The organism is Niveispirillum fermenti (assembly GCF_048066175.1).
Lineage (GTDB): Bacteria > Pseudomonadota > Alphaproteobacteria > Azospirillales > Azospirillaceae > Niveispirillum > Niveispirillum fermenti.
The window spans coordinates 1-113,244 of the sequence record NZ_JBLTXA010000004.1; the positions used below are offsets into that span (position 1 = coordinate 1).

Here is a 113,244-nt window from a genome sequence, read left to right on the forward strand (position 1 = left end):
TTCTGATCACCGAAAAATAGTGTCAGCCGTTGGTGGCCAGGACCGTGCCTGCCAGATAAAGCGAGCCGCAGATCAGCACCCGGGCGGGGGGGGCGCCGGCCGCGGCCTGTGCCAGCGCACGCAGGGCGGCTGTGACATCGGCATCGTCGCCCGCCTCCATCCCGGCCTGCCGGGCGAAGCCGGCGGCGTCGCCGGCGCTGACGCTATTGGGCTCGCCGGGGATGGACACGGCCCGCAGCCGGCGCACATGCGCCGCCAGGGGAGCCAGGAAATCCAGCGGCCGTTTGCTGCCCAGCATGCCGAACACGAGGTCGAGCGGCCGGCCGTCGGCCGTCCAGCGGGCCAACTGGGCCGCCAGCACCTCGCCCGCGCTGTCATTGTGCCCGCCATCCAGGTAAAGCTCCCACCCGGCCGGCAGGTGTTCCACCAACGGACCCCGCCGCAGGCGCTGCAGGCGGGCGGGCCATTCGACGCGGGCCAGACCCGTGCGGATCGCCGCGTCGCCGATGGCCAGCGGCAGATGGGCCGTGGCGGCGATGGCCAGTCCGGCATTGTGGATCTGATGCGCCCCCGCCAGCCCCGGCGGGGGCAGGTCGAGACGCCGGGCGGCATCGGTGAAGCGGAAACCGTCCGCCGTGGCCGTCACATGCCAGTCCCGCCCGTGCAGCGACAGCGGCGCGCCGACGGCCGCCGCCCGGTCGGTGAAGACCTGCGCGGCCACCGGGTCGGCCTGGGGGCCCGCCACGACCGGCCGGCCGGGCTTCACGATGCCGGCCTTCTCCGCTGCGATCTCGGCCAGGGTGGGGCCCAGGAACTGGGTATGGTCCAGGGAGATGCGCGTCAGCAGGCTGACGGCCGGGCTGGCAATGACATTGGTGGCATCCAGCCGTCCGCCCAGCCCCACCTCCAGCAGCAGCAGGTCGGCCGGCTGGCGGGCGAAGGCCAGGAAGGCCGCGGCCGTCGTCACCTCGAAGAAGGTGATGGCGTCCCCGTCATTGGCGCGTTCCACCTCTTCCAGGATATCGGCCAGCGCGTCGTCGCCGATCAGGTCGCCGGCCAGGCGGATGCGCTCGTTGAAGCGCACCAGATGGGGGGAGGTGTAGACATGCACCCGATGGCCTGCCGCCTCCGCCATGGCGCGCAGGAAGGCGACGGTGCTGCCCTTGCCGTTGGTGCCGGCCACATGGACGGTGGGTGGCAGATGCCGCTCCGGATTGCCCAGCCGGTGCAGCAGCCGTTCGATCCGGCCCAGGGATAGATCGATCACGACCGGATGCAGTTGCCGCATCCGGTCCAGTGCCGCCTCCAGACGGGGGGAGGCCGGCACCAGCGGCGCGGCCTTGATCATTGGAAGCCGGCGCCACCCTGGATGGCACTGACCGACGGACCCTTGCGTGAGCCCGACCGGTCGCGCCCGCCGCGCGAAATCTTGACGATGTCCGCGCCGGGGCCGGTGCGGCGCAGCAGGTCGATGATGCGGGCCAGGGTGCCGCGCAACTCCTTGCGATGCACCACCATGTCGACCATGCCGTGATCCAGCAGGTATTCAGACCGCTGGAACCCTTCCGGCAGCGTCTCGCGGATCGTGCTTTCGATGACGCGCGCGCCGGCAAAGCCGATCTGGGCGCCGGGCTCGGCGATATGGATATCGCCCAGCATGGCGAAGCTGGCCGTCACGCCGCCCGTGGTCGGGTCGGTCAGGATGACGATATAGGGCAGGCCGGCTTCCTTCACCATTTCCACCGCGATGACGGTGCGCGGCATCTGCATCAGCGACAGGATGGCTTCCTGCATGCGCGCACCGCCCGATGCCGGCACGGCGATCAGGGGCACCTGCTGAAGCACGGCCAGACGGGCCGCGGCCAACAGCCCCTCGCCCACGGCCATGCCCATCGATCCGCCCATGAAGCCGAAATCAAAGGCGGCGACGACGGCGCCCTGGCCGTTGATCTTGCCATGGGCCACGACGATGGCGTCCTGGCGGCCGGACTTGGCCTGCGCTTCCTTCAGGCGGTCGGTATAGCGCTTCTGGTCGCGGAACTTCAGCGGGTCGACCACGACCTTGGGCAGTTCGATCGTCTGGTAACCGGGGTCCAGCAGCATGTTCAGCCGCCGCACGGGGGTCAGGCGCATGTGGTGGCCGCAATGCTGGCAGACGTGAAGCTGTTCCTCCAGGTCACGGTGGAACAGCATCGCCTCGCACGATGGGCACTTGTGCCAGAGATTGTCCGGAACCTCTTTCTTGGAAACGAGGGCCTGGATCTTCGGTTTGACGAAATTGGTCAGCCAGTTCATGGGGTACCTTCAAGGCGGGACGGGGTCCCGCTATACTCTGCCGAGGCGGGGACGGGGTCCCGCTGCACTCGGCCATGGTCGCGGGCATGGTCGGCTTTGTTGCGGCAAACCTGCCGTGGCGATGGCTTCGCGGTCCTCAAACAGTTCCTGGACGCTTCGGTAATCCGAACCACCCATGTCCGTCAATAAGGCGCTGCAACCGGCAAAGGTCAAGCCGGATCAGCCACGCGCCGCGCGCACACCGCTGGCCAGGGTGGCCACGAAGTCCAGAACGTCGGGGACCAGCCCGGCAGTGGGCTTGCCATCGGCGTCCAGGCCCGCTTCCACCCGGCGCACGATGGCGCTGCCCACGACCGCGGCATCGGCCACACGGGCCACCGCCGCGGCCTGTTCGGGCGTGGAAATGCCGAAGCCGACGGCCAGCGGCAGGTCGGTATGGCGGCGCAGGCGGGTGACGGCCTCGTCGATGGCCGTCGCTGTGGCGCTGCCCGCCCCTGTGATGCCGGTGACCGACACGTAATAGACGAAGCCCGAGGTGTTGGCCAGGACGGCCGGCAGGCGGGCATCATCCGTGGTCGGCGTCGTCAGCCGGATGAAATTGACCCCGGCGCGCAGGGCGGGAACGCACAGTTCCGCATCTTCCTCCGGCGGCAGGTCGACCACGATCAGCCCGTCGACCCCGGCGCCCCGCGCATCGGTCAGGAACCGGTCCACGCCATAGGAATAGATGGGATTGTAATAGCCCATCAGCACGATGGGCGTGTCGTCGTCGCCCTGGCGGAAGGCACGCACCATGTCCAGCGTGCGGGTCATGCGTGCGCCGGCAGCCAGGGCGCGCAGGCCCGCGGCCTCGATGGCCGGCCCGTCGGCCATCGGATCGGTGAAGGGCATGCCCAGTTCGATGATGTCGGCACCGGCCGCCGGCAGGCCCTTCAGCAGGGCGAGGCCGGTTTCATGATCGGGGTCGCCGGCCGTCACGAAGGTGACGAGGCCGGCCCGGCCGGCTGCCTTCAGGGCGGCGAAGCGGCGGTCGATGCGGCCGGTGGCCGGGGCGACCTGGATCGGGGCGCTGGTCATGATCAAAGGTTCCGGACAGCGAAGAAAGGCGGCGCACCATAGACCGTGGGCACCTCTGAAACAATGACGCTTTGCGCGGGCGGGCCCGGCGGAAAAGGGCCTCCTATGCTATTCGGTCTACGCCCCTGTTAGACGATGAAACATCTTCAACTGGACCCGATAACAGCGTTATCTGCTTTGCAACGATCATCGGGAATTACAGCTTGCAGGATAATGCCAATATAGCGGCCGGTTCGCATGAGGAGGGGTCGATGCGGCCGGCAAGCCCGTCGCGCGCCGTCGTCTGGCTGGCGCTGACGGCGCTGCTGGTGGCCTTGGGCCTGTTCGGGGTGGAGATCGTGCTGGGCCGCGCCCGGCTGATGGACAAGGCCGTGGCCGACATCAGGTCCAGTGCCGACCAGTTGGCTGAACATGCGGCCCGCATGATGGGCGCCCACACCCTCATCCTGCGCAATGCGGAATGGCTGGTCCTGAACGAGGGCTGGGATGAGGTGGCGGCCACGCCGCGCGTGCATGAATGGCTGCGCGACCTGGCGTCGGAAGCGCCGGAGGTGCAATCCTACTGGCTGGTCGATGCCGAGGGGCGGGTGCGCATCACGACGATGCGCTGGCCCGTTCCGGACATGAATGTCGCCGACCGCGATTATTTCCTGCCGCACCGTGACGGCCGTTCGGAACCCCATCTGAGCGCGCGCCTGTCCGGCCGCCTGAATCCGGAGGTGTTCTTCGCCCTGTCCAGCCGGCTGGAAGGGCGTGACGGCAATTTCCTGGGTGTTGCGCAGGTGTCGCTGCGTCCGGCCTATTTCGAGGCGTTCTATGCCAGCATCGCCTTTCGCCCCGATGTGGAAGTGATGCTGGTGCGTGAGGATGGCGAGGTGCTGGCCCGCCACCCGTCGGTGACATCCGGTGAGGTGGGCATCGGCAATGTCGCTGATCTGGTGGGCAAGCGCGACCCCGCCACCGGGCTGATGACGGCCATCTCGCCGTTCGACGGCAAGGAAAGGCTGTATGCGGTTGCCGATGTCGACCGGGTGCCGGCCCGCGTGGTCTATGGCATCTCCACCGCCGGGCTCGAATCGGACTGGCTTTGGACGGCGCTGGGGCATTTCAGCTTCGCGCTGGTTGCAGCCCTGCTGCTGCTGCCGCTGGCCCTGGTCGCGCTGCGCCAGACCCGGCAGGCCGAACAGGCCCAGGGGCTGTTGCGCTCCTCTAATGCGGCACTGGAAGCGCGCGTGCGGGAACGCACGGCCCATCTGGACATGGCGCTGGAGGATCTGCGCCGCAGCGAGGAGCGGTTGAGCCGCCTGTTCAACGCCACGCCCGTGGCGATCATGGAGGTGGGGGCCGACGGCCGGTACACCGATTGCAACGCCGCGGCCGAGCGCATCCTGGGCCTGTCGCGCAGCGCCATCATCGGCGTGCGCCATGATGCGGCCCTGTGGCATGCGACGACGCTGGACGGCCGGCCCATGGCCAGCGTGGATTATCCCACGGCCCGTGCCCTGGCGGGAGAGGTGGTGCGGGATTGCGAATATGCCCTGCGCGATCCCAAGACCGGGGCGCGCCAGGTCCTGTCCGTCAACGCCGTGCCCATCCGGGACGAGGGCGCGCGCATCATCGGCTGCACCGCCACGGTGCTGGACGTCACGGGCCGGTACGAGGCGGAGGACCGCCAGCGCCTGTTGATGCGCGAGGTCGATCACCGGGCCAAGAATGCCCTGGCCGTGGCCCAGGCCGTCGTGCGGTTGAGCCGCGCCGACAGTATCGAGGCCTTCACCAGCGCGGTGGAGGGGCGCATCTCCTCCCTGGCCCGCTCGCACAGCCTGCTGGCCCAGGCCGCCTGGTCGGGGGCGGACCTGGAAAAGCTGGTGGAGGACGAGGTCCAGGCCTTCCTGACCGACAGGGCCCGCCTGGCCCTGCGGGGACCCAGGGTGCGGCTGGGGGCCGACATGGTCCAGTCGCTGGGCCTGGTCTTCCACGAACTGGCCACCAACGCGGCCAAGCATGGCGCGCTGTCCATGCCGGGCGGCACCGTCACCGTTGACTGGTCGGTCCGTCGCAGCACGCTGGACCTTCACTGGGAGGAAAAGGGCGGCCCCCCCGTCACGGCCCCCCCGACCCGCCAGGGCTTCGGGTCCACCCTGCTGGGTCAGGTGCTGCGCCACCAGTTGGGTGGCAAGATCGACATGGACTGGTCGGAAACCGGCCTGCGCTGCCACATCTCCCTGCCGCTGGGCCCGCAGCCGTGACGGCCGCCGGCCACGCGGGCCGGCTGCCTCCTCGCCGGCCCGTCCCTATGCGCCCCGGGTCATCAGAAAGGCCAGGATGGCCGTGGTCGCCGACACGTTCAGCGATTGCACCCGGCCGCTGCCGGCGATGGTGACCAGTTCGGTGCAGGCCGCCTGGCTGGCCGGCGGCATGCCATGTTCCTCGTTCCCCATCACGACGGCCACGGGCTTTCCCTCTGCCCGGCGGGTCAGGTCCGACAGGGACGGGAAAGGCCCCAGCGCGGTGCCGATGGTGCGGTAGAGACCACCCAGGGCCTTCAGCGTGGCCGGGAAATCAGCGGTCCGATGAAGATTCACATGCTCGAAGCCGCCTTCCGCCACGCGATAGGCGGCCTCCGACGGCAGGGCCTGGGACGGGTGGTCGGAGATCAGGACCCGGTCGATCCCGAAAAAGGCCGCCGTGCGCAGGATGGCGCCCAGATTGTGCGGATTGGACACCCCATCCAGGATCAGCAGCGGCAGGCCCGTGGCCGCCCAGCCCCGCGCCAGGTCCAGGCTGAAGGGCAGCACCGGCCGGGGTGCGGCCTCGGCCACGATGCCGCCATGCATGGCCGATCCGGCGATCTTCTCCAGTTCCGCTGCGGGAACCAGCCGGTAGGGCTTGCGGCCCGCGGCCAGCCGGGCGCAGAAAGGGCCGGCGGCCTCCTTCAGCCTCTCATCGAAATAGAGCTTTTCCGCCCTGTCGGGATCACGGTCGAACAGGGCGGCCACCGCCGGCAGGCCGGCGATGCGGAACGGCTTGCGCCGCGCCTTGCCGGACCCGGCCGCCGCCGCGGCGGGCTTGGGCTTCAAGGACAGGGTGGAACGGTCTTGCATCGGATCAGCCCGCGAACAGGGTCAGCCAGCCCAGCATGATGGAACCGATGACGATGCGATACCAGGCGAACGGCGTGAAACCGTGCCGACCCACGAAATCGACCAGCCAGCGCACGACGACCAGCGCCGACAGGAAGGCCATCACGAAGCCCACGGCGATCATGCCGACATTGCCGACCTCCAGCACCTCCCGGTTCTTGTAGAGGTCGTAGACGGCGGCGCCCAGCATGGTGGGGATGGCCACGAAAAAGCTGAACTCTGCCGCCGCCTTGCGCTCCACACCCATCAGCAGGGCGCCGATGATTGTCGCACCGGACCGTGACACGCCGGGGATCATGGCCAGGCATTGCACGAAACCGATGGAGAGCGACAGGCGCGCCGGGAAAGCCTCCACCGTGAAGTGGCGCGGCGGCGGTCGCAGCTTTTCCGCCAGCAGGATGATGACCCCGCCGACGATCAGTGCCACCGACACGACCGTCGGGTTGAACAGCACGCTCTTGATGTAGGAATGGGCGAACACGCCGATGACGGCTGCGGGCAGGAAGGCCAGCAGGATGGCGGCGGTGAAGCGATAGCTTTCGGTCCGCCGCTCGAACAGCCCCTTCAGCACGTCCCACAGCTTGTTGAAATAGACCAGCAGGATGGCCAGGATCGCGCCGAGCTGGATCACGACCTTGAAAACATCCTCCGCCTGTCCCTTGAAGCCCAGCATCTCGCCCAGCAGGATCAGGTGCCCGGTGGACGACACGGGGATGAATTCCGTCAGCCCTTCCAGCAGGCCCAGCAGGATGGCGTCGAAGTACGGGATGGTGTCGGTCAAGGCTCTGGTCCGTTCATGTCGCGGGCAGCGGGCCTTATAGCAGCCGGTGCCGGGCCGGGCGAGAGGTGCGATGGTGAAATTCAAGGCGACATGGCGGATGCGGGTACCGGCAGCCGGCGTCATGGGTTTGCGCCTGCCGCTTTTCAAGGCGGGCCCAAAATTCTGGGTGTAGCGCGGGTGGCAATGCAGATACGCCCTTCCAACGGGACCGATTCATTTCATATGATCGAAGGGCGCGTCAGGGGGACCCATCAATTGATCGTTAACCGCCATGTCTGAGGATGAGAAGCACGGGAACGGAGGGACGGTGACGGGCGTGGTCGTCAAGGCGGCGCCCAAGACCAAGAAGCCCTCCATGTACAAGGTGCTCATGCTGAACGACGACTACACCCCCATGGAGTTCGTCGTGCATGTGCTGGAACGCTTCTTCAACAAGAACCGTGATGAAGCGACCCGTATCATGCTGCATGTCCACCGGCGTGGCGTCGGCGTTTGTGGTGTGTTCACCTATGAGGTGGCGGAGACGAAAGTGTCCCAGGTGATGGATTTCGCCCGCCAGCATCAGCACCCGTTACAGTGTACCCTGGAAAAGGATTAGCGCATCATGCTGTCGCGTAATCTGGAACAGACGCTCCACCGGGCCCTGGCCAACGCCAATGAACGGCGTCACGAATATGCGACGCTGGAACATCTGCTGCTGGCCCTGACGGAGGATCAGGACGCGCTGGCCGTGCTGCGGGCCTGTAGCGTCGATGTGGCCAAGCTGAAGACGGAACTGGTCGAGTATCTGGACGGTGAGCTGGCGAACCTCGTCACCACCCGGACCGACGATGCCAAGCCCACGGCCGGCTTCCAGCGCGTTTTGCAGCGCGCCGCCATCCACGTCCAAAGCTCTGGCCGGGAGGAGGTGACAGGCGCCAATGTTCTGGTCGCGCTGTTCTCCGAACGGGAGAGCCACGCCGTCTATTTCCTGCAGGAGCAGGAGATGACGCGCTTCGATGCGGTCAACTACATCTCCCACGGTATCGCCAAGGCCCCCGGCCGCGCCGAGCCCAAGCGCGTGTCCGGTGCGGACGATGACGCCCAGGCGGAGAAGGTCGTGAAGAAAGGCACCGAGGCGCTGGAGGCCTACTGCGTCAACCTGAACAAGAAGGCGCTGTCGGGCAAGATCGATCCGTTGATCGGGCGGGAACAGGAGGTGGAGCGCACCATCCAGATTCTGTGCCGCCGGTCGAAGAACAACCCGCTTTATGTCGGTGATCCCGGCGTCGGCAAGACCGCCATCGCCGAGGGGCTGGCACGCCGTATCGTCCATGGCGAGGTGCCGGAGATCCTGAAGAAGGCCACGATCTATTCGCTGGACATGGGGTCGCTGCTGGCCGGCACGCGCTATCGCGGCGATTTCGAGGAGCGGCTGAAGGCCGTGGTCTCCGAACTGGAGGCGCTGGACGGCTCCATCCTGTTCATCGACGAGATCCATACGGTGATCGGTGCGGGCGCCACCAGCGGCGGTGCCATGGATGCGTCCAACCTGCTGAAGCCGGCGCTGGCCTCGGGCGCCCTGCGCTGCATCGGCAGCACGACCTACAAGGAATACCGGTCCTATTTCGAGAAGGATCGTGCCCTGGTCCGGCGGTTCCAGAAGATTGATGTCAACGAGCCGTCGATCGAGGATGCGGTCAAGATCCTGGAAGGGATCAAGACCTATTATGAGAGCCACCACAAGGTCCGCTACACGAAGGATGCCATCCGCACCGCCGTTGAATTGTCGGCGCGCTATATCGGCGACCGCAAGCTGCCGGACAAGGCCATCGACGTGATCGACGAGGTGGGGGCCGCCCAGGCCCTGCTGCCCGAGGCCAAGCGCAAGAAGACCATCTCCCAGAAGGATGTGGAGGCGGTGGTGGCCAAGATCGCCCGTATCCCGCCCAAGTCGGTCAGCCGCGACGACAAGGAAGTGCTGCTGAACCTGGAACGGGACCTGAAGACCATGGTCTTCGGTCAGAATCAGGCGATCGAGGCGCTGGTGTCGGCCATCAAGCTGGCGCGAGCCGGCCTGCGTGAGCCGGAAAAGCCCATCGGCAACTACCTGTTCTCCGGCCCCACGGGTGTCGGCAAGACGGAGGTGGCCAAGCAGCTTTCCCGTACCCTGGGCATCGAACTGGTCCGGTTCGACATGTCCGAATATATGGAGCGCCATACGGTCAGCCGCCTGATCGGCGCACCGCCGGGCTATGTCGGGTTCGACCAGGGCGGCATGCTGACCGACGCCATCGACCAGCATCCGCACTGCGTGCTGCTGCTGGACGAGATCGAGAAGGCGCATCCGGACCTGTACAACATCCTGTTGCAGGTGATGGACCATGGCAAGCTGACCGACCATAACGGCAAGATCGTGGATTTCCGCAACGTCATCCTGATCATGACCACCAATGCCGGTGCCGCCGACATGGCGAAGCCCGCCATCGGCTTCGGCAGCGGCGTGCGGACGGGCGAGGACCAGGACGCCATCAACAAGGCCTTCACACCGGAATTCCGCAACCGCCTGGATGCGATCATCCCGTTCGCGAACCTGGGGGCGGAAGTGGTGGCCCGTGTGGTGGACAAGTTCGTGATGGAACTGGAAGCCCAGTTGACGGACCGCGGCGTGACCATCGAACTGACCGACGGCGCCCGCGCCTGGCTGGCCAAAAAGGGCTACGATCCCGTCATGGGTGCCCGCCCTCTGGCCCGCACCATCCAGGAATATGTGAAGAAGCCGCTGGCCGAGGAATTGCTGTTCGGCAAGCTGTCGAAGGGCGGGGCCGTCCGCGTCGTCCTGAACAAGGAAGGCGACGGCCTGGATTTCGACTATGCCGAGCCGAAGACGTCCAAGCGTGAGGAAAAGGTGGAGGAGTTGGCCTGACAGCCAATCAGCCCCTCCTGCACATAAGCCGCCCGGCAAGTCCGCTTGCCGGGCGTTTCTTTTTCTTTTTCTTCAATCCCTTACAACTCTGTGTGATGTGCAGAAAAGAATGCGTGCGACCCAGATGGTACCAGTTCGGACCTATTTTTGCAGTTGCGAACTGTTCGCAATGGCCTATAACGGAATCGCAAGGGCATCATGCGCCGAATAAAGGTCAACTATACTGACCTAACATCAAAAAACTGCTGGTAAACGGCCTTTCGCCGCTTTATATGCTCATGGACGGCGCTTTTCGGGAAAGGGGATTACCTGCCCGCAAGCGCCGTTTCCGGCCCAGGCCCCGGTCGTGTCGGAAATGGCGGCCCCCGCCGCCGGTGATTGAGGCGAGATTTGTAAGGAACGGTTCCATGGCGACGCAGAAGATGCTCGGCTTTGTCCACACCGACCAGCGCATGCCCGAAAAGCGCGAGGCCGAGGCGCGGCGCCAGGATTTCAACGAGATTTATGCCCGTTTCTCCGACAAGGGGGCGGCCGAGCAGGCGGGACGTTGCTCGCAATGCGGCGTGCCCTTCTGTCAGGTGCATTGCCCCGTGTCCAACAACATTCCCGATTGGCTGAAGCTGACGGCCGAGGGGCGGTTGGAAGAGGCCTATGAACTGTCGCAGGCCACCAACAACCTGCCGGAAATCTGCGGCCGCATCTGCCCGCAGGATCGCCTGTGCGAGGGCAATTGCACGATCGAGCAGTCGACCCACGGCACGGTGACCATCGGGGCGGTGGAAAAATACATCACGGACACGGCCTTCGATAATGGCTGGGTCAAGCCCACCGTGCCGCGCGTGGAGCGGGCGCAGTCCGTCGCCATCATCGGTGCCGGTCCCGCCGGCCTGGCCGCGGCCGACCAGTTGCGCAAGAAGGGCTATCAGGTCCATGTCTATGACCGGTACGACCGGGTGGGCGGGCTGCTGATGTACGGCATTCCGGGCTTCAAGCTGGAAAAGGATGTGGTCATCCGCCGCTGGAAGCTGCTGGAGGAAAGCGGCGTCACGTTTCATCTGGGCGTGGAGATCGGGCGCAGCACCGATCTTCGGACCCTGCGCGCCGAACATGATGCCGTGCTGATCGCCACCGGCGTCTACAAGGCCCGCGATCTGGGCGGACCGGGCTCCGGGCTGGACGGCATCGTGCCGGCGCTGGACTATCTGACGGCCAGCAACCGCAAGAGCCTGGGCGACACGGTCCTGGATTTCGAGACGGGCAAGCTGAACGCCGCGGGCAAGAATGTCGTCGTCATCGGCGGCGGTGACACGGCCATGGATTGCGTGCGCACCGCCATCCGCCAGGGGGCGATGTCGGTGAAGTGCGTCTATCGCCGCGACCGCAAGAACATGCCCGGTTCCCAGCGCGAAACCGCCAATGCCGAGGAAGAGGGCGTGGAGTTCGTCTGGCAGACGGCGCCCGAGGGCTTCACCGGTGACGCCCAGGTGACGGGCGTGAAGGCCCACAAGATGCATATGGGCGTGGCCGACGCCACGGGCCGCCAGACGCCGCTGCCCATCGAGGGGTCGAACTTCACCATGGATGCCGACCTGGTGATCAAGGCGCTGGGCTTCGATCCGGAGGATATCCCCACCCTGTTCGGTGCGCCGGAGCTGAAGGTCAGCCGCTGGGGCACGGTGCAGGTGAAGTACGCCACCATGATGACCAACCTGGACGGTGTCTTCGCTGCCGGTGACATCGTGCGCGGCGCCAGCTTGGTCGTGTGGGGCATCAAGGATGGCCGCGACGCCGCCGATGGCATCCACCGCTACATCCAGGCCAGGATCGCGACCGCGCCGGTGGCCGTGGCCGCCGAGTGAGCCGCCCTGCCAGCGCGCGTTTCCTTCAATCCGCCGTCGACAGGTGAATTGCGTCCATGCTCCGCCTCTACGATCATCTTTCCTCAGGGAACGGCTACAAGTGCCGCTGGCTGCTGACGCAGCTCGGGCATCCGTTCCAGCGCGTGGAAATGGATATCGACAGGGGTGAGACGCGGACGCCGGAATTCCTGGCGCTCAACCCCAATGGCCGCATTCCCATGCTGCGGCTGGCGCCCGGCGACTTTCTGGCCGAAAGCAACGCCATCCTGCGCTGGCTGGCCGAGGATACGTCCTTCTGGCCGGATAACCGCCGGGACAAGGCGGCCGTCCTGCAATGGCTGTTCTGGGAACAGTACAGCCACGAGCCGAACATCGCGACGGCCCGGTTCTGGATCACGCACAAGGTGGCGATGGACCCGGAGCGCATCCATGCCCTGATCGCCAAGCGCGAGAACGGGCATGCGGCGCTGAAACTGATGGAACGCCACCTGACGGGCCGTGACTGGTTCGTCGGGCAGAACGCCACCATCGCCGACATTGCCTTATATGCCTATACCCATGTGGCGGAGGAGGGGGGCTTCGACCTTGCCCCCTATCCCGCCATCCGCGACTGGCTGGACCGGTTCGCGGCCCAGCCCAACCACATCAAGATCACCGACGCCGTGGGCACGCCCGTGTCCGTGGCCGATGCACTGACTTCCGAACGCCAAGGGGCCTGACCATGACCGACGCCAATATTCACGCCGGTGAGATTTTCGCGGCCGAATACGTTGCCAACAAGGCCCTGCTGGACACCACCGCCTTCGTCGATACCGAACAGCATGATGCCTGCGGCGTCGGCTTCGTGGCGGCCATCGACGGCAAGCCGCGGCGCGAGGTGGTGGAAAAGGCCGTGGAGGCGCTGCGCGCGCTCTGGCATCGCGGTGCCGTCGATGCCGACGGCAAGACGGGCGACGGTGCGGGCATCCATGTGCAACTGCCCCAGTCTTTCTTCCGCGAGCATGTGGTGCGCACGGGCCATCCGCTGCCCCAGGGGCTGATCGCCGTCGGTCAGGTCTTCCTGCCGCGCACCGACCTGTCGGCGCAGGAGCGTTGCCGCGCCATCGTGGAGACGGAGATTCTCAACTGGGGCTATACGATCTATGGCTGGCGCCAGGTGCCGATCAACATCTCCATCATCGGCGAGAAGGCCAACGCCACAAGGCCGGAGATCGAGCAGATCATGGTCGGCAACCCCAAGGATGTGCCGGAAGACCAGTTCGAGCGCGACCTCTACATCATCCGCCGCCGCATCGAGAAGGCGGTGGCGAGCGAGCAGATCGGCGGCTTCTATATCTGCACCCTGTCGGCGCGGTCCATCATCTACAAGGGCATGTTCCTGGCCGAGCAGTTGACGGCCTTTTATCCCGATCTGCTGGATGAACGGTTCGAGAGCAATTTCGCCGTCTATCACCAGCGCTATTCCACCAATACCTTCCCGACCTGGCAATTGGCCCAGCCGTTCCGCACGCTGGCCCATAATGGCGAGATCAACACGCTGCGCGGCAACGTGAACTGGATGAAGGCGCATGAGACCCGGATGGATCATGAGCTGTTCGGCGCCTGGGTGGAGGATCTGAAGCCCGTCATCCCCGTCGGCTCGTCCGACAGCGGCGCGCTGGACGCCGTGTTCGAACTGATGATGATGGCCGGCCGCTCGGCGCCCATGGTCAAGACCATGCTGGTGCCGGAAGCCTGGTCGAACAAGGAGGTGATGCCCAAGGCTCACCGCGATCTCTATTCCTATTCCAACGCCGTGATGGAGCCGTGGGACGGCCCGGCCGCCCTGGCCATCTATGATGGCCGCTGGGTCGTGGGGGGTGTGGACCGCAACGGGTTGCGCCCGCTGCGCTATGTCATCACGGGCGACGGTCTGATCATCGGCGGTTCGGAAACCGGCATGGTCAAGATCAATGAGCAGGCCGTGGTGGAGAAGGGCCGCCTGGGTCCGGGGCAGATGATCGCCGTCGACCTGAAGGAAGGCCGGCTGTTCCATGACCGGGAGATCAAGGACAATCTGGCGGCCCAGCGGCCCTACGGAAACTGGATTGGCGAGATCACGGTTCTGGATGATCTGGTGAAGAAGGCCCCGGTGGAGCCGGCGGAACTGTCCAAGGACGAGTTGCGCCGCCGCCAGCTTGCCTATGGCATCACCATGGAGGATCTGGAACTGATCCTGCAGCCCATGGTGGACGACGCCAAGGAGGCCGTGGGCTCGATGGGCGACGACAGCCCCATCGCCGTGCTGTCCGACAAGTATCGCGGTCTGCACCATTATTTCCGTCAGAATTTTGCCCAGGTCACCAATCCGCCCATCGACAGCCTGCGCGAAACCCGCGTCATGTCGCTGAAGACGCGGCTGGGCAACCTGGGCAATATCCTGGACGAGGATTCGACCCAGTGCCGCCTGCTGCAACTGGAAAGCCCGGTGCTGACCAGTGCCGAATTCCGCGCCATGCGCAAATATATGGGAACCACGGCGGCGGAGATCGATTGCACCTTCGACCCGGCGGCCGGCGACAATGCCCTGCGCGACGGGTTGCGCCGCATCCGTCAGGAGGCGGAGGACGCGGTGCGCGGCGGTGCCACCCATGTCATCCTGACCGATGAGGCCATGGACGGCACCCGTGCGCCCATGCCGATGATCCTGGCCACCGGTGCGGTTCATACCCACCTGATCCGCCAGCAGCTTCGCACCTTCACCAGCCTGAATGTGCGATCGGGCGAATGTCTGGACGTGCATTATTTCGCGGTGCTGATCGGCGTCGGTGCCACCACCGTCAACGCCTATATCGCCCAGGAAGCCATCGCCGACCGTCATCGCCGCGGCCTGTTCGGGCAGATGAGCCTGGAAGACTGCCTGAAGCGCTACAAGAAGGCCATCAATGACGGCCTGCTGAAGGTCATGTCCAAGATGGGCATCTCCATCATCAGTTCCTATCGCGGCGGCCTTAATTTCGAGGCGATCGGCCTGTCCCGCTCCCTGGCGGCGGAATATTTCCCCGGTCTGCCGTCCCGTATCTCCGGCCTGGGTCTGCTGGGTATCCAGGAAGAGGTGCTGGGCCAGCACCAGACGGCCTATGACGAGGATGTGGTGGCCCTGCCGGTCGGCGGTTTCTACCGTTTCCGCAAGGGCGGCGACCGCCATGCCTGGGAAGGGGGCCTGATCCATCTGATGCAGACGGCCGTCGGCACCGACAGCTTCTCCACCTTCAAGAAATATTCCGAGGCCCTGCACAAGCGGCCGCCCATCAACCTGCGCGACCTGCTGGACTTCAAGCATGGCGCCAAGGCCGTGCCGGTGGACGAGGTGGAGAGCATCACCAGCCTGCGCCGCCGCTTCATCACGCCGGGCATGTCGCTGGGCGCCCTGTCGCCGGAAGCGCATGGCACGCTGAACGTCGCCATGAACCGTATCGGCGCCCGCTCGGTCAGCGGGGAGGGTGGTGAGGACCCGGCACGCTTCAAGCCGGACGCCAATGGCGACAACTGGAACAGCGCCATCAAGCAGGTGGCGTCCGGGCGGTTCGGCGTGACGGCGGAATATCTGAACCAGTGCCGCGAGATCGAGATCAAGGTGGCCCAGGGCGCCAAGCCCGGTGAAGGCGGGCAGTTGCCCGGCTTCAAGGTTACCGAACTGATCGCCAAGCTGCGCCATTCCACGCCGGGCGTGATGCTGATCAGCCCGCCGCCGCACCATGATATCTACTCGATCGAAGACCTCGCCCAGCTCATCTATGACCTGAAGCAGATCAACCCGATCGCCAAGGTCTGCGTGAAGCTGGTGTCGCGCTCGGGCATCGGCACCATCGCGGCCGGCGTGGCCAAGGCCGGTGCCGATATCATCCTGGTCGCCGGCCATAATGGCGGCACGGGGGCCTCTCCCCAGACGTCGGTCAAATATGCCGGCGTGCCGTGGGAAATGGGCTTGTCGGAGGTGCAGCAGGTGTTGACGCTGAACCGCCTGCGCCACCGCGTGACGCTGCGCACCGATGGCGGCCTGAAGACCGGCCGTGATATCGTGATGGCGGCAATGCTGGGGGCGGAGGAGTTCGGCATTGGCACGGCGGCCCTGGTCGCCATGGGCTGCATCATGGTCCGCCAGTGCCATTCCAACACCTGTCCCGTCGGGGTCTGCGTGCAGGATGAGGCGCTGCGCGAGAAGTTCACCGGCACGCCGGAAAAGGTGGTCAACCTGTTCAGCTTCATCGCCGAAGAGGTGCGTGAGATCCTGGCCGGGCTGGGCTTCCGCACCCTGAACGAGGTGGTGGGCCGCGCCGACCTGCTGCATCAGGTCAGCCGTGGTGCCGCCCACCTGGACGACCTGGACCTGAACCCGCTGCTGGCCGTGGCCGATCCGGGCGAATATGCCCGGTACTGCACGCTGGTCGGCCGCAACGAGGTGCCGGACACGCTGGACGCCCAGATGATCAAGGACGCCCGCGCCCTGTTCGAGGACGGGGAGAAGACCCAGATGCAGTATCACGCTCAGAACACGCACCGTGCCATCGGCACGGCGCTGTCGGGCATGATCACCCGCAAGTTCGGCATGAAGGGCCTGCAGCCCGGCCACGCCACCGTCCGTCTGCGCGGGTCGGCCGGCCAGTCGCTGGGTGCGTTTGCGGTGCAGGGTCTTAAGCTGGAAGTGTTCGGCGACGCCAACGACTATGTCGGCAAGGGCTTGTCGGGCGGCACCATCGTGGTCCGTCCGCTGACGGCCAGCCCGCTGAAGACCAACGAGAACACGATCATCGGCAACACGGTGCTGTACGGCGCCACGGCCGGCAAGCTGTTTGCGGCGGGCCAGGCCGGTGAACGGTTCGCGGTCCGCAATTCCGGTGCCACCGTGGTGGTCGAAGGCTGCGGCTCCAACGGCTGCGAATACATGACGGGCGGCCTCGCGGCCATCCTGGGCAGGGTCGGCGACAATTTCGCCGCCGGCATGACGGGGGGCATGGCCTATGTCTATGACGAGGAAGGCAGCTTCCCGTTGTTCGTGAACCCGGAAAGCGTGATCTGGCAGCGCCTCGAAGTGCCGCATTACGAGGACCAGTTGAAAGCCCTGATCCAGGAGCATGTCGACGAGACGGGCAGCCGCTGGGCAGCCCAGCTTCTGAATGATTGGGAACTGGTGCGGGGCAAATTCTGGCAGGTCGTGCCGAAGGAGATGCTGAGCCGGCTGCCGGTCCCCGTTACGGCAGCGGAACGACTGAGCGCGGAGTAAGGATATCCCCTGTTCTGGTGAGCTCCACTCACCGGGATCGGATGAGGACAAGTAAGGATAGGGGGCCGTAAGGCCCCCTTTTCCTTTTCATGCGCGACTCGGGATGTCAGGCTTTCTGCGGGTTACGAGTCGCAGGCCGGACCGGGCCTTTCGCTTCTATCCTTACCTGTGATGCGTATCTGCATTGATCAGAACCGACGGTCCTGATCAATGCAGCTCTCATGCGCCGGGCGCCGCCATCCGGCGGCTGGGCTTGCGCGCGTATGGGCGCGCCAAACAAGGTGCGATGAGTTCAAATCACCGCAACTTGGTATGAGGTGAAGAGAGTCTGTAAGGAACAGGATATGGCAAGGGCTGCCGGCCCATGATCTGGGTCCTCCAATGCAAACCGGCGCCCCTGGTGGGGCGCCGGCCTGTTTTACCCATAGAACGTGAAGCCTGATTATTATGCGGCACTGACCTCTTCGGTCTGGGCCAGCAGCGCGTAAAGGGCATCACCCGTTTCCGCGCCGCGCAGCTTGTCGCACAGCGCCGGGTCCCGCAGCAGGCGGGACACACGCGCCAGCGCCTTCAGGTGATCCGCACCAGCCCCTTCCGGGGCCAGCAGCAGGCAGATCAGATCCACCGGCTGCTCGTCGATCGCCTCGAAATCGACCGGCTTCTCCAGCCGGGCGAAAATGGCCATGACGCCGGGCAGGCCCGGCAGCTTGCCATGGGGAATACCGATGCCACGCCCCACGCCCGTGGTGCCCAGCCGTTCACGTTCCACCAGCACGTCGAAAATCGATCGCTCGTGCTGGCCGGTCAACTCGGCCGCCTTCCTGGCCAGTTCCTGCAAGGCCTGCTTCTTGGAGCCGGCCTTGAGGTTCGGGAGGATCGCCTCCGGCGTCAAAAGATCATTCATCGTAGCCGAAGGCGCCTGCAATGAAGGGGATACGGAGCGCAAGGAAAGAGCCATGGGGTACGCATCGCCTTACTGTTTCAACGAACCGTTCGCACCGGCGGGATCGACCCAGCCGATATTGCCATCCGGGCGGCGGTATATCATGTTCAAGCCGCCATGTGCCCGGTTACGGAACATCAAGGCCGGCAATTCCGCAAGGTCCATGCGCATCACGGCCTCGCTGACGGTCAGCATTTCGATGGCGGTTTCCATCTCGGCGACGACCGTGCCGTAATGGCCATTGGCCTCCGGCGGGGTGTTTTCATCCTCCTCATAATCGTCTGTTTCCGCGGCCGCTTCAAGGATGTACTTGCGGGCCGGCTGAACGGGAAGCTGGTTCAGGTTCGTTCGCTCGTGATGGTCCTTCAGCCGGCGCTTATAGCGGCGCAGGCGCTTGGCGACCCTGTCGGCGGCTTCGTCGAAGGCGGGGTAGGGTTCCGTCGCTTCGGCGTTCGATTGCAGCAGGATGCCGCGGCCCACATGGACCTGGATATCCGCCTTGTACAGATGAGCATCCTTGGAAAGGATGACCGTCGCCTCTATCGGATTGCCGAAATATTTCCCGACCAAGGATGCCAGCTGATCCTTCACGTGGGTCCGCAGGGCATCTCCCACATCCAGTTGCTTGCCTTTGACGGTGACTTGCATATTCGACCTGTCGTTTAAGGGCGCATGGCCATATTGAAGGAACCGTCGACCCGGGACCGGCATCCAGACCGGGAGTGCCCCAGGACAGGTCTTCCTTCAACGGCCAGCGCAGGGACTACAACCCAAGGGCCTTCTCCCGACGGCGCTGGACTGAAGAGGGTATCTTCATACCCTCACGATACTTTGCGACCGTCCGTCGTGCAATGTCGATCCCGTCCGCCCGCAGGATTTCGACGATTTTATCATCCGACAGCGTGTCGTCCGCCTTTTCCGCATCGATCAGGGCCTTGATACGATAACGCACGGCTTCCGCCGAATGGGCCGCCTGACCGTCGGCACCTTGGATGGCGGAAGTGAAGAAGTACTTAAGTTCGAAGACCCCGCGGGGGCTGGACAGGAACTTATTGGTGGTAACCCGGCTGACGGTGCTTTCATGCATGCCGATGGCCTCCGCGATGTCGCGCAGGATCAGCGGTTTCATGAATTGCAGCCCATGCAGGAAAAAGGCGTCCTGCTGGCGCACGATCTCGGTCGCCACCTTCAGGATGGTGTTGGCCCGCTGATGCAGGCTTTTCACCAGCCAGCTCGCCGACTGGAACTGCTCGGCGATATATTCCTTTTCCTGCTTGTTGCGGGCCCCGGCATTGACGCGGGAATGATAGCGCTGGTTGACCAGCACGCGCGGCAGCGTGTCGTTATTCAGTTCCACGATCCAGCCGCCGCCGGGGCTGGCCCGCATCAGGATGTCGGGCACCACCGTCTGCACCGGCTCGAAATCGAAGGCCAGTGCCGGCTTGGGGTTCAGGGCCTTGATCTCGGCCACCATGTCCGACAGGTCCTCGGCGTCGCAGCCGCAGACCTTCAGAAGCTGTTGCAGATTGCGGGCCGCCAGAAGGGGCAGGTTGTCCAGCAGCGCCTGCATGCAGGGGTCCAGCCGGTTCTTCTCCCGCAACTGGATGGCCAGGCATTCCGACAGCGTGCGGGCGAAGATGCCGGCCGGGTCGAAGCGCTGCAGGCGCTTCAGCACGGCTTCCACCTGTTCCAGCCCGCAGCCCAGTTGCACGGCCACCTCTTCCAGGCTGCCCGTGAAATAGCCGGCCTCGTCCAGGTGATCCATCAGGGCGAAGGCCACCATGCGATCCGCCCGGTCGGACAGATCCATGGTGATCTGTTCCTCCAGATGGTCGCGCAGCTTGGGCCGCTCGGTCAGCGTCGCTTCGAAACCGGATTCGTCATCGTCGAACCCGCCACCGCGGGACGACCAGTCGCCGAACTGTTCCCCGGACCCCAAGCCGGCGCTTTCCATGTCGGCCGTGGAACTGTTGGTATAGACATTCTCGAAATCGGTATCCAGCGGTGCGTCACCGGAGGCGCCCAGCCGGTCGCTGGTGGCCAGTTCCACCGTGTCGGCCACGCGACCCTCTGCCGGAACGGGGGCCGCTTCCTCCCGGTCTACGCCGTTGGCGGGGGCATCGTTCCAGCCCTCCCCGTCGTCGCGCTCCAGCAGGGGGTTGCGTTCCAGTTCCTGGTCCACATAGTCGGCCAGTTCAAGGTTGGACAATTGCAGCAGCTTGATGGCCTGCTGCAATTGCGGCGTCATCACCAGCGACTGTGACTGACGTATATCGAGCCGTTGCTGGAGCGCCATTTCCCTGAAAACACCACCGGTTAAGGGGTGCGGCCGGATTGCGGGGCGTCAAACCCCGGGACCGATCCGCCTGATTGGCACAACAGTACGAATCTCGGCCCCATATCGCAACAATTACGGCCAAAAGGCGGAATTCCTGAAACGCGGGGCTAGGGCCAATGGCCTATGCACAGCGTCACCGGCCCGGCCGGGGACCCATGGCGGCAGCCCGAACAGAAACGGGACGCAGGATTGTCAGAGGCTGAAGCGTTCGCCCAGATAGACGCGGCGCACATCCTTGTGGGCCACAATCTCCGACGGCTTGCCTTCCATCAGCACGACGCCGTCATGCAGGATATAGGCGCGGTCCACGATATCCAGCGTCTCGCGGACATTGTGGTCGGTGATCAGCACGCCGATGCCGCGTTCACGCAGGTGGCTGACAAGTTCGCGGATCTCGTTCACGGCGATGGGGTCCACGCCGGCGAATGGTTCGTCCAGCAGGATGAAGTGCGGCTGGCTGGCCAGGGCGCGCGCAATTTCCGCGCGCCGCCGCTCGCCGCCCGACAGGGCCAGGGCCGGCGTGCGGCGCAGATGGGTGATGGAAAACTCGGCCAGCAGTTCGTCCAGCCGCTGTTCGCGCACGTTGCGGTCAGGCTCCACCACCTCCAGCACGGCGCGGATATTGTTCTCCACGGACAGGCCACGGAAGATGCTGGCTTCCTGCGGCAGATAGCCGATGCCCAGCCGCGCACGGCGATACATGGGCAGGTCCGTCACATCCATCCCGTCCAGCGTGATGGACCCGTGATCGGGCAGGATCAGGCCGGTGATGATGTAGAAGCAGGTGGTCTTGCCCGCGCCGTTGGGCCCCAGCAGGCCGACGGCCTCTCCCCGGTTCACCGACAGGCTGATGTCGCGCAGGACGGGCCGGCCCTTGTAGGCCTTGCCGATGCGCGAGGCGACGAGCCCCGCATTTTCCGCCACCAGACGGGGACCGGTCGAGCCGGGCTGATCCTGGGTCGGTTGGGTCATGGCGTGGAACTCCCCTGCGGGTTGGCCGGCGCCGGCTGCTGCGGCACGCCGCCTTCGCCTTGCCGGTTGGGAATAAACAGGCCGCGCACACGCTCGCCCGACCCGTCACGGGGCGGGGCGGACGTGCCGGCCGGGGCCGGTGCGCCGGGCACGCGCGACAGGATGCGGCTGACACCCGATCGCAGGTCCACCTCGGCGGCGGGGCCGTTCAACTGGTTCTGGCCGCGCGTGACCCGGACATTCCCGGTCAGCAGCGCCATCTCGCTGTCCAGATCGTATGTGCCCTTCTCGCCGCGCGCCGTTTCGGACTGGGTGGTGATGACGACATTGCCGTCGCCATCGACGCGCGAAAGGCCCAGCTTGTCCTGGTCGTCACGCGCCAGCAGGGCGACCAGACGGTCGGCGCGGATGCGGTCCTTGTCGCGCGCCGCCAGGGCGTCGCCCCGCGCCACGGCCAGTTCCTGCTCGCGCCAATATTCCAGGCTGTCGCGTGCCGTGACGGTTTCCGTCGGCGTGGTCAGGCGCAGGCCCTCGCCCGTCAGCACGGCCACAGACCGATCCAGATCGTAGATGGCGCGCGAGCCGTAGGCCACGCGGTCATTGTTCGTGATGCGCACATTGCCTTCCGCCAGCAGACGGTAGACCTCGTTGCCGCCATTCTCCGCCTTGCGGAAATAGGCGGCCAGTGTGTCGGCCGTCAGGGCCATGTCGTCCTGCGTGGCCGTGGCCCCGCCGCGCGCGATGGCGACCTGCTGCTTGTCATGATACTCGAAACCGCCGGGTGCCTCGATATCGATGGGACGGGACCCGCCGATATCCAGGGATGGGGTAGCGGCGGCCTCGGGCGCCCCCGGGCCCTGGGGGGCATCGGGTCCCTGCTGCGCCAGGCCGGTGCCGGCGGCCAACGTCAGCCCCAGCGCCAAAGGCGCCAGCCGGCGTGCCCACACCTTATGTCCGCGCGATACAGCCATCATGGCGCCGTTTCCCCCGGCTTCTCGTTACTTGTGGTCTTGCCGGCGGCACCGAAGGTCCGAAGGCGTGCATGGCCCGTGAAGACCAGGGTGTCGCCATCGTTCAGCACGCGGAAGCCGCCGGCCTCCACCGTTCCAAGCGGTCCCTGGCCCTCCACCGGGCGGTTGCCCCAGGCGATGCCCTGCTTCACATCCAATGTGGCGGCCGGCGTGCGCAGTTCATAGCCCGATCCATGGTAGAAGGATACGGCCCCGTCCAGGGTCAGCACCTGGCGGTCCTGGTCATAGATGCCGGTCTCTGCGGCCATGGCCAGCCATGTTCCCTGCTTCAAGGTGATATCGGCCTGGGGGGCCGACAGATCCACGACCGAACCCTCCCCGCCCTGTTGTGCTGCGCGCTGCGCCCTGATCTCGAACGGCTGGTCGCTGGTGTCGGTACCCAGATAGCGGGCCTGGGTCAGTTCCAGGTCCCCTTGCGCCGGGCCGGGGCGCGACTTGTCCGGCGACCCGCCCAGCAGCGGCCAGATGAAGATGGTCAGCAACACCGCGCCGGCCAGGGCCGGCAAGGCCACCCGCGCCACCCGCACCGCCCGCGTATGGGCATAGGGGTCCCGTCTGCCGCCTGCGGACAGGCGTGCCGTGGTCGGCCGGCTGGACGGGGTTTCAGGCAGGGCCATCAGGGCGGGACGTTCCTTTGGATAATGTTCAGGCAGATGACAGCATGGTGTTTGTTGGCGGCAATTCTGTGACGCGCCGCACAGGGCCGGCCCGCCATGCGGGGCGCGCGGGGCTCAGTGCGAGAAAATATCCGGCTCGTCCCAGCCCAGCAGGTCGAGCTGGCCGCGCGCCGGCAGGAAGGCGAAGCAGGCCTGTGCCAGTTCGTGCCGGCCCTCGCGTTCCAGCAGGGCATCCAGCTTCTGCTTGATCTGGTGCAGGTACAGCACGTCGGACGCGGCGTACTTCAGCTGCTCCTCGTTCAGTTCGGCGGCGCCCCAGTCGCTGGATTGCTGCTGCTTGGACAGTTCGATCCCCGTCAGTTCCTTGCACAGGTCCTTCAGGCCATGCCGGTCGGTGGAGGTGCGGACCAGCTTGGACACGATCTTCGTGCAATAGATGGGCTGGCAGACGATGCCCAGCGCATGGCGAAGAACGGCCACGTCGAACCGGGCGAAATGGAACAGCTTCAGCGTGCCCGTGTCGGACAGAAGGCGGGCCAGGTTCGGGGCCGTCCTCTGGCCCCGGCGGATCTGCACCAGATGCGCGTTGCCGTCCCCGCCGGAAAGCTGCACCAGACACAGCCGGTCGCGGATGGGGTTCAGGCCCATCGTTTCCGTATCGACGGCTACCACGGGACCGAGGTCGAGGCCATCGGGCAGGTCACCATCATACAGCGTGATCGACATGGGTGCGGTTCCTTGGCAGGCATTCAGGAGGGGGAGGGGACAGGGTGGTCTTCGCCAGGTGTTCCAGGCCCCGGCTCATCTTCCTTATCGGTTGCCTGCCCCGCCGTCGCAAGGGCCGATGCCGCAAGGGTCCGATGCCGGGAAGGGGCAAGGCCCAAAACGCTTCAGGCCGCCGGGGGTGCCGGCGGCCTGAACAGCGTTACTATCGGAATGGTGCCCAGGAGAAGACTCGAACTTCCACGCCTTGCGGCACAGGTACCTGAAACCTGCGCGTCTACCAATTCCGCCACCTGGGCATTTCCGAACCGCGCCGCCCGTCGTTGCCGTCGGGTGGTGCGTCGTGGGGCGGGTGTATAGCGACCCGCGCCGGAGGCGTCAACACATCTTTTGCAGAAAATCGGAAGGCGGCATTTCCGGCCCGTGTCGGGCTGGCACGGGGCCCCAAAAACGCTTCAGGCCGCCGGGGATGCCGGCGGCCTGAACAGCGTTACTATCGGAATGGTGCCCAGAAGAAGACTCGAACTTCCACGCCTTGCGGCACAGGTACCTGAAACCTGCGCGTCTACCAATTCCGCCATCTGGGCGTTTTCCGAACCGCATCCATCCGTCGTTGCCGTCTGGCAGTGCGTCGTGGAGGGGGCTTATAATGACCCGCTTCGGTGTCGTCAACAGATGTTTTTCATGGTCGGCCGGCTTTTTCGGCATGCCGGTCGGGCTATATGCCGGTCTGTGCTATCATCGGCACCATACAGGGCGGGAGGCAGGCGGTCATGGGCGATCTGAACGGGCGCAAGGCGGTTCTGTTCGGCGGGGGCGGGTTCATCGGCCGCCATGTCGTGCAGCGGCTGACGCGCGCCGGTGCCATGGTCGTCATTCCGTCCCGCCGGCCGGGCCTGCTGGCCGGCCTGCGCCCGCTGGGTGAGGTCGGGCAGGTGGTGCCGGTGGCGGCCGACATCCATGACGATGCCTCCGTTTCGCGCGCGGTGGCCGGGGCCGATATCGTCATCAACCTGATCGGCATCCTGGCACCGGGGCGGGGCGGGGGTTTCGATGCCGTGCAGCACCGTGCGGCGGAACGCATCGCCCGTGCCGCACATGCGGCCGGTGCCCGTCATTTCGTCCATATCTCGGCCATCGGTGCGGATGCTGCCTCGCCTTCCGCCTATGCCCGGTCCAAGGCTGCGGGGGAAGCGGCCGTGTCGGCGGCCTTTCCCGGTGCCGTCATTCTTCGCCCCTCCATCGTGTTCGGGCCGGGTGACGGGTTCTTCGCGCGGTTCGGCCGCATGGCCTGGCTGCTGCCCTTCCTGCCGCTGATCGGCGGCGGGCATACGCGGTTCCAGCCCGTTCATGTCGGGGACGTGGCGGATGCCGTCCTGGCGGCTCTCGTCGTTCCCGCGGCGCGGGGGCGCATCCATGAACTGGGCGGCCCGCAGGTCTACAGTTTCCGCGCGCTGCTGGCCTATACCTGCCGGCAGGCGGGCGTGCCGCACCGGCTGCTGTTGCCGATTCCCTTCGCGCTGGCCCGGATACAGGCATTCTTTATGGAAATGCTGCCCGGCAAGCCCCTGACGCGCGATCAGGTTGAACTGCTGAAATGCGACAATGTGGTGTCCGGCGCCCTGCCGGGGCTGGCCGCGCTGGGTGTCCGCCCGACGGCCCTGGAACTGGTCGTGCCGACCTATCTGAAGCCGCCCGGTGGGGCGCATTGACGGCGCGGGCAGGGCACAGCCCGCATGAAATGCGTGTAATGCAGGGCTTTTTCCGTTGATCCGGGCCCCCCATCCCCCAATATATCCCGCGTGTGCGTACCTCTCAACAGCCCCTGTCGAGGATACTTCGATGGTAAACGGACCCTATAATCCGTATGCGGCGTCCAGCCGGGCCATGGATCAGGCGACTTTCGACGCCGGTCTGCGTGCCCATATGCTGCGCGTCTACAACTACATGTGCATGGCGTTGGCAATCACGGGTGTCGTCGCGTTCGTCGGCGCCCAGAGCGAAGCCCTGGTGGCCCTCATCTACGGCACCCCGCTGAAGTGGGTCGTGATGCTGGCCCCGCTGGGCTTCATCTTCTTCGGCTTCCGGCCCGACCGGATGTCGGCGACGGCCCTGCGAACCAGCCTGATCATCTTCAGCGGCCTGATGGGCCTGTCGATGATGAGCATCTTCCTGGTCTTCACCGGTGCCAGCATTGCGCGCGTGTTCTTCATCACGGCCGCCATGTTCGCCGGCACCAGCCTTTACGGCTATACGACCAAGGCCAACCTGTCCAAGATGGGCAGCTTCATGGTGATGGGCCTGATCGGCATCATCATCGCCAGCCTGGTCAATATCTTCCTGGCGTCCAGCGCCCTGCAATTCGCCATCTCTGTGATCGGCGTCGTGGTCTTCACGGGTCTGACCGCGTGGGATACCCAGAACATCAAGGAGAGCTATGCCTCTTCCTGGGGAGAGGAGGCGAACAGCCGCCTTGCCGTCATGGGTGCCCTGTCGCTCTACCTGAACTTCATCAACCTGTTCCAGATGCTGCTGTCCCTGATGGGCCAGCGCAACGAATAGGATCGTGGCTCAGGTCCGTTGACGCGGGCAGCGCCCGGCATGGGAACCCCCATGCCGGGCGCTTTCGTTTTCGGGCCCCGGTGGGCTTGCGTCGGGCGGCGGCGGTCCCGGCTGCGTCGGGCGGCGTGACAGGGGCCGTGACAAGGTGTCGGCCATCTTCTACCGTGCGGGCGGACCCGACCACCGCCCGCCGTGACGCGCCATGATCCCACAGCCCGCCGCCGATGTTCCCGCGCTTCTGGCGGCCCTGGGCCGGGACCTGGCCCCACCGCTGGACGGCATGTTGTACGATGCCGACCGCTGGGCCCGCCTGCAGGGGCGGATGGAGGCCCTGGTTGCTGCCCGGCAGGAAGGGCGGGTGACGGAAGCGGCCCTGGGCGCGGTGCTGGATGCGGTACCGCCACCCGACACTCTGCGTTCCCGGGCGATCCTGCATCTGCTGCGTGCCCATCTGCTGCTGGACGGCGATGGTGCGACGGCGGCGGTGGATTGCCTGGCCGCCGACCTTTCCGCCGACCGGCCGCGGACCATGCTGGCCCAGGCCGATTATGTGTTGCGCGGCGTCAATTTCGCCCTCTGGTCCAACCGCATCCGGGTAAATGACCCTCATGCCCATGATCTGGCGCTGCGGCGGCTGTGGCATGCCATCCTGCAGGCTTACCGCCCCGCCCTGGCCGGGCGGCAGCCCGTGGCGCGGGCGGACAGGCAGCGGGACCTGATCGTGCTGCTGACGGGCCAGTTCGTGCGCGGCATGCACCAGCCTTCGCTGGATATCGTCGATTTCGCCCGCACGCTGATCCTTCGGCTGGGGCGGCGCGTGGTACTGGTCAATACTGCGGATGGTCCGGTATCGGCCCATTTCCCCTGCCTGGGCGGTTTTACCAGTTCGGCTGATGCCGAACTGGTGGCCATCCGGCGCCTGACGGCCGATGGCCTGCCCATCCCTTTCCGCCACCTGCCGCCCGGCTTCACCAGCCCGGACATGGCTGCCGCCATGGTGGATGAGATCCTGGACATGAAGCCCGACATGGTCCTGTCCTTCGGCACGATGAGCCCGGTGGCCGACCTGTGCCGGGGGCTGGTGGATGTGGTGGCCATTCCCTATGGCAGTTACCTGCCGCTGGCCGAACCCGACTATCTGGCCCTGCCGCGCGTGGTCGGCCCGGGCGACGACGCGGCGCTGGCTGCGGCCGGGCTGACGCGCGGGCGCGTGCTGTCCATCAACTACACCTATGCCCCGCCGCCGGCCGGTGCCCCCCGCAGCCGGGCGGCGCTGGGCGTGCCGGAGGATGCCATCCTGACGGCGATCGTCGGTCTGCGGCTGGCCAGCGAGGTGACGCCGGCCTTTGCGGCGGTGCTGGATGACATGGTGCGGCGGGAACCGCGCCTGTTCTTCCTGTTCGTGGGACCCATGGAGGAATATGACCACCGCGTGGCCCCCTGTCCGCATCTGGCCGCGCGGTCGCGGGCCCATGGCTATGAGACGGACGTGATGGGGGTCCTGTCGGTCTGTGATCTTTATCTCAACCCGCCGCGGGGCGGCGGCGGCAGTTCGGCGGCCTATGCGCTGTCGGCGGGCGTGCCGGCCTACAGCCTGGCCGCGGGTGATGTTGGCACCGTGGTGGGCCCGGCCTTCCATCTGGCCGGTTTCGGCGATTTCGCCGTGGCCGCTGCGCGGCTGGCCGACGATCCCGCCGCGCGCGCGGCGGCCGTGGCGGCGGCCCGCGCCCGCTTTGCCCAATTGTCGTCACGCCAGGAAATGCTGCGGCAAATCCTGGACGGGGTCAGGGCCCTGCGGGCGACAGGATGATGGCGGCCTGATCAGGCCAGCAGCGGGCGGTTTCGGCCAGCGCGTCGGCCCGGTCCCCGGCATTTTCCGGGTTGCCGGGGATGAAGATGGCGCGCCCGCGGCTGCCCGTGTTCAGGGCCAGGGTCAGGCGGTGGCCCCGATCCTGGTCGGTGTCCATGATGGTGAAGCAGCCGCCATGGGTGGCCAGCGCCCGGCAGGCGGCGGCCGTGCCCGCCGTCACGCCCAGCACCACATAGGCCAGTTCGGTCGCGTTCACGCCATCACCCCATCCACCATCCGGCGCCGCTGCCGGGCGATGACGCCATAGCGCGGTGCCAGCAGGATGGAAAGGCCCAGGATGATGCCGGCCAGCGTGGCGATGGCACCCGCGGCATTGACAGCCATGTCATAGCCCAGCAGCGCAGGACCGAAGGCACCCAGCCCATAGCCGCCCAGCCCCGTGGCACCCCCGATCAGCAGCGACAGCGTCACCTGCCCGCCCATGCGGTCGGTATAGAGCCGGGCCGTGGCGGCGGGACAGATCAGCATGGCAATGACCAGGATCGATCCCACCGCCTCGAACGCGGCGATGGCGGCCAGGGCGGCCAGGGCCACGATGGCATGCTGCACCAGCCCGCTTTTCAGGCCCAGCGTATCGGCCAGGGCGGCATCGAAGCTGACCAGCGTGAATTCCTTGAAGAAGAACAGGATGACCGCCAGACACAGAACGAAGACGACGGCCAGTTGCACCACCTGGCGCGGCAATGCCGCCCAGATGGCGGGGTCGGCCAGGTCCGCCCAGCCACGCGGCGCCAGCCACAGGATGGATTCCAACTGGCCGTACAGCACGCAATCGGCATCCAGGTCCACCTGCCGCGCGGCCCCCTGTTCGATCAGCACCACACCCAGGGCGAACATGCCGGTGAAGACCACGCCCATCGCGGCCCCTGCCTCTACCCGGCCCAGGCGTCGCACCAGTTCGATCAGGCCGCCGGCCACCAGGGCGGCCACCAGCGCACCGGCCAGCATGGGAAAGGTGTCGCGCGTGCCGGCGACCAGGAAGCCGGCCACGATGCCGGGCAGCACGGCATGGGCGATGGCATCGCCCATCAGGCTTTGCCGCCGCAGCACCAGGAAATTGCCCACCAGCGCGCAGGACAGGCAGGCGAACAGGGCGGCCAGCAGGGCTGGCAGGTCGATGGAAAGGAAGGTCTGGGCGTCGGGCAGGGTCACGACAGCGGTTCCCCCGCCAGGAGCCGGCGCCGCAGCCGCGCCCGGCGCAGACTGCGGCCCAGCAGCCCGCGCGACGGCGCCACCAGCAGGCTGGCGAAGAAGAAGCCCGTGGCGACCAGCACAATGACGGCCCCGGCCGGCAGGTCGGCGAAACGGGCCGACAGCAGGGCACCGATGCCGCCTGACGCCGCACCGAACAGCCCGGCGATGGCCAGCATATGGCCCAGATCGTCGGTCCAGAACCGGGCCGTGGCGGCTGGGGTGATCAACAGCGCGATGATCAGCACCAGCCCCACGGTCTGCAGGCCCACCACGGTGACCAGCGTGACCAGCGCCATCAGGCCCAGGTCGAAACGGCCCGTGGGCCAGCCCGCGGCGCGGGCGAACCCCTCGTCAAAGGCCAGCAGGCGGAATTCCTTGAAGAATATCCAGACGGCCACGGCCGCCAGCAGGGCCAGTGCGGCCAGGCCCAGCGCCTCGCCCCGATGCATGGCCGCCGTCTGTCCGAACAGGAAGCCCTTCAGACCGGCGGCGTTGGCCGCGGGCAGTTCCTGCACCACCGACAGCAGCACGACGCCGACCCCGAAAAAGACCGACAGCACGGCCCCGATGGCTGCATCCTCCGCCAGGCGGGTCCAACGGGTGATGACCTGGATGGCCGCCACGGACAGGGCGCCGCTGGCGGCTGCTCCGGCCAGCAGCAGGGGCAGCGACCGCCCCTCCACCCCCAGCGCCAGCCCGGCCAGGAAGGCAGCGACCAGACCGGGCAGGGTGGCGTGGCTCAGCGCGTCGCTGACCAGGGCGCGGCGGCGCAGCACCATGAAACAGCCGACCATGCCCGCGGCCAGCCCCAGCGCCGTCGCCCCGCCCAGCACGACCAGCGTATTGTGGCCGATACCACCCATCAGCGTCGTTCCGCCATCGGGCCGGCGGCCTGATGGCCATACAACAGGCCACCGGCCTGATGGCCATAGGTGCTGCGCAGGTTGGCCTCTGTCAGCGTATCGGCCATGGGACCGGCTGCGACCAGCCCGCCATTCAGCATCAGCACATGGTCGAAGGTGGCCGCCACGGTCTGCAGGTCATGGTGGACGCAGATGACGGTCCGTCCCTCGGCGTCCAGTTCGCGCAGCACGGCCAGGATGGCCTGTTCCGTGGCGGCGTCCACGCCGGCCAGCGGCTCGTCCATGAAATAGATGCGCGCTTCCTGGGCAAGCGCGCGCGCCAGGAAGACGCGCTGCTGCTGCCCGCCCGACAATTGGCCGATCTGGCGCCCCGCCATGTCGGCCAGTCCGACACGGTCCAGGGCGGCCATCGCCGCCGCCCGGTGTCCGGGCGTGATGCGGCGGCCCCAGCCGATCAGGCCATACCGCCCCATGGTCACCACGTCCAGCGCGCTGACGGGAAAGTCCCAGTCCACCGATTCGCGCTGGGGCACATAGCCCACCAGGGCACGCTGGCGCTTCAGCGGCCGGCCATAGATCTCCACCTCCCCCGCCAGGGCGGGGGTGAGGCCCAGCACGGCCTTCAGGAAGGTGGACTTGCCCGCCCCGTTCGGACCGACCACGGCCACCAGCCCCTGAGCCGGGGCCGTCCAGGTCACATCGCGCAGGACAAGCCGCTGATGATAGGCGACCGACAGGCCCTTGACGGACAGGGCCCCAACGCCGGCATCGGCCGGCGGCACGAAATTATCGGTGGAAAGGCGCTGCAGCATGCCATCTCCCCCTTATCGCGCGGCGGCAAGCCGGCCCTGGAACCCGCCATCCGGCACGGTTCCACCCAGGGCGCGGGCGATGGTGGTGACATTGTGGTCGATCATGCCGACATAGGTGCCTTCATAGCTGCCGGCCGGCCCCATCGCGTCGGAATAGAGTGCGCCACCGACCGCCACCTTGTGCCCGCGCGCCGCAGCGCCCTGGACCAGTGCCCGCACATTGCGGTCGGAGACCGACGTTTCCACGAAGACCGCCGCGATGCGACGTTCCACCAGCATCGACACCATGGCCTCGATGCGCTGCAGCCCCGCCTCCGACTCGGTGCTGATGCCCTGGATGCCCACAACCTCCAGCCCATAGGCGCGGCCCAGATAGGCGAAGGCGTCATGCGCCGTGACCAGGACGCGGCCCCGTCCGGGCACGCTGCCCAGCACGCGCGCGGCATAGGCGTGCAAACGGTCGTAATCGCCCGCCGCCTGTTCGGCCCGTGCCGCGAACCCGCCGGCCAGGGCGGGGTAAAGGGTGGACAGGCGGTCCCGGACGCCCAGAAGGGCCAGCCGCCACAGCGTCGGGTCCATCCAGACATGCGGGTCGGGATGCCCGTCGGCCCCATCCGGGTGGATCAGCCGGTCGGCGGGAAGGGCGCCGGCCGCCTCATGCACGGGATGGCCGGCATCGGCCAGCCGGGCCAGCATCTCGCCCATGCGGCCTTCCAGCAGCAGGCCGCTATGGAACACGGCGTCGGCCTTCATCAGCGCCACCGTGTCGGCCCGCGTCAGCTTGTAGCTGTGCGGGTCGATGCCTTCCCCCATCAGGCTGGAAATACGGGCCGCGTCTCCCGCAACGGCGCGCAGCAGTTCGGCCACCTGTCCCGTCGTGGCCAGCAGCGCCGGCCCCGGCGGGACCTGGGCCGCAGCCCGGCCGCCGGGCGCGGCCAGCAGCGACCCGGCGGCGGCCAGGGCCAGCATATGGCGGCGGGGGAGGCGGACATCGGGCGGCACGGGCGGCGGCTTTCTGGTACGGGACCTTGCTGGTGGCTCATCTCCTGCATATAAACCGGCCAAAGCCGGCTGCAAGGCGATGATCGGGTTAGTTCTATCGCAACATCATCGCCGGGGCACGGTGGGAATCACGGTCGGGTGGCTCATCAGGGCCAGGAAGGGCAGATCGGACGGGCGGTTGCCATAGCCGTGCGTCTCGTCGAACGGCCCCAGTTCGGCCAGCAGGGCCGATACCCGCCGGGCCTTTTCCGCCCGCACGCAATTGCCGCCCTGCATGCGCCCCGTCAGCACGCCGTCCGCCACCTCCATCTCGGTTGCCAGAAGCCGGTCGACGGGCAACCCATCCAGCAGGGTTGGTATGTAGAGTGACAGCGCGCCCGTGGCCACCACCACCATGTCTCCCGCATCGGCATGACGCTTCAGGGCTGTCAGTGTCGGCTGGTGCCAGCGCGGCCAGCGGCGCATCTGGTCGGCTGCCGCGTGGGCCTGTTCCAGCGGCACGCCCGTCAGGGCGCGGGCCAGCATGCCGGCCTTGATGCGGGTGCGCAGATCATCGTCGGGATTGCTGCCGGCCCGCATCAGCCCTGCACGGATGGCCCGGGCGAAAACCAGGCCGGAGCGCATGCGCCCCGCCACCCGCCCCAGGAAGGGCAGCAGGCTGTCGCCCCCCACCAGGGTGCCGTCGAAATCAAAAATGGCGATGCGTCGCGTCATGATGCGCGCATAAAACAGGCGGCATGCTTTTCCGGCAACCGTTTTCCCGCTATGTGCAGGGCCAGACCGGTTATGGAGGGGCGCCATGGCGCGCGAGAAGATCATTATCGACACCGATCCCGGCCAGGACGATGCCGTGGCCATGCTGCTGGCCTTCGCTTCGCCGGGGGAGATCGAGGTGCTGGGCGTGACGGCGGTGGCCGGCAATGCGCCGCTGCACCTGACGGAACTGAACGCCCGCAAGATCTGCGAACTGGCCGGCCGGCCAGACGCCAAGGTGTTCGCGGGCTGTGACCGGCCGCTGTTCCTGGACCTGCATACCGCGCCGGAAGTGCATGGCGACACAGGTCTGGACGGGCCGGACCTGCCGGAACCCACCATGCCGTTGCAGGAACGGCACGCGGTGGATTTCATCATCGATACCTTGCGCACCGAACCGGCCGGCAGTGTGACCCTGTGCCCGCTGGGACCGCTGACCAACATCGCCACGGCCCTGACCCGCGCGCCCGACATTGCGGCGCGCATCCGGCGCATCGTCCTGATGGGCGGCGCGCAATGGGAAGGGGGAAATTCCAGCCCCGTGGCGGAATTCAACATCTTCGTCGATCCGCATGCGGCGCAGATCGTGCTGACATCCGGCGTGGAAATCGTGATGTTCCCGCTGGACGTCACGCACCAGGTCCTGACCGCACAGCACCAGATGGACCGGGTGCGCGCCATCCCCGGCCCGGTGGGGCGCGTGACATACGAGATGCTGGATTTCTACCGCCGGTATGACGAGGCCAAATACGGCACCGATGGCGGCCCGCTGCACGATCCCTGCGTCATCGCCTGGCTGCTGCGGCCCGACCTGTTCGTGGGCCGTCAGGTGAATGTGGAGGTGGAGACGGCGAGCACGCTGACCATCGGCCAGACCGTGGTCGATCGCTGGGGCACCACGGGCCGGCCGAAGAACGTCCTCTACATGCTGAAGGCGGATGCGGAGGGTTTCTTCGACCTGCTGGTGGAGCGGCTGGCCCGGCTTTGACAGGCCCCGCGCCCGGATCAGGGGGTGACCTGATCCGGCAGCGTGCAGTCGCGCAGCTTCACGCCCTTCAGCCTTTCCGGCGGGATCTGCGCCCCGCTGAAATCGACCCATTCGACGGCCGCGTCATGCAGGCGGACGGGCAGGGCCCCGCCACCGCGAAGCTGGAGGTCGGTCATGTTGGCCGCCTCCAGGACCGTGTGGCGCAGGGTCGCCCCCTCGAACCCCGCGCCGCGCAGGTCGGTGCCCGACAGGTCGGCATAGGCCAGGTTGGCCCCGCCGAAATCGCTGGCCGCCAGCTTGGCATGGCCCAGTTGCGCGCCCGTCAGGTCGGCCCCACGGAAGGAGATGGTGGAAAGCTCCCGCCCGCGCAGGTCGACGCCTTTCATTTTGCGGCCCGCGAAATCGGCACGGGTGCCGGCCTTGCCGCCGCTTTCCACCCATTCCTCGTGCGCGGCCACGATCCGGTCGATCTCCGCCAGGTTGTTGAGATGTTCGGTGAAGGCGGGCAGCCCCTGGAACAGGCGGCGGGTCGTGTCATTCACCGTGAAGGTGGCATCCTTGATGTCGGCATGCAGGAAATTGGCGCCCTGCATCCTGGCCCCCAGCAGCACGACGCCCTGCAGGTCGCTCTCGCTGAAATCGGCGCCGGACAGGTTGGCATTGCGCATGTTGACGCCGCGCAGCCGCACCTTGCGGACCACGGCGTCCTCCAGTGACGCCTCCTCCAGATTGCAGAAGGACAGGTCGGTCACGAACTCGCGACTGACCACTTCCGTCCCGCCGGCCCCCTTGCGGTGAAGGGTCATGTTGCCGACGCGCAGGTCGCTGCCGTCCAGCCGCGCCTGGGCAAGGTCGGTCTTGTAGAAACGTGCGCCGCGCAGGTTGGCCCGGGTGAAGTCGCAATGTTTCAGGTTGGCGCCGATGAACAGGCTGTTGGCCAGGTCGGTTTCCCGGAACTTGCCGCCCTCCAGATCGGTCTGCGACAGGTTGCACGCCAGCAAGGTGGCTTGCGACAGGTCAAATCCCCTAAGGCGTGTACCCTCCAGGTTGGCAAGGCGAAGTTCCAGCCGTCGGCCACCCTTGTTCTTCAAGAAAAGGGAATGCATGGCGAGGTGCGTCGTCAGGTCGGTCCGCGCCGACCCGGTATCGATGGGGCGCTGTGTCATCAATCATTCGATCGTATGCGTGAATTCGCGCCGGCAAGGCCATGAACGATGGCGTTTCACCAACGGCGAATCGGATGATGACCGTATTGATTGCAGAAATAAATGATTAATAAGTTAATTCTGGTGCAGCTTTTGCTTCATGTCTCTTCAGGCATGCGGCATTCGCGCAGGACGGCGCCCTTCAACTGTTCGGGCGTGATGGCGCATTCGGCGAAATTGGTCCATTCCACGGATGCGCCGGCGAAGCGCACGGCCAGCCGGCCGCCGCCGCGCAGTTCCAGGTCGCCGAAATCGGCACCGTCGACGATGGTATGCAGCATGCGGGCGTTTTCCAGCCCGGCCCCGCGCAGGTCGGCATTGGACAGTTCGGCATAGGCCAGCGTGGCGCTGTTGAAATCGGCCGCGGCCAGACGGGCGTGGGCCAGCTTGGCCCCGGTCAGGTCGGCGCCGCGGAAGGACACGGCCGACAATTCACGTCCGCGCAGATCCACGCCACGCAGGGCCAGACCCGCGAAATCGGCCCGCGCGCCCGACCGGCCGGCGGAATTGACCCATTCCTCATGCGCGGTGACGATACGATCCGTCTCCTTCAGGTTGGCCAGATGTTCCTCGAAGGCGGGATTGCCGGCGAACAGGCGCCGCGTCTCGTCATTCACCGTGAACACGGCGTTCTTGATATTGGCGCCTGTGAATTTGGCCCGGTCCATATGGGCGCCCAGCAGGACGACGCCCTGCATGTCTGCCCCGGACAGATCGGCGCCCGACAGGTCGGCATTGCGCATATTGACGCCGCGCAGCCGCACATTGTGCAGCACGGCATCCTGCAGCGTCGCCTCCTCCATGTTGCAGAAGGACAGGTCGGTGGTGAATTCCCGCTGCTTTGCCACCCCGCCGCTGTTCAGCGTGATGGAGCCGACGCGCATGTCCGACCCGGTCATCTTGGCCTGCTGCAGGTCGGACTTGTAGAAGCGGGTGCCGCGCAGGTCGGCGCGCGTAAAGTCGCAATGTTTCAGGTTGGCGCCGATGAACAGGCTGTTGGACAGGTTCGACGCCTGGAAACTGCATCCTTCCAGGTCTGTATAGGAAAGATTGCAGGCCAGCAGCAGGCATTGCGACAGGTCGAAATTATGCAGCTTCAGACCCGACAGGTTCTGCAGACGCATCTCCAGCCGCTTGCCGGCATGACCGCGGGCGAAAAGCGTGTGCTGGGCCAGCATGACCTGCATGTCATGGGATGGCAGCGTGTGGGCACTTTGCGGCTTATTCATCGGGCGATCGGTGTCTTTCGGGCCTTGGAACGCAAGTATGCCATACATGGGCCTGCGGGTAAGCCGCCAACATATGCTTTCAGTCCTTCACCAACGGTATAGGCCGGTGACCTATCACCGCACCGGACTGTTCAACCCCAGATGGATGTATCGGCCGGGTAGAGTGTGGCACCGTCATAGCGCAGGCCCGGTTCCCGATCCCGGTCCAGCAGCAGGGGACCGTCAAGGTCGACATAGTCGGCGCCCTGTGCCAGCAGCAGGGCTGGGGCCATCGACAGGGAGGTGGCCACCATGCAGCCGACCATGACCCCCAGCCCCAGCGCCTGGGCCCGCGCCTTGACGGCCAGCGCCTCCGTCAGGCCGCCGGCCTTGTCCAGTTTCACATTCACCACGGTATAGCGGCCGGCCAGCGCCTCCAGCCCTGCCAGCCCGTGGACACTTTCATCGGCGCCGATGGGGACGGGGCTCCGGAACCCTTCCAGCGCGCTATCGGCGCCGGCCGGCAGCGGCTGTTCGATCATCTCCACCCCCAGCCGGGCGAAGGCGGCGGGCAGGCTGGACAGGTCCTGCGGGGTCCAGCCCTCGTTGGCATCGACGATCAGCCGGCTTTCGGGGGATGCCTGCCGCACCGCGGCCACCCGCTCCAGGTCGCCGCCATCGCCGGCAAGCTTCAGCTTCAACAGCGGGCGTGCCGCGGTGCGGGCCGCTGTCGCCATGGCGGCGGGCGCGTCGATGGACAGGGTGAAGGCCGTGACCAGGGGTTCCGGTGCGGCCAGCCCCGCCAGTTCCCAGACCGGCCGGCCCGTGCGCCTGGCCTCCAGATCCCACAGGGCGCAATCCAGGGCATTGCGTGCAGCACCCGGCGGCAGAGCGGACAACAGGCGGCGGCGGTCCATCCCGCCGGCCGCGAACGGGGCCGTTAGCCCCTGCATCGCCGCGGCCACCCCCTCCACGCTTTCCCCGTATCGGGCATAGGGCACGCATTCCCCCCGTCCGATACGCCCGTCCGCGTCGCGCAGCTCTGCCACCAGCACGACGGCTTCCGTCTTGGCGCCGCGTGCGATCCGGAAGGTGCCGCGGATGGGGAAACGCTCCTGCCGGACCGTCAGGGCCAGGGCGGGAGGGCGGGAGGAGGACATCGGCATCTCCGAACAGGACTGCAAGTATTTGATTTTATAGCGGGAAGCCGGGGTGATCGGAAGGGGTTGCGCCCTGATCGCCCGACACACCATTGCGGTCGCGCCACGAAACCCCATGTGGTAGACCGTTGGCACCCGAAGCCACCTGTTGTCACGGGACCTGGACGCACAATGAATTTCAAGGACGCCTGGCGCGAATCACTGGCGATCTATCTGCTGTTGCTGTCGGACCCGCGGCGCGTTCTGCGCTTCGCGGGGGCGCCCGCCCTGGTGCTGGCGGTGCTGGGCGTGGCGCAGATGACCCGGTCCGGGGAAGGCGGGGGCAGCCTGCTGCTGTTCCTGTCCGTGCTGGGCATGATCTGGGGCCTGGGCGTGTGGACGGTCCGCTGGTCCCGTTTCCTGCTGTTCGGGGAAGACAATGTGCAGTTCTGGGACATGCCATTTGAACGGCGCATGTGGCGCACGGGCGGGCTGCTCTTGTCCATGCTGCTGCTGTCGGGGCTGGTGTCGATCCTGCCGGCATCGGTCTTCATGACCCTGCTGGCCGGTGTCACGGGCCACGGGCTGGGCAGCGGCGAGGCGCCGCCCGATCCTGCGACCCTGGCGACCATCCTGCCCGGCTGGTTCCAACTGGTGACCTATCTGGTGATCATTTTCCTGACGCTGTTGCCCGTGGCGCGGCTGGGGCCGGCCATGGGCTCCGTCGTGCAGGATGGACGGTTCGTGATGGGGGCCAGTTGGAAGGCGACGGGGCATCTGTTCGGCCTGCCGCCGCTGCTGGCGCTTGTGCTGGTCAACCTGCCCATCCAGGCGCCGGCGGCCCTGCTGCTGATATGGGGCATCAAGGATGGCAGCCTGCTGGTGGTCTTCCTGGCCAATATCCTGCTGTCGATCACCCATCCGCTGGTCACGGCGACGACGGCCCTGCTCTGGGCCCGAATCTATGGCGTCGCCATCGGTCCCTATCAGCCCCGTATCATCGTCCGGGATGAGGAATGACCAGCATCCGGCAGGGCTCAGGCCGGTCGATGCGCTGAACCGCGCCGTCCGGCCAGCGGATTTCGATGCGCTCCACCACCTCCAGGCGGCCCAGGCCGAAATGGGCCACGGGTTCCATCTGGCACAGATAGCCTGATCCGGCGCAGATGGCCCGCATCTGCATGCGCCCGCCCGCCCATAGCCGGATGACGGCCCCGCGGGCCGGGGCGCCGGCCGGGGTCAGCGGCCTGACGCGCAGCCAATGGTTGGCACGCGGTTCGGCGATGAACAGCGACAGCGGCTGGGGCGCCTGTTCCCCATGGGCGACCAGCAGTTCCAACTGCCCGTCGCCGTCCAGATCGGCCACCGCCGCCCCCGTGCCCAGCCCGTGGGGAAGGGTGGCGTCGCCGGCGTCGATGGACACCCAGCGTTCGTCGCGCCAGCCGAACAGCCGGTTCGGCTCCCCCAGATTGTTGATGAAGATTTCCTCATACCCGTCATTGTCGAAATCGGCGACGATGACGGTGCGGGCGCGGGATGGCTGGGCCAGGGCCGGGGGGGCGATGTCGGTGAAGCCGCCGCCGGCCCGGTGCTGGAACAGCCGGTGCGGCCCTTCCCAATTGCCCAGCATGATGTCGAACAGCATCTCCCCCTGCATCAGGGCGGCGCCGCGCGCCGGCCGGGCCGGATCATCCAGGCCAAGGGCGGCGGCCATTTCCTCGAACGTGCCGTCGCCGCGGTTGCGGAACAGCAGGTTGGGCCCGGCATCATTGCCCATGAAGATGTCGGGCCGGTCGCCCAGGATGGGGGCTGCCAGCAGGGAGCGCCCGCCCGCGATGGCGTCCAGCCCCACTTCCTCCGCCACATCCACGATGCGACCGCGTGCGCCCATTTCGTAGAGTCGCATGGGGCCGCCATGGTTGGCGACGGCGATGCTGTACCGGCCGCTGCCCGCCCGGTCGATGACCGCGACGCTGCGGCCTGCGAAACGGTTGGCGGCGGCCATGTTCTCCGACAGTGCGAACAGATCGACCCACCGGCTGCCGAAACAGGCCAGCAGCCTGTCCATCACCTGTTTGGGTCCGGAAAACCCGTCGCCGTTCAGGATGTAGAGTTCCTCGCGCCCGTCCCCGTCCACATCGCCGCAGGCAAGCCCGATGGCCCGGCGCCCGTCATCGGCGATCAGCGGGTCGGCGATATCGACCATCCGCTGCCCGTCCCATTTCAGGACGCGGTTGGGGCCGCCATACCCCGCCACGATGATCTCGTCCTGACCGTCGCCGTCGATATCGGCCACGGCCACGCCGTAATGCAGGGCGGGCTGGTTGCCGGCGATCAGGTTGGAGCATTCGATGAACATCCGCCCCCCACGCAAATATCATCGTCCCGGCACCGGAACGGATCATCCTCAATATCCCGGACCGGCAGGGCGGGCAAGGGGGGCAGCCCCGCACCCGCCCTGGTCATTGGGGGTATCGACGGGGGGTATCTGTCATGCCCCCCGGTCAGGAATCCTCCCCCGCCTGTTGAAAGGCCGCGATGATACGGCCCATCAGGGTATGCAGGTTGTCGCGATCGGCGATGGTGGTGGGGCGCGGGCTGTTGTCCGACGTCATCACCACGCTCAGCCCCAGCCGCGGCACGATATACAGCATCTGCCCGCCATAGCCCCAGGCATAGGCCATGTCCTCCCCGCCCATGCGGCGCAGAAACCAGCCATAGCCGTACCCGTCGCCTGTATAGGCCGAGCGGGTCCGCGGCTGCCAGGAGCGTATGATCCAGTCCCGCGACAGGACGCGCCGCCCGTCCGCCGTCCGCCCGCCGGTGCGATAAATCTCGCCGAAGGCCAGCAGGGAACGCGGGCTCATCGCCATCTCGTTGCCGCCCATATAGATGCCCTGCGGGTCGCGCTGCCAGCCGCCGATGGCGAAACCGTCGACATCGGCGAACCAGCGTCGCGCATTCTCCCGCGTGGACCGGCCCGTGACACGGGTCAGGATGGCCGACAGCAGGTGGCTGGAGCCTGTGGAATACAGCATGCGTCCGCCCGGATCGTCGGCGAAGGGCTGGTCCAGCGCGGCGCGCACCCAGTTGCGGCTACCCACCCAGCGTCCGTAATTGGGGCCCGATGTCGGACCCAGCCCGGCCTGCATGGACAGAAGATGACCGATGGTCACCTGTTCGATACGGGGATCGGCCTTATCGGGTATCTGGTCGCGCAGGATGCCGGCGATCGGCTGGTCGACGCCTGCCAGCGCGCCCCGGTCGATGGCCATGCCGACCAGGGCCGTGATGACGGTCTTGGATGCGGACTTGATATTGGTGGGCGCGGCGGGGGAATGGCCATTATAGCCGCGTTCGGCCAGAACTGCGCCGTTGCGCGCCACGATGACCGTCTCCAGCGGCTCCAGCCGGCCCGCCGCCTCCAGGATGCCGGCCAGGGCCGGCGCGCGGCCGCTGGCGCGGGCCGGCCGGGCCGTGGCGACCATCCCCATCCCCAGGCCCAGACCCAGGATGCAGGCCGCCCCGTCTTGCAGCAGATGGCGTCTGTGGATGATGGCGGGATCGTCCGGCATGTCACGCTCCGTCACGGGGTATCGGGAGGATGATCGGGCAAGGCGACAGGGAGCGGGGCCCGGCCCCGCAGATGCCGCGTGACATCCTGCCTTCGGAGCCAAAACCCCGGCGGCGTCTTTGTTGCCGCGCGCCCGCAATCGGTTCATCATCGGCAGAAATCAAGCGATTATGTGGCGATGGGGCGGCTACTCATCCCGCCGGCCTTCGTCAAGCGCCCCGTCTTGCATGGCCCGGCTGCATAGGCCGGACCCCTTGGAAGGCCTGACGTCAAGCCTATTCATGATGGACAGGCGGGAAATTTCTGCCTTGTGAGTGGCACGGGATTTGGTACGATCCCGACCTCACCCAACAACATGTAGTGTTCTGTGGGCAGTTATCCACAGCCGGGCACTGGGGAAAGCGGGGATAAGTCATGCGCGACGGCGAAGTGAACGAGTGGGGGCCGCAGGGCGCCGATGTCTTCGGGCAGATCCAGATGCGCAAGCATCCGGCGGTCACGGTGGATCACACGCGCAACGAATTGCTGACACCGTTCGGCAAGGCGACCCTGGACGACCGCTACCTGATGCCCGGTGAGACCTATCAGGACCTGTTTGCCCGCGTCGCCAGCTATTATGCCGACGATCAGGCGCACGCCCAGCGCCTGTACGACTATATCTCCCGCCTGTGGTTCATGCCCGCCACGCCCGTCCTGTCCAATGGCGGCACGGCCCGCGGCCTGCCCATCTCCTGCTTCCTGAACGAGGCCAGCGACAGCCTGGAAGGCATTGTCGGCCTGTGGAACGAGAATGTCTGGCTGGCTGCCAAGGGTGGCGGCATCGGGTCCTACTGGGGCAACCTGCGCTCCATCGGCGAGCAGGTGAAGGACAGCGGCAAGACCAGCGGCGTCATTCCCTTCATCCGCGTCATGGACTCACTGACGCTGGCCATCTCCCAGGGCAGCCTGCGCCGTGGCTCTGCCGCCTGCTACCTGCCCGTCTCGCACCCCGAGATCGAGGAATTCATCGAGATGCGCCGCCCCACCGGCGGCGACCCGAACCGCAAGGCGCTGAACCTGCATCATGGCATCGCGATTCCCGACGCCTTCATGCGCGCCGTGGAAGCCGATGAGGAATGGGCGCTGACCAGCCCGAAGGATGGCAAGGTCCTGCGCCGCGTGAAGGCGCGCGACCTGTGGATCCGCATCCTGACCGCCCGCATGGAGACGGGCGAACCCTATATGCTGTTCATCGACCATGTGAACCGGGCCATCCCGGAACATCACAAGCTGGCCGGCCTGACGGTGAAGATGTCGAACCTGTGCAGCGAGATCACGCTGCCCACCGGCATGGACCCTTGGGGCAGGCAGCGTACCGCCGTCTGCTGCCTGTCATCGCTGAACCTGGAAAACTTCCTGGAATGGCAGGACCATCCGACCTTCATCGAAGACACGATGCGGTTCCTGGACAATGTCATGACGGACTTCATCCAGAAGGCCCCCAACGACATGGAGCGCGCCAAATATTCGGCCATGCGCGAGCGGTCGGTGGGGCTGGGCGTCATGGGCTTCCACAGCTTCCTGCAAAGCCAGATGATCCCGATCGAAGGTGTGATGGCCAAGGTCTGGAACAAGCGCATGTTCGCCCTGATCAAGCGCCAGGCTGACGCCGCGTCGGTCAAGCTGGCGCAGGAGCGCGGGCCCTGCCCCGACGCCGCCGAATACGGGATCATGGAACGCTTTTCCAACAAGATCGCCATCGCGCCGACGGCCAGCATCTCCATCATCACCGGCGGCGCCTCGCCGGGGATCGAGCCGATGGCCGCCAACGCCTATACGCACAAGACCTTGTCGGGCAGCCATTCGGTGCGCAACCCGTACCTGGTCAAGCTGCTGGAGGAGAAGGGCCGCAACGACGAGGATACCTGGTCGGAGATCACGCTGAACAGCGGGTCGGTGCAGCACCTGGACTTCCTGACCCAGGATGAGAAGGACGTGTTCAAGACGGCGTTCGAACTGGACCAGCGCTGGCTGATCGAGCATGCCGCCGACCGCACACCGTTTGTCTGCCAGAGCCAGTCGCTCAACGTCTTCCTGCCGGCCGACGTGCATAAGCGTGACCTGCACCAGATCCACATGATGGCCTGGAAGAAGGGTGTGAAGAGCCTGTACTATCTGCGCTCCATGTCGGTGCAGCGCGCAGAGAGCAACGCCACCAAGGAGATCGGCAAGGCGAAGCCTGTCACCCAGGTGACGGAGACCAACAAGTACGAGGAATGCCTGGCCTGCCAGTAAGGGCAGGTTCGGGAAGATCGGGGGCCGTGGCGAAAGCCGTGGCCCCCTTTTTATTGTCAAGGAGTGGGCGGGTTGCCGGTGCCGGGGAGAGCCGGGCGTTCGGTTTTTCGGCACGCAACGATTTTTCGGATTCGCGGCATCTGCGGCAAGGATCGGCCTGATTTTTCCGCATTCGGTGCTCTTGACGCACACCAAAGGCATTCTAGTTCGTTAAATTCGTCTTTATTTTCAAGAAAACAGCAGAATATAGCAGCGGTCCATGTTCCAAGTTCCTGGATTTTGGCCGTTAGTACGCCAAGAGCGAACATGAAGCGCAGGCCCCGCTTTGAGAGATGTCTGCCGGAAAATCCCCATATAAGGATGCAGAAAACGACTTTTCGTTTCCTTTTGGAAATTTTCTCTGTCTATTCCGGATAATGGTTCTGGTGGGGTGCCTGTCATACTATTCTATGGTGGGCTGTCAAAATTTCTTGGCAAGGTCCAGAATTATGAAAATATATTTGAATTAATACTCAGGAAATAATTTTTAAACTAATATTGTATTTGTAATTCTGTAAATATTTCGAAATATAAATAAGCTCATATGAAATATTTCCAATTTGGATTTTATTTATATTATGTATTAATTGTGCGTTAATAAATATAAACCATGTCCATATCGGAAAATCAAATAAAATAGCTTGCTTTAATGCCAAATTAACAAGAATCTTTCTTGCTGAAGACTTGTGTGTGGGGCAGCCTCCTTACCCAAAGTCCTATGGGACTGATGCTAAAGTTCTAGAGGGGTGGAGGGGGTCTATGCTTTCGAAGTACAGGATATCGGCCAAGATATTTGCGGTCGTCGGTTTTCTCAGCGCGGTTTCGGTGATCATTGCGATCGTCGGCCTCAACGGCACCAACCGTATGGAGGAGATGGCAACCCAGTCCAATCAGGCGGCACGGGCCATGCTGTTGAGCGCGCAGCTCAACCGCTTCGTGGTGATGATGAACCGGGCGGAATATGCCATCGCCGCCAATCCGGCCGAAGCGGCACAGATCGAAGCCGATCTGGATGAGGTCATCCAGGGCGCCATGCGCAATTTCAGCCAGTTGGATGGCCTGGTCGATGATCAGCAGGCCCGCCTTCTGGAGCGGGTGCGTCAGACCTATGCCACCTATGAGAGGGAACTGAACGGCACCATCGATGTGGCCAAGGCGGCGGGGGACGTGACGCTGACCCAGGCCCAGCAGACCATCTATAACGAAGTGGTCAAGAGCCGCGGCGTCGCGGACCGGTTGCGTCAGGAGATGACGTCACTGGTCGAATACACGACCGAAAAGTCGGACCGCATCGCCGCCGATGCGACGCGGACGGGCAATGTCGTGGGCTGGTCGCTGCTGATCGTGGCGGCGCTGGGCATCCTGATCGGTGCTGCCGGCGCGTGGTTCATCTCCAATTTCGGCGTGGTGAAGCCGCTGACCGCGGCCGTGCAGTGCCTGCGGCGTCTGGCCAATGGCGAACTGGGGCTGGAGATCGTCGGCCGTGGCCGTGGTGATGAAATCGGCGACATCGCGGATGCCATGCTGGTCTTTCAGGACAACGCCGTCCAGCGGCAGAAGCTGTTGAAGGAGCAGGAGCAGGAACAGCAGCAGCGTCTGGCCCGCGCCGCGGAAGTGCAGCGCCTGGTGGAGGAGTTCGAGGGCAAGATGGCGGAAGTGGTGGATGTCATCGCATCGGCCACGACGGAACTGGAAGCCACGGCCAACACCATGTCCAGCACGGCGGAGGAGACGGAGAAGCAGTCCGGCGCCGTGGCGGCGGCCTCTGAACAGGCCACGGCCAATGTCCAGACCATGGCATCGGCAACGGAGGAACTGTCGGCCACGGTGCAGGAGGTGACGCGGCAGATGCATCAGGCCCGCGCCATCGCCGACGATGCGGCGCGCGAGGCGGCCAGCAGCCGGTCGGAAGTGGAATTGCTGGAAACGGCGGGTGAGCGCATCGGCGGGGTCATCGCCATGATCCAGGATGTGGCAGGCCAGACCAACCTGCTGGCCCTGAACGCCACCATCGAGGCGGCCCGCGCCGGGGAGGCCGGCAAGGGCTTTGCCGTCGTAGCCAGCGAGGTGAAGCAGCTCGCCAACCAGACGGCCCGCGCCACCGAGGACATCCGGTCGGAGGTGGAGGCCATGCGGGCGTCCATCAAGGCTGCGTCGGCCAAGATCGGCCATGTCGCGGCCGTCGTGGAGAAGCTGAACGGCGTGGCGGCCAGCGTGGCCAGCGCCGCCGAGCAGCAGGCGGCAGCCACGGCCGAGATCGGGCGCAATGCAACCGAAGCGGCGCGTGGCACGCAGGAGGTTTCCGGCACCATCAACGGTGTGCGCGAGGCGGCCGGCACCACGGCGGCCGCGGCCAGCCAGGTCCTGTCCTCCGCCGGGGAACTGGCGCACAAGTCGGTCGAACTGCGCGACGGCGTCGCGCGCTTCATCGAAGGGGTGCGCGCAGCCTGATTGCCGGGGGCGTCTAAGCAGGTTCCTCCAGATCGGGCCACACATGGCCCGGCCCGGAGGAACCTGCCGACTCCATGGTTTGCAGATTTTCCGAGCCCGCCCATCTGTGGGCGGCGTTCGGAAAATCTGCTTAGAGCAAAGGGGGTGGCAGGGGGATGGACCCTTGCCACCCCTTTGCCGTTTTGGCTGGCGCCTTCCGGCCGGCCCCGCTAAGCAGGATCAAGGTGTCATACTATTTTGCGATGATCAGAACCAATTGGTTCTGATCATCGCCCGCAATCGCCGGCGCCAACATTCGTTGGCTTGGCGACGCCGCACGATCGGCGCGCCGGCAGTCGCCGGCGGACCAGCTTGCGATGAGTTCTACGCATCGCAAGTCGGTGTCAGGCACAGGGAGGACAGGGTATGCGGACAGTGCGGTGGCCGATGGCCGGCTTGGTATTTCTGGGTATGGCCCTTACCCTTTCGGCCTGCGGCGGTGGTGGTGGGGGCAAGCCGGACCGGCCATTGCCCGGCATCCGCTATGTGCCCGTCAGCCCGCTGGGGGAACCACTGGGTCCGCCAGGTGCCGATCCCGCCCCCTATCGTCAGGCCATGCGCGAATGGTTCGCTCGCACCGACAAGGACGGGGACGGCAAGCTGTCCCTGGCCGAGATACAGGCGGAGGCCGACCGTGTCTTCCCGCTTTATGATCTGAACGGGGATGGCCAGATCACCTCGGCGGAACTGACCAGCTATCGCGTTTCGACCCCGTTCCATGCCTTGCCGGCCGACACGGGGCGCCGCCTGCGCCCCGGCCGGATCGACATGACCCCGGACGAAGCGGCCAGCCTGACGCGCGAAGGCAAAGGCCGGCCGCAATATCGTATGGGGATCGATCCCGTCATGGCGGCCGACACCAATGCCGATTTCCGCGTGACGCGGGAGGAATTGCGGGCCGAAGCCGCGCGGCGCCTGTCCATGATGGACAGGAACGATGACGGTGCCATCACCCTGGCGGAATTCATGGAACATGCGGAAGGTCCGATGCGGGCCTGGGCTGTCCAATAGAGGTAGTCCCCTCACGCTGGCACCCGCCTTGCTTGGGGGCCCCTATCCATTGGTATAGGGAGCTGCCATGACCGAATTCGGCCTGTTCATCGTTCGTCCCCCGCAGGGGGTGGCCACGGTTGCCGCCATCCATCCGTCCCGGGCGGAGGATGCGCGCATTACCCTGAAGCGGCTGCGGGGCAGCGGTTTCCACGTCACCGCCCTGTCCAAGGCCGATGTGCCGTCCCTGGAACCGGAAGGCGCGCGGATACAGTTGCAAGGGCTGGTCAATGGCATGTTTGAACAGGCGCCTTACCGGCCGGCTGTCTCCATCGTCTGGTAATATACCGGGACTCCAACAGAGTCCCGGTATATAACGTCAGGCGTTTTGCAGGTGCATTGCGAAATGCAATGGCCGTGACCAGCCAAGTCTTGCATGTTCGATAAAGCGGGCCAGGGCGGCCGTCATCACGCCATCGCGGCGGTGGATCAACTGGGTCGGCGCCACGGCCCAGGGGGCGGGAGCCTCGTGGATGGCCAGGGCCGGCCGCAGCGGTGACCGGTCCACGGCGGCCAGGGGCAGCAGTGACAGGCCGATGCCAGCCGCGACCCCGCCGATGATGCCTTCCAATGTGCCGAATTCCTGCAAACGGGCGTGGCGGACCCCCATACCGGCCAGAAGGCTTTCCAGCCGTTCGCGATAGGCGCAGCCGCGCCGGAAGCACAGGGCGGCCGGCGCCGGCCGGGCCAGCGCCTCTTCCCACGCCACGCCGGCTGCCGTGACAAGCACCATATGTTCCGTGCCGATATCGGCCGCCACCAGGTCCGGATGATCGATGGGGCCCCCCACCAGGGCGGCATCCAGGCGGAAGGCCAGAACCTCGTCCACCAGCGGTCCCGTGCCGCCTGTGCGCAGGCTCAATTCCACATCGGGGAAGGCCGCGTGATAAGCGGCCAGCACGGGCGGCAGCCGGCAGGCCGCCGTCGTTTCCATGCTGCCGATGGCCAGACGGCCCGCGGGCCGGCCGGGGTTCATCAGGTCGTGCAGGCTGGCACGCGCTGCGCGCAGGGCCGCCGTCACCTGCCGCGCATGGGGCAGCAGCCTTTCTCCCGCGCGTGTCGGCACCACACCGCGCCCGTTGCGATGGAACAGGGGTACGCCCAGTCCCGCCTCCAGCGCGCGGATGCGGGCAGTGACGTTGGACTGCACGCAATTCAGCCGGCGCGCGGCAGCGGTTATGCCGCCTTCTTCCACCACGGCCAGGAAGAAGGCCAGATCGGTGCTGTTCATCAGGCTTCCATCACCAATATCGATATCAAATATCCTTTCATTTCATTTTTCATGATGTCAATCCCGTGTCACCGTCCAACCCTGCATCTTGGCAGCCGAAGGGGTTGGGAATGGCGGGACCGTGGAGGCTGGCCCTGGCGGGACTGGCGGGGACGTTGCTGGGCGTCGGTCTGGGGCGTTTCGCCTATACCCCGCTGCTGCCGGCGCTGGTGGGCGAGGGGTGGGTGGATGCCACCGGCGGCGCCCTGCTGGGGGCAGCCAACCTGACCGGCTATCTGCTGGGTGCCGTCACGGCGGCGCGGCTGGGCCGGGCCTGGGGGGCGGTGCCCGTGCTGCGGGCCGCCATGCTGGCGGTCGCCCTGTCGCTGCTGGCCTGCGCCTGGGATGGCGGCATGGCGTGGCTGGGATTCTGGCGTCTGGTGGCCGGGGTTGCGGGTGCCGTGCTGATGATCCTGGCTGCACCGGCGCTGATGGCATATGTGCCGGCCGGTGACCGGCCGCTGGTGGCCGGCATCGTCTTTTCCGGTCTGGGTGTCGGCGTGATGATCAGCGGCACGCTGCTGCCCTGGCTGGCGGGGTTCGGTGTCGCCACCGCCTGGGCCGGGCTGGGGCTCCTTTCGCTGCTGGTCACGGCCCTGGCCTGGCGGCGCTGGCCCACCGGGGCACCTGCCCCGGCGGCGGCGATGGCCGCGCCGCGATCCTCCTGGCCGCTCTGGCTGTTCATGGCGGCCTATGCCACCGACGGCATGGGGTTCGTGCCGCACACGCTGTTCCTGTCGGACTATGTGGCCCGCGGTCTGGGCCAGGGCGTGGCGGCCGGCGGCGCCTACTGGTTCGTCTTCGGCCTGGGGGCCCTGGCGGGACCGCTGCTGGTATCGCGGCTGGCCGGGATCATCGGCTTTCCCCGCGCGCTGACCCTGGCGCTGGGCGTCAAGGCCCTGGCCGTGGCCCTGCCGCTGCTATCCTCCACCCTGCTGCCGCTGGGCCTGTCGGCCTTCCTGGTCGGGGCATTGACGCCCGGCTGTGTGGCCCTGGCCTCGGGCGTTGCCGGCCTGCTGGCCGGACCGGCGGGCCATACGGCGGCCTGGGGGCGGATGACGGCCCTGTTCGCCGCGATGCAGGCGGGTGGCGGCTATGCCCTGTCCGCCCTGTTCGCGGCGACGGGCCTGCATGCGCCGTTGTTCCTGGCCGGTGCCATCGTGCTGGCGCTGGGCATGCTGGCCGGCCTGTCCGGCCTCTGGCTGATGAAAAGGATGCCGCCATGAAGCTGTATGTCGCCCGCACCTCTCCCTATGCCCGCAAAATCCAGGTGCTGATCCATGAAAAGGATGCGGCCGGCCTGGTTCAGGTGCTGCCCGTGGACCCCTGGACCGATCCGGCCGCCCTGCACGCGGCCGTGCCGGCGGGCAAGGTGCCGGCCCTGGTCACCGGGGATGGCTGGAGCCTGGGTGAAAGCTGGGCCATCGCCGATTACCTGGATGCGGTGCTGCCGGGCCGCCGCCTGCTGCCGGCTGAGGGGGCGGGGCGCTGGCGCGGGCTGCGCCTGTCCGCCCTGGCCCAGGGGATGACGGATGCCGCCTTCGCCGCCGTCATTGAAGGGCGCCGGCCGGAAGGGGAGCGGTCTCCCGGCTGGGTGGCCCGACAGATGGCCGCCATCACCCGCAGCCTGCCCGCGCTGGAGGCCGCCGTGCCCGACCTGCGGGCCGACGGGTTCGGCCTGGGGGGATTGTCGGTCGCCGTGGCATTGGACTATCTGGATTTCCGGCATGCCGGGCTGGACTGGCGCGGGGATTGTCCGGCGCTGGCCGTCTGGTTCGCGCAGAATATCGGCCGGTCCTCGCTATGCGCGACGGACCCGCGCTGATCGTCTATCCTGCAGGCGCTGCGAAAGACGTATGGAAGGCAAAAGGCATGGTCCGCCGTTTCGTGGCCGCTCTGGCCTTGCTGGCCCTGTCCCTGCCGGTTCAGGGCGGGGCGGGTGCGGATATTGAGACGCTGTCCTGGCTGTCGGGCCAATGGCTGCGCGTGGATGGCGACAAGCGGTGGGAAGAGCATTACATGCGCCCGGCCGGCGGGGTTATCGTGGGTATGAGCCGTAGCGTGCGGCCCGGCCGGCCGCCCTCGGTGGAGTTCATCCGCATCGCCCCGGGCGCGGACGGGCGTCTGACCTATCACGCCCATCCGCTGGGCCAGGCGCCGGCTGGCTTCCCCCTGGTGGAGCAGGGGCCGGGACTGGCCGTGTTCGCCAACCCGGCCCATGACTTCCCGCAAAGGATCACTTACCGCCTGATGGGGGATGAACTGACTGCCACGATCGAGGGGCCGGACGGTGATGCCGGCATGCGGCGGGCAAGCTGGACATGGCGCCGGGCCGGTCCCGCGCCCTGACCGGGCCGGCCCGCCATTCGCGGTACGGCATTTACGTCAATTTCGGTTCCGGCCGGAGACGGAGGGGAAATTAAGGCGTAGGCTCGATCCAACAATACCAAACGGAGGAGCCGCACCATGTCTCGCCTGTTTGCCGTCTTGTTGCTTGCCCTGTGCGTGGCCGCACCCGCCCAGGCCCGTGGCGAAGATCCGCTGAAATCGCTTTCCTGGCTGTCGGGCCAATGGATCGGCCGCGACGGGGTTGCCCGGGCCGAGGAACATTTCATGAAGCCTGCCGGCGGTGTCATGCTGGGCATGCGGCGCAGCCTGTCGACCAGCCGCCCGGCCGATACCGAGTTCATCCGCATCGTCGCGGAACCCGATGGGCGCATCGTCTATTATGCGCAACCGCTGGGCAATCCGCACATCGTCGGTTTCACGCTGGTGGAGTCGGGGGACAACATGGTCGTGTTCGCCAACCCCGACCATCATTATCCCCAGCGGATCGTCTATAACCGCTATGGCCGCAATGTGGTCGCGGCGATGGAGGGGCCGGACGGCAAGGGCGGCGTGCGCCGCTATCGCTGGACCTGGCGGCTGGCTGGCGACGCGCCATAAAACCGGCTTGCGATAAGTGTAACGCATCGCAAGCCGGTACGGTGGCGACGGCCACAGCACCGCTCGCGCGGCGTAGCCAAGCCAACGAATGTTGGCGCCGGCGATCGAGGGCGGTGATCAGAACCAGTAGGTTCTGATCACCGCAAAATAGCATAAGGGGCCGGCTTCACGCGGTGTCTCACCGCCAGGCCCCGATCAGTTCCACCTCTTCCCCGCCCAGCCCGCGCTTGAAGGCGGTGACGCCGGGTGCGGTGTCGGGCAGCAGGCCACCCAGGTCGAACCAGTGCCGGCCCTGGTCCCGCAGTTCCTGCACGGCCCGCCAGAGCAGCAGGTTATGCGCCCGCGTCTGCCGGCCCAGCGCATCGCTCCACCCGATCTGGTAGGTGGCGGCCCGGCCATGGCCCAGCACGAGGATGCCAGCGACGGGCACTCCGTCCTTCAGTGCGCGGATCAGCAGGATGTCGCCATCCTTGTACATGCCCGTTCGCATGCGGATGACCAGCTTCGCCGATGGCCCGTGATAGCCCTTGGCCGCCTTGTCGGCCTGATATTGTTCCAGCAGCCAGGGCAGTTGCTGGCGGCCGTCGCGATCGACCTCCACCACCAGCCCGGCGCGCGCGGCCTGATTCAGGGCATTGCGCCATTTCTGGGCCAGTCCGGCGCGCAATTCGGCCTCCGTCCGCCGCAGGTCCAGCCATATGGTACGGTAGCCGGGGGCGCGGTCGCGGCGGAAGCCGGCCCAGCGCATCATGGCCGCTCCTTCGTCCCCCGCGGGCCATTCCGGCACCACGGCGGTCCAGTTCAGCGGCCCGCTGGGATATTCCTGGCGGATATGCTTCATCACCATGGCGAAGACGGCGGGCCGGCGCGCTTCCGGCCTTAGCAGGGGCCCCCGGTGCAGCCGTGCGATGCGCACCAGCCGGAACAGCCGGCGTTCGCTCATCACCACCAGCCCGATGGCACGGTCCTCCAACTCGATGATGCCCAGCCGGGGGCGCCAGCCTTCCACCGTCAGCATGGCCTGATTGTAGCCGAAGGCCTGCGTCAGGCTGCTTTGTCCGCATTCGGCCAGCAGTCCCGCCCATTCCGACAGGCGGCCCACGTCCCAGACGATGCGGAGGTTGGGCGGGCTTTCGGGCTGGGTCATCGCGCGGGTTGCAAGTTGCGGCGGGGAAGGCGAGAGTGCCCGTCTTCCCGTCCCCCTGTCGAGAGATCATGCGTCAGGCCCCCCCGACCCCGCCCTGGTGGCATCCCGACCATTTCCATAAACGGCGCCCGCATCTGGCGGTGCGCCAGACGGTGATGCGATGCCTGCGCCGCTGGTTCGAGGATGAGGGCTTCGACGAGGTGGAGACGCCGGCCCTGCAGGTCTCACCGGGGCTGGAGGTGCATCTGATGGCCTTCGCCACCGAACTGGTGGGGCCGCATCCCGACGATCGCCGCCGGCTTTACCTGCACACCAGCCCTGAATTCACCATGAAGAAGCTGTTGGCGGCGGGGGTGCCGAAGCTGTTCCAGCTCTCCCATGTCTATCGCAATGGCGAGCGGTCGGGCACGCACCATCCGGAATTCGCCATGCTGGAATGGTACAGGGCCGGTGCCGGCTATCGCGACCTGATGGCAGATTGCATCGCCCTGGTGCGGGCGGCCTGCACGGCGGCGGGGCGGGATCTGCTGCGCTTCCGGGGGACCCGGTGCGATCCGTTTGCCGAATGGCGCGTGCTGAGCGTTCAGGATGCCTTTCTGCACTATGCCGGGATCGACCTGCTGGCCACGGCACCCGATCCGCTGCACCCGGATCGTGACCGGCTGGCAGCCGAGGTGAAGCGGATCGGCATCCGGGTGGCCGACACCGATACGTGGGAGGATCTGTTCTTTCGGGTCAGCCTGGACCGGGTCGAACCGCATCTGGGCATGGATGTGCCCACCTTCCTTTGCGACTATCCGGTTTCAATGGCAGCCCTGGCCCGGCCCAAACCGGATGATCCCCGCGTGGCCGAACGGTTCGAGCTTTATGGCTGCGGCGTCGAACTGGCCAATGCGTTCGGGGAATTGACCGATCCCGTGTTGCAGCGGGCCCGGTTCGAGGCGGACATGGCCGAGAAGGAAAGGCTTTACGGGGAACGATACCCCATCGATTCGGAGTTCCTGGCCGCCCTGGCTTTGATGCCGGACAGCGCCGGCATCGCCCTGGGGTTCGACCGGCTGGCCATGATCATTGCGGGAGCCGACAGCATCGATGATGTGCTGTGGGCCCCCGTGGCGCCGGCATGAAAAGGGGACGGCCGCCACGGCGCTGATGCGCCGTGAAGCCAAACCGCGGATGCGGTGCCGGCGTTTGAGAAACTGAAAGGCGAGAGCGTGTTTCCGCTGAGCGGAAATACGCTCCAGGCCCGGTGATCGGCGGCGATCACCGGGACACGGTCTTGGACCCTGCCGGTCAGTTCACGACACTGACGGCGCGGCGGTTCTGCTGCCAGACATCGGCGGTGGAGCCGACGACGGCGGGGCGTTCCTTGCCGAAGCTGATGGTTTCCAGCCTGTTGGCGTCGATGCCGGCCGCAATCAGATAGCGGCGGACCGAATCGGCACGGCGCTGGCCCAGGGCCAGATTATATTCGCGCGTGCCGCGCTCGTCGCAATGACCCTCGATTGTCAGGGTCACGGCCGGGTAGGTGCGCATCCACTGTGCCTGCTGGTCCAGGGTCGATGCCGCCTCGGGCGACACTTCATGCTGGTCACTGCCGAAGAAGATGCGGTCGCCGATCTGCGCCAGTTGCTGCTGCGGTGACAGGTTGGAAAGGTCGGAACGATCGACCCCGCCGGCCCCCGCCGTGGTGCCGGTGTCGGCGCCTGGAAACGGGGTGGTATAGCCGCCGCCGCTGGTCGCGGCCTGTTCACGGTCGCTGACGGAGCTGCAGGCCGCCAGCAGCATCGTCGGCGCCAGCAGCAGAAGGTTGAAGCGTTTCATGGCTGATCTCTCATTCCCAGAAGTTTTCTGCCGGCCGGGCCGACGTCCCCACATCATCCAAGCGCGCGATTGCGGCGGCACTTGGACCAAAGCCGGGCCTGTCTTGGGCATGGCCAATGACACGGAACCACGAACCGGGAAACGCGCATCCGTCCCCGGCCGCAAGCACCGGCCGCAAGGGCACGCGCGCACCATGGCATGGATGGCCGATGCGAAGGGGGGCTGATCAGGCGTGGCCGATATCCGCGGACAGCATGGACAGGCTGATGCCCAGCCCGGCCAGGGCCCGTTCCCATTTCCGGTCCAGATCGGCGTCGAACAGGATGGACCGGTCGGCAGGGGCATGCAGCCAGCCATTCGCCTGCATTTCCTGATCCAACTGTCCCGGCCCCCAGCCGGCATAGCCGAGCGCCAGGATGGCCTGTTCCGGTCCCTGGCCCTCCGCCACGGCGCGCAGGATTTCCACGGTCGCCGTCAGCATGACACCGTCGCTGACGGGCATGCTGCCCTCGCGGTTGTAATCATCGCTGTGCAGGACGAAGCCCCGCCCCGATTCGACAGGGCCGCCGAAATGCACCCGCAATTCCCGGGCGGGTTCGGTCACGTCGATATCCAACTGATGGAGAAGTTGCGTGAAGCCGATGCCGTCGAACAGCTTGTTGACCACCAGCCCCATGGCCCCGTCGGCATTGTGCGCACAGATGTAGATCACGGATTTCTCGAACCGCGGGTCGGGCATCTGCGGCATCGCGATCAGCAATTGCCCGGTCAGGGAGGTGAGTGACTTCTTGTCGGACTGCGGCATGGGCTTTCGGCATGGCTGTCGGATCAGGTGTGACTGATCATAGCAGCCGGGTGCGGCCGGGGCATGGCGGAATTTGGGCACGCGCCGTTTTCCTTGTCCGCGCCACGGCGCTGGCCTAGAAACGGTGCCATAGTTCCATCCACTTCCCCCGATCGGAGGATAACCAGATGAGCGTTAAGGTTGGCGACCGCATTCCGTCGGTCACCCTGAAGCACCTGACCGAGTCCGGCATGCAGGAGGTCAGCACCGATGATCTCTTCAAGGGCAAGAAGGTCGTGCTGTTCTCCGTTCCCGGCGCCTTCACCCCGACCTGCTCTGCCAAGCACCTGCCGGGCTTCGTGGAAAATGCAGAGGCCTTCAAGGCCAAGGGCGTGGAAGATATCGTCTGCCTGGCCGTGAACGACCCGTTCGTCATGCAGGCCTGGGGCAAGGCCAACAATGTGACCGGCAAGGTCACGATGCTGCCCGATGGCAATGGGTCCCTGACCAAGGCGCTGGGGCTGGAAATGGATGGCACGGCCTATAATCTCGGTCATCGCGGCCAGCGCTTCGCCCTGGTGGCCGAAGATGGGGTGATCACCAAGCTGGAAGTTGAGAAGCCGGGGGCGTTCGAGGTGTCCAGCGCCGAATATGTGCTGAAGGGCCTGTAAACCCGGCCCGCCTGCTGGCCGGCCCCGGGGGTTCAGCCCTGTCCGGCCAGAAGGCTTTCCGCCGCTGCGCGTGCGGCCGGCGTGATTTCCGCGCCGGCCAGCATGCGGGCCACCTCCTCCAGCCGTTCGGCAGGGGAAAGGGGCACGACCTCGGTCGCCGTGCGGCCGGCCGTCACCTTCTTGCGTACATTCCAGTGATGGGCACCGCGGGCCGCCACCTGGGGGCTGTGCGTGACGACCAGCACCTGCAGGTCGTGCCGTCCCAGCCGGGCCAGCCGCTCGCCGATGGCGTCCGCCACGGCCCCGCCCACGCCGGTATCCACCTCGTCAAACACCAGGGTCGGCACGGTGCCCACCTGGGCCAGCACCACCTTCAGCGCAAGCATGAAGCGGGCCAGTTCGCCGCCCGATGCGATCTTGGCCAGCGGGCCCGGCGGTGTGCCGGGATTTGTGGCCACCTGGAAGGCGATGTCGTCGATGCCCGCCGCACTCCATCCTTCCTCGCCCACCGGTTCCACCTTGGTGGCGAAGCGGGCCTTTTCCAGGCGCAGCGGCTTCAACTCCGCCGCGACGGCCTGATCCAGCTTCGACGCGGCCCGGGCCCGTGCCGCCGACAGGGTGCGGGCCGCCTCCAGATAGGTCGCCTTGGCGGATGCGGCCTGGTCGGCCAGTTTCTGCAAAAGGTCGCCCTGGTCTTCGATCAGGTTCAGCTTGGCGGCCATGCTGGCCCGCAGGGCGACCAGACCGTCCACGTCCGTGCCATGCTTGCGGGCCGCAGCCCGCAGTGCGAACAGCCTTTCCTCGATCTTGTCCAGATTGCCGCCGTCGCTGTCCATGTCGGCGGCGAAACCCTGCAGGGCGCGCGATGCCTCCCCCACCTCGTCGGCGGCCTGGTCCAGCACGGCGATCACGGCATCCAGCTTGCCGCCCGCCTTGTCGGCAATGCGCGACAGGGTGCGCAGGGCACCGGCCAGGGCCCGTTCGGCCCCGCGCTCGCCCGACAGTTCGGTGGAAGCCTGGGTGATGCTTTCGATCAGCTTCTCGCGATGCTGAAGGACGACGCGCTGTTCGGCCAGGCCCTTCTCCTCGCCTTCTTCCGGGGAAAGCTGGTCCAGCTCCTCCACCGCATGGCGGAGATATTCCTCCTCCGCGCGGGCGCGGGCCGCGTCCTCGGCGGCGGTCAGGCGGGCCTGTTCCACCTGCCGCCAGGCGCGCCAGGCGGCGGCGACCTTCTGTCCCTGCGTCGAAAGCTGGGCGTAATCATCCAGCAGGTCACGGTGGGTGCGCGGGTCCAGCAGGCCATGGGTATCGAACTGCCCATGCACCTCGACCAGCGTCTCCCCCAGGCGGCGCAGCAGCGTGACACCCACGGGCTGATCATTGACGAAACAGCGCGACCGTCCGTCGGCCGTCAGCGTGCGGCGGATGACCAGCGTGTCCTCCACCTCCAGTTCCTGCTCACGCAGGATGGTAAAGGCGGGATGGTCGCGGCGGGCACCCAGGTCGAACTCGGCGGTGACGCCGGCCTGTTCGCTGCCATGGCGGACAAGCGAACTGTCGCCGCGTGCGCCCAGCGCAAGCCCCAGCGCATCCAGAAGGATCGACTTGCCGGCCCCCGTCTCCCCCGTCAGCACGCAAAGCCCGGACTGGAACGCCAGCGTCAGGCGTTCGATCAGGACGACGTCGCGGATCGAGAGGGTGACGAGCATGCCGGCGCCTGACGCGAGGGAAGGGGGATCACAGAACCCAGTCGATGGCCCGCTGGAACAGGGACGGCCGCTCGCCCCGCTCGGCGCGGTTCATCAGGGCATAGGTATATTGATACCAGACGGTGCCGGGGTAGTTGTGCCCCAGCAGTGCTGCGTTCACCTGCGCCTCTTCCCGGATGCCCAGTGCCAGATAGGCCTCCACCAGCCGGTGCAGCGCTTCCGGCACATGGCTGGTGCCCTGGAATTCGTCCACGACGCGGCGGAAGCGCTTGATGGCGCCCATATACTCGCCAGTGTTGAGATAGAAGCGGCCCACTTCCATGTCCTTGCCGGCCAGATGATCATTTGTCAGGTCGATCTTCAGGCGGGCATCCCGGGCATAGGGGCTGGCCGGGAAGCGGCGGACCACCTCCTGCAGGTTCTGCAGGGCCTCATAGGTCGTGCTCTGGTCGCGGCGCACGTCGGAAATGCGTTCATAATTGCACAGGGCCTTCAGATAGAAGGCATAGGCCGCGTTACGGTTGCCCGGATGCAGGGCGATGAACCGGTCCAGCGTCGTGATGGCATCATCATAGCGCACCGCCTGGTAATGGGCGTAGGCCGACATCAACTGCGCCCGCACGGCCCACTGGCTGTAGGGGTGCTGGCGCTCCACCTCGTCGAACAGCAGGGCTGCCTTGGTGAAGTTGCGGTTGTCGATGGCGTTGGCGGCCTCGGTGTAGATCTGTTCCACGGGCCGCTCGACATAGGGCAACTCCTCCTTCTGGCCGGAACAGGCCGCAAGAAGCAGGAAGGCCGCCGGCGCGAGAACGCGGGCAACGGAACGAAGGCGGAGCGGACGGTCGGTGCGAAGCATCGGCAGGAACAACCAGGCAGCAGCTAGAACGCGGGATGCCTTATAGCACGCACGGGACGGCGTGCGCCAAGCGGCAAACGTCGTGTCCGGGTGCGCAATGGCGCTTTTCGTGGAAGCTAGGGGCCAATCCTGGCCGAACCATGGCAGCCCGGATGCGCAAAGAAAAAGAGGTGCGGCCCCGTGCGGACCGCACCTCCCCCTCTTGCATATGCATTGCAACTGCCATCAGGCCACGGCGGCGCGGTCTTCCCAGACCGGCGCGTCTTCCAGGCGCCAGGCCTGCTCGTCGGCGAACATGGCGCGCAGCAGGGCATTGTTCATGGCATGGCCCGGCCGCGTACCCTGGAAATGCCCCAGAATCTGATGGCCGGCCAGATACAGGTCGCCCACGGCGTCCAGGATCTTGTGGCGGATGAACTCATCGGCATGGCGCAGCCCGCCGGGGTTCAGCACGCGGTCACCCTCGATCACGATGGCATTGTCCAGCGACCCGCCCAGCCCCAGGCCGGCCTTGCGCATGGCCTCGACCTCGTGCGCGAAGCCGAAGGTGCGGCAATCGGCCACTTCCGCCTTGAAGGCGCCATCGGTCAGCCGCAGGAAACCTTCCTGCCGGCGGATCAGGGCCGTGTTGTCATAGATGATCTCGGCCCGGAAGGTGGAAACCGGCGACGGGCTCAGGCTGACGATCTTGTCGCCATCCTGCACCCGCACATCCTTCAGCACGCGGATCAGCCGGCGCGGCTGGTCCTGCACCTTGATGCCGGCGCATTCGATCAGGAAAATGAACGGGGCGGAGCTGCCATCCATGATGGGCAGTTCGGGGCCGCTCACCTCGACCACGGCATTGTCGATGCCGCAGCCGCGCAGGGCGGCCATCAGATGTTCCACCGTGCCGATCTGGGTGCCCTGCGCATTGGTCAGCAGGGTGCAGAGCCGCGTATCGGTCACCAGATCCCAACGGGCCGGGATGACGGCGCGGTCACGCGGCACGTCGGTACGGATGAAGACGATGCCATGGTCGGCCGGAGCCGGCCGAAGGGCCAGATGGACACGCCGCCCGGAATGAAGGCCGGTGCCGGCGCAATGGATGTTCGAATTCAGCGTCTGTTGCCAGGACATGGGCTTGTCCCTTTCTCACTTCGTCAGTATGCGCCCCCTGACACGGAACAACAAGGCCACCAGACCCGTGCGGGTTGCAACGTTATCCCACCTACGTTGCAATGCGGTGCCGATGTCATCTCCGCAGACTGACAATGCCAGCATCCCTGTCCAGGCTCAAATCACTCTTTATTACCAAATGTTACGAAACACATGCCGCAAGCCTCTGATTTGACGTCACAATTTTGTCCAAATTGGTGAACGGAAAATGAAGAAGGGGCCGGTCCCCGCCGGGCCGGCCCCTCTGTTGCAACGCGACAAGCACTTGATATTGAACAAAGTTCACAGGCCTTTCGGCCGGTGGGGCGGGCCGCCAGACACCATCTCCACCCGGCCGGGCGGGGCAGGTCAGTTGGCCTGCCGGCGCAGGAAGGCCGGGATGTCCAGCATTTCATCCTCGCTCTGTGCGGCCTTCGGGCGCGGTGCGGGATCGGCCTGCACGGCGGACTGCTGCGGCGCAGTCGGGGCCGGCCGCGGCGCCTGGGCGGCGAATTGCGGCGCGGCGGGGACAGGTGCCGGCTGGCGCGGTGCGGGTGCCGGGTTGCTGCCACCACCGAAAAGCTTGGCGAACAGGCCGCGCTTCTCCGTCTGCGGCGGCACGAATCGCTCGGCCGGTGCGGTATGGGCGGCGCGCGGCGCGCCCTCGGCCGGACGCGGCGGAATGAAGGCATCCTCGCGGCGGGCGGCGGCCGGCGGGACCGGTGCCGTGGGCCGCATGTCCATGGGCCGCAGTTCCTGGTGCGGATGGGACGGTGCAACCGCCATCTCAGCAACGGGCTGCTCGGCGCCCGGTGCCTCCACCGGGGCGGCTGCCTGCATCGGTGCCGGTGCCGGGGCGCCCGGCATCGGGGCCGGCTGCATCGGTGCGAAGGCGGCGGCCGGCGTACCGGGGATCGGGGCCGGCTGCAGCGCCGGGCGGGTCGGGATGTTGTGGGCCGGGCTGCTGACGGCGGCGGCCGGTGCCTGCTGCGCGGGGGCGGGAACCGGGCCGGGGCCGACGCGGCGACCGGAAACGACCTGAAGCTGCGGTTGCCCCACGGGCGGGCGCTGCTGCACGGCGTTGTCGATGCCGGTGGCCACGACGGAAACCCGCATCTTGCCCGACATGCTCTCATCGAAGGTGGAACCGAAGATGATGTTGGCCTCGGGATCGACCTCGTCGCGGATGCGGTTGGCGGCCTCGTCCACCTCGAACAGCGTCATGTCATGACCGCCCGTGATGTTGATCAGTACGCCGCGCGCCCCCTTCATGCTGATATCGTCCAGCAGAGGGTTGTTGATGGCGGCTTCGGCGGCATCAATGGCGCGGCGGTCGCTGTCGGACTCGCCCGTGCCCATCATGGCCTTGCCCATCTCGCTCATCACGGTGCGGATGTCGGCGAAGTCCAGGTTGATCAGACCGGGCATGACCATCAGGTCGGTCACGCCGCGCACGCCGGCATGCAGCACGTCGTCGGCCATCTTGAAGGCGTCGGCAAATGTCGTCTTCTCGTTGGCGATGCGGAACAGGTTCTGGTTGGGGATGATCAGCAGCGTATCGACATACTGTGCCAGCTCGGTGATCCCGGCTTCTGCCGTGCGCATGCGGTGCGCGCCTTCGAAATTGAAGGGCTTGGTCACCACGCCCACGGTCAGGATGCCCTGCTCACGCGCGGCGCGCGCGATAACGGGGGCCGCACCCGTGCCGGTGCCGCCGCCCATGCCGGCCGTGATGAAGCACATGTTGGTGCCCGTCAGGTGGCCCAGGATCTCCTCAAGCTGTTCTTCCGCCGCGGCGCGACCCACGTCGGGGCGGGAACCCGCACCCAGGCCGCGGGTGATGGTGGAGCCCAACTGCACCCGCTTGGCCGCCAGGTTGCCCTGCAAGGCCTGTGCGTCGGTGTTGGCGACGACGAACTCCACCCCTTCCAGGGCGGAACGGATCATGTTGTTGACGGCATTGCCGCCGGCACCACCGACACCGAAGACGGTGATGCGGGGCTTGGTCTGCACTTCGACGCTGGGGATGGTGATCTTGATGCTGCTCATCGCGGTGGACTCCTCTGGCGGGGGAGGGAAATTCAGGAACAAGGGCGGCGGAAGATTGGGGGGACTGGGCTGTCGGCTGCCGTCAGGGGCGGGCGCTGGCCACGGGCTGCGGTCTTCGGATCATAGGTTCTCCCGCAGCCAGCCGTTGAACCGGCCCCACCAGCCCGCCTGCTTTTCGGCAAGCGGGGCCAGGACCGGCAATTCATGGTGCTGCTGCATGGCATAGGCCAGCAGACCGGCGGCGGAGGCGAAGGCGGGACCGGACACGTTGGTGGCCAGGCCCCCGATGCGCAGCGGCCGGCCCAGCCGGACCTGCTTGTCCAGCACATTGGCGGCCAGTTCGCGCACGCCCGACAATTGGCTGGCCCCGCCGGTCAGCACGACGCGGCGGCCGGCGGCCTTGGCGAAGCCGGAGCTTTCCAGCCGGCCGTGGACCAGTTCGAAAATCTCCTCCATGCGCGGCTGGATGATGCCGACCAGCAGGGATTTGGGCACGTGGTTGGCCTGGCCGCGCTCCTCCTCGCCCACCTGGGGGACGTCGATCATCTCCCGCTCGTCAGACACGGCGGAGACGGCGCTGCCATAAAGGGTCTTCAGCCGTTCGGCCTGGGCCACGGGCGTGGTCAGGCCGCGGGCGATATCATTGGTGACATGCACCCCGCCCAGCGGGATGCTGTCGCACCAGACCATCTTGCCATCGTTGAACACGGCCATGCTGGTCGTGCCGCCGCCCATGTCGATGACGGTGACGCCCAGTTCCATCTCGTCTTCCACCAGGCAGGACAGCCCGGCGGCATAGGGGCTCATCACGAAGCCCTCCACCCCCAGATGGCAGCGGCCGACGCAGGTGGACAGGTTGCGCACGGGCCCGGCGGCGGCCGTCACCACATTCATGCGCACGCCCAGCCGCTCGCCCACCATGCCGCGGGGGTCGCGGATGCCCTTGGCCCCGTCGATGGCATAGCCGACGGGAATGGAATGGATCAATTCCGCGTCGGGCGACACGTCCAGCTTGCGCGCCTCGGCCAGGGCGCGGCGCACGTCGGTGTCGCCGATCTCCGAACCGGCAACGGCCGCCTCGGCCACCAGCGTCTGGCTTTCGGGCTGGCCGCCCGACAGGCTGACGAGTACTTCGCGGATCTGCTCGCCGGCCATGGTCTCCGCGGCATGCACCGTCGTTCCGATCGCGGTTTCAGCCGCGTCCATATCCACGATGCCGCCCGACCGCACGCCGCGGCTGACCTGATGGCCGATGCCGATGACGCGGATATTGCCCGGATCGTCGACCTTGGCGATGAAGCAGACGATCTTGGCCGAGCCGACATCCAGGGCGGCGATGGTGCCGCCGCGGACGGGCTTGCGCGATTTGGGACGGGGGGTGAGGGCGCCGGGAAAGGCCATGTTCTCGAGCTTCCTCAGGTTCGCTGTTTCTTTTCGGGGGGCTTGCGGCGCGCATCGGCCGCCGTGGCCGATGTCTGCACGGCCAGCCGGTCCGGGATACGCAGATCGATGGCGACGACGTCGCGGTCCAGGATGCCGTTGGTCTGCTGCACCATGGCAAGCTGGTTCAGCGCCTGGGCCATGTCATGCTCGGGCAGGCGGACATCGATGCCGTTCTTCAGCCGCAGGTCCCAGCGGCGGTTGGCAACCAGCACCGCGGCCTCCACCCGCGACCCCACGCTTGGTTCCCTGGCCAGCACGCGCAGCAGGCCGGGGCCGTGGCGCGGCGCCTCGGGCCCGACCAGCAGCGGCAGGTTGGGCCAGCGCGACAGGTCATTGTCGGTCAGCACGACGCCGTCGGCGTCGATCAGCCGCATCTGCCGGTCCTCCTGCCACAACGCCATGGGCTCGCGCTCCACGATGGTGATGGCGATCGTGTCGGGCAGGCGGCGTTCCACCCGCGCATGACGGACCCAGGGGATCTGTTCGAGCGCTTCACGCGCGGCATGCGGGTCGAAGGCCAGGATGGGGGCGCCCCGCCGCACTTCCAGCGCCGCCAGCAGGTCGGCTGACGCGGTGCGGTCGCGGCCCGTGACCAGCACCTCCTGCACCGACAGGCCGGCATCCACGCTGGCCGTCATGAACCGGTCCGTCACCATGGCGCCGGCCATGGGCAGGAAGCCGGAACCCCAGCCCCAGAAGCCGGCGGCCGCCAGCACCAGCACGGGCGCCATGCGGCGGCCGATCTTCATGGCCGGCCCGGCCCAGCGGGGCAGGGCGCGGCGACGGTTGGCCTCCTGCGTGGCGCGCAGGGTGGCGCGCTTCGACTTTTCGGCGAAGCGGACACGGGGATTGTCTGTGGCGTGACTGCTGGCTATGCGTGGCATCGGGCGTGCTCCACAATCCAGGCGCAAAGGTCGGCGTAGCTGATGCCCAGGGCGGCCGCCTGCTCGGGCAGCAGCGAGGTCGGCGTGAAACCGGGCTGGGTATTTGTCTCCAGGAAGCACAGGCCGGTGGCGCCCGGCAGGCTGTCATCCCAGCGGAAATCGGTGCGCGATACGCCGGAACAACCCAGCGTCTGATGGGCCAGCAGGGCCAGACGCATGGCCTCCCCCGCCACAGGCTCGGGGATCTGCGCCGGGCAGACATGGACCGACCCGCCATCGGCATATTTGGCCGTGTAGTCGTAGAAGGCCTGGGCGGGCACGATCTCGGTCACCGTCAGGGCGCGGTCACCGACCACGCCCACGGTCAATTCACGGCCGGGAACGAACTTCTCCACCAGCACGCGCCGGCCATAGACCCAGCTATCCTCCTCCAGCACCGTGAAATTGTCGCTCTCGCGCACGATGCGCACGCCGACACTGGACCCTTCGTCCACAGGCTTCACGACATAGGGCGGGGCCATGACATGGCCGGCCAGCACCTGTTCCTTCGTGGCGATCACCCCCTCGGCCACGGGCATGCCCACCGTGGACAGAAGGCGCTTCGTCATGGCCTTGTCCATGGCGACGGCCGATGCCAGGACGCCGGAATGGGTGTAGGGGATGCCCAGATATTCCAGCACGCCCTGGATCAGCCCATCTTCCCCGCCCTTGCCGTGCAGGGCGTTGAAGATGACATCGGGGCGCGGCGTCAGGGCGGCGACCAGCCCTTCCAGGTCGCGTTGCACATCGACGGCGGTGACGGTGTAGCCCTTGCTCTCCAGCGCCTCTGCGATGCGCGCGCCGCTGACCAGCGACACTTCCCGCTCGGCAGACCAGCCGCCCAGCAGAACGGCCACATGCTTCGAACGGTTCCCATCCATCACGCCAGACTCCCCCTCGGCTGCCGCGCGGCCACGCGCCAGCCCCCCTGCCGGCCTGCCCGGCACCTTCTGCGGTAACGCAAGATTTGGTGTGGGCCGACCCCGGCCATCCCACAAGATTCGGTGTAAGGGAGGCGATTCACCCCCGCAAGCGGCAAAATCACCGCCTTTTGAAAAAGCGACTCGGGACCCGGCAATCTGTTGCAGCGCGGACTCACATTTGAAATCGGGGGTGATGTTCATGACGCCTCCCCATTCGAACGGGGTAAGCCGATGCGGCGGATTTCCCAGCGCAGGTCGATGCCGCTGGCCGCCTTCACGCGCCGCCGCACCTCTTCCCCCAGCGATTCGATGTCGTGGGCCGTGGCGTCGCCCAGGTTCAGCAGGAAGTTGCAATGTTTTTCGCTGATCTGCGCCCCGCCGATGGTCAGGCCGCGGCAGCCGGCAGCGTCGATCAACTGCCAGGCCTTGTGCCCGTCGGGATTGGCGAAGGTGGACCCGCCGGTACGGGCGCGCACAGGCTGGCTGTCGGCGCGGGCCTGCTGGATGGCGTCGATACGTTCCTTGATGGCGGCGGGATCGCCCGGCCGGCCGCGAAACCGGGCACGGGTGAAGATCACATCCTCTGAAACGCTGCAATGGCGATAGGTCAGGCCCAGTTCCCCACCATTCCATGTGCGGCGGTTCCCCTGGCGGTCGATGCCGTCGGCCGCCACGATCACATCCACCGTTTCCCCACCATAGGCGCCGCCATTCATGCGCACGGCCCCGCCGATGGTGCCGGGAATGCCGGACAGGAATTCCAGCCCGGTCAGGCCGGCCTGCTGCGCCGTCAAGGCCACGTTGAGGTCCAGTGCGCCGGCTCCCGCCGTGATGACATCCCCCGTCACCGCGATGTCGGCGAAGGGACCGCCCAGGCGGATGACCACGCCCGGCACGCCCCCATCGCGGACCAGCAGGTTGCTGGCCACGCCGATCACGGTCACCGGCACGTCGGTGGGGCAATGGGCCAGGAAATGGGCCAGATCATCCTCGTCCGCGGGACGGAACAGCGCCTCGGCATGGCCACCGACCCGGAACCAGGTCAGGGGGCCCAGCGGGGCATCCGCGGCCAGCCGGCCGCGCAGGTCCGGTGCGGCGGCCCGCAACCGTTCGACCAGCGCCTTTCCGTCCAGTATCCGCGGCGGTGTCATCAATCGTCCCTTCCGGCCTTTTCCAGGCCGTGCAGCTTGTCCAACTCCGCCGGCAGGGCGTTGGCCCATTGGGTGATGGTGCCGGCACCCAGGCACACGACCATGTCGCCCGGCCGCGCGATCTCGCGGATCAGGCTGGGCAGGGCCGCCGGGCTGGCCAGCGGCATGACGTTGCGGTGGCCGCGCACGCGCAGCCCCTCGACCAGATCGTCGCGGCCGGCCCCTTCGATCGGCTGTTCCCCTGCGGCATAGATGTCGGCCACGACGACGGCGTCGGCATCGTTGAAGCAGGTGCAGAAATCCCCGAACAGGCTTTGCAGCCGGGAATAGCGGTGCGGCTGCACGACGGCGATGGTCCGGCCCTTGCCGGCCATGCGCGCGGCCTTCAGCACGGCGGCGATTTCCACCGGATGGTGGCCGTAATCGTCAATGACGGTGACGCCGTTGCTTTCGCCCGTCTTCGTGAAGCGACGCTTCACGCCGGAGAACCTGGCGAAGGACTGGCGGATGGCCTCGTCGCTGATGCCCAGATTGATGGCCACGGCAATGGCGGCCAGCGAGTTCTGGACATTATGGTCGCCATACATGGGCAGTTGCAGGCCCGTCACGGTCCGCGGCGTGTCCGTCGCCCGGTCGGACAGTTCCACATCGTAATAGCTGCCCGACGCATCGGTGCGCACATTCACCGCCCGCACATCGGCCTGCGGGCTGAAACCATAGGTGACCACGCGCCGGTCGACGCGGCCCAGCATGGCCTGCACCTCCGGATGGTCGATGCACAGGGCCGCGAAACCATAGAAGGGGATGTTCTCCACGAACCGGTCGAAGGCCTTCCGCTCCTCCTCGAACGTTACGTAATGGTCCAGATGCTCCGGATCCATGTTGGTCACGATGCCAATGGTGGAGGGCAGCTTGGTGAAGGTGCCGTCGCTTTCGTCTGCCTCCACGACCATCCAGTCGCCGCTGCCCAGCTTGGCATTGGTGCCCAGCGAGTTGATAATGCCGCCATTGATGATGGTGGGGTCCAGGCCGCCGCCTTCCAGCAGGGCCGCGACCATGCTGGTGGTGGTGGTCTTGCCATGCGTGCCGGCCACGGCGATGGACCATTTCAGGCGCATCAACTCGGCCAGCATCTCTGCCCGGCGGACCACGGGGATCATGCCGGCTCGGGCGGCCACCACCTCGGGATTGTCCTTCTTCACGGCAGACGAGATGACCAGCACATCGGCATCGCCCAGGTTCTCTGCCCGGTGCCCGATCTCCACCCTGATGCCCAGCTTGCGCAGGCGCTGGACATTGTAATTGTCCGACATGTCGCTGCCCTGCACGGCATAGCCCAGATTGTGCAGCACCTCGGCGATGCCCGACATGCCGATGCCGCCGATGCCGACGAAATGCAGGGTTCCGATGTTCAGCGGCAAGGCCCGCATGGGGTCAAACTCCAAGGCGACGGGGGAGGTGGTGCGAAGGGCGGGGGGCGGGACGGGCGGGGTCATGGCACGCCCCCCCGCAGCAGGCCTTCCACGGCATCGGCCAGCCGATCGGCGGCGTCCGGGATGGCCCAGGCCGCCGCGGCCTTGGCGGCCTGGGTCAACTGGCCGGGCGCCGTCAGGAAGCTGTTCAATCGTTCCGCTACCGCAACGGGGGTGAAATCCTGCTGGGCCATCAGCCAGGCGCCCCCAACCTCCACCAGCGACCAGGCGTTTGCCGTCTGGTGGTCGTCCATGGCGTGTTGATAGGGAACCAGCAGGGACGGCCGGCCGACGACCGACAATTCAGCCACTGTTCCGGCACCGGAACGACCGATCATCATGTGGCACCCGGCCAGCCGGGCCGGCATGTCCTTGAAGAAGGTGGCCAGTTCCGCCTCCACGCCCATCTGGGCATAGGCGGTGCGGGCCTCCTCGATATTCTCGGCCCGTGCCTGCTGCACGATCTTCAGCCGGTAGCGGGCATCCTCGCCCAGCATCTCCACCGCGCGGGGCAGCACCTCGCCGAAGATGCTGGCGCCCTGGCTGCCGCCGGTGACCAGCAGGTTGAAGGCACAGCCGGGAATGGGGGACGGATAGGGTGCGTCGCGCAGGGCCAGGATGGCCGGGCGGACGGGATTGCCCGTCCGGATGATGCGGCGTCCGTCCAGGCGGTCCAGCCCGGCCACCTGCGGGAAGCTGGTGCAGATCAGCCGGGCCTTGCCGGCCAGCAGCCGGTTGGCGCGGCCCAGCACGGCATTCTGTTCGTGCAGCAGGGTGGGAACACCCGATGTCTGGGCCGCGAAGACGGTGGGCACGGAGGGATAACCGCCGAACCCGACGACCAGCCCCGGCCGGATGCGCTGCAGCAGCGACCGGGCCTGGGCCGTGCCCATGACCAGTTCGCTGGCCATGCGCAGCTTGCCCAGGATGCCGGGTGCCGTGGTTGCGGCACGGATGCGCTCGACCTGCACGTCGGGCAGGCTGTCGCCGAAGGCCTTGCCGCGCTTGTCGGTGACCAGGATGACACGATGCCCGCGCACCATCAGTGCGCGGGCCAGGGCCTCTGCCGGGAACATGTGGCCGCCGGTGCCGCCGGCCGCCAGGATGACGGGACGGTCGCCGGTCACAGGCTTTCTCCCGGTCCGAAGCGTTTGCGCGTCAGGGCCAGCAGCATGCCCATGCCGATTCCCAGCGCGATCAGCGACGATCCGCCATAGGAGATGAAGGGCAGTGTCATGCCCTTGGTCGGCATCAGATGCAGGGCCGATCCCATATTGATCAGAGCCTGCAGGCCGAACTGCATGGTCAGACCGCTGGCTGCCAGCATGACGAACAGGCTCTGGTCGTTGGAGGCGCGGCTGAGGCTGCGCAGCACGACGAAGCCGAACAGGCAGATGATGATGGCGCAGACCACCATCCCCAGTTCCTCGCCGGCCACGGAGAAGATGAAGTCGGCATGGGCATCGGGGATCGTCATCTTCACCTGGCCCTGTCCGGGGCCTGTACCCCAGATACCCCCCCGCTCGAACGCCTGCATGGATTTTGCGACCTGGAAATTGTCGCCCGTGGACGGGTCCAGGAAACGGTCGATGCGGCTTTGCACGTGCGGGAACAGGAAATAGGCGCTGACCAGACCCGTCACGCCCAGCACCACCAGCGAGGCAACGAACACGATGGGCAGGCCGGCCAGGAAGAACTGGCCGAAAAAGACGCAGGTGACGACGAAGGTCTGGCCCAGGTCGGGCTGGCTCATCAGCAGGATGACGATCAGCGCATAAAGGCCGGCCGCCACGGGAATGCCGGGCACATTTTCCTGATTGCGGTGCAGGGCGAACAGCCAGGCCGCCACCACCGCGAAGGCAGGCTTCAGGAATTCCGACGGCTGCACCGACAGGCCGGGAAGCTGGAGCCAGCGCGTGGCGCCCTTGATCTCCATGCCGACGAACAGGGTCATCAGCACCCCGAACAGGGCGGCCAGGAACATGATCACGGCCAGCCGCCGCACCCCGCGCGGTGACAACAGCGACACGGCCACCACCAGCGCCAGGGACGGCAGCAGGATCATCAGGTGGCGTTCGATGAAATGGAAGGTGGTCAGGCCGATGCGGTTGGCCACGGCCGGGCTGGCAGCCTGGATCAGGACGACGCCGATCACCGCGATCAACATCACGGCGGCCATGGTCCAGCGGTCGACCGTCCACCACCAGCGGCCCAGGATCGAATGATCTGTACGGGAAAAGGACACCATGATCAGACGATCTCCCCGCTGGACAGCCGCCGGACCGCGGCGGCGAAATCATCGCCGCGGACCTCGAAATTCGGATACTGGTCGAAACTGGCGCAGGCCGGGGACAGCAGGACGACGGCGCCCGTTTGCCCATCCGTCCGCGCCTGCCGGAAGGCCGCCTTCACGGCGTCCTCCATCACGCCGCAGCGCGTATGGGCCACGCCGCGTGCCGACAGCCAGCCGGCAAAGGCGTCGCTGGCCTCCCCGATCAGAAAGGCATGGGCCACGGCGGGCATGAACGGGTCCAGCCCGTCCAGGCCGGTATCCTTGGCCCTGCCGCCCAGGATCCAGTAGATGGGCTGGTAGCAGGCCAGGGCCTTCGCCGCCGCGTCGGCGTTGGTGGCCTTGCTGTCGTTGATGAAGCGGATGCCGCCGATGTCGGCCACCCTGCTTTGCCGGTGGGCAAGGCCGGGGAAGGTGCGCAGACCGTCCAGGATGTCGGCATGGTTGATGCCCACCGCCCGCGCCAGGGCATAGGCGGCGGCGGCGTTCTGCCAGTTGTGGCGGCCGGGCAGGGCCGGCAGGGTGCGCAGATCCGTGACGGTATGATGTTGGCCGCCGCGATCATCGATCAGGATGCCGTTCTGCACGCCGATGCCGCCGGCGACCGGAGCCTCCGCGCTGATGCGGATCAGCTTGCCGGGGAAGCCGCCGGCCTCCAGCGCGTCGGCCAGACGGGCGCTGTGCGGGTCGTCCACCCCGATCACGGCCACCTGTGTGCCTGTGGCCGACCCCCGCTGGAAGATGCGCTTCTTGGCGGCGATATAGCCGTCCATGCCGCCATGCCGGTCCAGATGGTCGGGCGTGATGTTCAGCAGCACGGCCGCGTCGAAGCCCAGCGACGGGGTCAGCTCAAGCTGGTAGCTGGACATTTCCAGCACATAGAAGCCGTCCGCGCCCAGCGGATCGAAGGACAGCGCCGGGATGCCCAGGTTGCCGCCGACCTGCGTCGGCCGGCCCGTTCCGGCGATGATGTGGGCGGTCAGGGCCGTGGTGGTGGATTTGCCGTTGGTGCCGGTGATCCCGACATAGGTCGCCTGTGGCTGGGCCTGGCGCAGCAGTTCGATATCGCTGATCAGGGGCAGGCCGGCCGCCCGCGCGCGCGCGGCCACCGGGTTGGGGGCCGGGAAGGTATGCGGGATGCCGGGCGACAGGACCACGGCCGTCACGCCGGAAAGATCGGCCGTGTGCAGGTCGGTCAGGGCGATGCCGGCTTCGGTCGCCGCCTGGCGCCCGGCAGCGCCATCGTCCCAGGCCAGCACGTCCGCGCCGGCGGCCGCCAGCGCACGCGCGGCCGTCAGGCCAGAGCGTGCCAGGCCCATCACCGCGATCTTCCGTCCCTTCAGGTGCCCCAGATCGATCATCGCCCCCTCACCGCAGCTTCAGGGTGGACAGGCCGATCAGCGCCAGGATGACGGCGATGATCCAGAAGCGGATCACGACCGTCGGTTCCGACCAGCCCTTCTTTTCAAAGTGATGATGGATGGGCGCCATGCGGAACACGCGGCGTCCCGTCAGCTTGAACGATGCCACTTGGATCATCACCGACAGGGTCTCCAGCACGAACAGGCCGCCGATGATGGCCAGCACCAGTTCATGCTTGGTGATGACGGAGATGGCGCCCAGCGCGCCGCCGACCGACAGCGAGCCGGTATCGCCCATGAACACCATGGCCGGCGGGGCGTTGAACCACAGGAAGCCCAGCCCCGCCCCCACCAGCGCGCCGCAGAACACGGCCAGTTCGCCCGTGCCCGGCACATGGTGGATGCCCAGGTAGTTGGAGAAGATGGCGTTGCCCGACAGATAGGCGATCAGGCCGAAGCAGGCGGCGGCGATCATGATCGGCACGGTGGCCAGCCCGTCCAGCCCGTCGGTCAGGTTCACGGCATGCGACGAGCCGATGATCACGACGATGGCGAACGGCACATAGAACCAGCCCAGATTGATCAGCAGATCCTTGAAGAAGGGCAGCGCCAGCCCTGTTCCCATCTCCCACGGGGTCACGGCCAGATACCAGGCCGTGGCCACCGCGGCGACCACCAGCGTGGCAATGAGCTTCAGCCGCGACGACAGGCCCTTGGTGTTGCGCTTGGTCAGTTTCAGGTAATCGTCGCCGAACCCGACCAGACCGAACCCGACCGTGACCAGCAGCACGATCCAGGTATAGGTGTTGGTCAGGTCCACCCACAGCAGGGTGGAGATGATCAGGGCGATCATGATCATCAGGCCGCCCATGGTGGGCGTGCCCTTCTTCTTCAGGTGCGTCTCCGGCCCGTCGGTGCGGATGGGCTGCCCCTCGCCCTGCTTGGATTTCAGCCAGCGGATGACGCGGGGGCCGATGACGAAGCTGATCACCAGCGCCGTCATGATGGCGCCGCCCGTCCGGAACGTGATGTACCGGAAAAGGTTGAATATCTGGAACTCATCCGCCAGGGGATAGAGCAGGTTGTACAGCATCTCAGTCTCTCGGTTGCCCCGCCTGTCCGGCGGTGTTCCCTTGCGGGTTATTGTCCTGTCGGCCGTGGTCCATCGCCTTCAGCGCCTCCACGACCAGCGCCATGCGGCTGCCGGCCGATCCCTTCACCATCACGGCGTCGCCGGCCCGGATGGCGGCGGTCACCAGCGGTGCCAGGGTGGTGCTGTCGGGCGCATGCGCGCCGCGCTTTTCGGCCGGCAATGCGTCGAACAGATGGCGCATGTTGGGGCCACAGCAGAAGACCAGATCGGTGCCCGCCGAGACGACGGGTTCAACCAGCCCGACGTGCAGCGCGGGGGCATGGTCGCCCAGTTCGCGCATGTCGCCCAGCACGGCGATGCGCCGGCCGCCGGGGCCGGGCATGGCTTGGCCCAGCACGCCGGCAGAGGCCGCGACCGACACGGGACTGGCATTGTAGCTTTCATCGATCAGCGTGAAACGGCCGCCGGGCACATCGATCGACCGGCGCTGCCCGCGCCCCTTGATGGGCGCCAGGCCCGCCAGGGACCGGGCCGCAACGGCCACGTCGCCGCCGGCCGCCCTGACCGCCAGCAGCACTGCCAGGGAATTGACGGCATGGTGCAGGCCCGGCAGGGGCAGGGTGTAGGTGACCTCCACCCCGTCGATCCGGGCGCTGGCCACCCCATGGTCGGCATGCGGCGCATAGGACAGCAGCCGCCCGTCGGCCCCTTCCGCCATGCCGAAGGACAATACCCGGGTCAGCCCCTGGGTCCGGGCGGCGGCCAGCAGCCGGGCGTAATGCGGGTTGTCCCGCGGCAGGATGGCCGTGCCGGCCGGGTCCATGCCCTCGAATATCTCCGCCTTGGCGTCGGCGATATGTTCGACGCTGGCGAAGAACTCGATATGGACGGCCTCCACCGTCGTGATGATGGCGATGTCGGGCCGCACCATGCGCGACAGAGGGCCGATCTCCCCGGCATGGTTCATGCCCAGCTCGAAGACGCCGAAAAGGCTGCCGGCGGGGAAGCGGGCCAGCGACAGGGGAACCCCCCAGTGGTTGTTCAGCGAACCGGCCGTGGCGAAGGTGGCGCCCTGGCTTTCCAGGGCGACCTTCAGCGCCTCCTTCGTGCCGGTCTTGCCGACCGAGCCGGTGACGGCCAGCACCTTGCCCGTGGCGCGCACCCGGCCCATGCGGCCCAGATCCTGCAACGCCACCATCGTGTCATCCACCTTGATCAGGCGGGCATCATGTTCGAAGCCGGCGGGAATGTCGGCCACGACGGCGCCGGCCGCGCCCTGGGCCAGTGCCTGCCCGACGAAGGCATGGCCATCGAAATGGGGGCCCTTCAGCGGGATGAACAGGTCGCCCGGCATGATGGTGCGGCTGTCGATGGACACACCCGTGACCGTCCAGGCGGCATCGCCCGCCGTCCGGCCGTTGCAGGCCGCCGCCACTTCCGATCCTGTCCACAGGATGTCCGACATCCGTACCGCTCCACTCCAATAATAATGCCGGTCTTTGACCGGTACCGATCAAGGACCCTCCTCAAACGCCGGTCGCCGGACCGGTCACCGGTCCGCCACAACCTGGCGGGCCACCGTGGCATCGTCGAAGGGACGGACCTCCGTTCCCACGATCTGTCCCTGTTCATGCCCCTTGCCGGCGATGACCAGCACGTCGCCGGCGCCAAGGTCGCCGATGGCCGCCGCAATGGCGCGGGCACGGTCATCCACCTCAAGCGCGCCGGAGCAGGCCGCCATGATTTCCGACCGGATCGTGGCAGGCACTTCGCTGCGCGGGTTGTCATCGGTGACGATGACCCGGTCCGCCAGGCGGGCCGCGATGGCCCCCATCATGGGCCGCTTGCCCTTGTCGCGGTCGCCGCCGCAACCGAACACGACGGCCAGTTGCCCCTGCGTATGCGGGCGCGCCGCGCGCAGCACCGTTTCCAGCCCGTCCGGCGTGTGCGCGTAATCCACATAGACCGCCGCGCCGTTCTTCAGGGTTGCAACCATCTCAAGCCGGCCGCGCACGCCGGCCAGCATTGCAAGCTGGTCTGCCGCGCGGTCGGCATCCTCGCCCGTGCCGATGGCCAGACCCAGGGCGCACAGCGCGTTCCAGACCTGGAACCGGCCCACCAGCGGCATCTCCACCGTCCGGCGCCGGCCGAACAGCTCCAGTTCCAGCCGCTGGCCGTGGGGCAGGGGGGCGACATCAATGATGCGCAATTCGCGGCCGGCCGCGCCAAAGCCGATCACGGTCTGCTTGCGGGCGTGCGCCGCGGCGGCGATCTGGTCGAATTCCGGGATGTCGGCATTGATGACGGCCGTCATGCCCTTGGGCATCACGCGGTCGAACAGCATCAGTTTGGCCTTCAGATAGGCCTCCATGGTGCCGTGATAATCCAGATGGTCGCGCGTCAGGTTCGTGAAGCCCGCTGCCGAGACCAACACCCCGTCCAGGCGGAACTGGTCCAGCCCGTGGCTGGAAGCCTCCAGCGCCAGATGCGTCACCCCGGCCCGGGCCACGTCGGCCAGCGTCGCGTGCAGGGCCACCGGGTCCGGCGTGGTCAGGCTGTCGGTCTGTGGGAAGCCGGGCGCGACCAGCCCCAGCGTGCCCATGGCCCCGGCCTTGCGCCCCAGCCCGGCCCAAATCTGCCGGGTGAACTGCGCCGTGCTGGTCTTGCCGTTGGTCCCCGTGACGGCGGCGATCCGCTCCGGCTGGCTGCCATGGAAGGACGCGGCCAGCAGCGCCAGACGGCGGCGGGGATTGGCATCCTCGATCAGGGTCACATGGTCCGCGCCGGGCGGCAGCACGGTGCCCTTGGGCGCCAGGATGGCGACGGCACCCGCAGCCACGGCCTGCGGAATGAAGTCACGCCCATCACGCAGCGTGCCCGGCAACGCGGCGAACAGCGTTCCGGGCACGACCTTGCGGCTGTCCGCCGTCAGGTTGGTGATGGGAGGGTCGCGTTCCAGCGCCAGCGCCGATACCGCCAATTCCGTCCGTGATGCCATGATCTCCGACAATCTTTTCATCAATCGCCATCGCCCCCGGTCTGGAGCGAGGCGGGAACGGCGGCGACCTGCGCGCCGTGGGCGGGGGGGACGATGGGCCGGATGGCCAGCGCCTGCATGACCTCCGGCCTGGTGGCATCCTGCGGCTTGACGCCCAGAAGGGGGCCGATCTGCGACACGATCGCGCCGATGGTGGGGGCCGCCACCCAGCCGCCCGTGGCATAGCCATAGGTCTTCTTGGTGCCCTTGGGCTCGTCCACCATGACATAGATGGCATAGCGCGGATCGGTCATGGGGAAGGCGCCGGCGAAGCTGGAGATGCGGGCATTGCCGGCATAGGAACGGCCCTTTACCTTGTCGGCCGTGCCCGTCTTGCCGCCGACGATATAGCCCGGCGCATCGGCCTTGGTCGCCGTACCTTCCGTCACCACCAGCCGCATCAGCCGGCGCATCTGGTCGGAGGTCTTTTCCGAGATGATGCGCGTGCCGGGGATATCGGCGGGCTTGTCGCGCTTCAGCAGCGTGGCCGGATGCATGATGCCGCCATTCACGACGCCGCCGACCGCCGTCAGCAGGTGTGCCGGGCTGACGGACATGCCATGGCCGAAGCTGATGGTCATCATGTTCACTTCCCGCCACGGGTTCGGCACCATGGGCCAGCCCCGCTCGGGCAGTTCCAGGCTGGCGGGCTTCAGGAAGCCCAGCTTGCCCATGAATTCCTTCTGCGCCGTCGGCCCCAGTTCCATGGCCATCTTGACGGAGCCGATGTTGGAGGAATGCTTGAACACGTCGGCCACATCCATCCACTTGTTCTCTGGATGGAAGTCGCTGATCGTGAAGCGGCCGATGCGGATCGGGCGGGTGGCGTCGAACATGTCGTTCATGCGCACCCGGCCGGATTCCAGCGCCATGGCCGTGTTGAAGATCTTGAAGGTGGAACCCATCTCGTACACGCCCAGCGTGTTGCGGTTGAACCGCGGATCGGTGTCCTGCTCCTGCTGCGGGGCCGGCGGTGCGTGGGGGTCGAAATCGGGCACGCTGACCATGGCCAGGATCTCGCCCGTCTTGACATCCATCACCATGCCGGCAGCGCCGATGGCGCTGAATTCCTGTACCGTGGCGGCCAGTTCCTTGCGCAGCACATGCTGCAGGCGGACATCCACCGACAGGCGCAGCGGTTCACCGCTGTCCTTCAGCCGGCTGTCGAAAGCCTGCTCGATACCCATCAGGCCGTTATTGTCGACCCCGCTGAAACCCACGACATGGGCGGCCAGCGCGCCCTGGGGGTAGACGCGGCGTTCCTCGTTGCGAAAACCGATGCCGGGAATGCCCAGGCGGAAGACGTCGTTCTCCTGCCTCGGGGTCAGGTTGCGCTTGATCCAGATGAAACGCTTGTCCGACGACAGGTCCGCCGTCAGTTGGCGGACATCCAGGTCGGGCAGGACGGTGGCGATCTGCTGTGCCGCCTCTGCCGCGTCCAGGATCAGCAGGGGATCGGCATAGAGGGAGGCGGTGCGCAGCGAGGTGGCCAGCAGCACGCCGTTGCGGTCGACGATGTCGGCGCGGCTGGTCGGTGCGGTGCGGGCCACGGCCTGGGCGGCGCCCGGTTCCTTGGACCCGAAGCTGACCGTGGCATCGACCAGCTTGAGGCCCACCGCGCCAAAGCCCAGCGTGAAGGCCGACATCAGCACCAGCAGTCGCGCCTTGCCCATGGCCAGCGCGCCGGCGGCGCGGGCATTGACCCGGATGCGGGGTTCGGCGCGGCCGGCCGGATTGTGACGGTCGCCACCGGCCAGGTCGAAACCGGTCAGGCTGTAATTCACGTCGGTCATCGCGTGGCTCCATACCTGGCCAGCAGCATCGGGCCTTCCGGCTGGCGCTGCGGGGGCGTGGGAACGGGGGCGGTCCTGGGCGCGCGGTCGATCATGTCCGGCTTGGGGGTGCCGGGCTTGCGGCCGGGAATGGGGGTGTGCGGGGCCGGCTGGTCGGGGTTCCGGTCCGGAATGTCGGTCAGGGCGGCGATCTGCTGCGCCGTCGTGGGCTGCATCAGCAGATGCTCGGACACCAGCCGCTCAAGGCGGGCCGGCTCGTTCAGATAGGCCCATTCCGCCTTCAGCACCTGAATACTGTCCTGTTCCACCGTGATGGCGCGGTTCAGGCGCGCCAGTTCGCGCTCCTGCTCCTGCGCCTGGTAGCTGGTCTGGTACAGCACGCCGCTGGCCACGCAGGAGACGGCGATCCAAAGGATGGTGGACTTCGCGATCATGCGGCTTCTCCCTGGACCCAGGCCGGTGCCTGGGTGCGGATGGCGGTGCGCAGCCGGGCGGACCGGGCGCGGGGGTTGCGGGCCTGTTCCTCGGAACCCGGTGCGGTGCCGGACTTGCTGAGCAGGCGGAAGGTGGGTGCCGGTCCGGCCCCGACGGGGCCGGGCAGGTGACGGGACGGGCCCGGGACATTGCCCGACCGTTCCCGCATGAAATCCTTGACCAGCCGGTCTTCCAGCGAATGGAAGGTCACCACGCACAGCCGCCCGCCCGGCACCAGCAGCCTTTCGGCCGCGGCCAGCGCGCGTTCCAGCTCGCCCAGCTCGTCATTCACATGGATGCGCAGGCCCTGGAAGCTGCGGGTGGCCGGATCGATCCCGTCCTTGGACTTGGGCACGCAGGAACGGATCACGTCGGCCAGATCGGCCGTCCGCTCGAACGGCCGCTCGGCCCGGCGCAGAACGATGGCGCGGGCCACACGGCGGGACAGGCGCTCCTCCCCGTAGCGGTAGAAGATATCGGCCAGTTCCTCTTCCCCGGCACCATTGACGATATCGGCGGCGGTGGGGCCGGTATTGCCCATGCGCATGTCCAGCGGCCCGTCGAAGCGGAAGCTGAAGCCCCGTCCCGGCGTGTCGATCTGGGGGGAGGAGACGCCGATATCCAGCACGATGGCATCGACACGGGGGACGCCCCGGGCCGCCAGCAGCGCTTCCATATCGCCGAAGCAGCCTTCCAGCACCGATAGGCGCGGGGCGTAGGCGGCGATCAGCGGCCGGGCGCGCTCATGCGCGGCGGGGTCGCGGTCGATGGCGTGGACGATGCAGGCTGCACTGTCCAGCAGGGCGCGGCTGTAGCCACCGGCCCCGAAGGTGCCGTCCACCAGGATGTCGCCATCGCGGACGGCCATGGCCTGGACCATTTCGGCCAGCAGGACGGGGATATGCGTGCCGGTCTCTGCCATCACGCCCCCTTCGCAAGGCTGTTTGCCTTGGCGAGAATCGTGGAAAGGGAGATATTGTTGGCCCGTGCCTTGTCGCGGGTCGCCTTTTCGTGCGTGTCGAAGGCGGCCGGGTCCCAAAGCTGGAAGATCTTGCGCACGCCGACGAAGGAGATGTTCTCCGTGATGCCGGCATAATCCAGCAGATGGTCGGGCAGGTTGATGCGTCCTTCGGGGTCCAGCGTCAGTTGCACCGAACGGCCGAACACGGTCGTGTCGATCAGGTCGCGGTATTCAGCCGGCAGCGCGTCGTTGTCCAGCGCGTCGGACAGCTTTTCCAGGTAGGATAGCGGGCAGGCGTCCAGCGCCTGATGGGTCAGGGAGGGATAGATGACGACATCAATCGGCGCGTTCGTCCGGCCCTCCGCCAGGGTCGAGCGGAAGGGAGCGGGGATGGATACCCGACCCTTCTTGTCAACCTTGTTGACGAATGTGGACAGGAACAAGCCCATCACGCCCCACCTTGCTGGCGCCACCCCGGCACCCGATGCCCGCCGACCCGGCCATTGGCCTCCCGCCGCCCCGTTCAACGATCGCCGTGGCGTCGTCATTTGGGCGGAAAAGGGCTGATGTCCCTGTCATTGGGTTTTTATGGGATATCATGGGAAATCATGGGCGGTCAATGGGCGCACAGTATTGTGTGCGCCGATTCGAGCATTTATCCACAGTTTGCGACTCGATCTGTGGATAATGTGCGTGGCAAGATGATAAACAAGTTGGGCGGTACGAGTTATTGGGTGATTTCTTATTATAATTAGATTCAATATGCCTTTCGGACTGCAAGTCATAGGAGTCTTGGTTGGGATTTTATTTTGGAATATGCCTTTTTTTACTTTGTGCCTGTGAATATAAAGAAATTTGAAATATCGGTCGAGACTCGGGATATGCATCGAAAATCGTGATATTTAAATTTCAGCCTCCAGGAAATCGCCCATATTTTGTGGTTTCCATAAAGAATTGCCCCCAAATATGGGCGCTTTGACAGTTGATCGCAGAAGCCTGCACAGGTTGCGGCTACCCATCACGGCACACGTGTCAACGGTGGGTAAATAGATTCATGTGCGGCGCAAAATAGATAGGGCCAGACGGTCTGTAAGCCGGGTTCTGTCCGCCGGACCATATCCCACTTGTGGATGGTATCCGGGGGATGGTCATTCCTCTGGGACGCCCGTTGCCGGACGCCTCACGCAACCCACCCGGACGACAGCGCGGAAGTACGCCCGGGCGTTGCCGCCCATGCCGTCCCTATTCGGTTTTGCTCCCGGTGGGGTTTACCATGCCACCCCTGTCGCCAGGGGTGCGGTGCGCTCTTACCGCACCCTTTCACCCTTACCGGAACCCTGTAATCCCAAGGGGTTACAGGGCGCCGGCGGTCTGCTCTCTGTGGCACTTTCCCTGGGGTCGCCCCCGCCGGGCGTTACCCGGCACCGTACTTCCGTGGAGCCCGGACTTTCCTCCCCCATGCGGGTTTCCCCATTGCATGGGAGCGACCATCCGACCGTCTGGCCGGCGGGTTGTAGGCGCTTGGCCGCCGGAAAGCAACGAGGAGTTTCAGTCCGAGTCTCTCACCAGGGCGCGCAGGGCGGCGACGCTGTCGCGATCGGCGCCCCTGCCCAGGCTGGCGGGTACGAAATGCCGCTGAAAGGCGGTCAGGGCCGAATCCGTCGCTTCGTCCCATGATTTCCCACGGGCGATATGGTCGTCCCATGAAATCCCATTCGATGTTACCTGATAGCCGAAGCTTTGCAGCAGGCGGGCCACCTCGTTCCCATCCCATGCCATCCCATCGGCCGGCCGCGGGTCGGGCCACAGGCCGATGCCGGCCATGGCCAGCGCCAGCCAGTCGAACTTTTCCCCCGGGTCCTGCTTGCGGGCGGGCGCGATGTCGGAATGACCCAGGACATGACGCGCCGGGATGGCGTGGGTGCGCATCAGGCTGCCGGCCAATGCCGTCACGGCGCGCATCTGCGCCTGCGGGAACGGTCGATACCCGAACTCGTGGCCGGGATTGACCAGTTCGATGCCGATCGACCGGCTGTTGATATCCCGGTCCCCCGCCCAGAACGAGGCGCCGGCATGCCAGGCGCGCCGGTCATCGGGCACAAGCTGGAAGATGCGGCCATCCTCCTCGACCAGATAATGGGCGCTGACCTCCGCCTGCGGGTCGCAGAGCCGGGCCAGCGCATCGGCGCCCGTGCGCATGCCGGTATAATGAAGGATCAGCATGTCCGGCCCCGCCGCCGTGCGGCGCGGTCCGTGATTGGGGCTGGGATGGGAAATGATGGGCGGAAGCGAAGTCACGTGGTTGCCTGCGGCCCTCGGACCCGGATGGGTCCGGGATGATCCCTCGGACCTGGATGGGTTTCCGGGATGATATTGTGTCCATGGTGCCGCGGGCAAGGCCGCCGGATCAGACCGTGTTGCGCGCCACCACGATCTTCGGCCGGCGGATCAGGATGATGCCGACCCCGGTGATGACCAGCCCGCCGCCCACGATCAGCGCCCAGCTCATCACCTCGCCCAGCCACAGCACGCCCGACGCCACCCCGAACACGGGCACCAGCATCAGAAAGGGGATCGTCTGGTTCACGTCGTACCGCTTCACCATGGGCTGCCAGATGGCATAGGCGACGATGGTGGACATGACGACCATGTAGGCAAAGCCCAGCCAGCCGCCCCAACTCGCATTCATCACCTGTTGCATCTGCCCGTCCTCCAGCAGCAGGCTGTAGAAAGCCAGTTGCGGTACGGCGAACAGCGCCATGTAGGCGTTCAACTGGAAAGCGTCGACGGCGCCCATCCATTTGACCTGGATGTTGGAAAAGGCGAAGGCGGCGGCGGCCAGGACGATCAGGCCCAGATGCAGCGGATCGCTGTCCCCCCCGCCGCCGCGGCTGGCGATCAGTGCCACGCCCATGAAGGCGATGCCCATGCCCACGCCCCGGCGCCAGCCCAGCGCATCCTTGAAGAAATAGGCGGCCATAAGACTGGCGAAGGGGACCTGCAGCTGGATGACGATGCTGGCGGTGGACGCTTCCGCCCCCAGCATGCCATGCAGCATCAGGGGGAAATGCACGCCGCCCAGCACGATGGAATAGAAAAAGATCTGCCGCATCTGCCCGCGCGGCACCTTCACGAAGGGCAGCAGCAGGATCGCCACGGCGAGATAGCGCAGCGCCATGAGCAGCATGGGCGAGAATTCACCCAGCGTATAGCGGGATACGGCGAAGTTCGTGCCCCACAGGGCCATGACGAACAGGGCCCCCAGCATGTGAACGGGTTTCATGGCGGACAACATCCGGCAAAAGGATCCGGCAAAAGGTCCATCACCCTATCGCCAACCGGCCGGCCGGTGCGAACGCGCAGGCAGCCACCCTGCAATGCAATATGAACCCCGTCCCGGCAATCGTCACAGGCCGGTGGGGGAACCGCCCGGGCGACGGGGGTGTTCCATCCCTTATGGGCCCTTATGGGATGATCCGTCCGGGGAGCAGAACGCCATGGCCGAATTCGACGCCTACGAGCTTTACATGCTGACGCTGATCAACCGGGCCCGGCAGGACCCGGCCGCAGCGGCGGCCTCCTTCGGCATTGACCTGAACGAAGGCCTGGCAGCGGGCCGTATCACGCCGGCGGCAAAGCAGCCCCTGGCCCCCAATGACATCCTGGCAGCAGCGGCCGAGGGGCATAGCGATTGGATGCTGGCCACGGGCAATTTCTCCCATACCGGGGCGGGCGGATCGAACCCCGGCGACCGGATGGCCGCGGCCGGTTATGATTTCCTTCGCCCCTTCACCTGGGGGGAGAATGTGTCCTGGGCGGGCACCACGGGGCCGCTGACCGCGGCGATGCTGTCGGGCTATATCGAACAGCAGCATCGCGGCCTGTTCGTCAGCCCCGGCCATCGCGTCAACCTGATGAACGATGATTTCCGCGAGGTCGGGATCAGCCAGCAGGTGGGGCCGTTCAACGGCTACAATGCCTCCATGATCACCCAGAACTTCGCGGCGACGGGCCAGGCGCGCTTTGCCACGGGCGTGGTGTTCAATGACCTGAACGGTGACGGATTCTATAATCCGGGCGAAGGGCTGGGCGGCGTCGCCATCACCATCAACGGCCAGGTCGCGGGTCACACCTCCGCCGCGGGCGGCTATGCCGTGCCGCTGGCCACCGGGGTCTGGACCGTGGGGTTCAGCGGTGGCGGGCTGGACGGCGCCTATTACCAGACCCTTTCCATGGCGGGCCGCAATGTCGGGCTGGATGCCAGGGCCGCGCAATTCACGCCGGTGCAGTTCCAGTCCTGGAACGATGCGGCCGGTGCCTTCGTGCCGCTGACGCCACAGCCCTATACCGGCCCCGTCCAGCATCTGGACTGGCAGTTCATCGGGACCGGTGCTGGGGAAAACCTGGCCGGCAGCGCGGGTAACGATTTCATCAACGCGGCCGGCGGCGACGACGCCGTCAATGGCGGCGCGGGGGACGATGTGCTGGACGGCGGCACGGGGTCCAACTTCCTTCAGGGCGGCCCCGGCAACGACATCTTCTTCGTGGATGGCCGCGGCGGGCAGACGAGCTGGAGCACCATCGTCGATTTCGAGCCGGGGGAGCAGGTCAGCATCTGGGGCTGGCAGCCCGGCATCAGCCGCCTGCATTGGCAGGAGGGGGCCGGCGCCGCCGGCTTTACCGGCGCCACGCTGTTTGCCGACCTGGATGGCGACGGGGGGACGGATGTGGCCGTCACCTTCACGGGCCATGTCCGGGCCACGCTGGGCACCCCCGCAGAGCTGGATGGTCTGCTCTGGCTGGCCTAAGCAGATTTTCCGAACTCCGCCCAGATGGGCGGGCTCGGAAAATCTGCAAACCATGGAGTCGGCAGGTTCCTCCAGGCCGGGCCATGTGTGGCCCGGCCTGGAGGAACCTGCTTAGCCGGATGGCCCGCCTAGGCAAAAAGGCAACCCAGGCCCGCTATCCCTGGTAGCTTCCCAATCAATCACGCATGTGTATAGTGCGGCGAACCTTTTGATCTGGGACATGGAACCGGCTGTCGCGCATGGGTGCGGGGCCGGGCCGGTGTCCCATAACCCGTATCCAGCGGCCCCGTCCGCCGCGCATCGGAGAACCAGGTTCATGTCCACCGCCGATCGTTTCCGCGAAGCCCTGACCTTTGACGATGTCCTGCTGGTGCCGGCGGAATCGTCGGTGATGCCGGCCGAGGTCGATACCAAGACCCAGCTTACCAAGTCGATCCAGCTTGGCATCCCGCTATTGTCGGCGGCGATGGACACGGTGACGGAATCGGCCCTGGCCATCGCCATGGCCCAGGCCGGCGGCATCGGCGTGATCCATCGCAACATGGATATCAGCCGGCAGGCCGACGAGGTGCGGGCCGTCAAGCGCTTCGAGTCGGGGATGGTCGTCAACCCCTACACGCTGCGCCCGGACAATACCCTGGCCGACGCGCAGGAATTGCAGCGCCGCTACCGTTTCTCCGGCTTTCCCGTCACGGATGAGGGCGGCAAGCTGGTCGGCATCCTGACCCATCGCGATGTGCGCTTCGCCACCAACCCCAACCAGCCCGTCAGCGAACTGATGACCAGGGAAGGGCTGGTCACGGTCAAGCCGGGCGTGGGCAAGGAGGAGGCCAAGCGCCTGCTGCACCAGAACCGGATCGAGAAGCTGCTGGTGGTGGACGATGCCTATCGCTGCATCGGCCTGATTACCGTGAAGGATATCGAAAAGGCGCAAAACCACCCCAACGCCGCCAAGGACGAGGCCGGCCGCCTGCGGGCCGCCGCCGCCACGGGCACCGGGCCCGACGGGCTGGAGCGTGCGGCGGCCCTGTTCGATGCCGGCGTGGACGTGCTGGTCATCGATACCGCCCATGGCCATTCCCGCAAGGTGGCCGATCAGGTCCGCGCGGCCCGCGACCTGAAGGGCTATACCCAGATCATCGCCGGCAATGTCGCCACCGCCGACGCGGCCCTGGCCCTGATCGATGCCGGTGCGGATGCCATCAAGGTCGGTATCGGCCCCGGTTCCATCTGCACCACCCGCATCGTGGCCGGTGTGGGCGTGCCCCAGCTCACCGCCGTGCTGGATGTGGTCGCGGTCTGCGAGAAGCACGGCATTCCCGTCATCGCCGATGGTGGCATCAAATATTCCGGCGATCTGGCCAAGGCCATCGCGGCCGGTGCGTCGTGCGCCATGATGGGTGGCCTGTTCGCCGGTACCGATGAGTCTCCCGGCGAGGTCATCCTGTTCCAGGGGCGCTCCTACAAGGCTTATCGTGGCATGGGCTCCGTCGGTGCCATGGCGCGCGGCTCCGCCGACCGCTACTTCCAGGCCGAAGTGTCCAACACGCTGAAGCTGGTGCCCGAGGGCGTGGAAGGCCGTGTACCCTACAAGGGCCCGATCGGCGCCGTGGTGCATCAGCTCATCGGCGGCCTGCGCGCCTCCATGGGCTATACGGGCTGCGCCACCATCGCGGAAATGCGCACCAAGCCGCAGTTCGTGCGCATCACCAACGCCGGCCTGCGCGAAAGCCACGTCCACGACATCACCATCACCAACGAGGCGCCGAATTACCGTCAGGGGTAAGGGCGGCTGCGTTCAGCCCGCTTTTGCTTTCATTCCCGGTTCGGCCCGTCGGCGCTGCTTCATCCCCCGGTGCAACAGGCTTACTCTTCGAGGCTGGGGCACTGGGGCCATGATCGGTGGGGACTGGGCGCTGTCACGCCGCACGCCGGGGGGACGTATCGGTCGCGGGGCGGGCACCGGATGCGATGCCTGATGGCCTGCCCTCCGCTCCATGACGACAGGATGCCCCCATGCACCAGATCGACAGCCCCCAGAACCCGCAATTCAAGTCCTGGTCCGGGCTGCTGGAAAGCCGTGGCATCCGTAAGCAGGGGCAGTTCCTGCTGGCGGGTCTGAAGACCGTGCCGGAGGCGCTGACGCGCTGGCCGCAGCATTTCACCCGTATCCTGATCCGCCATCCCGAATGGATCGTGGACTGGCCGTTGCCCGAGCATATCCAGCCCGTGGTGCTGGCCGGTCCCCTGTTCCGGGAACTGGACGTGTCGGGCACGGATTATCCGATCCTGGTGGGCACCCTGCCGACCATCGGTCAGGCCGACCTGTCTCTGCCGCCGCGCGGCCTGGAACTGGTCTGCGCGCTGGGCGACCCTGCCAATCTGGGGGCGCTGCTGCGCAGCGCGGCGGCGTTTGGCGTGTCGAAGGTGATCCTGCTGGAGGAAGCGGCCCATCCCTTCCACCCGAAATGCCTGCGCGCCGCCAGCAACGCCGTCTTCACGCTGGACATTGTGCGCGGCGGGCGCTGGGCGGCCCTGGATCAGGCGGCGGGGCCGCTGCTGGCGCTGGATTCCGGCGGCGACGATCTGGCCACCTTCGCCTGGCCCGAGGATGCCCGTCTGATCCTGGGGGAAGAGGGGCAGGGCGTGCCGGCACAGGTGGCTGCTCAGCGTCTGACCATCGGCAATACCGGCAATGTCGAAAGCCTGAACGCCACCGTCGCCGCCTCCATCGCGCTGTTCACCTATTACGCGGGCGGGCAATGAGCGGGGGGCCGGAGGAGGGGGGGCAGGCGGCCGCCCGTCCCACCCTGGCAGCAGGGGACGGCGATGCCGCCCGTCCTGATACTGGTCCCGATCTGGCTTCCATCGCGACGGACCTGTCGGACAGTATCGCGGCGCTGTCCACGGCCAGCGCTCTGGGCCTGCCGGACCTGCTGGCGCGCATCGACACGCTGAAGGTGCGCATCGACGCCCTGGAAGCGAAGGTCCGGGCGGAAACCGGCGATGACCAGAAGGGGAAAACTGATACTTCCGTATAGGGTGAAATCCCCTAACCTGTTGACATTGCATAGCTCCTTTGTGTCTGCCACGCTGGCGGCACCCCCTTTTCGCCCTGACCTTAAGCGGGTATTCATCAATTCGTGACTACCATGCATAGTTGTAGCGTCACAGGGCGCCCTTTTGTGCCATCATGGTTAAAAGGGTGCGGGATGCTTTTCTGCGGGTATCACGATGACGATCCAGGACCTGAACGACCTTCGCCGCGACATATTGTTGAAGGCGGACGAGATGCAGGCCGAGGCTGCGCGGTTTGAGCGGAGCAAGCCGGACGAGGCTGCCAATCTGCGGCGCATCGCCGACCGGCTGGCCATCTATATGCGCGACTATCTGGATGTCTCGACGGTCGACTGGCTGCCGGGCGCGGAGGGGTCGGATCACACCGGTCCGGCGTGATCCACAAGGCGGCCGGGCACACCGGCCAGCAGCAATGCCGCCAGATCCCCGGGAATGACCCGTTTTTTCGGCAGGCCGTAGGCCGTCATCACATAGACCGTTTCCGCCACCATGACGGGCGCTCCCGACGGGACCAGCGTGAAATCGGTCAGGATCGTCAGTGAACTGCTGCCGACGCGGCCCGTGCGGATGGATTGTTCCAGCACGTCGTCGAACCGGGCGGGTCCCTTCCATTCCTTGGTCTGCTTGACCACCATCATGTCCAGCCCGCGATCGGCCAGCCCCTGGGTGCCGCCCACCAGATGGCGCAGATATTCGGTCAGGCCGATATCGATGAAATCGCCGTAACGGGCGTTGAACACGACCTGCTGTCCATCGCATTCACCATAGCGGACACGGTGGCGGAAGCGGAACGGGGGCAATGCGGTCATCCGGGGTCCATCCTGAAGCGTTTGGCCTGAAGCGTTTGGCCTGAAGCGTTTGGCCTGAAGCGTTTGGCCTGAAGCCTGTGGCCTGAAGCATGCGGTGTCCGGATGGGCCGGAAGGCAGGCACTTGTCAAGGATGGAGCCGTTTGCGGCTGCTCATGGGCTTATGCTTTCCTGACCGGCGGCGGCCGGTGGTCAGGCCGACAGGGCGCCCAGCACCTCCACGAAATTGGCGCTGGAGAAGACGCCGATGGACCGGCCGTCCGCCACTTCATGCAGGCTGACACCCGTCACGGTGAAGGGCTTGCCGCTGGGCTCGATACCGAAGATGGGCTTTATATGTCGGCCTTTGATGGCATAGGCGATGGCGAACCCCTGCTCACTGGCAAAGGCCGAACGCACCTCGAATTCAAGATCGGCGAAGGCGTCGATCTGTGCCTGCAGCAGATCGACCACGGCATCCGGCCCGTCGGCCGGCCGCAGCGGGTTGCGGCACAGGAAGGCCGTTGAAAGGATATCCCGCAGCAAGGTGAAATCGCCCTTGTAGGCGTCGATATACATCTGCGTGAAACGCTGCGCGATCTGACTGGATGTCGGGTTGGACATGGGTTTCGTCCTGCGCTTGTGAAGGGGCAAGGCTGCCGGACGGCTGGCGGGCCGCCCGGCAGCATCGCATGGGGGATCAGAAGCGGTAGCTGGCTTCCACCCCATAGACACCGCGCGTGCTGGGAATGCGCAGGTGCATGTCCGGCCCCAGCGCGTGCGCTGCGGCCTGGGTCGGATACTGGGTATTGCCGATATTCTTGGCGAACACACCGGCCGACCAGCTTTCCGTGTCCAGGAACAGGCGCAGGTCGACGAAATCCTTCGGCCCGGTCCGCAGGCTGTTGGCCGCATCCCAATAGACCGAGCTTTGGCGGCGATAACCGGCATAGGCCCGCAGGTCCAGGTCGGCCGTCAGCGGCATGGTATAGTCGCCATTCAGGTTGAACGTGTATTTGGTGGCCTGCGGCGTGCGGTTGCCGACGGCCGACGGGTCCAGGGCGAAGGCCCGGATTTCCGGGTCCGTCAGGCCCAGGCCGGCGGCGATCTGCAACCCCTCGGCCGGGCGCACCGTCAGTTCCAGTTCCGCGCCGCGCACGCGGGTCTGGTCGATATTGACGATGTTCTGCGACGGCGGGTTGGCGATGATGAAGAAAAGCTGCTGGTTGTCGTAATCCACCTGGAACAGGGAGGCGCCATAGGTGACGGTCCCGCCCAGCACGGCACCCTTCAGGCCCACTTCATAGTTCTTGGCCGTCTGCGCGTCATAGCGACGGGCCGACGGGCCGGCGATGTAGGCGTTGAAACCGCCGGAACCGAAGCCTTCGCCATAGGTGGCATAGAGGTTGAGATCGCGCGACGGCTTCCAGGCCATCTGCACCTTGGGCTGGAAGGAGGTGAAGGTGCTGGCGACATCGGAATTGGCGAACACCTCGTCGATCGAGGTGCGCTTGTCCTCGTCATAGCGGGCGCCGACGGTCAATTCCAGGCTGGGCAGGATGTCATAGCTGGCCGACCCGAAACCCGCCCACGATTTGGACGTACCGACATCGTGAGAGGAGACGGCCAGCGGACCCGGCGCCGGGTTGCCCGTGCCGTCATCGAACGGGATGTCCAGGAAATTGGTGGTGTCGCGATTCTGATAGAAGGCGCCGACCAGCCAGCGGAACCGGTCGTTGGAGGGCGACGACAGCCGCACTTCCTGCGTGAACGCCTCCACCCCCAGTTCCACATGCTGGAGCAGCATCGGGGCGGCCATGAAATCGGCATCGCCCTTCTGCAATTCGTCCAGCTTGCTGAAGCCGGTGATGGAGCTGAAGGAGAGATAGTCGCCTTCGAAATCCAGCTTGGCCGAGACGTCCCAGATTTCGCGTTCGTCGGACTGGCGGGGGTCGTTGACGAAATAGCCGGGCTTGAAATCGTTCCAGTCGGCCGTGTTCACCACCTCTGCCGACAGGCCGCCCAGCTTGTCCTTGCCATAGCTGCCGCGCAGGTCCAGCGTCCAGTCTTCCGACAGGTTGAAGATCAGGCGGCCCGACGCAAAGCTGCTCTCGCCGTAATCGGCCTTCAGGCCGGACGTCTGGTTGGTGATCCGCCCGTCGGTATCCTTATACGATCCCGCCAGCCGGAACAGCACCTTGTCCTCCACGATCGGACCGGACAGGGAGGCATCCAGCGTCACCGTGTCGGCCACGCCATAGGAGGCCTTGACCATGCCCGACAATTCGTTCGTGGGCTGCTTGGTGGTGATGTTGATGGCGCCGCCGATGGCGTTGCGGCCATAGAGCGACCCCTGGGGGCCGCGCAGCACTTCCACCTGCGCCACGTCGCCATAGTCGCGGTTGATGAAGGCGGGCTGGGAGATCTGCACGCCATCGACCACGACGGCGATGGGGGCCTCACCGCCCTGCGCCTGCGCCAAGCCGCGGACCATGATATTGGGATAGCCGGCACCGGAGCCGGCATTGATGTTGATGTTCGGCGTCATGGCCGAGAATTCGCCCAGCGAGCGCAGGCCCGCCGTCTCGATCCGCCTCTCGTCGAAGGCCGTGATGGCCTCCGGCACCTCCACCAGCGATTCCGCGCGCTTGCGCGCCGTCACCGTGATCTCCTCCAGCACGTAATCGCCGCTGCCGGCGGCGCTGCCGGTGCCCATGTCCGCCTGGGCCAGCGCCGGCATGCCGGCCAGGGCCGTTCCGGCCGCCAGCAGGGCCGCAACCCCGCGGCGCAGCGAAGTGCGATGGGCCCGATCCTTCATCTCGAACAGTTTCATTTGCCGTCCCCGTTGCTTCTCATTGACGCCCCCCGGCCGGGGGGGCGCAAGTCAGGTTGTCTCGTCACGTATCAGGGCTTGGCGGTGCCGCCATCCTTGCCGTGGGTGGCCAGCGACAGGTCGGCGCCGCTGTATTTGGCCTGTTCCACCGTGTCCAGCACCTTGCCGTCGCGCACGGTCCAGATGGAGATCAGGTCGATGACGCCGGTGCCGCCCTGCTTGTCGCGATAGCGGTACTGGTACTGGCCGGCGGCGTGGTCGCCATCGGTCAGGGCGATGGTGAAGGGCTGCGTCGCTTCCCAGTAATCCAGCTTCTCCAGCATCTCCGCGAAGCGCAGATACATGCCCTCCGCGCCGATGCCCTTCATCTCGTTGTCGATGCGGATGCTGGCCTGCGGGTGGAAATGGGTGGCCACGCCCTCGCGGGTCAGGGCCGTGCGGCGGGCGCCCACATCATTGAACCAGGCGAACGCATCCTCCACGACCTTCAGCGCGGTGCGCTGTGCGGGGATATTGCCTTCCGCCGCCTGGACACGGGCCGACGGGGCCAGCGGCAGCAGCAGGGCGGCTGTGGCCAGTGCGATGGGGGCCAGCCCCCGTCTTGCAAGCAACTTCATGAAAACCTCTTCTGTTCAGGATGGACCCCGCGCATTGCGGCGGAATGTTTGTTCAGGGATTGTCGGCCGGGCGTTTGCGCACCCGCACGGGAAAGGCCCCCAGCGTGGGCATGCCGCTCAGCGGGTCGGTGTCGCGCGCATCGGTCAGGTGGTTGACATTGGCCTGATCGAACCCGTGCGGCAGAGAGACGACGCCGGGGCGATAGCGGCGTTCGATACGGGCCGGCACATCGACATGGCCGCGGTCGGTCTCCACCCGTACCATCTCCCCCTCGGCGATGCCCATGGCCGCGGCATCACCGGGGTTGATGTGCAGTTCCGGACGCTCCGGCCGGCGGGGGTTGGCCAAGCCGTCATTCATCAGGCCGTTGACGCGCGCCCGCTGCCGCTGTGGCGTCAGCACCATGTCGGCCCCGTCCATGTCGGCCGTGGCCACCTGGGCCAGCAGGTCTGCCGGACCCAGGTTCCAGCGCCCGCCCGGCAGGTGGGGCGCGACCCAGCCATGGGTCCGCCCGCCCACCACCGCCGCAGGGCTCTGCCGGATCACGTCGAAGCCGGCGCGGGCGTGCGGCAGCATGGGACGGATCACGTCGTCATCATGGACGACCGTGTCCGGCACCCCGCTATCGACACCGATCCGGCGGCCGATCTCCCGCAGCATCCACCACAGCGGACGGCGCCCAGCCACGGGCTCCACCACCCGCTCGGCATAGCGGGCATATTCCAGGGGGTTCAGGAAATCCCACAGGGTGATGTCGGACATCTCCAACTGCCCCGTGCCGGGCAGCAGATGGGTGGCCTCGGCCGTCGTCGCCGTCTCCATCATCTCCACGACCACCAGCAGGTCCAGCTTGGCAAAGGCGGCCAGCAGCCGGCCGGTGTCCGGCAGGGCCAGAACCGGGTTGCCGGCAATGATGAACAGGGCCTTCAGGTTCCCGGCCTCGATCTCGTCGGCCAGGGCCGCACAGGGATATTCACCCAGCCGGGACGGCAGGTCGGGGCGGCTGGCCGGGCCGGGCCCCGTCGTATCCATCGGTGTCCAGCCCTGTTCGGCATAGTTGCGGGCAAAGCCGGGATTGAAGTAGGAGCCGCCCGGCCGGTCCAGCGAGCCGGTGACCCCCATCAGCGCCCAGCCCAGGAACCAGGTGGCATTGGCATGCGCGCCCATGGAAATGCCGGTGCCGCAGACCACGCCGATGCGTCCGGCCCGGCGGATGGCGGCCACGAACCCGGTCAGCGCCTCTGCCGGCAGGCGGGTCAGCCGCGCTGCCTCGTCCAGGGTGAAACGGTCCACCGCGTCGCGCAGCGCATCGATGCCGGCCACCCCGGTTTCGATGAAGTCCCGGTCGGCCCCGTCGCGCAGGATCTCCCGCACCGCATGGCCCAACAGGGCGAATTCGCTGCCCGGCCAGGGGGCAAGGTGGTGGGTGGCCAGTTCCGCCGTTTCCGTGCGGCGGGGATCGACCACCCACAATTCCCCCTGGTCGGCCCATTGCTTCAATTGCAGCTTGGGGGCCGGCATGAAGTAGTTATGGCCGTGCGAGACCATGGGATTGATGCCGATCAGCACGGCCATGCGCGTGTCGCTGTCGGGCTGGGCGATCATCATGGGGCTGCCCGTCACCCGTTCGGCCACCAGCGGACCGCAGGCGACATCCACCGACACGGTGGAATAGATCTGCGGCGATCCCAGCGACGCCATGAAGCCGCGCCAGACATTCAGGCTGGCGCAGGGCACGGCCGGCGTACCGGCATAGGCGCCGATGGCCTGCGGCCCGTGCCGGTCGATGATGGATCGCAGCTTGCCGGCGATATCGTCCAGGGCCGCATCCCATTTCACTTCCGATAACCGACCATCCACACGCATGTATGGTTGATCCAGCCGGTTCGGATGGTGGTGCAGGCGCCCCAGCGCCATGCCCTTCAGGCACATATAGCCCCGTGACACGGGATCGTCCGCGTCCGGCCGGATGGCGGTGATGCGGTTGTCCTCCACCGTCGCGATGAAGGCGCAGAAGCTGCCGCACAGGCGGCAAAAGCTGCGTTTTTCCGTAACCATGTCGGTGGACCTCCGCGTCGCTCTTTCGGGGCAATCCAGCCTAGCCAATGCCCGGCCGGGATGGGGGGTGGCCGGCGGGTAGTGCGGGCCGCATCGGTGTAGCGGCCCGCCCCGCCTTCAACCGCGGCCGGCCAGCGCCTCCAGGGGCTGATAGTCGAAATCGAAGCCGAACTGGCGCGGGCCCATGACCTCCAGCGCTTCCGGCCGGCGCAGCATGGGGTCGGCGGCATAGGCCACGACCTTCACCCGCTGCCCGTAGGCCAGCATTTCCGCCGTCAGCGGCTCCCCGGTCTCCCGGTCCAGGATGGTGATCAGGTCGGGTACCATGGCCGCGATCTCCCCGTTCAGGCGGGCGACCAGGAACTCGTTCTGGATATCGACCGTGAAACGGTCCTGCCCGTCGCCGAACGGGGCCAGCACCGCCTGGCCCCAATGCCAGCCGTCCCGCGTCTCGTGCCGCACATCGATGATCTTGCCGTCGAACAGCACCCGGGCCGGCCGGTCGTCCCAGCCGGACAGAAAGGTGACAAGGTCGCCGATCACATCGTCCGATCCGGCACGGGCTTGGCGGATGCAACGGCCGATTTCCAGCGCATGGGTCAGGGTGCGGTGGACGGCGCAGCGCTTCACTTGCGCCCCGCTCATCGGATAGACGGCGGAAAAGGCGATGGACCCCATCGACATGGTGACCGAGCGGCAGAGGTCTTCCGCCGTCCGGTCATCAATGGCGTCGATGGTGACGAAATTGCCCAGGTCGTCCATCAGCAGCGCCGGCGTGGCCTTGCAGCCATAGATGCTGAAGGTCGTCATCTCGATATGCGGCATGGCGCGGCCGATGCCGTCGCCATCGATGACGGGGGTGCCGCTGATGGCGGCCAGCGCCAACGGGAACATGGCGTTGGCGCCGCCGATCTCCGCGCTGATGATGGCATCGATCCGCCGGCCGTAATAGGCCTCGGCCCGCGCCAGCAAATGGGTCAGCGTCACCTCGCTGACCAGATGTTCCAGCAGGACCGGCGGCGACCCGATACCGGCGATGGAGACGACGAAGGCGTCATCGGCCAGCGCATCGGCCGGGATGACCTGCACGGCGCGGCCGCGCTCCATCTGGTTCGACAGGAACAGTTCCCCGATATAGGGATCGCCGCCGCCGCCGGTTCCCAGCAACACCGCCCCGCGCGCCAGGTCGCGGACATCTTCCAGGCTTTGAATGCTCGTCATGAAGGTTCCTCGGGCGAAAGGGTCAGGCGGCGTTCATGCCGGCCAGCAGCGAGCCGACGGCGCGGGCGCGGACCTGCACGCATCCGCTGCGCATGTGGGTCATGGGCAGTTCGACAATGTCGATGACCTCGACGCTGTCGGGGTCGGCGCCGGCCTTCACGGCTTCCGCCTTGGCATCGGCCGCCGCCTGTCGAAGGGCTTCTTCCCGGCCCAGGGCCTGGAAATCATACAGCTTGTCAACGCGGCCGCTGACCCGCGCGATGGCGGCACCCACGGCGTTCGCCACCTCCGCATAGGCGGGGCGCAGGACCTCCGACACGCCTTTCAACGGGCGTGACACCAGGATGGAGCCGCCGCCCACCAGGATCAGCGGCATGGGCGCCGCACTGGTCTTGATGCGGTCGATGGCCTCTTCCAGCTTCGCATGGATCAGGTCCACGGCCTGTTCCACCAGATCGTTGGCAAGGTGCGCCACCCGGTTGGGGTCGCCCAGCCGCGCCGATCCCGCGCGCACGGCGATATCGGTCGTGGTCAGCACGTCGCCGCCGAAGACCAGCCCCTTCTCCACCAGGCGGTAACCGACCGATTCCGGTCCCAGGTCGGTCACGCGATCCGGCCCGGTCTTGACCAGGCTGCCGCCGCCCAGGCCGATGGACAGCACGTCGGGCATGCGGAAATTGGTCCGCACGCCGCCGATATAGTTGGCGGTCGTCGTCTCACGCGGGAAATTGTTCAACAGGAAGCCGATATCCGAGGTGGTGCCGCCGATATCCACGACGATGGCGTCGGTCAGTCCCGTCAGGAAGGCGGCACCCCGGATGCTGTTGGTCGGTCCCGCGGCACAGGTCAGGATCGGATAGCGCATCGCCATCTCGGTGGAGATGAGCGTGCCGTCATTCTGGCTGATATAGATGGGCGCATTGATCGACAGGTCGGCGAAGGCCTGCACGAAGGAGGTGACGACCCGCCGGGCCAGCCGCGAGAGCGAGGCGTTGACGATGGTCGCGTTCTCCCGGTCCACCAGCCCGATGCCGCCGACCGAGGCCGACAGCGTGATGTCGGCATCCGGCAGGGTCTTGCGGACGATGGCGGCTGCCCGTTCCTCGATATCCGGGCGCATGGGCGCGAAATTGGCCGTGATGGCCACGCTTTCCACCCCCCGGTCGCGGGCATCGGCGGCGGCGGCGGCCAGCGCATCCTCGTCCAGCGGGGCATAATCCTTGCCGGTATAGAAGGAGCCGCCGCCGATCATGTAGGTGGCGGCATCCAGCTTCTGCCGCAGCTCCAGCGGCCAGCCCGACAGGGGGGGCACACCATCGCCGCGCGGCAGGGAAATGCGGATGGCCGCGACGCGGGCCAGATCGCGCCGTTCGATGAAGGCGTTCACGAACTGCGTGGTGCCGATCATCACCGACCCGATGTCCGACCGGTCGCCGTTCCAGGCCGCCAGGCACTCCCCCACCACCCGGACGATGCCCTGGCCGACATCGGCCGTCGTGAAGCCCTTGGCGCTGGCCAGCACCTCCTGGCCGCGCATGATCACCACATCGGTGTTCGTTCCCCCGACATCGATGCCGAGCCTGACCTGTCCCTGGCCCAATTGCCGCTCCCCTCTCCATGCCCCGGCCGCCAGCGCGGTCCGGGGCCATTTCCATGGGGCAAAGCTTATCGGCGGGGGGGCACGCGGCGGTATGGCGGTGCCGGGTAGATTGGCCCGTTCAAGGGTAGCAGCCGGCTTCCCGCTCTGCCGTGAAGGCCGCCGCCGCGGCCCGCCGGCTGGTGACGCCCAGCTTCTGGAAGGCCTTTTTCAGGTGGAATTTCACGGTGTTCTCAGTGATGCCCATGCGCCGGGCGATCAGCTTGTTGGAGATGCCGTCCGACAGGTGGCGCATGATCTCGATCTCCCGCAGGCTGAGATCATGCGGATTGTGCGACGGCTGCAGGGTGAAGCTGCGGATTGCCAGTTCGACATGCTGGCTGTCCATCGGCATGAGTGCCGGGTCGGACAGCAGCCGTTCCAGGATATGGCGGGTGGTGAAGCCGGCTTCCGTGAAGGGCATGACATAGCCGTCGGGATGCGCGGCGCGTATCGCGTTCAGCATTTCCGCCTCGGCCGCCATGCCGTCGCCATCCGCCTCGGCAATGTGCGACAGCAGGATATGGGCGGTGATGATGCCGCGCAGCCGGCCGTGGCCCCGCGCCTCGGCATGCATGCGCTGGGCATGGGTGCGGGCTTCGCCGGTGGCGTCCAGCGCCAGCGCCCGCAGGCACAGGGCGGCCAGCATTGTCTCCCGCTCCCGCCAGCGGGGACACAGAAGGGCGATGTCGCGGTCCAGGAACGGGGTCAGCAGCCCGTCGGCCATCGCCGTCTGTCCGGCCAGCAGCGCATATCGCGCCTCCAAGGCCGGCAGCAGCACATCCAGATAGGTGACCCCGCGCTTGGCCGCCCATTCCCGCCATTCCGCGACCCAGGCGGAAACCGCCGGCAATCCGCCGCGATAATAGGCGATGTCGGCCAGGATGGGGGCCGCCACGGCCCGCTGCTCGAACCAGCTTTCGCTGTCCCCGAACTGCACCAGCGCCTGAAGCACCATTTCCTCCAGCGCCTCCGCCGGGCGGCGTTCATAGGCGATGGCGGCTTCCGCCAGCCGGGCCATGGACAGCACGGGATTGTCGCTGCCGAATTCGGCGCGCCGGCGTTTCAGGGTGCGGGTCACCTCGCCGGACGCCTCGCGCAGGTTGCCTTCGGCCAGGTTCAGCAGGGTGCGGTGGATCAGCAGGTGGAAGCTGGCGAACCGCATGCCCTGAAGATCATAGATGGCGTCGCACTGGTCCACGGCGGCGCGCGCCTGACGGATTTCCCCGCGCTGTTCATGCAGCACGATGGACAGGTTGACGCGCCAGGCCCACATCAGCGGGTCGTTGGGCGTCAGTTCCCGCAGCCGCTCCAGCGCCTTGTCCACCACCGCGCCGCAATCGCCGATATAGATGCGGAAGGTTGTCTCCAGCGCCAGCCGTTCGACCTGATAGGCGGCCCGCACCGCGGCCGGTCCGCCGGCCGGCTCCGTGATATGGGCCAGCGCGTCCGATCCTTCCCGGAAGAAGCCGCTCTTGAAATGCACCAGGGCGCGCATCAGCGCCACGCGCGGCTCGTCCAGCAGGCGGGCCGGGATCTCGCGGATGATGGCCCGTACCTCTCCCAGGCCCGTGCGCAGGAAGATGTCCAGCGGCCGCAGCCCGTCGATAACCGCCTGGACGGCGTCCATGTCGCCGGCCGCGGCCGCATGGCGGATGGCCTCCACCGGCCTTTCATGCGCCATGAACCAGCGGGCCAGCCCCACATGCAGCCGTGCGGCGCGTGCCGGGGCCAGGGGGAAGCTGGCGCGGGCCGCTTCCGCCACCAGCGGGTGCAGCCGGAACAGCGGATGATCCCCCGTCTCCGCCGTTTCGATCAGGGAGGGCAGGGCCGTCTGCAGGGCGCGCAGCCGTGACAGGCTGTCGCCCATGCCCATGATGCGATCAAGCGCCACGGGGTCGATCTCGTCCAGGGTGGCGACGATGCCCAGGAAATCCCGCTGGTCGGGGTCCAGGCCCGCGAAAACCTGCTCGGCCAGGTAGTCGGTGATGGGCTGGGCCGGCCAGCGGCCTGGCGGGTCGACCCGGTCCGTCCCCTCGCGCTCCCGCCACAGGCGCAGCATCTGCACCGCCACGGGCCAGCCCTGGGTCCAGTCGGCAATATCGCGAAGCTGATCTTCCGGGATGCTGTCGCGCAGCAGCTCGGTAATCTCCTCGAACTCCAGCCGCAGTTCCTCCGGCTCGATGATGCGGACCTGTCCTTGTGTGCGCAGCCGGGACAGGGCCAGCGGCGGCTTGCGCCGGGCGGCCAGGACCAGATGCGTCTGGCTGGGCAGCAACTCGGTGATCTCATCGATCAGGCGGGGCACGTCGGCACCCTGCACATTGTCGAAATCGTCCAGGATGATGACCTGACCGCCGTCGGACAGTTCCAGTTTGCCGGCGATGGCGTCCAGCGCGGCATCGGGGTTCACGTCACCATCCAGAAGCAGGCCCGTATCGCCCATGTCGATGCCGCTGAGGTGCAGGGCGCGGGCCAGCATGTTCAAGAAGGCGCCGGGGTCGCTTTCCCGAGCGGAAAGGCTGCACCATGCCGCCCCGACGCCCTGGTCGTGCAGCATTCCGATCCATTGTGACAGGACCGTCGTCTTGCCATAGCCGGCGGGGGCGATCAGCAGGGAAAGCCGGCCGGCGCGGGCTAGGTTCAGCGACCGAAGCACCTGATGCCGGTGGCACAGCGGCACACGCTGGCGCGGCGGGGCCAGCCGGCCGCGCTGCCGCCAGGTGCGGCCGATATCCGGGTCGGGAAGGGGGCCGTCGTTCCTCACAAAGGCAGGTTCGCTCGCAAATCCACCATCGGGGGCGGGCAGGTATGGCGACCCGCGCCCTGTCACAGGTTGTCCACCATGATTGTGCCCCCTTTCATCACCAGCTTCAACCGGTCGGGCTGCTCCAGCACCGCTATATCCTCCAGCGGGTTGCCGTCCAGCACCAACAGGTCGGCGAAGGCCCCCGGTGCCACGGTGCCCAGCCGCCCTTCCATCATCAGAAGGGCGGCGTTGACGGAGGTGGCGGACCGCAGGATGTCCAGGGCCGGCATCACCTGCCGGCGCAGCGTGAATTCATGGGATTGCAGGGGCATCATGCGCAGGCCCAGCAGGTCCGTGCCGAAGCCGATGCGCGCGCCCGCGGCGATCAGATGGTCGATGGAGGCCAGGGCGTGACCCGCCACCTCCGCCAGCTTGTCCAGCATGACCTGGGGCAGGCCCATGGATGGCCCCGCCGTCTGGATGGCATGGATGATGGCCAGCGTGGGCACGGCATAGGCGTCGTGCGCCACCACGGCACGGGCCGTTTCGGCGTCGATGGCGGTGGCATGCTCGATGGACCGCACGCCGTTGCGCAGACAGCGCATGGTGGCTTCGGCCGTATGGGCATGGGCCATGACATAGGTGCGCCGCGACCGCGCCTCCTCCACCGCCACGCGGATCTCATCCTCGCAGAACTGGTTCATCCAGAAAGGATCGGTCGGCGACAGGACGCCGCCGGATATGAACAGCTTCAACTGCGTGGCCCCGTCACGAAGCTGGTCGCGCGCCGCGCGGCGCATCTCGTCCACCCCGTCCACGACGCGCGCCATGGCCCCGCAATAGCCGCAGGCGCACATGGCCCCTTCCAGGTAATGGCCCGCCGCCCGCAGGTCGCCATGCCCGCCCGTCTGGCTGAGCGCCAGGCCGGAATAGAACAGGCGCGGGCCGGGGATCAGGCCCCGCTCGATCCCGGCCCACAGGCTGTAATCGCCGCCGGCGGCATCGCGCACGGTGGTGAAGCCGCGCTTCAGCGCGCCTTCCAGGATGTCGCGGGCGTAAAGGGCCCGCAATTGCGGGGTCAGCCGATCCACATGGGCGGGGTTTGGTTCCACCCCATAGGCATGGAAATGGGCATCGATCAGGCCGGGCATCACGAAGCGGCCGCCGGCATCCACCACCCGCGCCGTCGCCGCGCTGCCCGGCCGCTCGGCGATTTCACGGATGATGCCGTCTTCGATCAGGATCGACCGGCCCGGCAGCAGGGTGGGGTCGTACCCGTCGAAGATGGTGCAGTTGCGCAGTTCCGTCAGCATGAAGACTTCCCGGCAGACAAGATGATGATGGGCCTCCATCATCGGCCAGGGGTGCTTGGGGACAAATGCGCCCCGTGGGGTAGAAGCCGGACGGTTCGGGTAGCGTGGCCGGCCCGCCGCTACACCAGTTGCGGCCCGACTACCCCATGGTGCGCGGGCATGGGCGCGCCGGGCGGGCTAGATTGTGTGCGGCACAAGGCCAATCACGGGACCCGAAGGAGAGATCATGAACAATGCCCTGCTTGTCGACCGCATCGACGGGGAGAACCGCCTTGTCATCCGCCCCATCGACCGGCGCGAACCGGGTCCGGGGGAGGTACGGTACCAGGTGCATGCCATCGGCCTGAACCGGGCCGATCTTCTGTACCTGCATGGGGGGCATTACACGCAGACCAGCTTTCCCAGCCGCATTGGCTTCGAGGCGGCTGGCATCGTCGATGCCGTGGGGCCCGGCGTCACGTCCGTGAAGGTCGGCGACCGGGTCAGCGCCATGCCGTTCGGCGACCCGGCCTATAGCGTGGGCGGTGAATTCGCCATCACCCCGGAACCCTTCATCGCCCCCTGGCCGGAAGGCTATTCGGCGGTGGAGGCGGCGGGCGCCTGGATGCAGTACCTGACGGCCTATTTCCCGCTGAAGGAGATTGCCGCCGCCGGTCCCGGTGACGCCGTGCTGGTCACCGCTGCATCCAGCAGCGCCGGGCTTGGCGCCATCCAGATCGCCCGCCTGCTGGGCGCCACCGTGCTGGCCAGCACGCGCAGCGCGGCCAAGGCCGATTTCCTGCGCCAGGCCGGGGCCGACCATGTCATCGTGATGGACCAGGGCGATGTGGCCGGCCAGATCCGGGCGGCCACGGGCGGCCAGGGCGTCCGCATCGTCTATGAGGCGGTGGCCGGCGATTTCTTCCATCAATATGCCGAGGCGCTGGCGCCCGGTGCGATGATCTTCGTCTATGGCGCCATGGGCGGGTCGCCCACCATCGATTGCCCCATCGTGCCGCTGATCCGCGTGGCGGCACAGATCCATCTTTATTCCCTGATCAACCAGTTGCGCGATCCGGGTGCTGTGGAGCGGTCGCGCGCCTTCGTGGCTGCGGCCATGGCGGATGGGCGCATCCGCCCCGTCATCGACCGGGTCTTCCCCTTCGAACAGGCGCTGGACGCCTATGCCTACATGGACAGCGGCGCGCAGAAGGGCAAGATCGTCATGCAGACCCGCTACGGCTGAGGCGGCGGGCCGCTGCCCCGCCCGTTTTCCCGTCGCCGTCCGCTTATCCGGCCAGTGACAGAAACCGCGCGGAATGCAGGTCCAGCGCATTGTCCACCCAGCCTTGCAGCCGCGGGCTGACCAGCCGGCGGCTGGACTGGCGCATGATGGGGATCATGGGCATGTCGGCCATGGCCAGCCGTTCCGCCGCCGCCAGCCTTTCATGGAACTGGCCGATGGTCACGGACTGGTCCACATCCGCCATCGCCCGGTCGAAGGCGGGGTTGACATAGCCCGGCCCTACCGTATTGGCGCGTGAGCGCAGCAGGTTCAGATATTCCGTCACCAGCCCCACGGCCCAGGTGATGCGCACGATGTCCGGATAGGAATGTTCCTTCATCCGGCCGACCACGACCTTGAATTCCTGGTTGGCCAGGGTGGTCCGCACGCCCAGAACCTGTTGCCACATGGCGGCGACGGCGACCGCCACCTGACGGTTCAATTCGTTGGTGTTGTAGAGCAGTTCCAGCGACAGCGGCCTGCCGGGACCATATCCTGCCCGTGCGTAGAGGGCGCGGGCGGCGGCGATGCGGTCGTTGTCGGCCAGCCCGGCCCAGCCGGCCTGCGGCGGGTTGTACCCGGCCAGCCCCTCCGGCGTCATGGAAAAGGCCGGCAGTTCCCCGCCCCGCGTGATCTTCTCCACGATGGTCCGCCGGTCGATGGCCATTGACAGGGCTGTGGCCAGATCGGGATTGTCCTTCCAGGGCGCGCGGGTCAGGTTGGGGATCAGGAAGAAGGTGCTGGCCCGATAGGCCAGGCGCAAACTGTCGGCCAGATGGGTGCGCGCCCAATCCAGTTGGGTGGGCGGCACCTCCTTGGTGGCCACCAGTTCGCCGGCCCGGAACCGTTTCAGCTCGGTCTGCAGATCCTCCGTCACATGATAATTGACGCCGGCGACGCGCAGGGCCGCCGCACCGTGGTAATGCGGGTTCGCCGTCAGCGCGTAATGGCTTTGCGGCACGGCTGCCGCCAGGGTGAAGGCGCCGTTGCCGACCAGCCGGCCCGGCTGTACAAAGCTGTCGCCATGGGCGGCCAGCGACGGCCGGTGCAAGGGGCACAGCACCCAATAGGCGGTATAGACGGTCAGGTCCGGCTTGGGATGTTCCAGGGTCACCTGCAAGGTGCGGTCGTCCAGTGCCGCCACCCCCAGGCTTTCCGGCGGGGCGCCGTTCTGCAGGATGGGCAGGGCGTTGCGGATGGGCGCCACCCATTCGGGCAGGCCCAGCCGCGTGGCCGGCGTCACGGCCCGCCGCCAGGCGAAGACGAAATCGTCGGCCGTGACGGGGCTGCCGTCGGACCAGCGGGCATCGGCGCGCAGGTGGAAGGTCCAGGTCAGGCCGTCAACGCTGGTTTCCCAGCGCTCTGCGACGCCGGGCGCCACGCTGCCATCGGCGGCAAAGCTGGTCAGCCCCTCCCACAATTCGATGAACAGGGCGCCCGCCACGATGGTCGTGGACCGGTGCGGGTCCAGCGTGTCCACTTCCGGCCCCAGGCCGATATCCAGCACGGGCCGGCCGGCGGCCGGTGCCGTTCCGGCCGCCAGCAGGGGCAGGGACGCGGCCGTGGCGATCAGGGTGCGGCGGGTGATGCGGCGCTGGGGCAAGGGTCCGGCCTCTTCCATTCTTCCTCGTGGCAGGACAGGGTGGCCGGTCGGTGGGGCCCTGTCGAGGGGGGTGATCGGACCCATCATCGAAATCCCGCCCCGCCCGTGCCGCGGGCCCGCCACAAAGCATGGTCACGGTATGGCTGTACGCCCGGCGGATCGGGCGGTTTGAAAGGGAGCGGCCGACCGGAAACAGGAACGGCGGCCGGATGGGGATGAAACGCTGGTTGGCGGCTTTGGCCGCGATGGGGTCCATGCTGGTGGCGGGCCAGGTGCTGGCCGGGTCCGTCACGCTTTATTCGCAGCCCGGTTTCCGGGGCGACCGCATCACCATCACGCGCGATGTGGACTCGCTGACCAAGCTGCCGCCCTGGAACGATCGTGCGCGGTCGCTGGTCGTGCATTCCGGAACCTGGGAAATCTGCAAGAACAAGCGGTATGACGATTGCCGCACGCTTGTCGGCGGCGCGCGGGTGGCCGACACGGCCGAGGTGAAATATCTGCGCGGCGGCATCACCTCCCTGCGCGAGGTGGGGCGCAGCCAGCCACGGGACGACGGGCGCGGCCATGATCATTGGGCGTGGAACCCGCCGCCCGGTCCGCCACCGCCACCGCCGCGCCACCGCGATGACGACATCATCTGGAACGGGCCGGGCGGCGGGGCCGCCGGCCCCGTTTCCAGCCGGCCGCAGAATGCCTGCCAGACCCAGGTGGAGCGGGCCTTCCAGCAGCGCTACGGCTTCCGTGCCCGCACCGAATTCTCCGGCAGCAGCGTGGAAGGCACCATCTGGTGGGATGGGCAGCCCTGGCGCTACCGCTGTGCCGGCGGGCAGACCAATATCTGGCGCTGACGGCGTTTCAGGTGGCGGGGGCGAAGACCCGCGCCACCTCGCCGGGCGACAGCAGCCGCCATTCCCCTTCCGCCAGCCCGTCCAGCCGCAGGGCGCCGATGGAAACGCGATGCAGCGCCTCCACATGGTTGCCCACGGCCGCGAACATGCGCCGGATCTGGTGGTAGCGCCCCTCGCTGATGGTCAGCCGCGCCCGCGTTTCCCCCAGCGCTTCCAGCGTGGCGGGAAGCAGGGGCGTCTTCTCCGATTTCAGCATCAGGGTGCCGGACGCGAACATACCGGCCTCCTCCCCCGTCAGGGGGCGGGCCAGTTCGGCTTCGTACACCTTGGGCACATTGGCCTTGGGTGAGATGATCCGGTGCAGCAACTGCCCGTCATCGGTCAGCAGCAGCAGCCCGGTCGTATCCCGATCCAGCCGGCCGACGGGTGCCATGATGGGATTGCGGTACTGGAACCGTTCCGGCAGCAATTCATAGACCACCCGGCCCGGATCGCTGGTGGAGCAGGTATAGCCGGCGGGCTTGTGCAGCATCAGCACCGACCCCTGCGGCGGGTCCAGCGCTTCTTCATCGATGCGGATGTCGGCGTGGTCCGCCTTGTCCCCGTCGGACAGCATCGTGCCGTCGGCCCGTGTCACACGGCCGGCGCGCAGCAGCATCTTCACGTCGCGCTGGCTGCCATAGCCCAGGTTGGCGATCAGGCGGACAAGACGCATGGGAATGTTCCTGCGGGTTGGATCAGGGTGCCGGAGACAGGACCGGAGCGGGTCAGGCGGGGTCTTCCAGCGTCTCGTCGGGCTTCAGCCACCAGGAGGCCTCGGCCAGCTTGCCTTCGAACAGTTCCAGCATGGGGCGCTTGATCTTGTCGATCAGCGGCCAGTCGTGGGTGGCCACGATGCAGGTTGTACCCTGCTTGTTCAGTTCGATGAACAGCCGCATGATCTTCATCGACATGTCGCGGTCGATATTGCCCGTCGGCTCGTCCGCGATGATCAGTTGCGGGCTGGTGATCACGGCGCGCGCGATGGCGACAAGCTGCTTCTGTCCGCCCGACAGGGTCGGGGGCAGGGCGTCCAGCTTGTCGGCCAGCCCCACCCATTCCAGAAGCTCGCTGACCGCCTCGCGCGTGTGCTTTTCCCCCTGCCCGGCGATGCGCAGCGGCAGGGCCACATTGTCGAAGACGCTCATATGATCCAGCAGGCGGAAATCCTGGAACACCACGCCGATGCGGCGGCGCATGTCGGGCAGTTGTTCCCGCGGCACCTTGGACAAGGGTTCCCCGAACAGGGTGATCAGCCCGCGCGACGGCCTTTCCGACAGGTAAAGCAGCTTCAGCAGGCTGGACTTGCCAGCGCCGGTCGGTCCCGTCAGGAAATGGAAGGATCCGGGCGCCAGTTCGAAGCTGAGGTCGCGCAATACCTCCGGCCCGTTGCCGTAGCGCAACCCGACATTCTCGAAACGGACCAAGCGCCCATCCTCCCTTCAAGAACGAAGCCGGTCCCGGCCGACGGGACCGGCTTCGTCATTTCCGTTTCCGGCCCTTGCGCGGGGGTGGTGTGGGGGCCTCCTCCCGCGCGGGTTCCGGGACCAGATCCTTTCAGGAACAGCCCGCACCCACCGCTTCCAGATTGCCGCCGGCACCGTCACGCACCGGCACCAGGCCCACCTTCTCGAACGCGGCCAGCGTTTCGTCGGCCCAGGCCTTCAGGTCGGTCAGGCCGCCATGGCCGGTCCAGACATCGATGCCGAACCGCTTTTCCAGGTCGACTTCCGTCATCTTCAGCGCGTCGCGGACGGAGATCAGCTCACGCTCCAGCAGGTTCCAGATATCGCTTTCACAGCGCTTCATGGTGACCATATGGACGCCCATGCCCTGGAACGCCTTCAGCCGCTTGAAGCCGGGATCGTTCTCATAGGCGGCGAAGCCACCCGACACCTCGTTCAGCACGACATAGCGGCGGCCGACGGGCAGCCACTCGCTCTTGTCGAAACTGTACTGGATCAGCCCGCGCGCATCCTCGATGGCCTGACCCTCGGCCTTGGTGGTCACGACAAGGTCGATGGGGGGCGAGTTGCGGCGGCGCAGCAGAGAGCCGGCGTTGCGCGCTTCCGCCCAGGAGAACAGCTCGGCCGCGACATTGGCGCCGACATCGATGACATAGCCGCCTTCCAGGACCGTGCGGCCGAACTCGTCCCAATATTTGATGGCCAGGTTGGGGTCGGTGGAGCTCTTGACCTTGGTCAGGTCCTCGCCGATGCCCAGTTCCTTCACATTGTGGAACAGGCGGCCAAACTTGGACCGCTGGTTCAGGCTGTCGCTGTCCGCGGCCGCCAGCTTGACCGGCACGCCCTTCTGCTCGTGCTGGAGCACCAGCATCTGGGCCGTCAGGGTCTTGCCCTGTCCACCCGTCTTCGCCATCGAGATGAAGGTCCGCGTCATGCCAATCGTCTCCTGCGCCCAGCCTTAAAATCACAAGGCGGAGGCGGTTCCCGGCCCTTGTGCCGACCCGACGCCCCCGCAGCGCGGAATCGTTACCTGTTTTCCCGTTGCCCTTCAATGCCGCCGGGTGGGTGACAGCGATTTTCACCGCCGATGTCGCCCTGTCGCCATGATGGCGGCTTTTTGCATGGCTTCGAAGGTCATATATCTATTAATAGCTACTAATATTTATTTTATCGAATGATACGCTTTTTAAGAACTTTAAATCAGCGGGGTGGGGACATGTGGAGGTCGGTGTCGGCATATTTACCGGGCCCGGGAATTGTGCTGGTCCGGTTGCGATTTCTGGTGGCTTTTCTGTTGCTGGGTGGGTTGCTGGCGGGTTGTGCCGCCCAACTGGCGCCGGCCTACAGCCCCGCCCTGGTCCAGGGCTTGCAGACCCTGAATCAGCAGGCCATGCAGCTTTTCGCGCAGACCGCGGGCGGGGTGCCGCAGGCCACCTTCCAGAAGCGGGAGGAGACCTATACCGCCCTGATCGGACAGGCCACCGCCCTGGCCAATCTGGCCAGGGCCCGGCCCGATCCGGCGGGGCTGCCGAAATTCGTGGAATCGAAGCTCAAGGACTGGACGAAGGTGCAGACCTTCGCCGCCCCGACGGGCGACATCCTGACCAAGATTGCCAACGACTTTTCCATGATGCGGCAATCCGATCAGCAGGCGGGGCTGAGCCTGGAGGAGGCGCGGCTTTTCCAGAATGGCTTCAGCATCGATGTCCAGCAGGCGCTGATGTACGAGAACGCATTAAATCGTGACCAGTAACGAGGGGGGTGTGTGATGGCCTATTTTGACGTGGGTGCCTTGGTCACCCAGATCACCAACGAGGCAACCGCCATCGTGGGCAAGGATATCAAGCTCGTGGCGGGCTTTTCCGAACAGCAGTTGGAGGGGTTGGCAGCACAGGCCGCCCTGCTTGCCGACGGCATCGCCACGGGGCGTATCCGCCCCGCGCTTCAGGATTACTTTCTCGATAGTCTGAAACAGAGTGCGGCCAATTTGCTGCGGGTGCTGGTCGGCGTCGTGCTGGTCACCCTGGAAAAGCTCTGGAACGCTGTCGTCGGGGCGCTGTGGGACGCCTTGTCGAAGGCGACGGGCCTCGGCTTCATCGCCCCGCTCTGGGGTGCCTCCGGCTTGGCCAAATGATCGTTCCCGTGATGGGCCGTCCGGCCGCGACGCCCTGACGCTTGACGCAGCGCGTCATTCTGGAGTACCCGAACCCCCGTTGGGGAGTAGCTTCCGGTCTGGAAGGCCGGGATCGCGTCAACATACTTGTCCGGTTTGCCGGGCATGGCGCGATCAGCAGTTTGGATATCTGCCTAGCAAGACCAGCGCGCTTCATCGTCCGCACCGGCCGGGCGAATGGACGTGCTGTGTGTCCTGCCCGGTGGATTGCCCGTGATGACCCCCGCTGCCATTGCCATCCTGTCCTTCAGCATGTCGGCCGACGCCTTCGCCGCATCCATCGGCCGTGGTGTCGCACATCGCCCCTCCGTCCCGATGGCCCTGCGCCATGGGCTGGTGTTCGGTGTGATCGAGGCGCTGACCCCGTTGCTGGGCTGGACGTTGGGCATGGTGGCTGCCGGCTTCGTGGAGGCGATCGACCATTGGATCGCCTTCGGCCTGCTGGTCCTGGTCGGCGGCCGCATGGTCTGGGAGGCCATGGCCCGTGGCGAGGAAGGGCCGGGCGGGGATCAGCCGCTGCATGATGTCGCGGCCCGGACAGGGCGGGCAGGGGCGCTGGCGCTGGTCGCCACGGCCGTCGGCACCAGCATCGACGCCGCCGCCGTGGGGGTCAGCCTGGCCTTCCTGGAGGTCAATATCCTGGTCATTGCCCTGTGCATCGGTGCGGCCACCTTCGCCATGTCGACCATCGGCATGCTGGTGGGCCGGGTCGTGGGCGGTCGCCTGGGCCGTATCGCCGAGATTGTCGGCGGCATCGCCCTGGTGGGCCTGGGCACCAAGATCCTGCTGGAACATCTGGGCATGCTGGCCGGCGGCTGATCCGCCGGCGGCCTGCCGGGTGACGGGCGTGCATCAAGCTTCCATTGGCGAATTCCATTGGCAATCCATGCGGGCGGCCCCACATTGGATGCCTGTCGTTGAAGCCGGGAGGATGTAAGCCCCGTGACCCAGAATGCACGCCCCGCACCCCACCGCCGCTGGCGGCGGCTTGCCGCGGGGGTGGCGCTGTCGGCCCTGACGGTTGCCGCCGCGATCTTTCCCGCCGCCGCCCGCGTCTTCGATCCGGAGACCTTCACGCTGAAGAACGGGATGCAGGTGGTGGTGGTGAACAATCCCCGCGCGCCCGTGGTCAGCCACATGGTCTGGTACAAGGTCGGGTCCGCCGACGAGGACCCGGGCAAGTCCGGGCTGGCCCATTATCTCGAACATCTGATGTTCAAGGGCACGGCCAAGATGAAGCCGTCGGAATTCTCCCGCACGGTGGCCCGCAATGGCGGGCGCGACAACGCCTTCACCTCCTACGACTATACCGCCTATTTCGAGAATATCGCCCGCGACCGGCTGGAACTGGTCATGGGGATGGAGGCGGACCGTATGGTCAATCTGCGCCTGACGGACGCCATCGTCCTGCCGGAACGCAAGGTGATCCAGGAGGAACGGCGCCAGCGCACCGAGAACGAGCCCGCATCGCGCCTGTACGAGCAGCTTTACAGCCTGCTGTTCGTGCATCACCCCTATGGCACGCCGATCATCGGCTGGATGCACGAGATCGAGCAGTTGACCACTCAGGATGCGCTTGATTTCTACAAGCGGCATTACGCGCCCAACAATGCCATCCTGGTCGTGGCCGGTGACATCACGGCGGCCGAACTGAAGCCGCTGGCCGAGAAGACCTATGGCAAGATCAGGCCAGCCGAGGATATCCCTGCCCGCGTCCGCGTGACGGAACCCCCGACGGAGGGCGCGCGCCGCATCACGCTTTCCGACGATCAGGTTCGCCAGCCCAACTGGACCCGCCTGTGGAAGGCCCCCAGCTACAATGCCGGGGACACCCGCCTTGCCCACGCGCTGGAGGTGCTGGAGACGGTTCTGGCCGACGGGGCGACCAGCCGGCTTTACCGGTCGCTGGTGGTGGAACAGAAGGTCGCAGCCGGGATCAGCCTTTTCTACAATCCCTATGCCCTGGACCTGGGAACCGTCGGCATCTCCGCCACGCCGGCCCCGGGGCAGGAGGTGGAGGCGCTGGAAAAGGCCATCGATGCCGAACTGGCCCGGCTGCTGAAGGACGGGGTGACGCCGGCAGAGGTGCAGTCCGCCAAGGTGCGCCTGCGCCGTGACGCCATCTTCGCCCGCGACAGCCTGCAGGGGCCGGCCTATGCCTTCGGCGTCGCGCTGACCACGGGGCAGACGGTGGCGGATGTGGAGGCCTGGCCCGACCGGATCGATGCCGTGACCGTGGAGCAGGTGAACGAGGCGGCCCGCACCGTCCTGGGCCGGGACAACCATGCCACCGGCATCCTGCTGCCGGGCGCCGTCACGGCCGAGGCCGCCGCCGCGCCGCCGGCCGGCGCCCCCGCCAGCAACCAGGGGACCATCCAATGATTGCCCGGATGATGATGCAAAGGACCGCCGCCCTGCTGCTGACGGCTGCGGCCCTGCTGTTTGCCGCCCTGCCCGCCGCCGCCATCGATATCGAAAAGGTGGTCAGCCCTGGCGGGGTGGAGGCCTGGCTGGTCCGCGACACCAAGAACCCGATCATCGCCATGCAGTTCGCCTTCCAGGGCGGTACGGAACGCGACCCGGCCGGCAAGCTGGGCCTGGCCATCATGGCGGCCAGCACCCTGGATGAAGGGGCAGGCGAGCTCGATTCCCAGGCCTTCCAGGGCAGGCTGGACGACAATTCCATCCAGTTGGCGTTCAGCGCCGGCCGTGACGGCTTCGTGGGTCGCGTGACGACGCTGGTGGAAACCAAGGACACGGCGTTCGACCTGCTGCATCTGGCGCTGACCCGCCCGCGCTTCGACCCGGATGCGATCGAACGGCTGCGGGGCCAGTTGCTGGCCAGCCTGCGCCGGTCGCAGGCCGATCCCAGCTATTGGGCGCAGCTTGCCTTTGGCGACACAGTGTTCCCGGGCCATCCCTATGGCCTGCCCCAGCGCGGCACGCCGGAAACGCTGGCCGCCATCACGCGCGAGGATCTGGTGGAATTCGCCCGCACGCGCTTGGTGCGCGACGGGTTGAAGGTGGCTGTTTCGGGGGATATCACCGCCGCCGAACTGGCGCCCCTGCTTGACCGGCTGTTCGGTGAACTGCCGGCCAGTGCCACCCTGGCGCCCGTGGCGGACACGGTGCCGGCGGCCCCCGGCAAGACCATCCTGGTGCCCCGCCCCATCCCGCAGACGGTCATGATCATGGCCCATGCCGGCCTGGACCGGTCCGATCCCGACTGGTATGCGGCCAGCATCCTCAATTATGTCCTGGGCGGCGGTGGTTTCTCTTCCCGTCTCATGGACGAGGTCCGGGAAAAGCGCGGCCTGACCTATGGTATCGGGTCCGGCCTGGTCAGCTACGACCATGCCAACCTGATCACGGTCAGCGGGTCCACCGTCAATGAAAAGGCGGCCGAGGCCCTCAGCGTCACGAAGGAGATATGGGCCGACGTGGCACAGAACGGCATCACGCAGGAAGAACTGCGCGATGCCCAGACCTATATGACCGGTTCCTTCCCGCTGCAATTCACCAATAATGGTGCCATTGCCGGCCTGCTGCTGCAGGTGCAGCGGGACAATCTGGGTATCGATTATCTGAACAAGCGCAACGACCTGCTCAACGCCGTGACGCTGGCCGATGTCCGCCGCGTGGCGGCCCGCCTGCTGGACCCGGCCAGGCTGACCACCATCCTGGTGGGCCAGCCGGCGGGCGTGACGGCCGACGGCACGCTTTACAATTGACGCCCCTCAGCCGCCGCGACCGACGGTCGACATGGTTGACCATCGGTCGCGGCGGCGACCCGCCGTCACTTCGCCCCCTGCGCGCTCCCCTCGATCGCCTGGCCGGCGCTTTTTATGTCCTTGCCCACGCCTTCGACCGTGTTGCAGGCGGAAAGCGACAGGGCGGCGAGGGTCAGCGATGCGATGATCAGGGCGTGTTTCATTGGCGTATCCATGGTTCAGGGACTATCAATCCCAGGTAACCCCTTTATCGCAAAACCGGGCCCGCATGTCCAAACCGCCAAAAGTCAAGGAAGCGAAAGTCAGGGTGGATCAGGCTTTGGTCGATCGGGGTCTGGCGGAAAGCCGGTCCAGGGCGCAGGCCCTGATCCTGGCGGGGCTGGTCTATGCCGATACGCGCCGCATCGACAAGGCCGGGGACACGGTGCCGGAAAGCCAATCCCTGCATGTGAAGGGCCAGGACCATCCCTGGGTCAGCCGGGGTGGCCTGAAACTGGTCAAGGGGCTGGATCATTTTGCAATCGATCCGACTGGTTTCACGGGCGTCGATGTCGGCGCCTCCACGGGTGGGTTCACCGATGTGCTGCTGACGCGCGGGGCCGCGCGTGTCTATGCGGTGGATGTGGGGCACGGCCAACTGGCCTGGAAACTGCGGGAGGACCCGCGCGTCACCGTGCTTGAAAAGACCAACGCCCGGCATCTCACCGCGGAGATCATTCCCGATCCCGCCGACATCGTCGTCTGCGATGCCAGTTTCATCGGGCTGGAAACGGTGCTGCCCGCCGCCATGGGCCTGACGCGGCCGGGCGCCTTTCTGCTGGCCCTGATCAAGCCGCAGTTCGAGGTGGGCAAGGGACGGGTCGGCAAGGGCGGTGTCGTGCGGGAGCCGGAACTGCACCAGGAGGTCTGTGACCGCATCCAGGCATGGCTCGCCGCGCAGCCCGGCTGGACCGTGCTGGGCATCACTGAAAGCCCGATCACGGGGCCGGAAGGCAACAAGGAATTCCTGATCGCCGGCCGGCGGGACGCCTGATCGGCATCGGCGCTTTCGGGTCGCGCGCCATGGGCATCGCCGGCGCGCACCGCGCATGAAAAACCCCGCCACCTTGGAAAGGTGGCGGGGTTCGCGCCCCTTATTGTCAGGCCAACGGTCAGTTCGTCGTCGTTGCCGTTGCCGTCGCGGTGCTCGTGGCGGTCGGGGGACCAGCCTCGTCATCGCCGCCGCCGATCGTGGCGGCAATCACGCCGGCCGCGGCCACGGCGGCAACACCGGCCATCGGGATCAGGTTGCCCGACGCGAAGAAGGAGGCCTTGTTGGCGCCCGCGGCCGCGCCGCTGACGCGCGGTGCATCGGTGGCGGGGGCCGTCGGCGCGCTGGTCGGGGCCGACTGGGCAAAGGCGCTGACCGGGGCCGCCACCAGGGCGGCGGCCAGCAGCAGGGAGGTCGTAAGACGGGTCATCGTCAGTTTCCGTTGAAAGTCAAGAAGCGCCCCTGGGCATTAGGTTAACGTCCCAAGGGGTGTAAGGGGAAGAGGAAACCCCGTGACCAATTCAACGGGTCGGATATGCGGGAAGAGACATTGCCCCCAGTCAGGCGGGGGCTGTGGCCAGTTGCCGGCAGATATTGGCCACCAGGATCTGGCGGGCCCGCTCCACGATGTCGTCCATGCTGGGCGTGCGCACGAACATCTTGCTGGCCCGCAGGCGCAACTCGTCCGTGGTGGGCAGGTGCGGCAGATGGATGTTGGCCACCAGCGCTTCGACCCGCACCTTGGCGCTTTCGCTGGCCTGACGCACCCGCTCCTCGATCTCCGCCAGGGTCGGCGTGTGGGCCAGCGCCTCGCGGACCTGGGCTGTCAGCTTGTCCACCTGAAAGCTGGCGGCAAGCTGGGCGGCGGCGGCCTCGATCACCTTGGTGCCCAGGCGCTGCTCATTGCGCACCACCGAGGCCGGCGGCTCATGCACGTCCCACACCAGGCGCAGCGCCTGCAGGGCCTTGATGATGTAATAGGAGGTATCGACCTCCCACCAGCGGAAGCCCTGGCGGGCGGCGGACTGGTAATGGTGGTGGTTGTTGTGCCAGCCCTCGCCCATGGTTGCGATGGCCAGGGCCCAGTTGTTGCGGCTGTCGTCGCCCGTCAGGTAACGCGGGCGGCCCAGCACATGGGCCAGCGAATTGATGCAGAAGGTGGCATGGTACAGCGCCACTGTGCTCCACAGGAAGCCGACCACCAGCCCCGACCAGCCGAACAGCGCCCAGGTGGCGAAGCCCAGCAGCACGGGCGGCACATAATAATGCCGGTCCAGCCAGACCAGTTCGGGATATTTGGTCAGGTCGCCGATGGCGCGGTAGTCGGCCTTGTCGTGCTTTGCCGTGAAGATCCAGCCGACATGGGCATAGAAGAAACCCTTGTGCCGCGGCGAATGCACGTCATGGACCGTGTCGGAATATTTATGGTGGTGCCGGTGCGTGGCGGCCCACCACAGGGCGCCGCGCTGGGCCGAGCTTTGCGCCAGGAAGGCCAGCAGGAACTGCACGACCCGGCCGGTCTTGTAGGAACGGTGGGAGAAATAGCGGTGATACCCGCCCGTGATGCCGAACATGCGGGCACCGTAGAGAACCAGCGCCAGCACCACATCCTGCCATGCCACACCGGTCCAGATGGCGCCCAGGCAGGCGACATGGACCAGGATGAACGGGATCATGGAGGCGTAGTTGATCTTTTCGTCCAG

98 protein-coding genes, 2 tRNA genes, 1 other RNA gene and 1 riboswitch (1 of these 102 only partly in view) are annotated in these 113,244 nt (G+C 66.7%); of the genes, 34 read left to right on the plus strand and 67 right to left on the minus strand.

Annotation, left to right across the window (positions count from 1 at the left end; genetic code table 11):
* Window positions 1-22 precede the first annotated feature (22 nt).
* From ACM9LZ_RS05145 to trpA, 3 genes are all read right to left on the minus strand, one after another.
* Window positions 23-1,348 carry a bifunctional folylpolyglutamate synthase/dihydrofolate synthase gene (locus ACM9LZ_RS05145; protein WP_416618276.1) on the minus strand — a complete coding sequence of 442 codons (1,326 nt, stop codon included), beginning with the start codon at window positions 1,346-1,348 and terminating at the stop codon, window positions 23-25.
* A complete protein-coding gene (gene accD, locus ACM9LZ_RS05150; protein WP_416618277.1) occupies window positions 1,345-2,295 on the minus strand; it encodes an acetyl-CoA carboxylase, carboxyltransferase subunit beta in 951 nt (316 codons plus the stop codon). Before accD ends, ACM9LZ_RS05145 begins: the two co-directional genes overlap by 4 nt.
* A gap of 219 nt (window positions 2,296-2,514) precedes the next feature.
* Window positions 2,515-3,372, minus strand: coding sequence for a tryptophan synthase subunit alpha (gene trpA / locus ACM9LZ_RS05155; RefSeq protein WP_416618278.1), 858 nt, complete (start codon window positions 3,370-3,372; stop codon window positions 2,515-2,517).
* A 251-nt stretch (window positions 3,373-3,623) separates the two neighbouring features.
* Between trpA and ACM9LZ_RS05160 the strand changes: the two genes are divergently transcribed.
* Window positions 3,624-5,621, plus strand: a complete 1,998-nt coding sequence (locus ACM9LZ_RS05160) for an HWE histidine kinase domain-containing protein (RefSeq protein WP_416618279.1) — start codon at window positions 3,624-3,626, stop codon at window positions 5,619-5,621.
* A 45-nt stretch (window positions 5,622-5,666) separates the two neighbouring features.
* On the opposite strand, the gene ACM9LZ_RS05165 is transcribed toward ACM9LZ_RS05160, so the two are convergent.
* Both ACM9LZ_RS05165 and ACM9LZ_RS05170 read right to left on the minus strand, forming a co-directional pair.
* Complete coding sequence (locus tag ACM9LZ_RS05165; protein ID WP_416618280.1) at window positions 5,667-6,476, minus strand: TrmH family RNA methyltransferase; 810 nt, start codon at window positions 6,474-6,476, stop codon at window positions 5,667-5,669.
* A gap of 4 nt (window positions 6,477-6,480) precedes the next feature.
* Entirely contained in the window at window positions 6,481-7,419 is a 939-nt protein-coding gene (locus tag ACM9LZ_RS05170) for an undecaprenyl-diphosphate phosphatase (RefSeq protein ID WP_416618281.1), read from the minus strand.
* Window positions 7,420-7,567: 148 nt separating this feature from the next.
* On the opposite strand from ACM9LZ_RS05170, the gene clpS reads away from it, so the two are divergent.
* From clpS to gltB, 5 genes are all read left to right on the plus strand, one after another.
* Entirely contained in the window at window positions 7,568-7,894 is a 327-nt protein-coding gene (gene clpS / locus ACM9LZ_RS05175; RefSeq protein ID WP_416618282.1) for an ATP-dependent Clp protease adapter ClpS, read from the plus strand.
* 6 nt (window positions 7,895-7,900) lie between these two features.
* On the plus strand, window positions 7,901-10,201 hold the full coding sequence (gene clpA / locus ACM9LZ_RS05180) for an ATP-dependent Clp protease ATP-binding subunit ClpA (RefSeq protein ID WP_416618283.1): 2,301 nt from the start codon (window positions 7,901-7,903) through the stop codon (window positions 10,199-10,201).
* Between the two features lie 407 nt (window positions 10,202-10,608).
* Window positions 10,609-12,060 (plus strand): NAD(P)-dependent oxidoreductase, encoded by a 1,452-nt coding sequence (locus ACM9LZ_RS05185; RefSeq protein ID WP_416618284.1) that lies wholly within the window; start codon window positions 10,609-10,611, stop codon window positions 12,058-12,060.
* A gap of 56 nt (window positions 12,061-12,116) precedes the next feature.
* Entirely contained in the window at window positions 12,117-12,779 is a 663-nt protein-coding gene (locus ACM9LZ_RS05190) for a glutathione S-transferase family protein (protein ID WP_416618285.1), read from the plus strand.
* 2 nt (window positions 12,780-12,781) lie between these two features.
* Complete coding sequence (gene gltB, locus ACM9LZ_RS05195; RefSeq protein WP_416618286.1) at window positions 12,782-17,323, plus strand: glutamate synthase large subunit; 4,542 nt, start codon at window positions 12,782-12,784, stop codon at window positions 17,321-17,323.
* 445 nt (window positions 17,324-17,768) lie between these two features.
* Here gltB and ptsN read toward each other — a convergent pair whose 3' ends face one another.
* The 9 genes from ptsN to ACM9LZ_RS05240 all read right to left on the minus strand — a co-directional run bounded on the left by ptsN (window position 17,769) and on the right by ACM9LZ_RS05240 (window position 24,534).
* Complete coding sequence (gene ptsN, locus ACM9LZ_RS05200) at window positions 17,769-18,227, minus strand: PTS IIA-like nitrogen regulatory protein PtsN (RefSeq protein ID WP_416618287.1); 459 nt, start codon at window positions 18,225-18,227, stop codon at window positions 17,769-17,771.
* A 69-nt stretch (window positions 18,228-18,296) separates the two neighbouring features.
* Window positions 18,297-18,914: a ribosome hibernation-promoting factor, HPF/YfiA family gene (hpf, locus tag ACM9LZ_RS05205; RefSeq protein WP_416618288.1), complete on the minus strand. Its 618-nt coding sequence runs from the start codon at window positions 18,912-18,914 to the stop codon at window positions 18,297-18,299.
* Window positions 18,915-19,029: 115 nt separating this feature from the next.
* Window positions 19,030-20,562 (minus strand): RNA polymerase factor sigma-54, encoded by a 1,533-nt coding sequence (gene rpoN / locus ACM9LZ_RS05210; RefSeq protein WP_416618289.1) that lies wholly within the window; start codon window positions 20,560-20,562, stop codon window positions 19,030-19,032.
* A 234-nt stretch (window positions 20,563-20,796) separates the two neighbouring features.
* Complete coding sequence (lptB, locus tag ACM9LZ_RS05215; protein ID WP_416618290.1) at window positions 20,797-21,576, minus strand: LPS export ABC transporter ATP-binding protein; 780 nt, start codon at window positions 21,574-21,576, stop codon at window positions 20,797-20,799.
* On the minus strand, window positions 21,573-22,550 hold the full coding sequence (locus ACM9LZ_RS05220) for an LptA/OstA family protein (RefSeq protein ID WP_416618291.1): 978 nt from the start codon (window positions 22,548-22,550) through the stop codon (window positions 21,573-21,575). The genes lptB and ACM9LZ_RS05220 overlap by 4 nt, the downstream gene beginning before the upstream one ends.
* Entirely contained in the window at window positions 22,547-23,224 is a 678-nt protein-coding gene (gene lptC / locus ACM9LZ_RS05225) for an LPS export ABC transporter periplasmic protein LptC (protein ID WP_416618292.1), read from the minus strand. Before lptC ends, ACM9LZ_RS05220 begins: the two co-directional genes overlap by 4 nt.
* Window positions 23,225-23,338: 114 nt before the next feature.
* Window positions 23,339-23,950, minus strand: coding sequence for a ribonuclease D (locus ACM9LZ_RS05230; protein WP_416618293.1), 612 nt, complete (start codon window positions 23,948-23,950; stop codon window positions 23,339-23,341).
* A gap of 211 nt (window positions 23,951-24,161) precedes the next feature.
* Window positions 24,162-24,246 (minus strand) — tRNA-Leu (locus ACM9LZ_RS05235).
* A 203-nt stretch (window positions 24,247-24,449) separates the two neighbouring features.
* Window positions 24,450-24,534 (minus strand) — tRNA-Leu (locus ACM9LZ_RS05240).
* Between the two features lie 186 nt (window positions 24,535-24,720).
* Between ACM9LZ_RS05240 and ACM9LZ_RS05245 the strand changes: the two genes are divergently transcribed.
* The 3 genes from ACM9LZ_RS05245 (at window position 24,721) to ACM9LZ_RS05255 (ending at window position 28,319) form a co-directional block, all read left to right on the plus strand.
* On the plus strand, window positions 24,721-25,659 hold the full coding sequence (locus ACM9LZ_RS05245; RefSeq protein WP_416618294.1) for a complex I NDUFA9 subunit family protein: 939 nt from the start codon (window positions 24,721-24,723) through the stop codon (window positions 25,657-25,659).
* A 130-nt stretch (window positions 25,660-25,789) separates the two neighbouring features.
* Window positions 25,790-26,509: a Bax inhibitor-1/YccA family protein gene (locus ACM9LZ_RS05250; RefSeq protein ID WP_416618295.1), complete on the plus strand. Its 720-nt coding sequence runs from the start codon at window positions 25,790-25,792 to the stop codon at window positions 26,507-26,509.
* A 202-nt stretch (window positions 26,510-26,711) separates the two neighbouring features.
* Window positions 26,712-28,319 carry a glycosyltransferase family protein gene (locus ACM9LZ_RS05255; protein ID WP_416618296.1) on the plus strand — a complete coding sequence of 536 codons (1,608 nt, stop codon included), beginning with the start codon at window positions 26,712-26,714 and terminating at the stop codon, window positions 28,317-28,319.
* Here the strand turns inward: ACM9LZ_RS05255 and ACM9LZ_RS05260 are convergent.
* From ACM9LZ_RS05260 to ACM9LZ_RS05285, 6 genes are all read right to left on the minus strand, one after another.
* Window positions 28,294-28,575: a hypothetical protein gene (locus ACM9LZ_RS05260; RefSeq protein WP_416618297.1), complete on the minus strand. Its 282-nt coding sequence runs from the start codon at window positions 28,573-28,575 to the stop codon at window positions 28,294-28,296. The genes ACM9LZ_RS05255 and ACM9LZ_RS05260 overlap by 26 nt on opposite strands.
* Entirely contained in the window at window positions 28,572-29,531 is a 960-nt protein-coding gene (locus ACM9LZ_RS05265; RefSeq protein WP_416618298.1) for a metal ABC transporter permease, read from the minus strand. The genes ACM9LZ_RS05260 and ACM9LZ_RS05265 overlap by 4 nt, the downstream gene beginning before the upstream one ends.
* Window positions 29,528-30,436 carry a metal ABC transporter permease gene (locus ACM9LZ_RS05270; protein WP_416618299.1) on the minus strand — a complete coding sequence of 303 codons (909 nt, stop codon included), beginning with the start codon at window positions 30,434-30,436 and terminating at the stop codon, window positions 29,528-29,530. Before ACM9LZ_RS05270 ends, ACM9LZ_RS05265 begins: the two co-directional genes overlap by 4 nt.
* A complete protein-coding gene (locus ACM9LZ_RS05275; protein ID WP_416618300.1) occupies window positions 30,436-31,248 on the minus strand; it encodes a metal ABC transporter ATP-binding protein in 813 nt (270 codons plus the stop codon). The genes ACM9LZ_RS05270 and ACM9LZ_RS05275 overlap by 1 nt, the downstream gene beginning before the upstream one ends.
* A gap of 12 nt (window positions 31,249-31,260) precedes the next feature.
* A complete protein-coding gene (locus ACM9LZ_RS05280) occupies window positions 31,261-32,250 on the minus strand; it encodes a metal ABC transporter solute-binding protein, Zn/Mn family (RefSeq protein ID WP_416618301.1) in 990 nt (329 codons plus the stop codon).
* A 105-nt stretch (window positions 32,251-32,355) separates the two neighbouring features.
* Window positions 32,356-32,964 (minus strand): HAD-IB family hydrolase, encoded by a 609-nt coding sequence (locus ACM9LZ_RS05285; protein WP_416618302.1) that lies wholly within the window; start codon window positions 32,962-32,964, stop codon window positions 32,356-32,358.
* 85 nt (window positions 32,965-33,049) lie between these two features.
* On the opposite strand from ACM9LZ_RS05285, the gene ACM9LZ_RS05290 reads away from it, so the two are divergent.
* Entirely contained in the window at window positions 33,050-33,991 is a 942-nt protein-coding gene (locus ACM9LZ_RS05290; RefSeq protein WP_416618303.1) for a nucleoside hydrolase, read from the plus strand.
* Window positions 33,992-34,008: 17 nt separating this feature from the next.
* On the opposite strand, the gene ACM9LZ_RS05295 is transcribed toward ACM9LZ_RS05290, so the two are convergent.
* The 3 genes from ACM9LZ_RS05295 to dgcA all read right to left on the minus strand — a co-directional run bounded on the left by ACM9LZ_RS05295 (window position 34,009) and on the right by dgcA (window position 37,564).
* A complete protein-coding gene (locus tag ACM9LZ_RS05295; protein ID WP_416618304.1) occupies window positions 34,009-35,157 on the minus strand; it encodes a pentapeptide repeat-containing protein in 1,149 nt (382 codons plus the stop codon).
* Window positions 35,158-35,294: 137 nt separating this feature from the next.
* Window positions 35,295-36,425, minus strand: a complete 1,131-nt coding sequence (locus tag ACM9LZ_RS05300; protein WP_416618305.1) for a pentapeptide repeat-containing protein — start codon at window positions 36,423-36,425, stop codon at window positions 35,295-35,297.
* A gap of 131 nt (window positions 36,426-36,556) precedes the next feature.
* A complete protein-coding gene (dgcA, locus tag ACM9LZ_RS05305; RefSeq protein WP_416618306.1) occupies window positions 36,557-37,564 on the minus strand; it encodes an N-acetyl-D-Glu racemase DgcA in 1,008 nt (335 codons plus the stop codon).
* A gap of 171 nt (window positions 37,565-37,735) precedes the next feature.
* On the opposite strand from dgcA, the gene ACM9LZ_RS05310 reads away from it, so the two are divergent.
* A complete protein-coding gene (locus tag ACM9LZ_RS05310; protein WP_416618307.1) occupies window positions 37,736-38,563 on the plus strand; it encodes a hypothetical protein in 828 nt (275 codons plus the stop codon).
* Here the strand turns inward: ACM9LZ_RS05310 and ACM9LZ_RS05315 are convergent.
* Together ACM9LZ_RS05315 and ACM9LZ_RS05320 are read right to left on the minus strand one after the other, a co-directional pair.
* Window positions 38,541-39,902 carry a CRTAC1 family protein gene (locus ACM9LZ_RS05315; RefSeq protein ID WP_416618308.1) on the minus strand — a complete coding sequence of 454 codons (1,362 nt, stop codon included), beginning with the start codon at window positions 39,900-39,902 and terminating at the stop codon, window positions 38,541-38,543. The two genes, ACM9LZ_RS05310 and ACM9LZ_RS05315, sit on opposite strands and share 23 nt — an antisense overlap.
* A 145-nt stretch (window positions 39,903-40,047) precedes the next feature.
* Window positions 40,048-41,118 carry a serine hydrolase domain-containing protein gene (locus tag ACM9LZ_RS05320; RefSeq protein ID WP_416618309.1) on the minus strand — a complete coding sequence of 357 codons (1,071 nt, stop codon included), beginning with the start codon at window positions 41,116-41,118 and terminating at the stop codon, window positions 40,048-40,050.
* Window positions 41,119-41,531: 413 nt separating this feature from the next.
* Here ACM9LZ_RS05320 and ACM9LZ_RS05325 point away from each other — a divergent pair, with 413 nt between their 5' ends.
* From ACM9LZ_RS05325 to ACM9LZ_RS05340, 4 genes are all read left to right on the plus strand, one after another.
* Window positions 41,532-43,391 carry a ribonucleoside-diphosphate reductase subunit alpha gene (locus tag ACM9LZ_RS05325; protein WP_416618310.1) on the plus strand — a complete coding sequence of 620 codons (1,860 nt, stop codon included), beginning with the start codon at window positions 41,532-41,534 and terminating at the stop codon, window positions 43,389-43,391.
* A 798-nt stretch (window positions 43,392-44,189) separates the two neighbouring features.
* Entirely contained in the window at window positions 44,190-45,881 is a 1,692-nt protein-coding gene (locus ACM9LZ_RS05330; protein WP_416618311.1) for a methyl-accepting chemotaxis protein, read from the plus strand.
* A 450-nt stretch (window positions 45,882-46,331) separates the two neighbouring features.
* Window positions 46,332-46,931: an EF-hand domain-containing protein gene (locus tag ACM9LZ_RS05335; protein ID WP_416618312.1), complete on the plus strand. Its 600-nt coding sequence runs from the start codon at window positions 46,332-46,334 to the stop codon at window positions 46,929-46,931.
* Window positions 46,932-46,998: 67 nt separating this feature from the next.
* On the plus strand, window positions 46,999-47,253 hold the full coding sequence (locus ACM9LZ_RS05340; RefSeq protein WP_416618313.1) for a hypothetical protein: 255 nt from the start codon (window positions 46,999-47,001) through the stop codon (window positions 47,251-47,253).
* A 36-nt stretch (window positions 47,254-47,289) separates the two neighbouring features.
* Here the strand turns inward: ACM9LZ_RS05340 and ACM9LZ_RS05345 are convergent, their stop codons facing one another.
* Window positions 47,290-48,201, minus strand: coding sequence for a LysR family transcriptional regulator (locus tag ACM9LZ_RS05345; RefSeq protein ID WP_416618314.1), 912 nt, complete (start codon window positions 48,199-48,201; stop codon window positions 47,290-47,292).
* Between the two features lie 110 nt (window positions 48,202-48,311).
* Between ACM9LZ_RS05345 and ACM9LZ_RS05350 the strand changes: the two genes are divergently transcribed.
* The 4 genes from ACM9LZ_RS05350 to ACM9LZ_RS05365 all read left to right on the plus strand — a co-directional run bounded on the left by ACM9LZ_RS05350 (window position 48,312) and on the right by ACM9LZ_RS05365 (window position 51,186).
* Complete coding sequence (locus tag ACM9LZ_RS05350; protein ID WP_416618315.1) at window positions 48,312-49,466, plus strand: YbfB/YjiJ family MFS transporter; 1,155 nt, start codon at window positions 48,312-48,314, stop codon at window positions 49,464-49,466.
* Window positions 49,463-50,065, plus strand: coding sequence for a glutathione S-transferase N-terminal domain-containing protein (locus ACM9LZ_RS05355; RefSeq protein ID WP_416618316.1), 603 nt, complete (start codon window positions 49,463-49,465; stop codon window positions 50,063-50,065). Before ACM9LZ_RS05350 ends, ACM9LZ_RS05355 begins: the two co-directional genes overlap by 4 nt.
* Before the next feature lie 47 nt (window positions 50,066-50,112).
* Window positions 50,113-50,589, plus strand: coding sequence for a DUF6265 family protein (locus tag ACM9LZ_RS05360; RefSeq protein WP_416618317.1), 477 nt, complete (start codon window positions 50,113-50,115; stop codon window positions 50,587-50,589).
* 117 nt (window positions 50,590-50,706) lie between these two features.
* Complete coding sequence (locus tag ACM9LZ_RS05365) at window positions 50,707-51,186, plus strand: DUF6265 family protein (RefSeq protein ID WP_416618318.1); 480 nt, start codon at window positions 50,707-50,709, stop codon at window positions 51,184-51,186.
* 178 nt (window positions 51,187-51,364) lie between these two features.
* Here the strand turns inward: ACM9LZ_RS05365 and ACM9LZ_RS05370 are convergent, their stop codons facing one another.
* Window positions 51,365-52,333, minus strand: a complete 969-nt coding sequence (locus ACM9LZ_RS05370; RefSeq protein ID WP_416618319.1) for a lipid II:glycine glycyltransferase FemX — start codon at window positions 52,331-52,333, stop codon at window positions 51,365-51,367.
* Window positions 52,334-52,401: 68 nt separating this feature from the next.
* On the opposite strand from ACM9LZ_RS05370, the gene epmA reads away from it, so the two are divergent.
* The gene (gene epmA, locus ACM9LZ_RS05375; protein ID WP_416618320.1) at window positions 52,402-53,460 is read left to right on the plus strand and encodes an EF-P lysine aminoacylase EpmA; all 1,059 of its coding nucleotides are present in this window, start codon (window positions 52,402-52,404) and stop codon (window positions 53,458-53,460) included.
* A gap of 166 nt (window positions 53,461-53,626) precedes the next feature.
* Here the strand turns inward: epmA and pal are convergent, their stop codons facing one another.
* A complete protein-coding gene (gene pal / locus ACM9LZ_RS05380) occupies window positions 53,627-54,157 on the minus strand; it encodes a peptidoglycan-associated lipoprotein Pal (protein ID WP_416618321.1) in 531 nt (176 codons plus the stop codon).
* A gap of 226 nt (window positions 54,158-54,383) precedes the next feature.
* On the minus strand, window positions 54,384-54,962 hold the full coding sequence (locus tag ACM9LZ_RS05385) for a YqgE/AlgH family protein (RefSeq protein WP_416618322.1): 579 nt from the start codon (window positions 54,960-54,962) through the stop codon (window positions 54,384-54,386).
* Window positions 54,963-55,129: 167 nt separating this feature from the next.
* Between ACM9LZ_RS05385 and ACM9LZ_RS05390 the strand changes: the two genes are divergently transcribed.
* Window positions 55,130-55,612 carry a peroxiredoxin gene (locus ACM9LZ_RS05390; protein ID WP_416618323.1) on the plus strand — a complete coding sequence of 161 codons (483 nt, stop codon included), beginning with the start codon at window positions 55,130-55,132 and terminating at the stop codon, window positions 55,610-55,612.
* A 32-nt stretch (window positions 55,613-55,644) separates the two neighbouring features.
* On the opposite strand, the gene recN is transcribed toward ACM9LZ_RS05390, so the two are convergent.
* The 22 genes from recN to ACM9LZ_RS05500 form a co-directional block, all read right to left on the minus strand.
* On the minus strand, window positions 55,645-57,321 hold the full coding sequence (gene recN / locus ACM9LZ_RS05395; RefSeq protein WP_416618324.1) for a DNA repair protein RecN: 1,677 nt from the start codon (window positions 57,319-57,321) through the stop codon (window positions 55,645-55,647).
* Between the two features lie 28 nt (window positions 57,322-57,349).
* Window positions 57,350-58,177 carry an outer membrane protein assembly factor BamD gene (locus ACM9LZ_RS05400; RefSeq protein ID WP_416618325.1) on the minus strand — a complete coding sequence of 276 codons (828 nt, stop codon included), beginning with the start codon at window positions 58,175-58,177 and terminating at the stop codon, window positions 57,350-57,352.
* A gap of 225 nt (window positions 58,178-58,402) precedes the next feature.
* Entirely contained in the window at window positions 58,403-59,296 is an 894-nt protein-coding gene (lpxC, locus tag ACM9LZ_RS05405; RefSeq protein ID WP_416618326.1) for a UDP-3-O-acyl-N-acetylglucosamine deacetylase, read from the minus strand.
* A gap of 387 nt (window positions 59,297-59,683) precedes the next feature.
* Window positions 59,684-61,363: a cell division protein FtsZ gene (gene ftsZ, locus ACM9LZ_RS05410; protein ID WP_416618327.1), complete on the minus strand. Its 1,680-nt coding sequence runs from the start codon at window positions 61,361-61,363 to the stop codon at window positions 59,684-59,686.
* 120 nt (window positions 61,364-61,483) lie between these two features.
* A complete protein-coding gene (gene ftsA, locus ACM9LZ_RS05415; RefSeq protein WP_416618328.1) occupies window positions 61,484-62,764 on the minus strand; it encodes a cell division protein FtsA in 1,281 nt (426 codons plus the stop codon).
* 14 nt (window positions 62,765-62,778) lie between these two features.
* Window positions 62,779-63,690 carry a cell division protein FtsQ/DivIB gene (locus tag ACM9LZ_RS05420; protein ID WP_416618329.1) on the minus strand — a complete coding sequence of 304 codons (912 nt, stop codon included), beginning with the start codon at window positions 63,688-63,690 and terminating at the stop codon, window positions 62,779-62,781.
* Complete coding sequence (locus tag ACM9LZ_RS05425; protein WP_416618330.1) at window positions 63,678-64,610, minus strand: D-alanine--D-alanine ligase; 933 nt, start codon at window positions 64,608-64,610, stop codon at window positions 63,678-63,680. Before ACM9LZ_RS05425 ends, ACM9LZ_RS05420 begins: the two co-directional genes overlap by 13 nt.
* 239 nt (window positions 64,611-64,849) lie before the next feature.
* The gene (gene murB, locus ACM9LZ_RS05430) at window positions 64,850-65,803 is read right to left on the minus strand and encodes a UDP-N-acetylmuramate dehydrogenase (protein WP_416618331.1); all 954 of its coding nucleotides are present in this window, start codon (window positions 65,801-65,803) and stop codon (window positions 64,850-64,852) included.
* Window positions 65,803-67,233 carry a UDP-N-acetylmuramate--L-alanine ligase gene (murC, locus tag ACM9LZ_RS05435; RefSeq protein ID WP_416618548.1) on the minus strand — a complete coding sequence of 477 codons (1,431 nt, stop codon included), beginning with the start codon at window positions 67,231-67,233 and terminating at the stop codon, window positions 65,803-65,805. Before murC ends, murB begins: the two co-directional genes overlap by 1 nt.
* A gap of 62 nt (window positions 67,234-67,295) precedes the next feature.
* A complete protein-coding gene (gene murG / locus ACM9LZ_RS05440) occupies window positions 67,296-68,402 on the minus strand; it encodes an undecaprenyldiphospho-muramoylpentapeptide beta-N-acetylglucosaminyltransferase (protein WP_416618332.1) in 1,107 nt (368 codons plus the stop codon).
* Complete coding sequence (locus ACM9LZ_RS05445; protein ID WP_416618333.1) at window positions 68,399-69,523, minus strand: FtsW/RodA/SpoVE family cell cycle protein; 1,125 nt, start codon at window positions 69,521-69,523, stop codon at window positions 68,399-68,401. Before ACM9LZ_RS05445 ends, murG begins: the two co-directional genes overlap by 4 nt.
* Window positions 69,524-69,525: 2 nt before the next feature.
* The gene (gene murD, locus ACM9LZ_RS05450; protein ID WP_416618334.1) at window positions 69,526-70,926 is read right to left on the minus strand and encodes a UDP-N-acetylmuramoyl-L-alanine--D-glutamate ligase; all 1,401 of its coding nucleotides are present in this window, start codon (window positions 70,924-70,926) and stop codon (window positions 69,526-69,528) included.
* A 7-nt stretch (window positions 70,927-70,933) separates the two neighbouring features.
* The gene (gene mraY / locus ACM9LZ_RS05455; RefSeq protein ID WP_416618335.1) at window positions 70,934-72,019 is read right to left on the minus strand and encodes a phospho-N-acetylmuramoyl-pentapeptide-transferase; all 1,086 of its coding nucleotides are present in this window, start codon (window positions 72,017-72,019) and stop codon (window positions 70,934-70,936) included.
* Between the two features lies 1 nt (window position 72,020).
* Entirely contained in the window at window positions 72,021-73,484 is a 1,464-nt protein-coding gene (locus tag ACM9LZ_RS05460) for a UDP-N-acetylmuramoylalanyl-D-glutamyl-2,6-diaminopimelate--D-alanyl-D-alanine ligase (protein WP_416618336.1), read from the minus strand.
* 84 nt (window positions 73,485-73,568) lie between these two features.
* On the minus strand, window positions 73,569-75,017 hold the full coding sequence (locus ACM9LZ_RS05465) for a UDP-N-acetylmuramoyl-L-alanyl-D-glutamate--2,6-diaminopimelate ligase (RefSeq protein WP_416618337.1): 1,449 nt from the start codon (window positions 75,015-75,017) through the stop codon (window positions 73,569-73,571).
* Window positions 75,018-75,037: 20 nt separating this feature from the next.
* Window positions 75,038-76,849 carry a peptidoglycan D,D-transpeptidase FtsI family protein gene (locus ACM9LZ_RS05470; protein ID WP_416618338.1) on the minus strand — a complete coding sequence of 604 codons (1,812 nt, stop codon included), beginning with the start codon at window positions 76,847-76,849 and terminating at the stop codon, window positions 75,038-75,040.
* The gene (ftsL, locus tag ACM9LZ_RS05475; protein WP_416618339.1) at window positions 76,846-77,283 is read right to left on the minus strand and encodes a cell division protein FtsL; all 438 of its coding nucleotides are present in this window, start codon (window positions 77,281-77,283) and stop codon (window positions 76,846-76,848) included. Before ftsL ends, ACM9LZ_RS05470 begins: the two co-directional genes overlap by 4 nt.
* Window positions 77,280-78,245 (minus strand): 16S rRNA (cytosine(1402)-N(4))-methyltransferase RsmH, encoded by a 966-nt coding sequence (rsmH, locus tag ACM9LZ_RS05480; RefSeq protein ID WP_416618340.1) that lies wholly within the window; start codon window positions 78,243-78,245, stop codon window positions 77,280-77,282. The genes ftsL and rsmH overlap by 4 nt, the downstream gene beginning before the upstream one ends.
* Window positions 78,245-78,733: a division/cell wall cluster transcriptional repressor MraZ gene (locus ACM9LZ_RS05485; RefSeq protein WP_416618341.1), complete on the minus strand. Its 489-nt coding sequence runs from the start codon at window positions 78,731-78,733 to the stop codon at window positions 78,245-78,247. The genes rsmH and ACM9LZ_RS05485 overlap by 1 nt, the downstream gene beginning before the upstream one ends.
* Before the next feature lie 625 nt (window positions 78,734-79,358).
* An RNA gene (gene rnpB / locus ACM9LZ_RS05490) (RNase P RNA component class A) lies at window positions 79,359-79,787 on the minus strand.
* 45 nt (window positions 79,788-79,832) lie between these two features.
* Window positions 79,833-80,507, minus strand: coding sequence for an N-acetylmuramoyl-L-alanine amidase (locus ACM9LZ_RS05495; RefSeq protein ID WP_416618342.1), 675 nt, complete (start codon window positions 80,505-80,507; stop codon window positions 79,833-79,835).
* Between the two features lie 184 nt (window positions 80,508-80,691).
* Complete coding sequence (locus ACM9LZ_RS05500) at window positions 80,692-81,567, minus strand: DMT family transporter (protein WP_416618343.1); 876 nt, start codon at window positions 81,565-81,567, stop codon at window positions 80,692-80,694.
* 214 nt (window positions 81,568-81,781) lie between these two features.
* Here ACM9LZ_RS05500 and ACM9LZ_RS05505 point away from each other — a divergent pair, with 214 nt between their 5' ends.
* The 5 genes from ACM9LZ_RS05505 (at window position 81,782) to ACM9LZ_RS05525 (ending at window position 86,548) form a co-directional block, all read left to right on the plus strand.
* Window positions 81,782-83,092 carry a CAP domain-containing protein gene (locus ACM9LZ_RS05505; RefSeq protein WP_416618344.1) on the plus strand — a complete coding sequence of 437 codons (1,311 nt, stop codon included), beginning with the start codon at window positions 81,782-81,784 and terminating at the stop codon, window positions 83,090-83,092.
* Between the two features lie 316 nt (window positions 83,093-83,408).
* Window positions 83,409-84,878 (plus strand): IMP dehydrogenase, encoded by a 1,470-nt coding sequence (guaB, locus tag ACM9LZ_RS05510; RefSeq protein WP_416618345.1) that lies wholly within the window; start codon window positions 83,409-83,411, stop codon window positions 84,876-84,878.
* 230 nt (window positions 84,879-85,108) lie between these two features.
* Window positions 85,109-85,858, plus strand: coding sequence for a TrmH family RNA methyltransferase (locus ACM9LZ_RS05515; RefSeq protein WP_416618346.1), 750 nt, complete (start codon window positions 85,109-85,111; stop codon window positions 85,856-85,858).
* Entirely contained in the window at window positions 85,855-86,133 is a 279-nt protein-coding gene (locus ACM9LZ_RS05520; RefSeq protein WP_416618347.1) for a hypothetical protein, read from the plus strand. Before ACM9LZ_RS05515 ends, ACM9LZ_RS05520 begins: the two co-directional genes overlap by 4 nt.
* A gap of 193 nt (window positions 86,134-86,326) precedes the next feature.
* The gene (locus tag ACM9LZ_RS05525; RefSeq protein ID WP_416618348.1) at window positions 86,327-86,548 is read left to right on the plus strand and encodes a hypothetical protein; all 222 of its coding nucleotides are present in this window, start codon (window positions 86,327-86,329) and stop codon (window positions 86,546-86,548) included.
* Here the strand turns inward: ACM9LZ_RS05525 and ACM9LZ_RS05530 are convergent.
* From ACM9LZ_RS05530 to ACM9LZ_RS05570, 9 genes are all read right to left on the minus strand, one after another.
* Window positions 86,530-86,979, minus strand: a complete 450-nt coding sequence (locus tag ACM9LZ_RS05530) for an acyl-CoA thioesterase (RefSeq protein ID WP_416618349.1) — start codon at window positions 86,977-86,979, stop codon at window positions 86,530-86,532. The genes ACM9LZ_RS05525 and ACM9LZ_RS05530 overlap by 19 nt on opposite strands.
* A 190-nt stretch (window positions 86,980-87,169) precedes the next feature.
* Window positions 87,170-87,580 (minus strand): ester cyclase, encoded by a 411-nt coding sequence (locus ACM9LZ_RS05535; RefSeq protein ID WP_416618350.1) that lies wholly within the window; start codon window positions 87,578-87,580, stop codon window positions 87,170-87,172.
* Window positions 87,581-87,656: 76 nt separating this feature from the next.
* Window positions 87,657-89,789: a TonB-dependent receptor gene (locus ACM9LZ_RS05540; protein ID WP_416618351.1), complete on the minus strand. Its 2,133-nt coding sequence runs from the start codon at window positions 89,787-89,789 to the stop codon at window positions 87,657-87,659.
* Between the two features lie 71 nt (window positions 89,790-89,860).
* Window positions 89,861-90,406: a nuclear transport factor 2 family protein gene (locus ACM9LZ_RS05545; RefSeq protein ID WP_416618352.1), complete on the minus strand. Its 546-nt coding sequence runs from the start codon at window positions 90,404-90,406 to the stop codon at window positions 89,861-89,863.
* Window positions 90,407-90,458: 52 nt separating this feature from the next.
* Complete coding sequence (locus ACM9LZ_RS05550; RefSeq protein WP_416618353.1) at window positions 90,459-92,465, minus strand: molybdopterin-containing oxidoreductase family protein; 2,007 nt, start codon at window positions 92,463-92,465, stop codon at window positions 90,459-90,461.
* A 117-nt stretch (window positions 92,466-92,582) separates the two neighbouring features.
* Window positions 92,583-93,686 carry a DUF917 domain-containing protein gene (locus ACM9LZ_RS05555; RefSeq protein ID WP_416618354.1) on the minus strand — a complete coding sequence of 368 codons (1,104 nt, stop codon included), beginning with the start codon at window positions 93,684-93,686 and terminating at the stop codon, window positions 92,583-92,585.
* Window positions 93,687-93,708: 22 nt separating this feature from the next.
* Complete coding sequence (locus ACM9LZ_RS05560) at window positions 93,709-95,286, minus strand: hydantoinase/oxoprolinase N-terminal domain-containing protein (RefSeq protein ID WP_416618355.1); 1,578 nt, start codon at window positions 95,284-95,286, stop codon at window positions 93,709-93,711.
* A 118-nt stretch (window positions 95,287-95,404) separates the two neighbouring features.
* Entirely contained in the window at window positions 95,405-98,089 is a 2,685-nt protein-coding gene (locus ACM9LZ_RS05565) for a LuxR C-terminal-related transcriptional regulator (RefSeq protein ID WP_416618356.1), read from the minus strand.
* A 62-nt stretch (window positions 98,090-98,151) separates the two neighbouring features.
* Entirely contained in the window at window positions 98,152-99,384 is a 1,233-nt protein-coding gene (locus ACM9LZ_RS05570; protein ID WP_416618357.1) for a metal-dependent hydrolase family protein, read from the minus strand.
* Window positions 99,385-99,610: 226 nt separating this feature from the next.
* Between ACM9LZ_RS05570 and ACM9LZ_RS05575 the strand changes: the two genes are divergently transcribed.
* Window positions 99,611-100,609, plus strand: coding sequence for a zinc-dependent alcohol dehydrogenase family protein (locus tag ACM9LZ_RS05575; RefSeq protein WP_416618358.1), 999 nt, complete (start codon window positions 99,611-99,613; stop codon window positions 100,607-100,609).
* A 43-nt stretch (window positions 100,610-100,652) separates the two neighbouring features.
* Here the strand turns inward: ACM9LZ_RS05575 and ACM9LZ_RS05580 are convergent, their stop codons facing one another.
* Window positions 100,653-102,269, minus strand: coding sequence for a peptide ABC transporter substrate-binding protein (locus ACM9LZ_RS05580; protein WP_416618359.1), 1,617 nt, complete (start codon window positions 102,267-102,269; stop codon window positions 100,653-100,655).
* Between the two features lie 197 nt (window positions 102,270-102,466).
* Between ACM9LZ_RS05580 and ACM9LZ_RS05585 the strand changes: the two genes are divergently transcribed.
* Window positions 102,467-103,102 (plus strand): beta/gamma crystallin-related protein, encoded by a 636-nt coding sequence (locus ACM9LZ_RS05585; protein ID WP_416618360.1) that lies wholly within the window; start codon window positions 102,467-102,469, stop codon window positions 103,100-103,102.
* A gap of 7 nt (window positions 103,103-103,109) precedes the next feature.
* Here ACM9LZ_RS05585 and ACM9LZ_RS05590 read toward each other — a convergent pair whose 3' ends face one another.
* The 3 genes from ACM9LZ_RS05590 to ACM9LZ_RS05600 all read right to left on the minus strand — a co-directional run bounded on the left by ACM9LZ_RS05590 (window position 103,110) and on the right by ACM9LZ_RS05600 (window position 105,541).
* A complete protein-coding gene (locus tag ACM9LZ_RS05590; protein WP_416618361.1) occupies window positions 103,110-103,817 on the minus strand; it encodes a pseudouridine synthase in 708 nt (235 codons plus the stop codon).
* Window positions 103,818-103,869: 52 nt separating this feature from the next.
* Window positions 103,870-104,568, minus strand: a complete 699-nt coding sequence (gene ftsE, locus ACM9LZ_RS05595; RefSeq protein WP_416618362.1) for a cell division ATP-binding protein FtsE — start codon at window positions 104,566-104,568, stop codon at window positions 103,870-103,872.
* Window positions 104,569-104,698: 130 nt separating this feature from the next.
* Window positions 104,699-105,541: a hypothetical protein gene (locus tag ACM9LZ_RS05600; protein WP_416618363.1), complete on the minus strand. Its 843-nt coding sequence runs from the start codon at window positions 105,539-105,541 to the stop codon at window positions 104,699-104,701.
* Window positions 105,542-105,889: 348 nt separating this feature from the next.
* Here ACM9LZ_RS05600 and ACM9LZ_RS05605 point away from each other — a divergent pair, with 348 nt between their 5' ends.
* The 5 genes from ACM9LZ_RS05605 to ACM9LZ_RS05625 all read left to right on the plus strand — a co-directional run bounded on the left by ACM9LZ_RS05605 (window position 105,890) and on the right by ACM9LZ_RS05625 (window position 110,511).
* Entirely contained in the window at window positions 105,890-106,360 is a 471-nt protein-coding gene (locus ACM9LZ_RS05605) for a hypothetical protein (RefSeq protein ID WP_416618364.1), read from the plus strand.
* A 15-nt stretch (window positions 106,361-106,375) separates the two neighbouring features.
* Entirely contained in the window at window positions 106,376-106,741 is a 366-nt protein-coding gene (locus ACM9LZ_RS05610; RefSeq protein WP_416618365.1) for a hypothetical protein, read from the plus strand.
* Window positions 106,742-106,815: 74 nt separating this feature from the next.
* Window positions 106,816-106,992: riboswitch (yybP-ykoY riboswitch) on the plus strand.
* 4 nt (window positions 106,993-106,996) lie between these two features.
* Window positions 106,997-107,599 (plus strand): manganese efflux pump MntP, encoded by a 603-nt coding sequence (locus ACM9LZ_RS05615; protein ID WP_416618366.1) that lies wholly within the window; start codon window positions 106,997-106,999, stop codon window positions 107,597-107,599.
* Window positions 107,600-107,722: 123 nt separating this feature from the next.
* Window positions 107,723-109,162 carry a M16 family metallopeptidase gene (locus tag ACM9LZ_RS05620; protein ID WP_416618367.1) on the plus strand — a complete coding sequence of 480 codons (1,440 nt, stop codon included), beginning with the start codon at window positions 107,723-107,725 and terminating at the stop codon, window positions 109,160-109,162.
* Window positions 109,163-109,170: 8 nt separating this feature from the next.
* Window positions 109,171-110,511, plus strand: coding sequence for a M16 family metallopeptidase (locus ACM9LZ_RS05625; RefSeq protein ID WP_416618368.1), 1,341 nt, complete (start codon window positions 109,171-109,173; stop codon window positions 110,509-110,511).
* A gap of 65 nt (window positions 110,512-110,576) precedes the next feature.
* Here the strand turns inward: ACM9LZ_RS05625 and ACM9LZ_RS05630 are convergent, their stop codons facing one another.
* Window positions 110,577-110,714 (minus strand): entericidin A/B family lipoprotein, encoded by a 138-nt coding sequence (locus ACM9LZ_RS05630; RefSeq protein WP_416618369.1) that lies wholly within the window; start codon window positions 110,712-110,714, stop codon window positions 110,577-110,579.
* 65 nt (window positions 110,715-110,779) lie between these two features.
* Between ACM9LZ_RS05630 and ACM9LZ_RS05635 the strand changes: the two genes are divergently transcribed.
* Window positions 110,780-111,544 carry a TlyA family RNA methyltransferase gene (locus tag ACM9LZ_RS05635; RefSeq protein WP_416618370.1) on the plus strand — a complete coding sequence of 255 codons (765 nt, stop codon included), beginning with the start codon at window positions 110,780-110,782 and terminating at the stop codon, window positions 111,542-111,544.
* Between the two features lie 118 nt (window positions 111,545-111,662).
* Here the strand turns inward: ACM9LZ_RS05635 and ACM9LZ_RS05640 are convergent, their stop codons facing one another.
* Together ACM9LZ_RS05640 and ACM9LZ_RS05645 are read right to left on the minus strand one after the other, a co-directional pair.
* Window positions 111,663-111,971 carry a hypothetical protein gene (locus tag ACM9LZ_RS05640; protein WP_416618371.1) on the minus strand — a complete coding sequence of 103 codons (309 nt, stop codon included), beginning with the start codon at window positions 111,969-111,971 and terminating at the stop codon, window positions 111,663-111,665.
* A gap of 130 nt (window positions 111,972-112,101) precedes the next feature.
* On the minus strand, window positions 112,102-113,244 hold the 3' portion of the coding sequence (locus ACM9LZ_RS05645) for an acyl-CoA desaturase (RefSeq protein WP_416618372.1). It continues 84 nt past the right edge of the window; only the last 1,143 of its 1,227 coding nucleotides appear in the window; the start codon falls outside the window, past its right edge; it ends in the stop codon at window positions 112,102-112,104.

Excerpts from the sequence above, each read along its gene's own strand:
- ACM9LZ_RS05145 (WP_416618276.1), bottom strand. The coding sequence starts at position 1,348 with ATGATCAAGGCCGCGCCGCTGGTGCCGGCCTCCCCCCGTCTGGAGGCG.
- accD (WP_416618277.1), bottom strand. The coding sequence starts at position 2,295 with ATGAACTGGCTGACCAATTTCGTCAAACCGAAGATCCAGGCCCTCGTT.
- trpA (WP_416618278.1), bottom strand. The coding sequence starts at position 3,372 with ATGACCAGCGCCCCGATCCAGGTCGCCCCGGCCACCGGCCGCATCGAC.
- ACM9LZ_RS05160 (WP_416618279.1), top strand. The coding sequence starts at position 3,624 with ATGCGGCCGGCAAGCCCGTCGCGCGCCGTCGTCTGGCTGGCGCTGACG.
- ACM9LZ_RS05165 (WP_416618280.1), bottom strand. The coding sequence starts at position 6,476 with ATGCAAGACCGTTCCACCCTGTCCTTGAAGCCCAAGCCCGCCGCGGCG.
- ACM9LZ_RS05170 (WP_416618281.1), bottom strand. The coding sequence starts at position 7,419 with ATGACGCCGGCTGCCGGTACCCGCATCCGCCATGTCGCCTTGAATTTC.
- clpS (WP_416618282.1), top strand. The coding sequence starts at position 7,568 with ATGTCTGAGGATGAGAAGCACGGGAACGGAGGGACGGTGACGGGCGTG.
- clpA (WP_416618283.1), top strand. The coding sequence starts at position 7,901 with ATGCTGTCGCGTAATCTGGAACAGACGCTCCACCGGGCCCTGGCCAAC.
- ACM9LZ_RS05185 (WP_416618284.1), top strand. The coding sequence starts at position 10,609 with ATGGCGACGCAGAAGATGCTCGGCTTTGTCCACACCGACCAGCGCATG.
- ACM9LZ_RS05190 (WP_416618285.1), top strand. The coding sequence starts at position 12,117 with ATGCTCCGCCTCTACGATCATCTTTCCTCAGGGAACGGCTACAAGTGC.
- gltB (WP_416618286.1), top strand. The coding sequence starts at position 12,782 with ATGACCGACGCCAATATTCACGCCGGTGAGATTTTCGCGGCCGAATAC.
- ptsN (WP_416618287.1), bottom strand. The coding sequence starts at position 18,227 with ATGAATGATCTTTTGACGCCGGAGGCGATCCTCCCGAACCTCAAGGCC.
- hpf (WP_416618288.1), bottom strand. The coding sequence starts at position 18,914 with ATGCAAGTCACCGTCAAAGGCAAGCAACTGGATGTGGGAGATGCCCTG.
- rpoN (WP_416618289.1), bottom strand. The coding sequence starts at position 20,562 with ATGGCGCTCCAGCAACGGCTCGATATACGTCAGTCACAGTCGCTGGTG.
- lptB (WP_416618290.1), bottom strand. The coding sequence starts at position 21,576 with ATGACCCAACCGACCCAGGATCAGCCCGGCTCGACCGGTCCCCGTCTG.
- ACM9LZ_RS05220 (WP_416618291.1), bottom strand. The coding sequence starts at position 22,550 with ATGATGGCTGTATCGCGCGGACATAAGGTGTGGGCACGCCGGCTGGCG.
- lptC (WP_416618292.1), bottom strand. The coding sequence starts at position 23,224 with ATGGCCCTGCCTGAAACCCCGTCCAGCCGGCCGACCACGGCACGCCTG.
- ACM9LZ_RS05230 (WP_416618293.1), bottom strand. The coding sequence starts at position 23,950 with ATGTCGATCACGCTGTATGATGGTGACCTGCCCGATGGCCTCGACCTC.
- ACM9LZ_RS05245 (WP_416618294.1), top strand. The coding sequence starts at position 24,721 with ATGGGCGATCTGAACGGGCGCAAGGCGGTTCTGTTCGGCGGGGGCGGG.
- ACM9LZ_RS05250 (WP_416618295.1), top strand. The coding sequence starts at position 25,790 with ATGGTAAACGGACCCTATAATCCGTATGCGGCGTCCAGCCGGGCCATG.
- ACM9LZ_RS05255 (WP_416618296.1), top strand. The coding sequence starts at position 26,712 with ATGATCCCACAGCCCGCCGCCGATGTTCCCGCGCTTCTGGCGGCCCTG.
- ACM9LZ_RS05270 (WP_416618299.1), bottom strand. The coding sequence starts at position 30,436 with ATGGGTGGTATCGGCCACAATACGCTGGTCGTGCTGGGCGGGGCGACG.
- ACM9LZ_RS05275 (WP_416618300.1), bottom strand. The coding sequence starts at position 31,248 with ATGCTGCAGCGCCTTTCCACCGATAATTTCGTGCCGCCGGCCGATGCC.
- ACM9LZ_RS05285 (WP_416618302.1), bottom strand. The coding sequence starts at position 32,964 with ATGACGCGACGCATCGCCATTTTTGATTTCGACGGCACCCTGGTGGGG.
- ACM9LZ_RS05290 (WP_416618303.1), top strand. The coding sequence starts at position 33,050 with ATGGCGCGCGAGAAGATCATTATCGACACCGATCCCGGCCAGGACGAT.
- ACM9LZ_RS05295 (WP_416618304.1), bottom strand. The coding sequence starts at position 35,157 with ATGACACAGCGCCCCATCGATACCGGGTCGGCGCGGACCGACCTGACG.
- ACM9LZ_RS05300 (WP_416618305.1), bottom strand. The coding sequence starts at position 36,425 with ATGAATAAGCCGCAAAGTGCCCACACGCTGCCATCCCATGACATGCAG.
- dgcA (WP_416618306.1), bottom strand. The coding sequence starts at position 37,564 with ATGTCCTCCTCCCGCCCTCCCGCCCTGGCCCTGACGGTCCGGCAGGAG.
- ACM9LZ_RS05310 (WP_416618307.1), top strand. The coding sequence starts at position 37,736 with ATGAATTTCAAGGACGCCTGGCGCGAATCACTGGCGATCTATCTGCTG.
- ACM9LZ_RS05315 (WP_416618308.1), bottom strand. The coding sequence starts at position 39,902 with ATGTTCATCGAATGCTCCAACCTGATCGCCGGCAACCAGCCCGCCCTG.
- ACM9LZ_RS05320 (WP_416618309.1), bottom strand. The coding sequence starts at position 41,118 with ATGCCGGACGATCCCGCCATCATCCACAGACGCCATCTGCTGCAAGAC.
- ACM9LZ_RS05325 (WP_416618310.1), top strand. The coding sequence starts at position 41,532 with ATGCGCGACGGCGAAGTGAACGAGTGGGGGCCGCAGGGCGCCGATGTC.
- ACM9LZ_RS05330 (WP_416618311.1), top strand. The coding sequence starts at position 44,190 with ATGCTTTCGAAGTACAGGATATCGGCCAAGATATTTGCGGTCGTCGGT.
- ACM9LZ_RS05335 (WP_416618312.1), top strand. The coding sequence starts at position 46,332 with ATGGCCCTTACCCTTTCGGCCTGCGGCGGTGGTGGTGGGGGCAAGCCG.
- ACM9LZ_RS05340 (WP_416618313.1), top strand. The coding sequence starts at position 46,999 with ATGACCGAATTCGGCCTGTTCATCGTTCGTCCCCCGCAGGGGGTGGCC.
- ACM9LZ_RS05345 (WP_416618314.1), bottom strand. The coding sequence starts at position 48,201 with ATGAACAGCACCGATCTGGCCTTCTTCCTGGCCGTGGTGGAAGAAGGC.
- ACM9LZ_RS05350 (WP_416618315.1), top strand. The coding sequence starts at position 48,312 with ATGGCGGGACCGTGGAGGCTGGCCCTGGCGGGACTGGCGGGGACGTTG.
- ACM9LZ_RS05355 (WP_416618316.1), top strand. The coding sequence starts at position 49,463 with ATGAAGCTGTATGTCGCCCGCACCTCTCCCTATGCCCGCAAAATCCAG.
- ACM9LZ_RS05360 (WP_416618317.1), top strand. The coding sequence starts at position 50,113 with ATGGTCCGCCGTTTCGTGGCCGCTCTGGCCTTGCTGGCCCTGTCCCTG.
- ACM9LZ_RS05365 (WP_416618318.1), top strand. The coding sequence starts at position 50,707 with ATGTCTCGCCTGTTTGCCGTCTTGTTGCTTGCCCTGTGCGTGGCCGCA.
- ACM9LZ_RS05370 (WP_416618319.1), bottom strand. The coding sequence starts at position 52,333 with ATGACCCAGCCCGAAAGCCCGCCCAACCTCCGCATCGTCTGGGACGTG.
- epmA (WP_416618320.1), top strand. The coding sequence starts at position 52,402 with ATGCGTCAGGCCCCCCCGACCCCGCCCTGGTGGCATCCCGACCATTTC.
- pal (WP_416618321.1), bottom strand. The coding sequence starts at position 54,157 with ATGAAACGCTTCAACCTTCTGCTGCTGGCGCCGACGATGCTGCTGGCG.
- ACM9LZ_RS05385 (WP_416618322.1), bottom strand. The coding sequence starts at position 54,962 with ATGCCGCAGTCCGACAAGAAGTCACTCACCTCCCTGACCGGGCAATTG.
- ACM9LZ_RS05390 (WP_416618323.1), top strand. The coding sequence starts at position 55,130 with ATGAGCGTTAAGGTTGGCGACCGCATTCCGTCGGTCACCCTGAAGCAC.
- recN (WP_416618324.1), bottom strand. The coding sequence starts at position 57,321 with ATGCTCGTCACCCTCTCGATCCGCGACGTCGTCCTGATCGAACGCCTG.
- ACM9LZ_RS05400 (WP_416618325.1), bottom strand. The coding sequence starts at position 58,177 with ATGCTTCGCACCGACCGTCCGCTCCGCCTTCGTTCCGTTGCCCGCGTT.
- lpxC (WP_416618326.1), bottom strand. The coding sequence starts at position 59,296 with ATGTCCTGGCAACAGACGCTGAATTCGAACATCCATTGCGCCGGCACC.
- ftsZ (WP_416618327.1), bottom strand. The coding sequence starts at position 61,363 with ATGAGCAGCATCAAGATCACCATCCCCAGCGTCGAAGTGCAGACCAAG.
- ftsA (WP_416618328.1), bottom strand. The coding sequence starts at position 62,764 with ATGGCCTTTCCCGGCGCCCTCACCCCCCGTCCCAAATCGCGCAAGCCC.
- ACM9LZ_RS05420 (WP_416618329.1), bottom strand. The coding sequence starts at position 63,690 with ATGCCACGCATAGCCAGCAGTCACGCCACAGACAATCCCCGTGTCCGC.
- ACM9LZ_RS05425 (WP_416618330.1), bottom strand. The coding sequence starts at position 64,610 with ATGGATGGGAACCGTTCGAAGCATGTGGCCGTTCTGCTGGGCGGCTGG.
- murB (WP_416618331.1), bottom strand. The coding sequence starts at position 65,803 with ATGACACCGCCGCGGATACTGGACGGAAAGGCGCTGGTCGAACGGTTG.
- murC (WP_416618548.1), bottom strand. The coding sequence starts at position 67,233 with ATGCGGGCCTTGCCGCTGAACATCGGAACCCTGCATTTCGTCGGCATC.
- ACM9LZ_RS05445 (WP_416618333.1), bottom strand. The coding sequence starts at position 69,523 with ATGGTGTCCTTTTCCCGTACAGATCATTCGATCCTGGGCCGCTGGTGG.
- murD (WP_416618334.1), bottom strand. The coding sequence starts at position 70,926 with ATGATCGATCTGGGGCACCTGAAGGGACGGAAGATCGCGGTGATGGGC.
- mraY (WP_416618335.1), bottom strand. The coding sequence starts at position 72,019 with ATGCTGTACAACCTGCTCTATCCCCTGGCGGATGAGTTCCAGATATTC.
- ACM9LZ_RS05460 (WP_416618336.1), bottom strand. The coding sequence starts at position 73,484 with ATGTCGGACATCCTGTGGACAGGATCGGAAGTGGCGGCGGCCTGCAAC.
- ACM9LZ_RS05465 (WP_416618337.1), bottom strand. The coding sequence starts at position 75,017 with ATGGCATCACGGACGGAATTGGCGGTATCGGCGCTGGCGCTGGAACGC.
- ACM9LZ_RS05470 (WP_416618338.1), bottom strand. The coding sequence starts at position 76,849 with ATGACCGACGTGAATTACAGCCTGACCGGTTTCGACCTGGCCGGTGGC.
- ftsL (WP_416618339.1), bottom strand. The coding sequence starts at position 77,283 with ATGATCGCGAAGTCCACCATCCTTTGGATCGCCGTCTCCTGCGTGGCC.
- rsmH (WP_416618340.1), bottom strand. The coding sequence starts at position 78,245 with ATGGCAGAGACCGGCACGCATATCCCCGTCCTGCTGGCCGAAATGGTC.
- ACM9LZ_RS05485 (WP_416618341.1), bottom strand. The coding sequence starts at position 78,733 with ATGGGCTTGTTCCTGTCCACATTCGTCAACAAGGTTGACAAGAAGGGT.
- ACM9LZ_RS05495 (WP_416618342.1), bottom strand. The coding sequence starts at position 80,507 with ATGCTGATCCTTCATTATACCGGCATGCGCACGGGCGCCGATGCGCTG.
- ACM9LZ_RS05500 (WP_416618343.1), bottom strand. The coding sequence starts at position 81,567 with ATGAAACCCGTTCACATGCTGGGGGCCCTGTTCGTCATGGCCCTGTGG.
- ACM9LZ_RS05505 (WP_416618344.1), top strand. The coding sequence starts at position 81,782 with ATGGCCGAATTCGACGCCTACGAGCTTTACATGCTGACGCTGATCAAC.
- guaB (WP_416618345.1), top strand. The coding sequence starts at position 83,409 with ATGTCCACCGCCGATCGTTTCCGCGAAGCCCTGACCTTTGACGATGTC.
- ACM9LZ_RS05515 (WP_416618346.1), top strand. The coding sequence starts at position 85,109 with ATGCACCAGATCGACAGCCCCCAGAACCCGCAATTCAAGTCCTGGTCC.
- ACM9LZ_RS05520 (WP_416618347.1), top strand. The coding sequence starts at position 85,855 with ATGAGCGGGGGGCCGGAGGAGGGGGGGCAGGCGGCCGCCCGTCCCACC.
- ACM9LZ_RS05525 (WP_416618348.1), top strand. The coding sequence starts at position 86,327 with ATGACGATCCAGGACCTGAACGACCTTCGCCGCGACATATTGTTGAAG.
- ACM9LZ_RS05530 (WP_416618349.1), bottom strand. The coding sequence starts at position 86,979 with ATGACCGCATTGCCCCCGTTCCGCTTCCGCCACCGTGTCCGCTATGGT.
- ACM9LZ_RS05535 (WP_416618350.1), bottom strand. The coding sequence starts at position 87,580 with ATGTCCAACCCGACATCCAGTCAGATCGCGCAGCGTTTCACGCAGATG.
- ACM9LZ_RS05540 (WP_416618351.1), bottom strand. The coding sequence starts at position 89,789 with ATGAAACTGTTCGAGATGAAGGATCGGGCCCATCGCACTTCGCTGCGC.
- ACM9LZ_RS05545 (WP_416618352.1), bottom strand. The coding sequence starts at position 90,406 with ATGAAGTTGCTTGCAAGACGGGGGCTGGCCCCCATCGCACTGGCCACA.
- ACM9LZ_RS05550 (WP_416618353.1), bottom strand. The coding sequence starts at position 92,465 with ATGGTTACGGAAAAACGCAGCTTTTGCCGCCTGTGCGGCAGCTTCTGC.
- ACM9LZ_RS05555 (WP_416618354.1), bottom strand. The coding sequence starts at position 93,686 with ATGACGAGCATTCAAAGCCTGGAAGATGTCCGCGACCTGGCGCGCGGG.
- ACM9LZ_RS05570 (WP_416618357.1), bottom strand. The coding sequence starts at position 99,384 with ATGCTGACGGAACTGCGCAACTGCACCATCTTCGACGGGTACGACCCC.
- ACM9LZ_RS05575 (WP_416618358.1), top strand. The coding sequence starts at position 99,611 with ATGAACAATGCCCTGCTTGTCGACCGCATCGACGGGGAGAACCGCCTT.
- ACM9LZ_RS05580 (WP_416618359.1), bottom strand. The coding sequence starts at position 102,269 with ATGGAAGAGGCCGGACCCTTGCCCCAGCGCCGCATCACCCGCCGCACC.
- ACM9LZ_RS05585 (WP_416618360.1), top strand. The coding sequence starts at position 102,467 with ATGAAACGCTGGTTGGCGGCTTTGGCCGCGATGGGGTCCATGCTGGTG.
- ACM9LZ_RS05590 (WP_416618361.1), bottom strand. The coding sequence starts at position 103,817 with ATGCGTCTTGTCCGCCTGATCGCCAACCTGGGCTATGGCAGCCAGCGC.
- ACM9LZ_RS05600 (WP_416618363.1), bottom strand. The coding sequence starts at position 105,541 with ATGACGCGGACCTTCATCTCGATGGCGAAGACGGGTGGACAGGGCAAG.
- ACM9LZ_RS05610 (WP_416618365.1), top strand. The coding sequence starts at position 106,376 with ATGGCCTATTTTGACGTGGGTGCCTTGGTCACCCAGATCACCAACGAG.
- ACM9LZ_RS05615 (WP_416618366.1), top strand. The coding sequence starts at position 106,997 with ATGACCCCCGCTGCCATTGCCATCCTGTCCTTCAGCATGTCGGCCGAC.
- ACM9LZ_RS05625 (WP_416618368.1), top strand. The coding sequence starts at position 109,171 with ATGATGATGCAAAGGACCGCCGCCCTGCTGCTGACGGCTGCGGCCCTG.
- ACM9LZ_RS05630 (WP_416618369.1), bottom strand. The coding sequence starts at position 110,714 with ATGAAACACGCCCTGATCATCGCATCGCTGACCCTCGCCGCCCTGTCG.
- ACM9LZ_RS05635 (WP_416618370.1), top strand. The coding sequence starts at position 110,780 with ATGTCCAAACCGCCAAAAGTCAAGGAAGCGAAAGTCAGGGTGGATCAG.
- ACM9LZ_RS05640 (WP_416618371.1), bottom strand. The coding sequence starts at position 111,971 with ATGACCCGTCTTACGACCTCCCTGCTGCTGGCCGCCGCCCTGGTGGCG.